105 protein-coding genes, 3 pseudogenes and 1 riboswitch (2 of these 109 running past the window's edge) are annotated in these 115,343 nt (G+C 42.0%); of the genes and pseudogenes, 32 read left to right on the forward strand and 76 right to left on the reverse strand.

All coding sequences use genetic code 11. The annotated features are described in order from the left end of the window. The 3 genes from ompV to FIV01_RS07835 form a co-directional block, all read right to left on the reverse strand. On the reverse strand, positions 1–40 hold the 5' end (the start) of the coding sequence (gene ompV / locus FIV01_RS07825) for an outer membrane protein OmpV (protein ID WP_152431689.1). It extends 734 nt beyond the left edge of the window; 40 of the gene's 774 nt are visible here — the first part of the coding sequence; the start codon lies at positions 38–40; its stop codon lies off the left edge, out of view. 82 nt (positions 41–122) lie between these two features. Continuing rightward, the gene (locus FIV01_RS07830; RefSeq protein ID WP_152430497.1) at positions 123–1,430 is read right to left on the reverse strand and encodes an ATP-binding protein; all 1,308 of its coding nucleotides are present in this window, start codon (positions 1,428–1,430) and stop codon (positions 123–125) included. A gap of 17 nt (positions 1,431–1,447) precedes the next feature. Further along, the gene (locus tag FIV01_RS07835; RefSeq protein ID WP_152430498.1) at positions 1,448–2,164 is read right to left on the reverse strand and encodes a response regulator; all 717 of its coding nucleotides are present in this window, start codon (positions 2,162–2,164) and stop codon (positions 1,448–1,450) included. 251 nt (positions 2,165–2,415) lie between these two features. On the opposite strand from FIV01_RS07835, the gene FIV01_RS07840 reads away from it, so the two are divergent. After that, the gene (locus tag FIV01_RS07840; RefSeq protein WP_152430499.1) at positions 2,416–2,598 is read left to right on the forward strand and encodes a DUF2986 domain-containing protein; all 183 of its coding nucleotides are present in this window, start codon (positions 2,416–2,418) and stop codon (positions 2,596–2,598) included. On the opposite strand, the gene FIV01_RS07845 is transcribed toward FIV01_RS07840, so the two are convergent. Continuing rightward, entirely contained in the window at positions 2,590–3,063 is a 474-nt protein-coding gene (locus FIV01_RS07845) for a LabA-like NYN domain-containing protein (protein ID WP_152430500.1), read from the reverse strand. The two genes, FIV01_RS07840 and FIV01_RS07845, sit on opposite strands and share 9 nt — an antisense overlap. Before the next feature lie 345 nt (positions 3,064–3,408). Here FIV01_RS07845 and FIV01_RS07850 point away from each other — a divergent pair, with 345 nt between their 5' ends. Next, positions 3,409–4,455 (forward strand): GGDEF domain-containing protein, encoded by a 1,047-nt coding sequence (locus FIV01_RS07850; RefSeq protein WP_152430501.1) that lies wholly within the window; start codon positions 3,409–3,411, stop codon positions 4,453–4,455. Here the strand turns inward: FIV01_RS07850 and FIV01_RS07855 are convergent. From FIV01_RS07855 to FIV01_RS07905, 12 genes are all read right to left on the reverse strand, one after another. After that, positions 4,452–5,117 (reverse strand): DUF2726 domain-containing protein, encoded by a 666-nt coding sequence (locus FIV01_RS07855; RefSeq protein ID WP_152430502.1) that lies wholly within the window; start codon positions 5,115–5,117, stop codon positions 4,452–4,454. The two genes, FIV01_RS07850 and FIV01_RS07855, sit on opposite strands and share 4 nt — an antisense overlap. 169 nt (positions 5,118–5,286) lie before the next feature. After that, complete coding sequence (locus FIV01_RS20730) at positions 5,287–5,724, reverse strand: hypothetical protein (protein WP_246210376.1); 438 nt, start codon at positions 5,722–5,724, stop codon at positions 5,287–5,289. Positions 5,725–5,888: 164 nt separating this feature from the next. Continuing rightward, positions 5,889–6,020, reverse strand: coding sequence for a hypothetical protein (locus FIV01_RS20865; RefSeq protein WP_281361257.1), 132 nt, complete (start codon positions 6,018–6,020; stop codon positions 5,889–5,891). Between the two features lie 35 nt (positions 6,021–6,055). Next, positions 6,056–6,817: a substrate-binding periplasmic protein gene (locus tag FIV01_RS07865; protein ID WP_152430503.1), complete on the reverse strand. Its 762-nt coding sequence runs from the start codon at positions 6,815–6,817 to the stop codon at positions 6,056–6,058. 154 nt (positions 6,818–6,971) lie between these two features. Further along, positions 6,972–19,082 carry an Ig-like domain-containing protein gene (locus tag FIV01_RS07870; RefSeq protein ID WP_152430504.1) on the reverse strand — a complete coding sequence of 4,037 codons (12,111 nt, stop codon included), beginning with the start codon at positions 19,080–19,082 and terminating at the stop codon, positions 6,972–6,974. 499 nt (positions 19,083–19,581) lie between these two features. Next, positions 19,582–20,757 carry a tetratricopeptide repeat protein gene (locus FIV01_RS07875; protein ID WP_152430505.1) on the reverse strand — a complete coding sequence of 392 codons (1,176 nt, stop codon included), beginning with the start codon at positions 20,755–20,757 and terminating at the stop codon, positions 19,582–19,584. Then, a complete protein-coding gene (locus tag FIV01_RS07880) occupies positions 20,754–21,371 on the reverse strand; it encodes an energy transducer TonB (RefSeq protein WP_152430506.1) in 618 nt (205 codons plus the stop codon). The genes FIV01_RS07875 and FIV01_RS07880 overlap by 4 nt, the downstream gene beginning before the upstream one ends. Next, complete coding sequence (locus tag FIV01_RS07885; RefSeq protein ID WP_152430507.1) at positions 21,371–21,775, reverse strand: ExbD/TolR family protein; 405 nt, start codon at positions 21,773–21,775, stop codon at positions 21,371–21,373. Before FIV01_RS07885 ends, FIV01_RS07880 begins: the two co-directional genes overlap by 1 nt. Continuing rightward, a complete protein-coding gene (locus FIV01_RS07890; protein WP_152430508.1) occupies positions 21,772–22,329 on the reverse strand; it encodes a MotA/TolQ/ExbB proton channel family protein in 558 nt (185 codons plus the stop codon). The genes FIV01_RS07885 and FIV01_RS07890 overlap by 4 nt, the downstream gene beginning before the upstream one ends. Next, complete coding sequence (locus FIV01_RS07895) at positions 22,329–23,678, reverse strand: MotA/TolQ/ExbB proton channel family protein (RefSeq protein ID WP_152430509.1); 1,350 nt, start codon at positions 23,676–23,678, stop codon at positions 22,329–22,331. Before FIV01_RS07895 ends, FIV01_RS07890 begins: the two co-directional genes overlap by 1 nt. After that, positions 23,679–24,440, reverse strand: a complete 762-nt coding sequence (locus FIV01_RS07900) for a DUF3450 domain-containing protein (protein WP_152430510.1) — start codon at positions 24,438–24,440, stop codon at positions 23,679–23,681. A 206-nt stretch (positions 24,441–24,646) separates the two neighbouring features. Continuing rightward, positions 24,647–25,420 (reverse strand): MBL fold metallo-hydrolase, encoded by a 774-nt coding sequence (locus tag FIV01_RS07905; RefSeq protein WP_152430511.1) that lies wholly within the window; start codon positions 25,418–25,420, stop codon positions 24,647–24,649. 364 nt (positions 25,421–25,784) lie between these two features. Here FIV01_RS07905 and FIV01_RS07910 point away from each other — a divergent pair, with 364 nt between their 5' ends. The 6 genes from FIV01_RS07910 (at position 25,785) to FIV01_RS07935 (ending at position 31,387) form a co-directional block, all read left to right on the forward strand. Further along, entirely contained in the window at positions 25,785–26,513 is a 729-nt protein-coding gene (locus FIV01_RS07910; protein ID WP_152430512.1) for a glycerophosphodiester phosphodiesterase family protein, read from the forward strand. 221 nt (positions 26,514–26,734) lie between these two features. Next, positions 26,735–27,109 (forward strand): hypothetical protein, encoded by a 375-nt coding sequence (locus FIV01_RS07915; protein WP_152430513.1) that lies wholly within the window; start codon positions 26,735–26,737, stop codon positions 27,107–27,109. Positions 27,110–27,292: 183 nt separating this feature from the next. Continuing rightward, the gene (locus tag FIV01_RS07920; RefSeq protein ID WP_152430514.1) at positions 27,293–28,396 is read left to right on the forward strand and encodes a phosphoribosylaminoimidazolesuccinocarboxamide synthase; all 1,104 of its coding nucleotides are present in this window, start codon (positions 27,293–27,295) and stop codon (positions 28,394–28,396) included. A gap of 173 nt (positions 28,397–28,569) precedes the next feature. Continuing rightward, on the forward strand, positions 28,570–29,235 hold the full coding sequence (locus FIV01_RS07925; protein ID WP_172971823.1) for a helix-turn-helix transcriptional regulator: 666 nt from the start codon (positions 28,570–28,572) through the stop codon (positions 29,233–29,235). A 308-nt stretch (positions 29,236–29,543) separates the two neighbouring features. Further along, positions 29,544–30,269 (forward strand): AraC family transcriptional regulator, encoded by a 726-nt coding sequence (locus FIV01_RS07930; RefSeq protein WP_152430516.1) that lies wholly within the window; start codon positions 29,544–29,546, stop codon positions 30,267–30,269. 218 nt (positions 30,270–30,487) lie between these two features. Then, on the forward strand, positions 30,488–31,387 hold the full coding sequence (locus tag FIV01_RS07935; protein ID WP_152430517.1) for a hypothetical protein: 900 nt from the start codon (positions 30,488–30,490) through the stop codon (positions 31,385–31,387). 108 nt (positions 31,388–31,495) lie between these two features. Here FIV01_RS07935 and FIV01_RS07940 read toward each other — a convergent pair whose 3' ends face one another. Both FIV01_RS07940 and FIV01_RS07945 read right to left on the reverse strand, forming a co-directional pair. Next, positions 31,496–32,152 carry a COG3904 family protein gene (locus FIV01_RS07940; RefSeq protein ID WP_246210378.1) on the reverse strand — a complete coding sequence of 219 codons (657 nt, stop codon included), beginning with the start codon at positions 32,150–32,152 and terminating at the stop codon, positions 31,496–31,498. A 588-nt stretch (positions 32,153–32,740) separates the two neighbouring features. After that, entirely contained in the window at positions 32,741–33,514 is a 774-nt protein-coding gene (locus FIV01_RS07945) for a hypothetical protein (RefSeq protein WP_152430519.1), read from the reverse strand. Between the two features lie 144 nt (positions 33,515–33,658). On the opposite strand from FIV01_RS07945, the gene FIV01_RS07950 reads away from it, so the two are divergent. Beyond that, positions 33,659–34,138 (forward strand): hypothetical protein, encoded by a 480-nt coding sequence (locus FIV01_RS07950; protein WP_152430520.1) that lies wholly within the window; start codon positions 33,659–33,661, stop codon positions 34,136–34,138. A 386-nt stretch (positions 34,139–34,524) separates the two neighbouring features. Here the strand turns inward: FIV01_RS07950 and FIV01_RS07955 are convergent, their stop codons facing one another. Continuing rightward, on the reverse strand, positions 34,525–36,009 hold the full coding sequence (locus FIV01_RS07955; RefSeq protein ID WP_152430521.1) for a transcriptional regulator: 1,485 nt from the start codon (positions 36,007–36,009) through the stop codon (positions 34,525–34,527). Between the two features lie 390 nt (positions 36,010–36,399). Here FIV01_RS07955 and FIV01_RS07960 point away from each other — a divergent pair, with 390 nt between their 5' ends. Then, positions 36,400–37,314 (forward strand): hypothetical protein, encoded by a 915-nt coding sequence (locus FIV01_RS07960; protein ID WP_152430522.1) that lies wholly within the window; start codon positions 36,400–36,402, stop codon positions 37,312–37,314. Positions 37,315–37,974: 660 nt separating this feature from the next. Here the strand turns inward: FIV01_RS07960 and FIV01_RS07965 are convergent. Next, the gene (locus FIV01_RS07965; protein ID WP_152430523.1) at positions 37,975–38,409 is read right to left on the reverse strand and encodes a hypothetical protein; all 435 of its coding nucleotides are present in this window, start codon (positions 38,407–38,409) and stop codon (positions 37,975–37,977) included. Positions 38,410–38,663: 254 nt separating this feature from the next. On the opposite strand from FIV01_RS07965, the gene FIV01_RS07970 reads away from it, so the two are divergent. Both FIV01_RS07970 and FIV01_RS07975 read left to right on the forward strand, forming a co-directional pair. Next, a complete protein-coding gene (locus tag FIV01_RS07970; RefSeq protein ID WP_152430524.1) occupies positions 38,664–39,875 on the forward strand; it encodes an IQ calmodulin-binding motif-containing protein in 1,212 nt (403 codons plus the stop codon). A 202-nt stretch (positions 39,876–40,077) separates the two neighbouring features. Beyond that, positions 40,078–40,989 carry a LysR family transcriptional regulator gene (locus FIV01_RS07975; protein ID WP_152430525.1) on the forward strand — a complete coding sequence of 304 codons (912 nt, stop codon included), beginning with the start codon at positions 40,078–40,080 and terminating at the stop codon, positions 40,987–40,989. On the opposite strand, the gene FIV01_RS07980 is transcribed toward FIV01_RS07975, so the two are convergent. The 4 genes from FIV01_RS07980 to gyrA form a co-directional block, all read right to left on the reverse strand. After that, the gene (locus FIV01_RS07980) at positions 40,986–41,855 is read right to left on the reverse strand and encodes a YjjW family glycine radical enzyme activase (RefSeq protein ID WP_152430526.1); all 870 of its coding nucleotides are present in this window, start codon (positions 41,853–41,855) and stop codon (positions 40,986–40,988) included. The two genes, FIV01_RS07975 and FIV01_RS07980, sit on opposite strands and share 4 nt — an antisense overlap. A gap of 8 nt (positions 41,856–41,863) precedes the next feature. Beyond that, on the reverse strand, positions 41,864–43,405 hold the full coding sequence (locus tag FIV01_RS07985; RefSeq protein ID WP_152430527.1) for a YjjI family glycine radical enzyme: 1,542 nt from the start codon (positions 43,403–43,405) through the stop codon (positions 41,864–41,866). A gap of 132 nt (positions 43,406–43,537) precedes the next feature. Beyond that, entirely contained in the window at positions 43,538–45,421 is a 1,884-nt protein-coding gene (locus FIV01_RS07990; protein ID WP_152430528.1) for a methyl-accepting chemotaxis protein, read from the reverse strand. A 291-nt stretch (positions 45,422–45,712) separates the two neighbouring features. Beyond that, positions 45,713–48,325 carry a DNA gyrase subunit A gene (gene gyrA, locus FIV01_RS07995; protein ID WP_152430529.1) on the reverse strand — a complete coding sequence of 871 codons (2,613 nt, stop codon included), beginning with the start codon at positions 48,323–48,325 and terminating at the stop codon, positions 45,713–45,715. 284 nt (positions 48,326–48,609) lie between these two features. Between gyrA and ubiG the strand changes: the two genes are divergently transcribed. The 4 genes from ubiG (at position 48,610) to yfaE (ending at position 53,559) form a co-directional block, all read left to right on the forward strand. Next, positions 48,610–49,317, forward strand: coding sequence for a bifunctional 2-polyprenyl-6-hydroxyphenol methylase/3-demethylubiquinol 3-O-methyltransferase UbiG (ubiG, locus tag FIV01_RS08000; RefSeq protein ID WP_152430530.1), 708 nt, complete (start codon positions 48,610–48,612; stop codon positions 49,315–49,317). 469 nt (positions 49,318–49,786) lie between these two features. Next, positions 49,787–52,066: a class 1a ribonucleoside-diphosphate reductase subunit alpha gene (nrdA, locus tag FIV01_RS08010; RefSeq protein WP_152430532.1), complete on the forward strand. Its 2,280-nt coding sequence runs from the start codon at positions 49,787–49,789 to the stop codon at positions 52,064–52,066. Between the two features lie 81 nt (positions 52,067–52,147). Then, a complete protein-coding gene (nrdB, locus tag FIV01_RS08015) occupies positions 52,148–53,281 on the forward strand; it encodes a class Ia ribonucleoside-diphosphate reductase subunit beta (RefSeq protein WP_152430533.1) in 1,134 nt (377 codons plus the stop codon). Continuing rightward, the gene (yfaE, locus tag FIV01_RS08020) at positions 53,281–53,559 is read left to right on the forward strand and encodes a class I ribonucleotide reductase maintenance protein YfaE (protein ID WP_114784757.1); all 279 of its coding nucleotides are present in this window, start codon (positions 53,281–53,283) and stop codon (positions 53,557–53,559) included. The genes nrdB and yfaE overlap by 1 nt, the downstream gene beginning before the upstream one ends. Before the next feature lie 52 nt (positions 53,560–53,611). Here the strand turns inward: yfaE and FIV01_RS08025 are convergent, their stop codons facing one another. Both FIV01_RS08025 and FIV01_RS08030 read right to left on the reverse strand, forming a co-directional pair. Continuing rightward, on the reverse strand, positions 53,612–53,863 hold the full coding sequence (locus FIV01_RS08025) for a 30S ribosomal protein S6 modification protein (RefSeq protein WP_152430534.1): 252 nt from the start codon (positions 53,861–53,863) through the stop codon (positions 53,612–53,614). Positions 53,864–54,101: 238 nt separating this feature from the next. Then, complete coding sequence (locus tag FIV01_RS08030; RefSeq protein WP_152430535.1) at positions 54,102–55,343, reverse strand: CinA family nicotinamide mononucleotide deamidase-related protein; 1,242 nt, start codon at positions 55,341–55,343, stop codon at positions 54,102–54,104. A gap of 264 nt (positions 55,344–55,607) precedes the next feature. Here FIV01_RS08030 and FIV01_RS08035 point away from each other — a divergent pair, with 264 nt between their 5' ends. Then, the gene (locus FIV01_RS08035; RefSeq protein ID WP_152430536.1) at positions 55,608–56,504 is read left to right on the forward strand and encodes a DUF3943 domain-containing protein; all 897 of its coding nucleotides are present in this window, start codon (positions 55,608–55,610) and stop codon (positions 56,502–56,504) included. A 56-nt stretch (positions 56,505–56,560) separates the two neighbouring features. Here FIV01_RS08035 and FIV01_RS08040 read toward each other — a convergent pair whose 3' ends face one another. Genes FIV01_RS08040 through FIV01_RS08050 form a run of 3 tightly spaced genes read right to left on the reverse strand, consistent with a single transcriptional unit; the run spans position 56,561 to position 58,259 of the window. After that, the gene (locus FIV01_RS08040; protein WP_152430537.1) at positions 56,561–57,259 is read right to left on the reverse strand and encodes an MOSC domain-containing protein; all 699 of its coding nucleotides are present in this window, start codon (positions 57,257–57,259) and stop codon (positions 56,561–56,563) included. A 27-nt stretch (positions 57,260–57,286) separates the two neighbouring features. After that, positions 57,287–57,529, reverse strand: coding sequence for a hypothetical protein (locus tag FIV01_RS08045; protein ID WP_152430538.1), 243 nt, complete (start codon positions 57,527–57,529; stop codon positions 57,287–57,289). Position 57,530: 1 nt separating this feature from the next. After that, positions 57,531–58,259 (reverse strand): glutamine amidotransferase-related protein, encoded by a 729-nt coding sequence (locus FIV01_RS08050; protein ID WP_152430539.1) that lies wholly within the window; start codon positions 58,257–58,259, stop codon positions 57,531–57,533. A 79-nt stretch (positions 58,260–58,338) separates the two neighbouring features. On the opposite strand from FIV01_RS08050, the gene FIV01_RS08055 reads away from it, so the two are divergent. Further along, a complete protein-coding gene (locus FIV01_RS08055) occupies positions 58,339–59,172 on the forward strand; it encodes an AraC family transcriptional regulator (RefSeq protein WP_152430540.1) in 834 nt (277 codons plus the stop codon). Between the two features lie 37 nt (positions 59,173–59,209). Here FIV01_RS08055 and FIV01_RS08060 read toward each other — a convergent pair whose 3' ends face one another. Continuing rightward, positions 59,210–60,397, reverse strand: coding sequence for an SGNH/GDSL hydrolase family protein (locus tag FIV01_RS08060; protein WP_152430541.1), 1,188 nt, complete (start codon positions 60,395–60,397; stop codon positions 59,210–59,212). Positions 60,398–60,660: 263 nt separating this feature from the next. On the opposite strand from FIV01_RS08060, the gene FIV01_RS08065 reads away from it, so the two are divergent. Further along, complete coding sequence (locus FIV01_RS08065) at positions 60,661–61,173, forward strand: glycine cleavage system transcriptional repressor (RefSeq protein ID WP_152430542.1); 513 nt, start codon at positions 60,661–60,663, stop codon at positions 61,171–61,173. Between the two features lie 42 nt (positions 61,174–61,215). Here the strand turns inward: FIV01_RS08065 and nspC are convergent, their stop codons facing one another. The 9 genes and pseudogenes from nspC to FIV01_RS08110 all read right to left on the reverse strand — a co-directional run bounded on the left by nspC (position 61,216) and on the right by FIV01_RS08110 (position 70,707). Next, complete coding sequence (gene nspC / locus FIV01_RS08070; RefSeq protein WP_152430543.1) at positions 61,216–62,349, reverse strand: carboxynorspermidine decarboxylase; 1,134 nt, start codon at positions 62,347–62,349, stop codon at positions 61,216–61,218. 74 nt (positions 62,350–62,423) lie between these two features. Continuing rightward, on the reverse strand, positions 62,424–63,668 hold the full coding sequence (locus FIV01_RS08075; RefSeq protein WP_152430544.1) for a carboxynorspermidine synthase: 1,245 nt from the start codon (positions 63,666–63,668) through the stop codon (positions 62,424–62,426). A 16-nt stretch (positions 63,669–63,684) separates the two neighbouring features. Continuing rightward, a complete protein-coding gene (locus FIV01_RS08080) occupies positions 63,685–66,582 on the reverse strand; it encodes a pyridoxal phosphate-dependent class III aminotransferase (RefSeq protein ID WP_152430545.1) in 2,898 nt (965 codons plus the stop codon). 585 nt (positions 66,583–67,167) lie between these two features. Next, positions 67,168–67,377, reverse strand: coding sequence for a hypothetical protein (locus FIV01_RS08085; RefSeq protein ID WP_152430546.1), 210 nt, complete (start codon positions 67,375–67,377; stop codon positions 67,168–67,170). Between the two features lie 54 nt (positions 67,378–67,431). After that, positions 67,432–68,193, reverse strand: a pseudogene (locus FIV01_RS08090) (IS5 family transposase). Positions 68,194–68,525: 332 nt separating this feature from the next. Then, on the reverse strand, positions 68,526–68,990 hold the full coding sequence (locus FIV01_RS08095) for a GNAT family N-acetyltransferase (RefSeq protein WP_152431690.1): 465 nt from the start codon (positions 68,988–68,990) through the stop codon (positions 68,526–68,528). 107 nt (positions 68,991–69,097) lie between these two features. Then, positions 69,098–69,613 carry a flavodoxin family protein gene (locus tag FIV01_RS08100; RefSeq protein ID WP_152430547.1) on the reverse strand — a complete coding sequence of 172 codons (516 nt, stop codon included), beginning with the start codon at positions 69,611–69,613 and terminating at the stop codon, positions 69,098–69,100. Between the two features lie 63 nt (positions 69,614–69,676). Next, positions 69,677–70,036 carry a putative signal transducing protein gene (locus FIV01_RS08105; protein WP_152430548.1) on the reverse strand — a complete coding sequence of 120 codons (360 nt, stop codon included), beginning with the start codon at positions 70,034–70,036 and terminating at the stop codon, positions 69,677–69,679. A 140-nt stretch (positions 70,037–70,176) separates the two neighbouring features. Continuing rightward, positions 70,177–70,707 (reverse strand): GNAT family N-acetyltransferase, encoded by a 531-nt coding sequence (locus FIV01_RS08110; protein ID WP_152430549.1) that lies wholly within the window; start codon positions 70,705–70,707, stop codon positions 70,177–70,179. Between the two features lie 205 nt (positions 70,708–70,912). Between FIV01_RS08110 and FIV01_RS08115 the strand changes: the two genes are divergently transcribed. Continuing rightward, complete coding sequence (locus FIV01_RS08115) at positions 70,913–71,434, forward strand: DUF2058 domain-containing protein (protein WP_152430550.1); 522 nt, start codon at positions 70,913–70,915, stop codon at positions 71,432–71,434. Positions 71,435–71,465: 31 nt separating this feature from the next. Here FIV01_RS08115 and FIV01_RS08120 read toward each other — a convergent pair whose 3' ends face one another. From FIV01_RS08120 to FIV01_RS08160, 9 genes are all read right to left on the reverse strand, one after another. Further along, the gene (locus FIV01_RS08120) at positions 71,466–71,822 is read right to left on the reverse strand and encodes a VOC family protein (RefSeq protein WP_152430551.1); all 357 of its coding nucleotides are present in this window, start codon (positions 71,820–71,822) and stop codon (positions 71,466–71,468) included. A gap of 6 nt (positions 71,823–71,828) precedes the next feature. Beyond that, positions 71,829–72,260 carry a GNAT family N-acetyltransferase gene (locus tag FIV01_RS08125; protein WP_152430552.1) on the reverse strand — a complete coding sequence of 144 codons (432 nt, stop codon included), beginning with the start codon at positions 72,258–72,260 and terminating at the stop codon, positions 71,829–71,831. Between the two features lie 27 nt (positions 72,261–72,287). After that, entirely contained in the window at positions 72,288–72,617 is a 330-nt protein-coding gene (locus tag FIV01_RS08130) for a zinc ribbon domain-containing protein YjdM (protein WP_152430553.1), read from the reverse strand. A gap of 104 nt (positions 72,618–72,721) precedes the next feature. Continuing rightward, on the reverse strand, positions 72,722–73,138 hold the full coding sequence (locus FIV01_RS08135; protein WP_152430554.1) for an MmcQ/YjbR family DNA-binding protein: 417 nt from the start codon (positions 73,136–73,138) through the stop codon (positions 72,722–72,724). An 86-nt stretch (positions 73,139–73,224) separates the two neighbouring features. Further along, the gene (locus tag FIV01_RS08140; protein WP_152430555.1) at positions 73,225–73,761 is read right to left on the reverse strand and encodes an AAA family ATPase; all 537 of its coding nucleotides are present in this window, start codon (positions 73,759–73,761) and stop codon (positions 73,225–73,227) included. 27 nt (positions 73,762–73,788) lie between these two features. After that, positions 73,789–74,208: a GNAT family N-acetyltransferase gene (locus FIV01_RS08145; protein WP_152430556.1), complete on the reverse strand. Its 420-nt coding sequence runs from the start codon at positions 74,206–74,208 to the stop codon at positions 73,789–73,791. A gap of 99 nt (positions 74,209–74,307) precedes the next feature. Next, positions 74,308–74,688: a nuclear transport factor 2 family protein gene (locus tag FIV01_RS08150; RefSeq protein ID WP_152430557.1), complete on the reverse strand. Its 381-nt coding sequence runs from the start codon at positions 74,686–74,688 to the stop codon at positions 74,308–74,310. A gap of 135 nt (positions 74,689–74,823) precedes the next feature. Then, a complete protein-coding gene (locus tag FIV01_RS08155) occupies positions 74,824–75,171 on the reverse strand; it encodes a PilZ domain-containing protein (protein WP_152430558.1) in 348 nt (115 codons plus the stop codon). 155 nt (positions 75,172–75,326) lie between these two features. Further along, the gene (locus FIV01_RS08160; protein WP_152430559.1) at positions 75,327–76,202 is read right to left on the reverse strand and encodes an NAD(P)-dependent oxidoreductase; all 876 of its coding nucleotides are present in this window, start codon (positions 76,200–76,202) and stop codon (positions 75,327–75,329) included. Between the two features lie 303 nt (positions 76,203–76,505). On the opposite strand from FIV01_RS08160, the gene FIV01_RS08165 reads away from it, so the two are divergent. Then, positions 76,506–77,174, forward strand: a complete 669-nt coding sequence (locus tag FIV01_RS08165; protein ID WP_152430560.1) for a hypothetical protein — start codon at positions 76,506–76,508, stop codon at positions 77,172–77,174. A 34-nt stretch (positions 77,175–77,208) separates the two neighbouring features. Here the strand turns inward: FIV01_RS08165 and FIV01_RS08170 are convergent, their stop codons facing one another. The 4 genes from FIV01_RS08170 to FIV01_RS08185 form a co-directional block, all read right to left on the reverse strand. Continuing rightward, positions 77,209–77,433, reverse strand: coding sequence for a hypothetical protein (locus FIV01_RS08170; protein WP_152430561.1), 225 nt, complete (start codon positions 77,431–77,433; stop codon positions 77,209–77,211). A 92-nt stretch (positions 77,434–77,525) separates the two neighbouring features. Beyond that, positions 77,526–78,002: a Dps family protein gene (locus FIV01_RS08175; RefSeq protein ID WP_152430562.1), complete on the reverse strand. Its 477-nt coding sequence runs from the start codon at positions 78,000–78,002 to the stop codon at positions 77,526–77,528. A gap of 157 nt (positions 78,003–78,159) precedes the next feature. Further along, positions 78,160–78,507 carry a DOPA 4,5-dioxygenase family protein gene (locus tag FIV01_RS08180; protein WP_152430563.1) on the reverse strand — a complete coding sequence of 116 codons (348 nt, stop codon included), beginning with the start codon at positions 78,505–78,507 and terminating at the stop codon, positions 78,160–78,162. A gap of 173 nt (positions 78,508–78,680) precedes the next feature. After that, positions 78,681–79,052: a MarR family transcriptional regulator gene (locus FIV01_RS08185; RefSeq protein WP_152430564.1), complete on the reverse strand. Its 372-nt coding sequence runs from the start codon at positions 79,050–79,052 to the stop codon at positions 78,681–78,683. A 219-nt stretch (positions 79,053–79,271) separates the two neighbouring features. Here FIV01_RS08185 and FIV01_RS08190 point away from each other — a divergent pair, with 219 nt between their 5' ends. Next, positions 79,272–79,946, forward strand: coding sequence for a DUF2982 domain-containing protein (locus FIV01_RS08190; RefSeq protein WP_152430565.1), 675 nt, complete (start codon positions 79,272–79,274; stop codon positions 79,944–79,946). Between the two features lie 27 nt (positions 79,947–79,973). On the opposite strand, the gene FIV01_RS08195 is transcribed toward FIV01_RS08190, so the two are convergent. The 9 genes from FIV01_RS08195 to FIV01_RS20600 all read right to left on the reverse strand — a co-directional run bounded on the left by FIV01_RS08195 (position 79,974) and on the right by FIV01_RS20600 (position 89,093). Further along, on the reverse strand, positions 79,974–80,621 hold the full coding sequence (locus FIV01_RS08195) for an MBL fold metallo-hydrolase (RefSeq protein WP_152430566.1): 648 nt from the start codon (positions 80,619–80,621) through the stop codon (positions 79,974–79,976). Between the two features lie 84 nt (positions 80,622–80,705). Beyond that, positions 80,706–81,245, reverse strand: coding sequence for a peptidoglycan L,D-endopeptidase MepK (mepK, locus tag FIV01_RS08200; RefSeq protein ID WP_114785487.1), 540 nt, complete (start codon positions 81,243–81,245; stop codon positions 80,706–80,708). A gap of 178 nt (positions 81,246–81,423) precedes the next feature. Then, a complete protein-coding gene (locus tag FIV01_RS08205) occupies positions 81,424–82,977 on the reverse strand; it encodes a L,D-transpeptidase family protein (protein WP_152430567.1) in 1,554 nt (517 codons plus the stop codon). Positions 82,978–83,085: 108 nt separating this feature from the next. After that, entirely contained in the window at positions 83,086–84,177 is a 1,092-nt protein-coding gene (locus tag FIV01_RS08210; RefSeq protein WP_152430568.1) for a DUF1513 domain-containing protein, read from the reverse strand. After that, on the reverse strand, positions 84,158–85,168 hold the full coding sequence (locus FIV01_RS08215; protein WP_152430569.1) for an imelysin family protein: 1,011 nt from the start codon (positions 85,166–85,168) through the stop codon (positions 84,158–84,160). Before FIV01_RS08215 ends, FIV01_RS08210 begins: the two co-directional genes overlap by 20 nt. A gap of 9 nt (positions 85,169–85,177) precedes the next feature. Next, positions 85,178–86,566 (reverse strand): di-heme oxidoreductase family protein, encoded by a 1,389-nt coding sequence (locus FIV01_RS08220; RefSeq protein WP_152430570.1) that lies wholly within the window; start codon positions 86,564–86,566, stop codon positions 85,178–85,180. A gap of 115 nt (positions 86,567–86,681) precedes the next feature. Beyond that, positions 86,682–87,944 (reverse strand): imelysin family protein, encoded by a 1,263-nt coding sequence (locus FIV01_RS08225; RefSeq protein WP_152430571.1) that lies wholly within the window; start codon positions 87,942–87,944, stop codon positions 86,682–86,684. A 164-nt stretch (positions 87,945–88,108) separates the two neighbouring features. After that, positions 88,109–88,705 (reverse strand): GTP cyclohydrolase II, encoded by a 597-nt coding sequence (locus tag FIV01_RS08230; RefSeq protein WP_152430572.1) that lies wholly within the window; start codon positions 88,703–88,705, stop codon positions 88,109–88,111. 211 nt (positions 88,706–88,916) lie between these two features. Next, positions 88,917–89,093 (reverse strand): hypothetical protein, encoded by a 177-nt coding sequence (locus FIV01_RS20600; protein ID WP_202408531.1) that lies wholly within the window; start codon positions 89,091–89,093, stop codon positions 88,917–88,919. 292 nt (positions 89,094–89,385) lie between these two features. On the opposite strand from FIV01_RS20600, the gene FIV01_RS08235 reads away from it, so the two are divergent. Continuing rightward, positions 89,386–89,805, forward strand: coding sequence for a BLUF domain-containing protein (locus FIV01_RS08235; protein WP_152430573.1), 420 nt, complete (start codon positions 89,386–89,388; stop codon positions 89,803–89,805). Here FIV01_RS08235 and FIV01_RS08240 read toward each other — a convergent pair. Then, positions 89,802–90,713 (reverse strand): LysR family transcriptional regulator, encoded by a 912-nt coding sequence (locus FIV01_RS08240; RefSeq protein ID WP_152430574.1) that lies wholly within the window; start codon positions 90,711–90,713, stop codon positions 89,802–89,804. The genes FIV01_RS08235 and FIV01_RS08240 overlap by 4 nt on opposite strands. 123 nt (positions 90,714–90,836) lie before the next feature. Here FIV01_RS08240 and FIV01_RS08245 point away from each other — a divergent pair, with 123 nt between their 5' ends. Further along, a complete protein-coding gene (locus FIV01_RS08245) occupies positions 90,837–91,892 on the forward strand; it encodes an HlyD family secretion protein (protein WP_152430575.1) in 1,056 nt (351 codons plus the stop codon). A 2-nt stretch (positions 91,893–91,894) separates the two neighbouring features. Continuing rightward, entirely contained in the window at positions 91,895–93,445 is a 1,551-nt protein-coding gene (locus FIV01_RS08250) for a DHA2 family efflux MFS transporter permease subunit (protein ID WP_152430576.1), read from the forward strand. A gap of 14 nt (positions 93,446–93,459) precedes the next feature. On the opposite strand, the gene def is transcribed toward FIV01_RS08250, so the two are convergent. The 5 genes and pseudogenes from def to FIV01_RS20605 form a co-directional block, all read right to left on the reverse strand. Then, positions 93,460–93,960: a peptide deformylase gene (gene def, locus FIV01_RS08255; RefSeq protein WP_152430577.1), complete on the reverse strand. Its 501-nt coding sequence runs from the start codon at positions 93,958–93,960 to the stop codon at positions 93,460–93,462. A gap of 18 nt (positions 93,961–93,978) precedes the next feature. Then, positions 93,979–94,446, reverse strand: a pseudogene (locus FIV01_RS08260) (DUF3291 domain-containing protein). Positions 94,447–94,643: 197 nt separating this feature from the next. After that, complete coding sequence (locus FIV01_RS08265; protein WP_415846731.1) at positions 94,644–96,416, reverse strand: putative bifunctional diguanylate cyclase/phosphodiesterase; 1,773 nt, start codon at positions 96,414–96,416, stop codon at positions 94,644–94,646. A gap of 132 nt (positions 96,417–96,548) precedes the next feature. Next, positions 96,549–97,280 (reverse strand): chromosome partitioning protein ParA, encoded by a 732-nt coding sequence (locus FIV01_RS08270; protein ID WP_152430578.1) that lies wholly within the window; start codon positions 97,278–97,280, stop codon positions 96,549–96,551. A gap of 19 nt (positions 97,281–97,299) precedes the next feature. Then, positions 97,300–97,458 (reverse strand): hypothetical protein, encoded by a 159-nt coding sequence (locus tag FIV01_RS20605; RefSeq protein WP_172971825.1) that lies wholly within the window; start codon positions 97,456–97,458, stop codon positions 97,300–97,302. A gap of 247 nt (positions 97,459–97,705) precedes the next feature. Between FIV01_RS20605 and FIV01_RS08275 the strand changes: the two genes are divergently transcribed. Beyond that, positions 97,706–98,044, forward strand: a complete 339-nt coding sequence (locus tag FIV01_RS08275) for a 50S ribosome-binding protein YggL (protein ID WP_152430579.1) — start codon at positions 97,706–97,708, stop codon at positions 98,042–98,044. Positions 98,045–98,086: 42 nt separating this feature from the next. Here the strand turns inward: FIV01_RS08275 and FIV01_RS08280 are convergent, their stop codons facing one another. Then, positions 98,087–98,329, reverse strand: coding sequence for a hypothetical protein (locus FIV01_RS08280; RefSeq protein WP_152430580.1), 243 nt, complete (start codon positions 98,327–98,329; stop codon positions 98,087–98,089). A 397-nt stretch (positions 98,330–98,726) separates the two neighbouring features. Continuing rightward, positions 98,727–98,827: riboswitch (glycine riboswitch) on the forward strand. Between the two features lie 106 nt (positions 98,828–98,933). On the opposite strand from FIV01_RS08280, the gene FIV01_RS08285 reads away from it, so the two are divergent. Then, positions 98,934–100,304, forward strand: a complete 1,371-nt coding sequence (locus FIV01_RS08285) for an alanine/glycine:cation symporter family protein (protein WP_152430581.1) — start codon at positions 98,934–98,936, stop codon at positions 100,302–100,304. Positions 100,305–100,360: 56 nt separating this feature from the next. On the opposite strand, the gene FIV01_RS08290 is transcribed toward FIV01_RS08285, so the two are convergent. Both FIV01_RS08290 and FIV01_RS08295 read right to left on the reverse strand, forming a co-directional pair. Further along, positions 100,361–101,014, reverse strand: a complete 654-nt coding sequence (locus FIV01_RS08290; RefSeq protein WP_152430582.1) for an isochorismatase family protein — start codon at positions 101,012–101,014, stop codon at positions 100,361–100,363. An 18-nt stretch (positions 101,015–101,032) separates the two neighbouring features. Then, positions 101,033–101,746 carry an NUDIX hydrolase gene (locus FIV01_RS08295; RefSeq protein WP_152430583.1) on the reverse strand — a complete coding sequence of 238 codons (714 nt, stop codon included), beginning with the start codon at positions 101,744–101,746 and terminating at the stop codon, positions 101,033–101,035. Between the two features lie 248 nt (positions 101,747–101,994). Here FIV01_RS08295 and pncB point away from each other — a divergent pair, with 248 nt between their 5' ends. After that, positions 101,995–103,236 carry a nicotinate phosphoribosyltransferase gene (gene pncB / locus FIV01_RS08300; protein WP_152430584.1) on the forward strand — a complete coding sequence of 414 codons (1,242 nt, stop codon included), beginning with the start codon at positions 101,995–101,997 and terminating at the stop codon, positions 103,234–103,236. A gap of 52 nt (positions 103,237–103,288) precedes the next feature. Here pncB and FIV01_RS08305 read toward each other — a convergent pair whose 3' ends face one another. Next, positions 103,289–103,915 carry a LysE family translocator gene (locus tag FIV01_RS08305; RefSeq protein WP_152430585.1) on the reverse strand — a complete coding sequence of 209 codons (627 nt, stop codon included), beginning with the start codon at positions 103,913–103,915 and terminating at the stop codon, positions 103,289–103,291. Between the two features lie 226 nt (positions 103,916–104,141). Between FIV01_RS08305 and FIV01_RS08310 the strand changes: the two genes are divergently transcribed. The 4 genes and pseudogenes from FIV01_RS08310 to FIV01_RS08325 all read left to right on the forward strand — a co-directional run bounded on the left by FIV01_RS08310 (position 104,142) and on the right by FIV01_RS08325 (position 108,901). Further along, positions 104,142–105,623, forward strand: coding sequence for a carboxypeptidase M32 (locus tag FIV01_RS08310; protein WP_152430586.1), 1,482 nt, complete (start codon positions 104,142–104,144; stop codon positions 105,621–105,623). 124 nt (positions 105,624–105,747) lie between these two features. Next, a pseudogene (locus tag FIV01_RS08315) lies at positions 105,748–106,001 on the forward strand (transposase); the annotation flags it as partial. 402 nt (positions 106,002–106,403) lie between these two features. Then, the gene (locus FIV01_RS08320; RefSeq protein WP_152430587.1) at positions 106,404–106,928 is read left to right on the forward strand and encodes a winged helix-turn-helix domain-containing protein; all 525 of its coding nucleotides are present in this window, start codon (positions 106,404–106,406) and stop codon (positions 106,926–106,928) included. 737 nt (positions 106,929–107,665) lie between these two features. Next, positions 107,666–108,901: a hypothetical protein gene (locus FIV01_RS08325; RefSeq protein WP_152430588.1), complete on the forward strand. Its 1,236-nt coding sequence runs from the start codon at positions 107,666–107,668 to the stop codon at positions 108,899–108,901. 46 nt (positions 108,902–108,947) lie between these two features. Here FIV01_RS08325 and FIV01_RS08330 read toward each other — a convergent pair whose 3' ends face one another. The 5 genes from FIV01_RS08330 to FIV01_RS08350 all read right to left on the reverse strand — a co-directional run. After that, the gene (locus FIV01_RS08330; protein WP_152430589.1) at positions 108,948–109,694 is read right to left on the reverse strand and encodes a DUF3726 domain-containing protein; all 747 of its coding nucleotides are present in this window, start codon (positions 109,692–109,694) and stop codon (positions 108,948–108,950) included. After that, positions 109,691–111,400, reverse strand: a complete 1,710-nt coding sequence (locus tag FIV01_RS08335; RefSeq protein ID WP_152430590.1) for a hypothetical protein — start codon at positions 111,398–111,400, stop codon at positions 109,691–109,693. The genes FIV01_RS08330 and FIV01_RS08335 overlap by 4 nt, the downstream gene beginning before the upstream one ends. Before the next feature lie 59 nt (positions 111,401–111,459). Further along, positions 111,460–113,037, reverse strand: coding sequence for a BCCT family transporter (locus tag FIV01_RS08340; RefSeq protein ID WP_152430591.1), 1,578 nt, complete (start codon positions 113,035–113,037; stop codon positions 111,460–111,462). A 93-nt stretch (positions 113,038–113,130) separates the two neighbouring features. Then, positions 113,131–114,120 (reverse strand): membrane dipeptidase, encoded by a 990-nt coding sequence (locus tag FIV01_RS08345; RefSeq protein WP_152430592.1) that lies wholly within the window; start codon positions 114,118–114,120, stop codon positions 113,131–113,133. A gap of 69 nt (positions 114,121–114,189) precedes the next feature. Further along, a protein-coding gene (locus FIV01_RS08350; RefSeq protein ID WP_152430593.1) for an aldehyde dehydrogenase family protein crosses the window boundary here: on the reverse strand, positions 114,190–115,343 show its 3' portion. Its footprint extends 307 nt past the window's final position; 1,154 of the gene's 1,461 nt are visible here — the last part of the coding sequence; its start codon lies off the right edge, out of view — the gene reads right to left on this strand; its stop codon occupies positions 114,190–114,192.

The raw sequence follows: 115,343 nt of genomic DNA on the forward strand, positions 1-115,343 counted from the left end.
CCATTGTCATCGCTGCGATTATTAGAGTGAGCTTTTTCATCATTTTGTCCTCGTGTTAACTCATAATGAACACTGTACAAAACTATTAGAATAGTAAATATGATGAATTTGTCAGGCAATTGTCACAGATTGTCAGTCGAGTGCGACAAACGAGGAATGCGTATAGTAAATTTAGCCCCCCCCAATGAGCTAGCACCTACTTGAATGTTCCCGCCATGCCGGTCGATAATCAATTTAACAATCGCAAGACCAAGACCAAAGCCAGTATTTGATTTGTTTCTTGAAGGATCTGCACTATGGAAGGGTTCAAAAATAGCACTCCAATGCTCTATTGGAATGCCTGGTCCATCGTCTTCCATGATAATGAATACCGCATCCTCGTCCTGATTAGCAGATAAGCGAACCTCCTGATCCACATAGCGCAACGCATTTGACAGAAGATTGTTGATAAGCCGCTTAACAAGTGCACTATCAGCATAAATTATCATAGTTTCTGGAACGTCCAATACAAGCATATTACTATGATTATTAGGAAGTTTATTAATAAGCCCCACTATGTATGCTCGTAACGCTATCGGTTCAATATTAAGAATCGTGTCTGGCCTCTCCACTTTAGCGAAGTACAGTAACTCATCCACCATCTGCTCCATTTCTTCAGTATCTTCTATGATACTGGCAATTTTTTCATGCTGAACTCGAGTCAAGCTTTCATCCTGTAGCATCTCAGCTTGCCATTGAATTCGAAAAATTGGCGTTCTTAAATCATGAGCAATAGAGTTCGTCAAAGACCGATTACTGGTAATAAGGTCCGAAATCTTATCTGCCATATAATTAAAGCTGTCATTCAAGGAACCGACCCGATAACGGCTTCCCGTGGGGGCTCGAGAATTGAAATTGCCTTGTGCAAACTTGACCGTTGCCTCTTCAAGCACTCTTACTCTTCGACTAAGGAACCAAATGAATACGGACGTAAATATGAAAAAACCGGCTAAAATAAACCCCCAAAGCAAGTCATCGTCGAATGCGATAGCTTTACGAAGACTAGACTCAACATCTGGTTTTACGCGATAGATAATTTCTGGGGATGAAAGCATAAACCAAAATTCACGTTCATCATCATAAAACGTAAATAAGTGAGTTCTATCGCCACCAAAGTAATTTTTGACCTCAGTAGGCGCTTTGGATACTGGATAAACAGTCAGGGTTTTAGCGGTTTGATTGATAAAATCTCGCAGCACATTCAATGCTTCCTTTTCTCCCTGGCTCTCAGAGATAGACATCAGCACTTCTCTAAATGCTGCCCCCTCCAGATCCTCCAAAACATAGTCATAATCAGTATTAATCTGATAAACGATAAACTCATATGCCATTAGACTCATTGTAAAAAGCAATAACAATCCAGCGAATGCTTCTATATAAATTCTTCGCATACATACTCACTTTTTACTTACCAGCTATCGGGAACAAACAAGTAGCCTTTCCCTCTAACTGTAATGATTCGCTTCGGCGTAGCTGAACTATCGCCTAGTTTTTTTCTCAATGTAACAACTTTATTATCAATAGTACGATCTAAACCATCATATTCAATACCTCTGAGCGCTTTGGTTAGCACGTCTCTCGATAAGACTTGGTCGGGAAAGCTTGCCAAGATCCAAAGCAAGTCAAAGTCACTGTCTGACAGAGTGACTTGCTGATTATTCAACAGACAAATTTTGCGGGGTCTGTTTAAGGTGAGTTGTCCATAACACAGGAGATTTGCACTATTTGAGCCGCTGTCAGAAGAAACATTTACAGCTTCTCCGCGCCTCATCAACATTCTTACTCTGGCCAACAATACCCGTGGTTTAACTGGTTTACTTACAAAGTCGTCAGCACCTATTTCTAATGCCGCAACATGGTCAAAATCATCATCACTTGCGGTCAATATCAGTACTTTACCCATGTACTTTGATCTTATTTGCCGGCAAATGGTCAACCCGTCGGTGCCGGGCAACATAAGATCAAGTAATAAGATAGCGGGTTGATGTTCAACAATCGCGTCGATTGCACTGGTACCATCCTCAAATATTTTCACATCAAAATCATGTTTGATGAAATATTCTGCAAGCATTAAGCGCAGTTTTGCGTCATCTTCAACAATAAATAAAGATTGTAAAGGGCTCATCTACTACTCAACCAGAGTTCTTATTATGAAATGACCTAATAGTAGCGTAAACCTCAATAAAATACTGTATAAATAATGTACCACGACTCTACATTTTGAACAGCATTCGATTAGAGAGAGGGATCTTGATGATAAGACAGACAAATGCCTTTGTGCGTCACTAAACGATTTTGGTTATACCACTTTCGGTTTTTAATAAAGTGAACAGCATTACGATTTTTGTTACTATACAGTTGACCAAGGGGGGAGTTATGAATCGAAAGAAAAAAATTAATCAAATATTAAAAGCGAAGCATAAAAAGAAAAATGCAAAATTGCATAAAACTAATAAGCCTCGCTATGTGTCAAAAGCGGAACGAGCTTCACTAGATACACAAGCAACAGAACCTTGTGAAAACAACACTCCCGATCAACCTTTAGATTCCCTAGAGTAACAGGTCATTGTCGATTGCAATGTAACTATCACATGCATCGATAAGAGATTGCGCACAAAGTCCTGGAACTGCAAACACATCCACCTTAGTACCAAATCTTTGTTGTACTCTTTGCACTAAAATTTCAAAGTCACCATCACCGGATAGTAATATTATTCTATCGACGTTGCTTGCTATTTCATAGACATCTAGTGCAATGCCGACATCCCAATCTCCTTTAGAACTGCCGTCTCGCCTTTGAATATAAGGCTTAAGTTTAACGTTGAAACCTATTCCACGTAGAATATGGTGAAATTGCCTTTGCTTTGGATCTTGGGACGATATGGCATAAGCATTCGCCTCTATCACATGTCGACCTTGCGTCGCTATGTACCAAAACTGATTATAATCAAAATTCGACTGGTACTTATCTCTTGTTGTGTAATAAATATTCTGAACATCGACAAAAATCGCCACTTTTTCCACTGAGGGCTCCGTGTTTACTTTCCATAACATTGCCGGAATTTTACCACTGATTTTCATCGATAGGCGAAATTAAAAATAACGCTTCAGAATTAATTATTTACGTGAACCAAATTCCAATATAAGACAATTTTATAACGAGCATCTGAAATACTAGTTTTTCTGAAATATTCAATAAAACCATATACTTCAATATCTTATTTTCATAAGGTTTTCAGTTAGTTCCTAATAGACCCTAAGTAGTTACTATTGTGTGATCCTAGTTCAAGATAGTGCTTGATCCCACATGTGAAAAGCATACTATTATTCGATATTCATATAAACACATATTCATACAAGGCTGATCTAATGGAGCTAGATATCTTCAACCCCTCGAGGCACTTGCGTCGCGCAGTCTTGTTCGGGCTCAGTGCTTTACTGGGCTCCCTCTGTCTGATAGGTGTAATAGTCAATGGTTTTTTTGATGATTACCCTCAAGTCGCATCTGCACAGGCATTTTTTTGCAGTTTCTCATGCTATGTCGCCTTTCATAGCTATAGAGGCAATACCTCACTCTTGCTATCTAATGGCTATATCTATTCTTTTATGAGCTTAATTTCCTTTAATACTTATACTTATTCAATAGATAATGGTGTCTTGGTCTGGAGCTTCCTTTACCCTGTGCTCTCATATCTCATATTAGGTAAGAGATACGGTATGATAGCGACTATGGTTGGTTTTGTTGCTCAATTCTGTCTAATAATCGACAAATGCATCCTTAGTAAGGACAACATAATTTGGGAGCTTCCACTTAATTTCGTTACTGCTTACTTAAGTGTTTGGTTGGCCAGCCACGTGCTAGAGGTTAAACGAAAAACCTCCGAAACCTCGCTAGGTCAATTGGCTTCTCGTGATGCCTTAACAAGTGTATATAACAGACATGCTCTCATTCATAATTTTGAGCGCTATAGACAGGAGAGCGAAAAGCTGCCGTTATCACTGTTAGTATTAGATCTCGATTACTTTAAGCAAATCAATGATAAATATGGCCATGATGTGGGAGATAAAGTATTGGTGCAAACGGCCGCCCTGATTGCCGGTTTAAGTGATGAGCACCTTGTATACCGAATAGGTGGCGAGGAGTTTTGTATTGCACTTCATAACACTACGATTAAGAATGCCGTAAGTAAAGCAGAGGAGATTCGAATCGCCATAGAAAACCATACATTTAATACACCCGAGCAACCGATATTTCAAACAGCAAGTATTGGTATTTATCAATGCGATCTTTTCAACGACCTAGATAGTGTGCTGAGAAACGCCGACAAAGAATTATATAAGGCTAAGAAAAATGGGCGTAATCAGGTAATGGTATGTCACGAGCATAAGGAGACCATCATGGGTGCGTTGAGCTAAGCGATATCATCTTCTTCGTCAAAAATAACATTGTAATTTTCTGTATACGTACATTGAGGCTGTCTACTGCATGTGAAAAAGCGGCGGCCCTTAAAATCACCTTGTGTTGCTGTCTTGATGACCATGGGACTACCACAACGCTTACAGAAGCGCACTTCTTTCTCAGATTCAATCAAATCAATGTGTGTCGCGAGTAAACGTCTCAAACGACTCACCTGATAGCTATGTTTGACTGAAGTACCAATGAGAGGAATACCAGAAGATTTACACACATGCATAAGAAGCTTTTGACGTTCGACTTTTCCCTTATCAAGCTCTCGGCCATCATCTAACTCTATCACTACACGAACCTGTAAGGTTCTTGGGTCGCATACAACATAATCGAAATAACTTTTGGAGATACGATTGTTGGCAATGAACCACTTCTTTTTATTGGTTTCTAATGGGACTATCACACTGGTCATGTTGACCTTAGACATAATAATACCATGTTGACCCACAGCGCTTAATAAAGCATTGTAAAACGCCGTTTCTTTCATATTTAACAAAGCGCCTTTCTTCTTATAGTGACTGTCTTTTAGCTCATCTTGTTTCGCATAACGCTTTTGAACGAAAAAAAAGAATAGCACCAGTAAACCAACAACGATAAAAACACTTTCCATAATCTGTTATACACTCTCCAACTGGTCGGAAACAGTATGATGCACTTTTGAGTTTATACGCTAACTTGGTGTATAAGTCAGTTTTTTAAGACAATTCAAAGCTATTTGTGAGAGCTAGCTTTGGGTAAACTGAGATTTATAACAACCCTTTGGTCTGGGGTTACTCGTTCTAAGGTGTGTTGCCAATGTTTTCAATAAGCGTTCCCATAAAACCGCTTGCTTTGGCCCGCTGCAACGTCTTTTCTATAGCCATTTGATAGCCATCGGCGGATTCAGAAAGGTAAAAATTGAAGTCATTATCATAGACAAGCATCAAGCGTTGTTCGATAGCAAGATGATCATTTTGCTCTGCTTCATTAACAATTTCAGTCATTCCCCTAGGAAAATAATTGACCTCACCATCAGAACTTATTTTCGAGTATAGTGTTCTCCACTCTCCATCTTCGACATGAACAGGCAATTGATTCATTTTCCACACATCTATGTCGTACCAGTTCATACCAAGCCCTGCCACCATTATAGATTGCTGTAGGTCTTCTAGGTTGTTAATCGTGTCGAACTTGTTTTGACGTTCAGGCGGGATGAGTAGAATTCGTTTACCTATCATTCCATTCGTTAAGGGGACTCTGACTAGTATGTATTTTTGATTGCGCAGCTCCGTACCGATTGACTAAGTCAAAGAAAGCTGTCCGGCTTCAACCATCTTCACTGCGCGCTTTTGTGGTATATGTTCCATGGGCGTATTAATTGTGACATTGTAACCGTCGTCAGTTAAGACAGTATATAAAAGTCATGATAGAACTTGTGGCCGCCGTCTTGCAGAGAAGGTAATGTGAGTGTCATCTTTTCTTGTGCAGCTACAGATTGGCAGAGCATGAATAGTACGATTGCTAACTGACGCATATACCCTTCCTTATAGAAAAAATTATCTGATGCAGCTATTTGTACTTAGCGACGATCTCCTGATATTGAGACTGTTCTGACTCATTTTTCTTATCTTTGACTGCATCTATACCAAGCTGCAGTTTTTCAACTAGTTTATCATCTACTCCTTTGTTGAACGCGTAGTATAATTCACCATCACTTAACACAAATACAGGCTCATAATCATCAGTATTATAACCTTTTTTCCTTAACCACCATTTAGCTACATTTTCTTCATATGCCCATATGTCAATACGGTCTTTGGCGAGTTGATCGGCAATGTTTTCTGGTAGAGAACCTTCATACATCCCATCTCGAGGAACCCCGAGCTCTAACATCAACTGTTCCCCTACATCATCACGTATTACGCCAATTCTGTATTGGACGAAATCTAATGCAGCTTGAATTTTAATACCGCGCGATTTCTTGGCCATCGCAACAATCCGTGTAGTGCTTAGTGGTCCTACCCATTTAAATAAATGTTCACGGAGCCGTGTACGGGTAGTTGCAAATAAAACTGCATCAGGTTTTATTAACGTTGTGCGATAAGCTCTTGCCCATGGCTGAACTTCAATATCATCCAATGTCAGATCGACGCCCTGCGATTTTGCAGCAGCAATGAGCAAATCAATCGAAATACCCTTTTTTTGTCCATCTTGAGTGTAATTGTAAGGAGGGTATTCTTCCGTAAGAAAACGAAGTTCATTCAATTCAACAGCACTTACAGAGAACGGTAGTAACAGCAAGGCAATTGATAATCTCAGTAGTGATTTCATAGTGACCATCAACTAATAAAGGTTTGTCTATTAGTAAACTGTAGAGCTGTATCTATCATTCGTCCAGATTAAGCAACCTCATAGCTTCGCTGCCTGTATATTATGATAAAAGCGGGACGAGCTATGAGTAATAAAAAAGGCCTTTCGGCCCTTTTTATTCATGTATCATCATGAGTTCATTCAGTAAATTGGATAAGTCACTGCCTGTCACACTTCCCGTACTTAAATCAAGTCCACTGAATTGATCTACCACATTTTCCAATTTGATTGACTGATGTTGGCCACTATCTCGTTGAATGACTAGCTCAATATCATTATTGTCAATGTTGGCTGATATATCAGAAAGAAGCTCATCTATAGTTTCACTTCCTACCAACAAATCTGAAACGTTAATTTTGTCTTCGGACACGTGGAAATCAGTTATGATATCTTTACCTCCATCAAGATCGCTTCCCTTCCAAACAAACTGGTCTTGGCCAGATCCCCCCGTTAAAATGTCATCACCCTGCCCACCGATTAATATATCATCACCTTGGCCGCCGAGGAGGATGTCATCTCCAGCGCCACCATCTAGAGTGTCATTACCACCTTGACCATACAAGATGTCATCGCCCAAGCCACCCTGCAAAATATCGTTTTGGTCATTTTGGTGTGAAACATCAAAGTTACTGTAGTTTTGACGCACAAAACTATTGATGCTTTCGCTAGAAACATCGGCTAACGGATCACCCGTTTCTGCAGCAACATACTTTTGGAGAGCAGAAATACCTTGTCCATCAATACTGTCAAAATTGATGAGGTCACCGAACAAGATATCATTGCCATCGCCACCAATAATCTCGTCCTGTCCCTGGTTTAAAGCAACTTCCTGACCCAGAATCGTCTCAGCTAATCTATCTACGTTGATATTGGATACAACCGTCCCATCCGAATCATACTCAGACAAAGTTGCGGCATTAATACCATCTCCAATACCAATAGCTTCAATGGAAGACATGAGTAGCAAAACTTGATACATGTGGCGAGTCTGTATCGTGATTGAATTACTATCACTATATCTAAGGCCATTTGAGTGAGTTAGATTACCCAAGGTCGACCCCGTCAATGGTGATTTAACTGCACCAAAGCTAGAGACGAGCTCTTGTCCTTTATATAACACCGAAGTGCCAATCTGGTAGTCGGATGGTAAAATATCATCCAAGGTGACGACCTCCTTATTAGAGGTATCGAAATCTAGAACCACTTCGTCAAATCGATTTTCATCCAGTTTATGTTTATGGATATAGTTGGGGTTACCATCGGTAATGAAATAGGTGATGTTCTCAGCTTGCTCATTTGTGTTTGCATCAAACCATTCGATTGTAGCATCAAAACTGGCTTCATAATTGGTGTAGCCGCTACCTGAATCCTCAATATCGCCCAATTGAGAAATGAAATCAGCTCGCGCGCTCGGTGAATTCAAGTCAACTGAAATGGTCACCCCCGTACTAGTAGCGAACTCAGTTAAAAGCATATTCACTTTGCCAGTGTTAGGCCCAGAGTTAACAGTGCTATATAATTGATCAAATACCTCAATAATTTCCGACTTCGCTGTTGCTACGCTATTGTGCATACTACCTGAGGTATCTAGGACAAAAGCAATATTATAATCCTGACCTGCTATAATCTGAACTCCCTGTACATCCCCGACAATCAAATCATGAGTGTCGCTTCCTTCAATAACATCATCTCCATGAGAACCAGATCTCATTGCATAATCGACGGGGTCAGGCAGTACATGCAGGTTAATGAACTGGCTTACCGATTCTGAAGTTGCAGGTGCATTATCTTGCGCTGTTGCAATTAACTCAAGTGGATAGTCACCTTCATCTAATACATAAACCTCAAGCCCAGTTAAATCATCAGTCCACGCTGATAAATCAACACTGTTTTTTCCATCCTCTGTTGCAAGAACACTAATGGAGTTACCATTACCATCACGAATGACGGAACCCTCAGGTAAGCCATTTAGCAAAAGTGAAAGCGTTTCTGAGCCATCAGTATCGTTTAAGCTTACCGCAATCTCACTTAATGAGATGTAGCTGTCCTCGAACCCTATATTATTGGCTTTCTCAAGTTTAATATCGTCTAGCAATGCACCGTAGCTATTTGAAGAAGTCTCAGACTCAAAGACGATTTTATAACTGCCGCTCGAAGGCGTCTGGAAGTTTATGTCCTCTGTTTGCCAAGTTAGACTCTGTTTGTCTGTGTAGTCAAATAATACTTCTCGAATCCCATTTTCATCTTCAAGAAATACCGTCATTGGGGAGTCGTTCATTCTGCGAGCGACAACATCAAAAGACAATGTGTAGAATTGACCTGCGTCTGCACTAAATTCCGTAAATAGCTGATCATCACCACGACGTCCTTCTAGTTCGTACAATTGGTTATCACCATCTGAACCACGTCGATAGACACTTTCCTTACCAACCTCGTTGTACTGTCCAGGATTATCAGTACCCCAAGTACCTAACACTCCATCTGCCTGCGTCAATTCGCTGGAAGTCACATCGCCACGCCACGAACGATTAGACAAATCGATGGTGTCAAAGGTGTTCAAAGAGATGACTTCTGGCTCAGATACAGTAATCGTAGGAGCGTCTGTTTGGGCATCGACTTGAACATTGATATCATGATCTTCGATCAACTCATTATCAGCGGTATACCCTTGTACCCTAAGTACAAAGTTTTCATCACTGTTGTTGGGCGGTGTTATGGTAAGTTGCTGTAACTGCTGTACGGTTAACTGCGCCTCTCCATTGGATATAGAAATCGGAGCATTGCCCGATGCTAACACTGCACCTGGCGGTATGTCACTGACTACTAGTTTATCAACTGAACTGTCTTGAGGAAGGCTAATATTGAGAGCAATATTACTGTCTTCAATACCCGCGGAACGTTGTTGTACAGACAAATCAGGAACTTCGCTCACGGCAATAATAGTGGTCGCGATATCTGAATTTTGGCCATAAGAATCGGTCACGTAAAACTTTATTTCACGATCCGTTTCATCAGGGTTTTCGCTGGTATTCTGATATTTAATCCCTTGCAAGAATACTTCAAACTCGGCAGCAGAAGCGCCATCGAGGACATCACTCGTAATAAGGAGGCTCAGACCAGAGGCAGTACTGCTTTGGCTAACTGTAAACCCGGCCATAGGCAACCAAGTAAGCTGGTCTCCGTCATGACGCTGAGTTAATGAAACATGCATAGAGTGGAGGGTATCTTTATCATCAAAGATGTTAGCGTCTGTATCCGCAACAGCAATCGGACCATCACCTTCTGTAAAGTCAGTGATAAAGTCTATATTGGTGTCTTGCTTGGCGACTTTAATAATAAGATCATTATAATCATTATCATCATTAGCATGATCTACTTGATCATCGAAGTAAATGATAGTATCACCGTTATCGTCAAGGGTAGTCCTCATTAGTGACGCTTCATCATGACTTAACAGTACTTCGGCATTACCCTGAATGCTGCCATTGATCATCAATCGACCATCTGAGTTAACCTCAAAAGTTGCATCCGATGGTACACTATCAACTAGATTCGCCCCGTCAGCAATAAGGAAGTATTCAACGTTGTCTAAGCTGTCAAGAGAAGCAAGCACAGGTTCAAAACCACTTTGACGAGAGTCATGAGAATCTGACATCAGAATTTGCAGCTGCTGGGTATCAGACGCTGGATCATAAACATAATAACCAAAGACATTACGGTAACCTGCATCTTCACTAACAAATTCAATCTGGTATTGGCTACCGTCTAAATCTATTAATGGCTTTTCATTGTCTTCAATCGTCGCTTTCGCATTTATCGGGGTTGACTGATGTTCAGTGCTTGCAGCGAGCAAAAATGTCTCATTATTTTCTGAAACTTCATCATCAACGGTTTTAACCGCAACAGAAAACTCGCTTTCACCCGCTGGCAAGTTAAATTCGAACAAACCATTTTGAACAGAGACGATCTGCGTTTGTTCGGGAGAGCCATACGTTATTGTAACTTCACTGCCATCATAATCTTCTGGTGACGATGCTTTTCTCTCTTTTAGCTCTAGTGTGATAGAAGTGTCTGAGCTACTTTGGCTCGAAAGCACTACATTAAAGATGGCATCGCTTCCTTCAGCCACAGTATCTTCACTGACACTTGTTACGATTGGGCGGTCATCATCTAACCCTGTACTACCATCATCGATGATGGTTGATACTTTGGAATCCGAGCCCTGAGCACCTTCCACACCGTTCACGACCAACGCAAAACTCTCAGCTCCCTCATAAATAGGTTGAGCATTATCATCAGTGGTGTGCACTGTCACACGAACCTCGGTCACTCCAGCAGGTACAACAAGGTCGCCATTATCAGCAATTGAGATAGACTGCCAGCCTTGCCCATCGTGATAGGCCGCATCCATATTACTGATATCAGACGCATCCGTTTCTGAATGAGAAACCAATAGGTTCACTGTCACCGCTTGCGCTGTAGTTTTGCTTAGCGACAACGTAAACTCTGCGCCAGAGCCCTCACTCACATCACCTCCTCCCGAGACCGACACGAGAGGGATATCGACGTTATTAATCACACCAGACGCGTTTTCTCCTCCAACAACCAAGGTGTAATCTTCAGCATGCTCGTACACACCATCCAGCACGGTTGGGATCACAACAGAGAACGCATTTATACCGACAGGTACTACTAATTGTTGATGAACCGCATCATAGGTAACACCATGCGTAAACACCGCTTGACTCAAATCAACATCTGCACTGTCAGCAGTATCGGTGTTAGGTTGACCAAACGTCACACTGTATCGCGTTTCTTGAAGGACGCCTTCCTCCAAACTCACCTGATAAACAAGGTTGTCCCCTTCGGTCACCGTCTCATCAAGCATCGACACCGAGCTCACCGCCACATCCTGAGGAAGCGGGTTCACCACTATCGATACTGTGGCCTCAGAGTAACCACCTTTGTCATCTGTGATCACATAATCAAAGCTGGTTTCACCGACAAAACTGTCTTCCAAGTCGATATAAACAACACCATTTTCAATGCGTGCTTGCGCATTATTCACATCAGACACATGAGTAATGCGAATGTTGTCGCCATTAGGGTCAACATCATTACCCAGCAACTCAGTGACTGGGATCTCTAAAACCTCACCTTGATTGGCCGCATAAGCACCCTCTCCTGATGCTTTAAAACCCGTTAAGAAATAATCTGAGGAGTCGCTACCACGCGCTGGAGTATTGGTGAAGTCAAGCGCTTCAAACACAACGCTATCAAAAGCAACCCCACCTAAATCCTCTTCATCAAAATGGTAAGTGCCTTGGTTATTGCCTTCATTCGCCACAAAGGTGCCACTGGCAACAGGGTTATCGCCAAGATAAGCCACCCATTTCCCTTGCTCGTGATTCCCACTTCCTCCCTCATCTTTAAACAAGTTCGAGATTTCAAAACTGAATTCTGTTGCAGGCTTGTCCAGTGAAACGGTTAACTGCTCTGACTCCCCATCTTCTCGGTTATATTGGATCTGAGCCCCTGGTCCACCGTTTTCATCACCAGATACGCCGCGTTTTACACCGCTTTCGGTGGTGATGGTTTTCTCTTGACCTTGATAACTCGCGCTCACACTCACCCCATCGTGTGACCAAGAACTGGAGTTAAATGTGCCTAATGCCACATCAAAACCAACGGGGTCATCCGCTGCGATAGGCGCCGCGTTTCCTTCAACTAAGGTCACCGTGTGCTCATCACTGTAGTTGCCATCACTGTCTACAGCACGATAATCAAATGTATCGCTGGAAGAGGCTTCTAAATAACGAAGCTCCCAGTTACCTGGCCCCTCTGTGGTGACAATAACAGACTCAATTTCTCGTCCCTCTGGCGCGTCAATGGTGGCCACATGGAACAAATCTGTATTGCCTGAGGTCTCTTTGGTCACCGGAACGTCAATCACTGAGCCATCGTCTAATACCGCCTGCACAATCGCGGTCGTTTCATGGCTATGGCCATCTTCAAACCATCCGCCCAATCCATCTAGACCAAGTTCAATTGAAGTTGAAGGGCGGTCACTCAAGTCAATCGTGATGGTTTCGCCTTGCTGTATACCACCATCGTCACCAACACCGAGTCCATACCCAATATGGCTGGCCCCTGCAAAGTACTGAGTAAGTGGCTGACTCGCAGAGGTAATGGTAATTGCATCGCCATTATCAAACTGCATCACTCGCTGAGCTGGGTTGCCTTCAACAGCTTCACCCCAGTTTAGGAACGTGCTTTGACTTGCATTGCCATCCATCCCTTCTGGCGCTTGCTTAACACCAAGCACAAACCCTGTGGATTCACTGTCATTCTCGTAACGAATAAGGTTTGGATCACTGAAGACGGTACCTTGCTGAAGGGCCTCACCATTGGCTGAAAATGTCGTGACATCACTGGCCTCAATCAACTGATTATCGTAGTAGAGCTGCCCTGATTGAGGGAGCTCTGTGATCACCACACCCACCGACGTGTTGCTTGCATCATCTTCATCATCTGAAATATGGTCTTGCGCGACGTCGTTGCTATCGAAGACAATACCCGCGTGACCATTGGCATCCAATGCTACACTAAAGTCTTCTGCTTGAGGCGGGTTATCGGCAAAGTCCAGAATCGTTGCACTGGCGCTCGCTGACGTTCCTAGTACTGTATTTTGCCCTGCTGCTACAGAGAGAGTGAAGCTCTCATCACCTTCGTAAGCCGTATCCTGCGCCGTTACTACCCTTACATTGACCGAATCAGAGCCGGCAGGCACTCCAATTTCCCCAGAAGCTGGCACATCCTGCCATACTCCATTCGTATCTTGATATTGATAAGCAGCGATATCTTGAGCTGAGGTATCACCTTGTTCCAAAGTCAGTACGAAGGAAACCGCAGAGGTTGCCGTATTTGAGAGTAGAACAGTGAAGTGCGCCGTATCACCTTCTGCAATCTCTCCCCCTCCTGTAATGGAAACAGCTGGGCGGTCTGAATCATCGGTAATCGTACCTGCGCCTGACTCAGTGACAGTAAAACTCTCACCGCCCACCGTTGCTGTCGCCCGAGCGTCTAGGTTAAAGGTTTCTGACCCTTCAAAAATCGTATCATCTGAAGTTTGTACCGACACCTGAATGTCACTGGCATTACCCGGTATGGTGTACGAACCATCATTATTCGCCGCCGCGGTATAACTTGTTCCCTCGACCTTGTAGGTCACACTCAGTGGGTTCGAAGCAAAGTCCGCTAACTCAGCGCTTTGTCCATCGACATCGATCGTGAATTCATAACGAACATCACCATCCACTTCATTCGACAGAGCCACATCAAACAGCGCTGCCTGTCCTTCTACTACCGTCTCTGTGCTGACCGACAAGGTTGGTGTGTCGGCATTGTTCATGCCGTCGCGGTCATCGGTAATCGTACCTGCGCCTGAATCAGTGACAGTAAAACTCTCACCGCCCACTGTCGCTGACACCCGAGCGTCTAGATTAAAGGTTTCTGAGCCTTCAAAAATCGTATCATCTGAAGTTTGTACCGACACCTGAATGTCACTGGCATTACCCGGTATGGTGTACGAACCATCATTATTCGCCGCCGCGGTATAACTTGTTCCCTCGACCTTGTAGGTCACACTCAGTGGGTTCGAAGCAAAGTCCGCTAACTCAGCGCTTTGTCCATCGACATCGATCGTGAATTCATAACGAACATCACCATCCACTTCATTCGACAGAGCCACATCAAACAGCGCTGCCTGTCCTTCTACTACCGTCTCTGTGCTGACCGACAAGGTTGGTGTGTCGGCATTGTTCATGCCGTCGCGGTCATCGGTAATCGTACCTGCGCCTGAATCAGTGACAGTAAAACTCTCACCGCCCACTGTCGCTGACACCCGAGCGTCTAGATTAAAGGTTTCTGACCCTTCAAAAATCGTATCATCTGAGGTTTGTACCGACACCTGAATATCACTGGCATTACCCGGTATGGTGTACGAACCATCACCATTAGCTGCAGCGTTAAAGCTGGTCTCTCCTACCTTATAAGTCACACTCATCGGGTTAGACGCAAAGTCCGCTAACTCAGCGCTTTGCCCATCGACATCGATCGTGAATTCATAACGAACATCACCATCCACTTCATTCGACAGAGCCACATCAAACAGCGCTGCCTGTCCTTCTACTACCGTCTCTGTGCTGACCGACAAGGTTGGTGTGTCGGCATTGTTCATGCCGTCGCGGTCATCGGTAATCGTACCTGCGCCTGAATCAGTGACAGTAAAACTCTCACCGCCCACTGTCGCTGACACCCGAGCGTCTAGATTAAAGGTTTCTGAGCCTTCAAAAATCGTGTCATCTGAGGTTTGTACCGACACCTGAATGTCACTGGCATTACCCGGTATGGTGTACGAACCATCATTATTCGCCGCCGCGGTATAACTTGTTCCCTCGACCTTGTAGGTCACACTCAGTGGGTTCGAAGCAAAGTCCGCTAACTCAGCGCTTTGCCCATCGACATCGATCGTGAATTCATAACGAACATCACCATCCACTTCATTCGACAGAGCCACATCAAACAGCGCTGCCTGTCCTTCTACTACCGTCTCTGTGCTGACCGACAAGGTTGGTGTGTCGGCATTGTTCATGCCGTCGCGGTCATCGGTAATCGTACCTGCGCCTGAATCAGTGACAGTAAAACTCTCACCGCCCACTGTCGCTGACACCCGAGCGTCTAGATTAAAGGTTTCTGAGCCTTCAAAAATCGTGTCATCTGAGGTTTGTACCGACACCTGAATGTCACTGGCATTACCCGGTATGGTGTACGAACCATCATTATTCGCCGCCGCGGTATAACTTGTTCCCTCGACCTTGTAGGTCACACTCAGTGGGTTCGAAGCAAAGTCCGCTAACTCAGCGCTTTGCCCATCGACATCGATCGTGAATTCATACCGGACGTCGCCATCGACGTCATTCGACAGAGCCACATCAAACAGCGCTGCCTGTCCTTCTACTACCGTCTCTGTGCTGACCGACAAGGTTGGTGTGTCGGCATTGTTCATGCCGTCGCGGTCATCGGTAATCGTACCTGCGCCTGAATCAGTGACAGTAAAACTCTCACCGCCCACTGTCGCTGACACCCGAGCGTCTAGATTAAAGGTTTCTGAGCCTTCAAAAATCGTGTCATCTGAGGTTTGTACCGACACCTGAATGTCACTGGCATTACCCGGTATGGTGTACGAACCATCATTATTCGCCGCCGCGGTATAACTTGTTCCCTCGACCTTGTAGGTCACACTCAGTGGGTTCGAAGCAAAGTCCGCTAACTCAGCGCTTTGTCCATCGACATCGATCGTGAATTCATAACGAACATCACCATCCACTTCATTCGACAGAGCCACATCAAACAGCGCTGCCTGTCCTTCTACTACCGTCTCTGTGCTGACCGACAAGGTTGGTGTGTCGGCATTGTTCATGCCGTCGCGGTCATCGGTAATCGTACCTGCGCCTGAATCAGTGACAGTAAAACTCTCACCGCCCACTGTCGCTGACGCCCGAGCGTCTAGATTAAAGGTTTCTGAGCCTTCAAAAATCGTGTCATCTGAGGTTTGTACTGACACCTGAATATCACTGGCATTACCCGGTATGGTGTACGAACCATCACCATTAGCTGCCGCGTTAAAGCTGGTCTCTCCTACCTTATAAGTCACACTCAATGGGTTCGAAGCAAAGTCCGCCCACTCGGCGCTTTGTCCATCGACATCGATCGTGAATTCATAACGAACATCACCATCCACTTCATTCGACAGAGCCACATCAAACAGCGCTGCCTGTCCTTCTACTACCGTCTCTGTGCTGACCGACAAGGTTGGTGTGTCGGCATTGTTCATGCCGTCGCGGTCATCGGTAATCGTACCTGCGCCTGAATCAGTGACAGTAAAACTCTCACCGCCCACCGTTGCTGTAGCACGAGCGTCTAGGTTAAAGGTTTCTGAGCCTTCAAAAATCGTATCATCTGAAGTTTGTACCGACACCTGAATGTCACTGGCATTACCCGGTATGGTGTACGAACCATCATTATTCGCCGCCGCGGTATAACTTGTTCCCTCGACCTTGTAGGTCACACTCAGTGGGTTCGAAGCAAAGTCCGCTAACTCAGCGCTTTGCCCATCGACATCGATCGTGAATTCATAACGAACGTCACCATCCACTTCATTCGACAGAGCCACATCAAACAGTGCTGCCTGTCCTTCTACCACCGTCTCTGTGCTGACCGACAAGGTTGGCGTGTCGGCATTGTTCGCCCCATCGCGATTGTCCGTAATCGTGCCGGTGCCTGAATCAGTGACAGTAAAACTCTCACCGCCCACTGTCGCTGACGCCCGAGCGTCTAGATTAAAGGTTTCTGAGCCTTCAAAAATCGTGTCATCTGAGGTTTGTACCGACACCTGAATGTCACTGGCATTACCCGGTATGGTGTACGAACCATCACCATTAGCTGCCGCGTTAAAGCTGGTCTCTCCTAGCTTATAAGTCACACTCAATGGGTTCGAAGCAAAGTCCGCCCACTCGGCGCTTTGTCCATCGACATCGATCGTAAACTCATACCGGACGTCGCCATCGACCTCATTCGACAGAGCCACATCAAACAGCGCCGCTTGACCTTCCACCACAGTGTCGCCGCTGACCGATAAGGTTGGCGTGTCGGCATTGTTCGCCCCATCGCGATTGTCCGTAATCGTGCCGGTACCTGAATCAGTGACAGTAAAACTCTCACCGCCCACTGTCGCTGACGCCCGAGCGTCTAGATTAAAGGTTTCTGAGCCTTCAAAAATCGTGTCATCTGAAGTTTGTACCGACACCTGAATGTCACTGGCATTACCCGGTGTGGTGTACGAACCATCATTATTCGCCGCCGCGGTATAACTTGTTCCCTCGACCTTGTAGGTCACACTCAGTGGGTTCGAAGCAAAGTCCGCTAACTCAGCGCTTTGTCCATCGACATCGATCGTGAATTCATAACGAACGTCACCATCCACTTCATTCGACAGAGCCACATCAAACAGTGCTGCCTGTCCTTCTACCACCGTCTCTGTGCTGACCGACAAGGTTGGCGTGTCGTTATCAAGAATGACAGTGTTTTGCTCACCGTCGCCCAGAGTGCCAAACCCTGAAGTCACACTGACTTGAAACGTTTCATTACCTTCAAATACCGTATCATTTAAGGTTCCAACAGACACATCCAAAGACGTTATACCAATCGGAACCTCGATCGTGCCATCGGGCCCAACACTAATAATTGTACCGTCGGCAGTCGTAACAGTGACGGCGGTCAAATCTTCAAGTTCAGCAGTGCTCGTAGAAATCGAAAGTGTGATGTTGGTAACTTGGGTTGAGGGCTTATCAAACTCAATAACGTAATTAGCGTTTTCACCTTCGTTTAACGATGAAGGACCTATTAGCGAAACTTCAGGAATAGGAACAACCTCAATATCAACTGATAAAGTGTCGGTCCCTCCATTACCATCATCGACAGTAATGATAAAAGTATCGTTTCCATCAAAATTGGTATTGGGTACGTATGTCCAAGTTCCAGACACTGAGTTTAGCTCTACGCTTCCGTTCAATGGCTGACTAGTTACTGAAAAAGCAAGTATGTCGTCAGGGTTTGGGTCTGTAGCAAACACTTGGCCGCTCACCGATGTATCCTCATTAGTTACGAACGAAAGGTCGTCACCAATGGGGTTGCTGTTAGTATCTGTGAAGGGCGGTGCTTGTTGAAACGCTTGAAACTGATTGAGGAGGGTGAGGCTTTGTGTTGTGGTTAGCCCAAATTGACTGAAGATCCCAGATGTTTCATAATCTGTTCCTGGCGTTGTTATTTCGGCAGTTCTCAGTATGGACTCAATTCCTGACGGACCTGATCCAACTTGACCGCCAGCAGCCGTTGCGAATTCATCCCCCAACTCTGTTGGATCCTGCCCTTCCTCAAGAGCTGCCAAAATCTCATCAATTTCACTGGTGATATCTTGTATATCGTTACCGTCATCTGCTAAGCCGATGTTTAGATTTGGCTCGCTAGGGTTAGGGTTTGAAAGGACCAGTTCGCCAGACTCAACAGTACCACTACCGTCCAATAATCGAACACTACCGTCTCTCTCGATAACTATTGTCTCACCCGCAGCTAGATTGCCAGCAACTATCAACTTTTCAACACTCATTATACTTCCTCTACTAACGCTCCCTGCGGACATAAAAAACCGAACGAAGTCGTTAAAAGCGTTGGTTCTACAGAACCGACTTTGGTTTAAATACCAGCTATTCAAACCTAGTCAGATTGAATAAGCTAGTAATTAATAGCAAACAAGTTTCATATTCGAGATGTCAAACACAGGTTCTAGACATAACGATCAACTGATAACATACATATGTTTTGTAAGTTATTTTTAATATATATAAAAAAAAACAAATACAATTGCTCACTATCAGCTTAGTAGTGACTCCCTAAAAGTGCTATTTTCATTTTTATTTGAATCTAATGATTCTCATTAGTGAGACGCGCGGGTTTGTTTGGAGTAAAATGCGAAGATGTGTGAAAACAGACTCTAATGTTGCCTTTGACAAAGTAGTCTTCAACACTAGGTGTAACATTTGAAATAACTCACCAGACCAAGTTTTTAAAAACATATAGAAGGAGAGCACGCTACACTCTCCGTTTATTTATGCTTCTGTTTGTGGAAGGTTTGAGGCTGCGCCTTGCTGAGACAAAAACTTTATCCAACTTTTGGCTTGACTTGAAGGTTCAAGCTGTTCGGCCCGTTTAGCTTGAGACAAAGCTTTGTCTAACTGTTTGAGTTTATAGAACACACGAGTTTTCGCTAATGCGACAGCCACCTGCCTTCCCTCAACTTTATCAAGCACCGAAACAGATTCTTTATAATATCCTTGCTGGATAAGAAGCTGCGCCAAGTTCCAATTGTATTTCGGAGCCGTTTGCACTGCTTTCTTCCAGATCGAAATTGCCGTGTCCCACTGTTTCGCCAGTTGCCAATATGTGGCCTGCTCGACAAGCAATTGAATGTCTGCCTGCGCATCCTTTAGTTGACTAATTTCGATCGCAGCCCTTTCTGGAATACCTTGTTTGGCATATAACTGAGCAAGGATTCGGCGATCATTTTGGCTCAATGCTAGGCCGTTAAGTTTAGCAAGCGATAAAGTCCCAAGGGCCTGTTTTTCTTTACCAACTTGCACTTGCAAAGTGGATAATTGTCTCCACCACTGCAGCTTTTTAGGCTCTATTTCAATTAACTGGCCTAGTGTAATTATCGCATCATGTGGAAGTTTTAATGCTAACTGAGCACCTAACATCAGAGATAGCGGCTGCAAACGGTCTTGCACATCTTCGTTTAAATAGCGCTTGGCCGACTCGACCACATCATGCCATTGCTCCAACTGGTAATGAGATTGAGCGATACGCAGCCAAATATCATTTTTTTGATGGTCTTTAGGCACCATTTCAACCAGTTGGTAGTAATGCTTAAGTGCTTGCTTAAATTGGCGTTCTGTTAAGTAAAGATCGGCAAGCATGCGTTCACTTACCCAAGCTTGTTCATCTTTTAACAAGCCGCTAGTAACGGCATACTCCATTTGTTCAATAGCATGTTTTGTTTGACCATCTTGCCAGTAAAAAACCGCCATAACTCTTGCTACAAACGCTTTATCATAATCAAATGAAGTATTGGTCTCGCGTAAAACTGTAATCGCTTGCTTGAATTTTTCGTCCTGCGCTAGTTGGTTGGCCTGTTGAAGACGTCCAGCAGTGTAACGACTGAGCTCAGCAGAAGCAGAGAGAGATGAAATAAGGCACACTACAATCAAGGCACATCGTTTAATCATTTTGATAATGTAAACTCCAGTTTTACCGTCTGGCCCTGCTGAGCCACAGCCTTACCATCGACAATCATTGGCTGATATTTCCACTTCTTAATCGCATAAATAGCCTCTCGGTCAAACATATACTTAGGCTCTGATTTTTGAACGTGAATATCAACCGGCTTTCCGGTTGCGTCTATCGTGAACATGACCTGTACATAGCCTTCCACTTTACGCTTTAAAGCCTTTGAAGGATAACGAGGTTCAACTCGATAGAGAGGCATGACTTGCTGCTGAACACCAAAATCACCAAACTCCGGCGCGCTTATAGCTAAACCCTGAATACTGGTATCAAGGCCAAGTAATGGCTTCAGCATATCAGAGATATTCGCTATTGGATTATCAACACGTGATACAGGCTGCTGCTCTGGCATTTGAGGCGTTTTGGGTTGCTCTGGAACACTCCGCTGTCGACGTTGGATATTAGAGTCATTCTCAACAACAAGCATATTAAACCTCAAAGGTGCCTCATCAGTTGGAGCCTGCCTATTATTAATATTGACCATCCAAGCCATTAATGTGAATACTGTTAAAGTGCATAATCCAGCGATTGGAACAGCGACAATCCAGCGCACCATTACTTTTTCTCCGCTGCGAGAGCGATATTCTCGACCCCAGCTTCTTTAGCTGCGTCCATCACCTTAACTACGGTTCCACTATAGGCATGTTCATCAGCCTGAATAACCAAAGCTGCATCGGGCTTGTCCAACAGTAAATGCTCCAACGCCGCTTGAACGCGCTCTACATCAACCACCCTCTTATCTATGTATATATCGTTCGAAGAAGTAACAGCGATAAAGATACCTGCATCTTTCTGGCTAACGGCACTACTTGCTTGCGGACGATTAACTTCAACCCCAGACTCCCTGACAAAAGAGCTGGTCACAATGAAAAAAATCAGCATGATAAACACGATATCAAGCATGGAAGTCAGATCAACCTGAGCTTCTTCTTGTTTATGATGACGTCGGCCCAGTCTCATCGCTGACTCCTTAACGATTTTTCTAATTTAACTTCTCTTACTTGGCAGGCTTTGAGCAAACGAGCATGGAAAAACATGCCAAATAAAGCTGCCACCATACCCGCCATTGTCGGCAAAGTCGCCAACGAGATCCCAGAGGCCATTAACTTAGGGTTACTACTGCCTTGGTTAGCCATCATATCAAAAACCGAGATCATTCCAGTAACTGTTCCCAAAAGCCCAAGCATAGGACAAATGGCCACTAATACTTTAATGATGTTTACATTTTGGTAGAGATTTGTGTGGGCTTGTGCCAACCAACCATCACGAATTGAACGGGCATACCATGAGTCTTGTTCACTCCTTGCATGCCAGCTTTTAATCCAAGATGCTCTGTGTTTGGGGAACTCGACAAATAAGTATATCAAGCGCTCTATCATGAGAACCCAACATAAAGCCACCACCCCAAATAACCACCATAATAGTTGGCCACCTTGCTGCATAAAGCTTTGCAAAGATATCAACCAGTGGCTTCCAGTGACTAACTCGGGCAGCACTGCAATGAATATATCCATTAAGCGACTCTCTCCAGAGATGCCTCATCGCCGACAGAGTCTTTCTCTGCTTGTTGAGCAACTAAAGAAATCCCTTGTTTTTCTAGAGTATTACGAATCAGTTCAGCCTGTGAACTCAGGATATTATGGGCTAGTAAAAGTGGCATAGCCGCAACCAGACCAAGAACTGTCGTCACCAAGGCCATGGATATTCCACCAGCCATCACTTTAGGGTCACCATTACCAAACTGGGTAATCACTTGGAATGTCTCTATCATTCCGATAACCGTACCTAATAGCCCTAACATAGGCGCCAAAGCAGCTAGCAACTTAAGCATGGACAGTCCCTTTTCAAGTTGCGATTGTTCATCAACAACAACTTCAAGTAAGCGCAGCTCAAGTGCCTCAACGCTCAGGCATTTATCTTTTTTGTATACAGCTAATACACGGCCAAGAGGGTTATCTCCCGGTACCTGAGGCGACTTAAGTTGAGTTCGAATCTTTTGACGTGCTTTGGATAAGGTGATTCCCCTAAAAAAGGCGATAATCATGCCAATCAAAAGTAAACCAAGAATCACTTGCCCTACCACGCCGCCAGCTTTCACCCTATCCATCAAGCTTGGACTATGAGCTAGCTGTTCAAGCAACATACCGCGAGTCGGATCCAGTACAATATCCTGCATCGGACCAGAACTAAGCTTAGAAAGAATCGGAGTATTTTCTGGCTGTTTAGGATAAAGCTGCGCCTCATCTTTGATAGCATTCCATTTAAGGTATCCAGCCTCTGAAACTAGGCCCAATGAGCCGACTCTAATAGCCGTTTCTTTCTGTATTTCTCCAGCACCATTGACAAAACTGATCTGGGTGGACATTAGTTGGCTACTCGCTTGTATTTGCTCTTCAAGTGCTTTCCATAACCCAGTAAGCTGCTGCATTGAAGGTAATTCTGTCGCAGCGGCAACCTTTTGTACAATGTCTCTATAGTTTTGTGCATCAGCAGAAGTAACTGAGCTATTTAACTCAGATTCTAATTGCTTCGCATTTTGTCGCACAACTCCAAACACTTCGCCAAGACTTCCCGTCTCAAGTCGAAGTTTTTCTTCTAATTTCGCAAGCTTTTTTTCGTTGTCTGCAAACTCAGCAACCAATTCATTATTGTGTTTTTGGATACTATTACGCTGCTTAAGAAGCGAAGCTTTGAGAGATTTAAGCTCTTTCTCTGTTTGTTGAAACGTGTACTCACGCTTTTGGTTATGCTGGCCTTGGCTAACACTTTCAACTTTTGCTTTACTGACGATGTCATCATTTGAATAAGCAGAAAATGGTAAAACCGATAGAGTCAAAAGACAAATCATTAGTTTAGATTTCATTTATTTTGACTCCAAAGTCTGTGATAGGGGTAATGTGAGTAGACTTGGCGCCGCTTGCTTAGTAGCAACATTAAAGGCTTTGTCTAGATTCGGTTTAATGGAGCTATCAAGCTGTAGCCATTGGTTTTGTAATTGATCCCATACCCATGACTTAGTGCCATCCAAACTGCGTGCAACTAAAGAAACTCTCCCAAGGTGAAGAACTTGTACTTGACGAAGGTTTCCATCCACTGAGATTTTACCTTGATAAGTTCCCAGTTTTATGCCGTAATCAAGTTCTATCTGATATGCTTCAAGAATTCGGCGATACTTTTCCGCATCACTCACATCAGCACGTACCATCATTCTTTCAAGCTTAGAAATACGCTCTAGTCGTGTGGCGTGTTTTATTGGAAGGTCGGATTCTACAAAATCTTTTAATCCAGATATCATTTGATACATAAGAGGCACCACACCTTGACGTGTGTTGTTGATCTCTTCAATTTGACTTTGTAGGTTTAACGCTTCTTGCGACTGGCTCTCGATCAGAGCGGTAAGGTGATTTTGATATACCTGTAAGTTTTTTATCTCTTCCTTGAGCTGATCGATATCTCCTTGAAGGATGAGAGAGTTCTCTGCGACAGTATCTATTCGTTTTTGGCTAGATGCCGAAGCCGTATTGGTACTTAGTTGGATGGACTGCGCGTTTTCAAAGCTTGTTGCGACAGTACTGGTGCTAAATGATGCAAGGATCACCACAAGGCTGGGAGTTATTAGTTTCATAGTGTGTCTATTTCTGGCGCAGCTCAATCACTTATTGAGACGCAATCTCATTTCCATTTATGCGTATGTTAACGTGATTGGGCAAAATTTCAATCAGCTATATGGCTATTACTCAATATAATCTCTCAAATAGCCTGAGCTGAGCAATTTTAACCCAACTTTTAATCAAGACACAGAATAACAACATTTATGAAAATAGAGGTTTATTATTTTTCCGCAAAGCCAAACGACCATACAGAGCTAAGAAGGCTGCGAAGTTTAACTTTTGTTGCCCTCCAATGCGTTGCTGGCGTGCAGGGAGCCACACTAATAAGGTGCTGGTAGGCATTTTCATCCAGTGTTACTTCACCGCCATGAGCAAGTAACAAGGTTTTAGGCTTCATGTTGTAAACCCGCTCAAGTGATTGACGGTATTTATTGGGATGGAAGATTGGAAAAGGAGCAATCAAACGCTTTTTGACTTTCACTATTAAGTCAGCAACATACAAAATATCTTGCTGCTGATGATAAACAGATAGATCTCGATCTGTGTGGCCGGGAGTTTCTAATACCACCCAGTCTTCGAAATGAGGCACAGTCTGACTATCATTTAGCGTGACATCAGGCCGTAAGTACCTAGGGTACCAAAGTGTTCTCTTAGGTTTCTTTAGTCTTCCCGCCACCCATCGAGCAAGTATTAAGTCAGTGAAATGCATAAGCATACCGTCAAGCCCTTCATACCATTGCTTGCTCTTATTCGCCGACACCAAGACACACCCCGTTAGATCTCTGAGTTTATGCGCGGCCCCAGCATGATCTGGATGCATATGTGTGACGATAACCACTTTGAGGTTTGAAAAAGGCTGGCCGATTTCATCGGTAATATAACGTTCAATATGGGGAATATCCGCTCTACTCGCGCCATCTAAAAGCATGAGTTTATCGTCATATTCCACAAGATAAATTTTTTGGATGTAACCATTAATAGCATGTAGCTTCATGTTGTAACACAGTATTAACAAACTCTGACCAGTTTAATTTAGCAACCCATGTTTAATTGAGAAGCTTATAAGCTCCAGAACGTGAAGTCAGACCAGTTATCCATGATGCTATTTGGATGTAAATAAGCTCGAAAGCCGCCCGCCAGTTCGATAAAAAACCAGCGAAAATAAAATAAGACCGCACCCGTTGTAGTCCCAACTAAAACCTAAGTTGCTTTACTCTCTGCGTTCAATTTCGCTACTCTTAAATGACTTATCTGCCAAATTATGATGTCTGATAGTGTCAGATCTGGGTTTAATATGCGATGAAAAGCCAACTTAGAACATGGTCTACCACGGTTGAGCATTAGATATAGGAAAAATAATGAAGATCATTGGTCATCGCGGGGTTGCAGGACACCACCCTGAAAACACCAAAATTAGTATTCAAGCCGCCGCTGAATTAGGGCTTGAGTGGGTCGAAGTCGACGTACAACCAACGAAAGACAATATTTTGGTTATTTGTCACGACCATACCATTGACCGATGCAGTAACGGAAGTGGACGCATTGACGAACAGACGCTCGCAGAACTTCGTCGTTTTGATTTTGGTGCCAAATTTGGCGATAAGCCTGACCAGCAGTTCATAATGACTCTAACAGAATTACTTTTGCTGGCTGATGAATTAAACCTAAAACTCAACTTAGAATTAAAAGTAGATCGACACGATAAAGCGCATGTTGCTCAACTTTTGAAACATGATTTAGAGTCTTCACCCGTTTCCACTGATTCAATTCTACTTTCTAGTTTTGATCATGCGACACTAATCAAGCTGCACACCATTTTACCTGATTATCGAATTGCAGTACTCACAGAAAAACTGCTTCCCCGAGATATCAAATTGTTGGAAACAATATCGGCATTCGGTTGTAACCTCAATTATCGGTTTGCAACTGAAAAAGATGTTCACAAACTCCAACAACAAGGCTATCAAGTCTGGTGCTATACCGTAAATAGGCCCTCAGATATCCAATCCCTTAGCAATTTAGATGGTATTTTCAGCGATTACCCAGAGCGCTTTTTAGACCAGAAACCTGTAAACACAAGAGATTAACCATTCATCAAACCGGTTGAGATCACATATTTGTCTATTAAACATTCAATAAAAACATCCTAATAAATCTTTATTTATTAATAAAATTCATTAGGTTAAACCTATTTTCACCCCACATTCATATAAATACAAAACCATCATTTACAAAGATTTCCTCTTGATCCTTGTAAAAAAAACAAATACTGTTAATTTATACAGCACTGAACATAGGTACAGTATTTATGTTTCATTTACATACAACTAATCGCTTGGCAGTAACACACCATCATTGGGCACATCAAAGTGAATCCATCAAACGCCTAGCTGGACTGTCCGATCAAAAGCAATGGATACTATTTACTGCAGAATGCCCTAGACCAAGCTTGGATATATTCAGCTCCTATAACGTGAACTGCGGGAATATGATTCATTTGAAACCCTCAAAGACTTTGTGTGAACGTGCCATCGTCGAGAAGGCAATAAAATCACGTAATGCCAGTGCAATTGTCGCTTCTAATAAAATCAGTACATTTGATCAAAAGGTGCTGAGTGATTTGGCCGCTGAGTATGGTTGTCAGGTTATTTTTATTGAGAAAGGACACATGCATTACCACTAACTTCGAACACCGATGGATATCACCAGATAATTAGCCCTCTTGTTTATCCGTCTTATCCATCCGTACATAATGCAAACGTTTGCTTTTTTGTGGCAGCCTGCGTTATTTCTGGTATGATTCAATCCAAATCGATTATAAGCGTGGTTACAATCGTAAATTTCTGACACAGATAGGATTATCCAGATGACTCTTGCTGATCAAGTTCTTGCTACAAATGATGACCTTCCCATTCGTACTCACAAACCAGTTCACAGTGGTAAAGTTCGTTCTGTTTACTGGCTAACCGAGCAAGATAGCCGCCGCCTGATTGAAGAGAAAGGCTATAACGTCGCAGCCGATGCTCCTCTTGCTATCATGGTGATCAGTGACCGTATCTCAGCTTTTGATTGTATTTGGCACGGCCAAGGCGGATTAAAAGGGGTTCCGGGCAAAGGTGCAGCACTTAACGCTATTTCCAATCATTGGTTTAACTTGTTCAAACAAAATGGTCTTGCCGATAGTCATATACTCGATGTCCCTCATCCCTTGGTCTGGATAGTTCAAAAAGCAAAGCCAATTATGATTGAAGCCATTTGTCGCCAGTACATCACAGGCTCAATGTGGCGTGCTTATGAAAAAGGTGAACGAAATTTCTGCGGTATTGAGCTGCCAGAGGGACTTAAAAAAGATACTCAGCTCCCTGAATTATTGATGACCCCTTCCACAAAGGGGATCTTAAAAAACATTCCTGGTGTACCAGAAGCAGACGATGTAAACATTACTCGTAAAAACATAGAAGAAAACTTTGCTGCGTTTAACTTCTCTAGCCCCGATGATATTCAACTCTACGAAAAACTACTCAGCGAAGGGTTTAACCTAATTAGCCAAGCTTTATCTGAAGTCAATCAAATCTTCGTCGATACAAAATTTGAATTCGGCTATGTTGAAGACGCATCCGGTAATGAAAAACTTATCTATATGGATGAAGTCGGAACACCAGACTCCTCTCGCATTTGGGATGAACATGAGTACCAAAATGGTCGAATCGTTGAAAACTCAAAGGAAGGTTTCAGGCAGTTCTTATTAAACCACTTCCCGGACCCAGACATTCTACTTAACAAAGAACGAATGACGGAGCGAGAAGCTCTGGCTAGAGATAATGAACTGCCCTCTGAGGCATTGATGGATATTTCTAGAACCTATATCAACATCGCTGAAAAGATAACGGGAAAATCCATTCAGTTATCGAATAATCCTAAGCAAGAGATTATTAATATTCTTAGCGATGAATATGGGTTAATCGATTAATTGAGTATTAGATGAAATAAAGCGTTTTAAGTAATAAGCGTTGTCATTATTGTTAAAGGCAACTCTTATGTACTAAAACGCTTTTATCGTTTCTCGCTTACCATAGATAAAAGCCAACCCTTAATTGTTAAATTAGTTGCATAATGTTAGCATCCCTCGTAAAGGAGGGATCTATGACTTTATCGTCCGATTTAATCGCATTTTGGGAAAGCTTTGACTGGCCTTGTGGGCTAAAAGACCCAAACTACCGCTTCGTTTATATTAACCCCGCATATCGAAGAATGCAGAACTTATCTAAATCCTTTGATATTGAGGGCCGCTTGGACGGTGAACTTCCAACTGAAACTCATGAATTCCAAGATGCCTTTCAAGCCCATGACCAATTAGTGATAGACACCAATGAGACAAAAAGCTCTATCGAAATCCACCCTTTTGGCAAGAACAAACTCCTTGAAGGTTGGATATTTCATAAGAAGCCTTTTTATATAAAAGATAGATTTATTGGTGTTTTCTTTTGGGCTGAGCCGGCTAGGAAATTTGACACTGACATATTCACCACTTTTGGTTCCAAACCCATTTCCATTACCTTAAATCCACCAACCTCAATATTGACTGATCGAGAGTGGGAGGTACTCTACTTTCTCTTAAAAGGTGATAGCACTAAAACCATTGCCATCCAATTAGCATTACAGGTTAATACAGTAAGAAAGTATTTAGACAGTATACGCTCAAAATTAGGTGTATTTTCTCAAAAACAAGCTATTGATTACTGCAAATCTAATGGCTGGGATAGATATGTCCCTTCAAAATACATAATACGGCATAAAATTTTAAATTAACCTAATTTTTATAACCTGAACATTATATTTAAGTCATCAATATTTTTTATTAAAAAAGTGGCATGCAATAAAGCATGCCACAAAAAATCACAATTATGTTTGGCAAGGAAGTTAAAATCATATTAGAGAGCTTCCTGTTAGACTAAGTATGGTTCAAAACGCGTATAAGACTACACGCAAATTGACCATTGCGCCTTTGTGCAAGCTAAGAGATAATGCATCCTTGCTAATCCGATGTTATTAGCATATATGATAATACACCAGCCTAATTTTGTTAACTGGCTTCAATCATAACGGTAAAGTCCATCATGAGTAGCGTGAAATCAAGATCTATACAGCATCACTCAAATTCACAAACTCATTGGCATCAACATGACATGGCTCAGTTATACTGGCTCACTCAAGGCACTGCTACTATAGAAACACTTGACCAACAGTGGACAATGACACCAGCATCTGTTGGTTGGATTCCAGCCCATCTAGAGCACAAGTCCAGTGTAGTTTCTGATATAGAAGCCTTTATTATTTACCTCCCTATCACCCATGTATCATCACTAAACAGCCAGGCAAAGGTTATCGCTTCTAATAGCTTGATTTCTGCCTTAATTGAGCGGATAAAAAGCTTCAACTTTAAAGACCTGACTGAGCCTCAACAACGATTAGTCGATGCGCTCGTGGATGAAATTGCTTCAAGCCAGTCAAATGACCTTTTTCTGCCATTACCGAAAAAAGACAACATACGTCGTCTTGCTCATTGGCTCATGTCTCACCCTGACGATACAAGATCCCAAAACGAATTAGCAGCAGAATTTGCAACCAGCCCGAGAACACTAAGTCGCGTATTTAAAAGCGAGACAGGTATAAACTTCAGTGCATGGCGACAACAAGCTCGATTAATCGCTTCTCTCACTTTGCTTAGCCAAGGTATGAGTGTCACCTCCACCGCGCTATCTTGTGGCTACGCCAACACCAGCAGCTATATCACTGCTTTCAAAGCTCGATTTGGAATAACGCCTAGCCAATATTTTGATTGATAGCCAATAAATTAACTTTCAATTTCACTTCATTTTATCGCGTTGTTATATAAATCTCTTTAAATAATAAAAAAGATAATTATAGTCAACATATTTGGGAATAAAATCTATATTTAAAAATATAGAAATTAATTTGTATTAATTTACGACAGCCGCAGTAGTCACAAATTTCATATTGGATAAAATCGGCATCATTCATAAATGGTTGGAAGTAAATTATGCCATTGCCGGTAAGCAACACAACAAGCAGTTGTAATACAAAAACTCATAATATTTTTGATAGTGCCAAGGACTTCGAAAGTCTCTCTCGTAATATTAAGCGAATAACGAATGTTCCTTCAGGGGTTATTTATAGCCCATTTAATAATCACGATATGGTCGCTCAAGCGCTAGGCATTAACACTGCAAGAGTGTTAAAAGGAAAAGAGCCTTTCCCTCTGATATGCTGTCCTCTAAAGCGTGATGCATTGAAAATCTCACTCAAGGAATTTAAGCAGCAGGAGCTACAAGGGCGCTTAAAAGAAGGTCCAGATTATGAAAAGAGATTTACCTCTTCAATCAAACAAAGCGGTGTTAAAGCGGTGCACAGCACTTTCCCAGTAGAAACCAAAATACTGGGCGAATATCAATCTATTAATCGGCTTTCAGTCATCGACCCCAAAAACTTACCCAATCACACGATAGAAAGCATCTATGTTATCGGTCACGGTGCCGCTGGGTTGCCTAGGCTATACCAAACAACCCAATCCGAGACTGGCTCTAGACCAATCGCTGACGTGATTAAAGAAGTTAGTCACCTCGTCAAAAATAAAGTTAAACCCGGTGTCAAAATTAAACTTACCGCCTGTGAAAGTGCTGATAGAGAAACGCTGTCGTCATTTGAAAATACGGGTGATATATCAGAAACAAAACAAGGTGCTGAACCACTTGCCAAAACAGCAAAAACCGAGGCAAATAAGCACCTTCCCCAATCTAGGGTGTTTGGCTATCACGGTTTAGGAGTCACTCGTGGAAGTGGCTATATATCACAAGCTAGGTGTCTAGACTCAGATTTTGATAAAACAACAAAAAAAAGCCACAACTGGAGAAAAGCAAGCACGGTAAGAGAAGAATTCTAAGCGCCTTGCTTTGGTGTACTAGGATAAAGGGCTTACGTTAAAAACTGCCCTTTATTCTAGTATTCAAAGAGCCATCTTTAGGAAAGCCATAGCCTAGAAAACAAAAGTTTAGAAAGCAAAAGTCGGCGTATTAAAACCAAAGTATTTCAGCTCATCTTGAGATAAGTAATGCATATCATCAGACGAGGCTGAGTACAGAGTAAACCAGTAAAATTCTTCAGGCTTGATCAACTCAACCTTGTGGTAATAGTCGATGTATTCTTGATGCTGTGGATCCTCAGCTGGAAGATCAGCGCCCTCGACAAGATTGCCATTGTCGTCATCGCTTGCCCATGAATGAACACCAACTTTTGCGCCCTGTTCCACTTTGCGCTCAACACCAGACAAAAATAAGTCTGTGCCGCCAGATTCAACTCGACTATCACTTTCAAGCAGAGTACTTATGCCCATATCATGGATCTTAGTCGCCAGGCGCAAATTGGTTTCGTCATCCAGTGAACCTGGCACATTTTGCAAGCGGAGAAGTTTGATATCAGGGTAAAACTGCGTCATTGACTCAAAAGCTTGATACGATCCCGAGCATATCTCACCGTTGACATTGGCTTGAGACAAATTTCTATCAACAACAAAGGTCAATGGCATCACATTGCCCTCTCTCGCTTCTTGGCAATCAGATTGAAATACGTAAGGTTTTTGATAGTCAGGGTTAGACTGACAACCCGCCAAGGCCACCACTGACATAAAGACTGGGAATAAAAACTTCAAGGTAACTCCAAAACACATAGATTCTAGGAGCATCTTATTGTAGAGCGATAATTTTTATATATAGCCTTTGTCAGCAATTGTCAGTTTTCTGTTATTGGCTCCTAGCGTGATGTCTTCTTGTTAAAGGGCTAATCGCTTCTATCTAAACGGGCTCACCACCAAATGTACTTGAATAAGGGAAGTAAGGATATAACGGATTTTTGCCCCAAAACTTGTTAGATCAAATACTCTACACATTTCTTGTAGCGTGCGTTTTCCCTAACAAATCTAATCTGATGAACGAGGGTAAGATCTGCTCATTTTGGGGTGAAAGATTCCACTAGAACAAATGTTCAGGGTTTGCTAATGCCTTTCATAAAGAAAAAAAGAGCTTGCTACGATAACTATCTGAACGATAGTAAATATATTAACTCGGATATAGAGTGTAGCTTTTATACTTTGATACTTGAAAATGAGCATATCGCATTCCTTATTTGGAGTAGGTACGCTCATTTTATCTTTTGTTCATACTTGATAAATGCCGTCTACGAGTACACTGTACGACTAGCAAGCAAAATGTACCTTCTGCATGCTCGATGTATAGACAAATCAAGATCTAGTGTTTTGCCGTATCCATTTATCAATGGTTCTATCCGTTACAGGCACTACCCGAGACAATTTTCTCGCCGCATCTGCTACTGATTTATACTCAGCCTTGTTTTCATCGTAAATTTTCAAAACTTCATCTTTCATCGAGTCTGTTTCTGCGTGACGACTCCTTGCCGCTTTCCTAGCATTCTCTTTTCTAACTGCTTCAGCGAATATTACGTTGCTCATTTTTTCACGATGTAGCCAACAGTCATTGAGAATTTCCAACATTGCGGGTGACTCATGATATTGAAAGTATTCATCGAAAGAACGGTTCACTTCCCAGAAAAACATAACTGCGTGAACACCTGATTTATGCCAAGGAATAAAGCGAAATCCCATTTCGTTGGCTAGAACATCTTCAAGGCACAGCCACATATGTATAATATCGTCAACCGAAGATGTACAGACATGCTCTCTCAAGTCCGAGCCACCAATTTCTCTACCATCAGGAAAAGACAGAATAACGTTGCCATAATCCGATAACTGTAAAATTAGTCTCTTATATGCCTCTGCAATGAAACTTCCTTTCTCTTCGATAAACTCATTAATGCCTGAACATTGGTCGGCTTCTTCTTTTTGTAAGTCACAGATATGTTCGTATACACACTTTCCAATAGAGTATATAGCTTTTGTTTCTTGAAATATTTTTCCCTCTCGATCAATAACTAAACCATCTTTGTTATCGATTCCATACATCGACTCAACATCAATGTTTAATGTGAATTTTCCCATAATGAACCTCCACCTAGTATCTTACATTGATTCTAATGGCATAAGAATGATGGTTTTCCACAAGAGTGAGGCAATGCATTGTTTGACTAAGCATTTCTGATCAGTGTAATGTCAAACGTCGATTAACTTAAGACTTTAATTAGTATGATTTTTGATGAAGAACGCAGTAAAGAGGAAGAGCAACTACTACACGTAATTCGAACAACAAACATCGTTGAGACGAAAATGAAACGTGTAATAAAGGCTTTCATCAGCCCAGCCCCGAACCGTTCCGAGTTTGTACTTTCTTGTGTTCTCAACAATGCCACAATGCCCTTTGGAGCAAAGGTAAAAGTGATCCTAGCAATTGCAAAACACCTTTCCATTAAAGTAGATCGCAACTCATTTCATATATTGCTAAGTCGTCGCAATGCATTCGCACACCAAGATCACCTTGAGTCCATTCGTGTCATTGATGATTCAGAAAACTACCCTGATGTAGCTTTCGTTGTTGAGTCGATAAAAGGGTCTGGTGAGCTAGAGACGGTAACCTATACAACGGCGTATCACGAATTTATGGCAGCATACATCAAGGTAGACAAATCTCTGGACGACCTAATAAAGGAAATCATCGAGAACCAATAAAGATGAGCAGTCGCTTATGTTTAGGTGTAGTGGCTGATTGATTTTGGCCTACCGATTATAGGTTTTTCTATACCTCTGGCAATCCGTTAATTACTAATTTAGTAAAATCTGTAAAACGGTTTTGTCCATCAACGAGTCAGTAGAGCTGTGCTGACTCTGTGATGAGTTGTAACACACCTTTGCCCCAAAACGTCATGTCAGCACCGCTTCTTACTTGGGTTTGAATTCGAGAGTTTTGTAATATTTGTACTAATGACAGGCAAAAAGCAAGACCTGAACCTGATTTAGGGCGACCAGCTCACCACTCCACTAGATAAGTTTATAGAACAACTTATCTAGTAGAGAGCAGCAAAAAGTCACTCGGGTGAGTAGCTTTCTTTAACTAATTAATCGCCTAATCTTTCTGATTTTACTTGAGATAAAACGCTAATTACTTCAGTTTGAAACTGTTCGATTGAGCATTCGAAATGATGGAACTCATCATAGCACCGGTTGAATGCCCGGCCCTGAAAGCTTTTATACCAACTGATATCGGTTAACCTATATTCTTCGATATTAGGTTGTATTACATCTCTACAGTTCATTTGGAGTAGCATCAAAGATAGTTTTTCTAGAATCATAGAACCAAAGAAATGTTTGGATATATAAGCTTTAAGTTCTTCCTCATCCATTTTATTTACGTAAGTGATATGTTCTTCAACTAATCGGTCATAAATCTCCATATATTTTGATTCTGAGTAACACTCAAGTAGTGCTGTAGACTCAGCGATTTGTTCTCTAGTTAAATACCCAAAGAGTTTCTCTCTTAATTCAGCTCGTTTTTGTATCTCATGTTTCATTTTATCGAAGTCGGGTTTATATACTCTGATTTCAGTTTTGGTTTCAGCTCGTTTATAGTCCGTTCGATATTCATCTACAGGTTTATAGTCAAAATATACTTCAAATATAACGCCGATAGCTTCCGCACTTAGATGCTTTGGTTCATTAATCATATTGAGACTATGGTTTAAGTAGTGATTGTATTTGATAGTGGAAATCGTTTTGCTATATATGCCGCCTGATAATCCATATTTATCTCTAACTACTTCTTTTGCTTGTGCTGCTATTGGTTCACCTTCTTTATCTTCATACTCAGCCAACACCAACGATATTGATTGTAGATCGTGGTATGAAAGTTGATTTGGTGTGTCAACCCAAGAGTACTCATATTTCATTTCCTGAGTTATTTGATCCTGAAAATCAAAAAGCTTAAACAACATAGTAAATCTGAGTTCAAGTATTCTGATGTTAATAAGCGGTGTTTCAGCTAAGTGAACTTGGCTATCGTTGCTGGCTGGGTATCTGAAAGTTTGGCCTGTAGGATCAATATCGGCAATATCTTGGATGTAAGGGTCTAACAATGGAATGAGCTTGCTGAAACGCGAGTCTATTACTGATGCATATTCGGTTACCAGATTCCACAGTTTAGATAGATCGTGTGTGGATGCCTCATCTATTGTAGGAAAGGGGGCTAGCTTTCCCCTTAATGAACGATCTTTTGCAACTTTGGCGTCTCTATGCTGTTTTAGCTTAACCTCTCTTTTTGAGGCTAACATTCCTAAGTCTTTCCACCATTTTTTCAGCCGTAATTCCACAGCATGTCTCATGTTGAAACAAATAGGATAAACCAAAAAGTCGAGGTGAGTTCTAAACTCAGAAGATTCTTTCGCTGATCTAATCAGTTCGAGTGCGGCGCTTGAAAAACCAAGAGCATAATCTGTATTTGAACGGGCTTCTCCTTCCGGAGCAAAGCTGCCATTATTACCAACAGTTGCATTCAGGTGAGTCGTTTCACCTCCCGAGAAAGTATCGTTTTCAATTCTTTGGTTCATTATTATATCCTGCAATATGGCCAACATACTATTCGATGAATAGCATATTACTACGATTGGTAATTGGATGATATTTAAATGAAATATGCGTTGGCTTGTGAACCAATGGGGGCAGGTCTTGCTTTTTGTTAGTTAATTTTTGCCATACGCTAACTAATCCGACTTTTACTAAATAAGCAAAACTACTAACTTACTTTTGTCCATTCCTAATAAAACCCGATTCTATTCATATTTGCTCTCAAAAACTGAGGACTAAAAACGTCACTTTGAGCGTTTAAGTAGTCAAAATAACTATTTAACTGGTTAATGCATCAAAATGTCTTACCAGAGATTATAACTAGCTGAAACTATTGGTATCATCCCTCTTATTTTTTATAAGAGTGAACTTAAATGCGGTATGAATCTTTCCCATATGCCCCAGAAGAAAGGCAAGAAACCACAAGAGAAAGAGCGGAACGTCAACGCCAAGAGCGCAGAGCCGAACTAACCTACACCGCTAAAGATTATCAACGTTGGGCTGAAAATAGAGAACGTGTTCTTGCAGAGCGTGCCGCTGCACAACAAGCCTACGATCTTACTGAAAAAGAGTGGAATAAGGACTTACAAGAGCAAGCGAAGGAATATCAGTGGGATACGTCTCAACAGACCAATGTTAGCATTGCTGTTATGACAGTTGAAGAAGCAAACGAGTATTTAGATTTGCTCGTGAAAGACACTCATGGAGAACTTTCTACAGGCAAAGACTACACAGGTGTCAGCATGGGCTTAAAAGGGGCCTATGAAGTTGCTAAAGAGCTTGGCGGGTGGGGAGCAATAGCTAAAGCGGTCGATATTAATGGAGTGACGAATATTGTGGTTGAAAACTACAAACCTCGATATTTAGATCTCGGTATTCGCTGGCAGGAAGCGACACCTCAAATGCTTAAAATCGGCTACGCATTGAATACTGTCAAGGGTAATATTAATTTCTTGAAAGGTAACATCTATGTAGAACTTGTTTTCAGTGGTGCAGTCAATGCCGTTGATTACATCATGCATGATGAAAAAACCTTGGGTGAGGTTGTCGGCCAATATTCTGCTGATGTAGCTAAGGGAGTTGTTGCTGGCGTAATAGCTCAAGGTTTAACAATAGGGCTTAGGGTTGGCTTGGCAGTAGCCTTTGCATCACCTCCCACCGCCATTGTTCTCGGATTTTTTGCGATAGCTGCCTTTGGTATAGGTAAGGTTGTTTCTGCTATCGATGATCAGTATCAGTACACCGAACCAATGAAAAAAGAAATTGAAGGATTAATTGATGAAAATTAATCGGTTACGCTCAGGATTGTTTTTAGCATCATGTGTTGTACTCTCCGTTTTAGTTTTTTTGCTTGCGCCACAGAACTTGTTTGTACCGAAGGAACTCCCAAACGTTGTAAAGGTTTACAGCGCACTTAATGACGCCTCCTTGCTCGCTATTAGCTACACATTAATAGTGGCGTCGCTATTAGCACTTATCGTTTTTGTTACTGGAAGGTGTTTAAGATGGATGCCTAAATTTGTCATTATAATTCTGGGCGGCCTTTTTTTTGTTACGTTTGCCTATGGTTGGCAGATTAATCTATCAATAGAGGATGAGCTCAATAAGCAAGGTTACATAGAGTGCAGTTCTGAACGCGAGCTTTCCCTCAAATATTCAAGTCGTACTTACGTTCTCCCACCAGAAACATGTAATTGAGTCGGTGCTCCCGTCGTTTTATACGCCACAAATGCTCAGGGTCAGGCCTTCCATTTTGCCCTAGCTAAATTTATCCGAATATCCGGCATTCATAAGAAATCTGAACACAGAAATGTCCATAAAAGAGTCGAATTTAGTATGCTGCTTTATTCTTCTCCTGCAAGTAGCCACCCCCTGATGAGTTGCTGCTGTAGGCAGTTTCCTTACTGAGATTCACATAGAACATACTGGCCGAGAAAATAAATCATACGCTATTCAAATAGTCCTAGCTCATCACCGATCTTTAAAGAATCGAAAGGTGCAGAGTAGGTGGATTGAATCTTGTCGATTTCGTTAATGTCCAGTAACTTAATGAACTCATTTTGATTGCCGTTTTTAACTAGAAGCTTTATGTGTTTAAGCTGTTCTGGTGTAGCACTGTGTGCGGTATCTAAGAGGTTTTGTCTTTCTTTTTGAGAACAAGACTCCCGATTATCCATAGAGATAAACAAGACTACATTTTTCTTGTCTTGAGTTGACAGGGAGTTGAACCAATCGTTAACAGGGAAAGGCTTATTGTTCGTCTTGGCTATACTGTTGCATTCAGTCAGTTTATCCCCATAACTCACCAAAGCTTGCTCAAAAGTGGTTGCACAGGCGGTAAACGAAAGTATGGATAGTGCAAAAGCTAGGTTACAAAGACGCACGGACTACACACCTCCAAAATTTACCTTCCTTGCCATTGGTTTGCCATTGGTTTGCCATTGGTTTGCCATGTTAAAGGTTCGGCTATCTAGGTTAATCCAAAAGCCCGGTATAGAGCAAGACATACCGCAAAAATCATTCCCACCATTAAACAAAAGGCAAGAATTCATTTATCTTCATATTATTTCACTTTCATAAGCACTTGATTGCACAACAAAATAGAATTCTTGATGCATATAAAAATGAATGTAAATTAATGATCCTAACGAGTAGACAAATACATCAACATATAACAACCAAGCACAATGCATTACAAACAACGGATAATAGCAATGAGTTCACTCTCACTCTTCCTGTTAAAAAAGTATACCGAGTATTAGTAGATGCTGATGGCAAAGCTACATCTGTCATAAGAGAAAATCCTAAACAATTGTTTGGTGCCAAATGTAAGACGTCCATTGCAAACTTTCTTAGTAAAAGTAATAATGCAAAGGCGCTAAAAGTACTACAAAAAATGGACATCGATTGTGGTCAGATTATTAATGAATGCAATAAAGAAAATGCCGTCACGACGATTCAAGCAGCCTTTCGAGGGTTTGTCGCTCGTCGATCGTTAACACCAGAAAACGATTTCGGCTTTAAAAAGATGACCAACGAAAATCATGGTCGCACTTACTACTTTGACTCAACAAAAGAAAACCCTCACTTGAGAACGCCTGATCACCCCATCAAATACGGTAGTGCTGGCGCTTTTAAAACCGTAACTCATGCTGACTCTTCATTTGTTCAGCTATCGAATCCAAGCATTTCTCTCGAAGCAGCTAAAAATGAAAATAAGCTTGCAGACGAGTTGTCTCAATTTTCTTCGGTCTGTCATTCAAGGTATGTGGAAGATAAAACGGTACTGGCAAGAAACGGTGGCAGTGAAATTGCTGATCAGCGAAGAAAGTACAATAGAAAGTTTCCAGTAGAGTCATTTCGCTTAGCTTGCCAAGATCTTGCTGCTATGCACAACTTAGATATCTATATGCGAGATATTAAGCCTGAAAATATGGTGATAAAAGATGGGGTGGCAAGGCATATAGACCTCGATTTTGTCACCACACCTAATGGTGGCACTTACCCGTTTGAACAAGTGTGTGGCACACCATATATGGTAACTAGGGGGCTAATTAAAGAGAGAGAGTCTGGCGACAAAGAACGCATTAAAAAAGCGCTAAAATCGGGTGATCAATTTGCTATGCTACAAACAATGATGTATGCCACTGGAGGAAGCAAACTAAGCTACCAAGTCCGCAGGCACGATGGTATTGGTAAAGTGGGAGTAGCTATCACTGGTGCTCATAGAGATTGGGCCAGAGACAACATACTGCCGCAACATAAAAACCATGTACTCAAGTTTCTCGCCAACCCTACAGCAAGCCCTTTACCCGCTCCGCTGCACTTGCTAATAAAGTGGGATAACTAGAACCTTCATCTGGTATCAAAATGGACACATCACAAATCCCCATTGTGGTGTGCCCCAGCCACAAACTGACGGGTCTAGTGATTCATTAGGGGCTCGCAGTTTGGGTAAACATCCAATATTCAGCCCAATTTTTATATCAATTCATACCCATTCAACAGCATTGAAGGTATAACTAGACCATTGTTCTTTATTGGGGTTTTCAATGGATTATATTGCTCTCTCCCGAATCAGTTTGAAGCACCTAACCGTGCTCCACGTCCTACTGAGCACCCACAGTGTCAATGGCGCATCAGAAGTCCTTTGTGTAACCGCTTCCAGTATCAGCAAAACACTTGGACAATTAAGGGAGCAACTCAATGATGAGTTGTTTTATCGCGATGGTACTTCATTAGTCCCCACCCCTTTTGCTTTAGCGGTGGCGAACGATATACACAAGATTCTGTGTTCTATGAATCAAATTCTTCATCAAGGGGAATTTGAGCCAGAAAGCTACACTGGCACATTGGCTCTTTCAATGCGTGAAAGCACCTTTGACCTGTTCTGCGATCGCATCAGTGCCATCAGTTCTAAACTAAGCTCGGCAAAAATTCAGATTTTTGCTAAAGAGCAACTTAGCTTTGAAGCTTTGCTGCGTGGACAAGTTGACTTTATGATCCTGCCACATGATATCAGTCAACCACCAACTCGCAGCCGCGACCTGATATGGGAGCAAATTGAACAAGACGAAATGATATGCCTAATGAATTCAAAACACCCACTGGCCAACAACCCCTTAAGCATTGAAGATTATCTTTCCTGTCAGCATGTAGGCATTTTAGATAAAGATCTCTCTGAGCCGTATTTTGAGCAGCTACTCACCCAGCAATACCATCCTAGACAAGTGCGTATTTCAGTCGCAGACTTTGGTTCAGCGGCGACAATTTGTCATCAATCTGAACTGCTGTTTACTTGTTCTAAAATGTGGGCGGAAAAAGCACTCCAGGCCAAAGGCCTCACCCAAAAGCCACTGCCATTCTCATATGGCAAAGTGGCTTATAGTTTAGTTTGGAATCAAGCCAGTCTAAACAATCCAGCACTCAAGTGGCTTCATTCTCAACTGGTTAAGCCTAGTTAGACATACACACTAGGCAATTGAATCCGATGAGGAATTAATAGCCTAAGTGACTGATAGAAATTTAGCATTTGTGGTTCACTGCATTTATCCCATTGCAGTGACTCCCCCTCTACGCCATGATGTTGAAAGGCATTTAATCTCACTATCACCGTCTCTGGCAATTGATTAATCAAGCACGCTATATTGTCGACCTCTTGGTCTAAATCGCTTTTTTGCGGAATATGGAGCAAACGAATCTCGTGCAGTTTTTTGTTTTTCGCCAAGTAACGTATCGATTGAATAACTTTGTGATTGCTTCTCCCTACTAACCATAGATGCGTTTCTTGTTGCCAGGATTTAAGGTCTATCATAGCGCCGTCCAAATAAGGGAGTACCCTATTCCAACCTGACTCGCTCAAATAGCCATTGCTATCGACAAAACAGGTTAAATGCCCAAGCTCATTATCATCTTTAATTCGCTCAAAAAGCTCTATGATAAAGGGCAACTGCATCGTCGCTTCACCCCCTGAAATTGTGATCCCACTAATAAACCATTTTTGGCCGTGGATAATCGACAGCACTTCAGAGACTGTCAAGTGATGTACTTTCGGGCTAGAACGATAGCTACAAACATCAATACATTGATCGCAATGGGTGCACAGGCCCTCATCCCATATCACTTTGCCCTTATTATCCAATGACAATGCATTTTCAGGGCATCCAGCCACACAGTCACCGCAATCATTACAGTAATTAATTGTGTGGGGGTTGTGGCAATTGATACAGTTGAAATTGCATCCTTGCAGAAAAAGGACCAGACGATTGCCTGGCCCATCGACACAAGAAAAGTTAAGAATACGACTTACAATGGCTTGCCTTTCTGTCATTGTTTGTCCTATTTATACGAAGGTTGTATTTCCATACTCACAACCCGTGGCGAGCGTTGTAATATCCCTGTATTATTCGCAGCTTCTGCCCCCAACCAAGTGGTATTTTTACGCGAGCCATGCTCAGAAAACTTCTCAATATCAGACAGCTTAATCATGTAGCCTGTGACTCTCACTAAATCATTCGATGCGACATTAGCAGTAAACTCACGATAGCCTGAATTAAGCGCACCTTTGCACAAATTAAACATGGCCTCTGGGTTAGATTTTACCGTCTCGTCTATAGTCAAAATATCGCTAATCCCTGAGGTATAGTACTTGTGGTGTTTCGCTGTCGCTTGTACATAGGTAACGGGATCCGGTTCTGTTCCATAGGGTACTCTCACCCCAGGGGTAACGTCTTTATCTATGGCAATACCACCTTGCGCATGCAGCAATGCTTTACCATCAATGCCATATTTGACCGTTGAACGTTCCACTATCTCGGCCAATTTATCGGAAATCTGATAGCCTAACTCGTTAGCCTCAGCATTATGACCATAAAGCCCCTGAGCACCTGCTTTTTCCATCAGAATATTCACCGCTTCTGCCATTCCATAAATGCCGAACATGGGCGCAAAACGTGATTCTTCTATCAAACCTTCTTGAGCCAAGAACCCATTAAAGAAATACGATTTTTCATGAAGGAAGGCGCTGCGAGCGTCCATTAACTCAACCATCAGCTCACTATAGTCGGGTAACAAATGATTGAGAAAATCGTCAAGGTCTAATGCACGTTCTGCTACCAGTTTTAAGTTCATTCTAACCAGTGTGTTGGAGCCACCAGCTAAAGGCAGTGAATTGTAACAGCTCACTATGCCAAAACGCTTATCACCATAGCTTTGTGCATGCATAGGATAGTTAGCAATATGAGGTTTACTACACGCACATATGTTGCTTGTGGCTTGGCGCAGTAAATCATCCGGCGTCACCTTGGGGTCATACATAAAAGTCAGATTTGGAGCAACCTGCTTTAGCTCAACATCAATTCGTAATATTGCACGGCAAACAATATTATCCGTTGGGCCAATGTTTACGTGCATAAATGCATCGGGTAATGTCCTATCAAGCATTACCCAAAACCGCTTGAGTTTTTGATATACCGACTCTTCATCAAGATCGCCTATATAAGGCATCAGTACTTCATCTAGATGACCAAGATAAACAGGAATACTGGTGACCGATGGAACATGGTGGTAGAGAATAGTCAGCAAATTGATCGCATCATCAAAATCTTTGGCAGGCTCTAACTCAAGATATTCAGAGCCTTGAGCAAGGTATTTAGCATAATCTGGCAGCACGTAGCGCGGTTTAAACGGGGCGTGCCCTTCAAATAGATCACACAAAATCCCCGAGTCCATGGCTGCTTGCGCAGGCTCGGATAATGAAAGGTAAGGAAGGTTACCCTCGGCTTCTAATGCGAGGTATTGGCTTTTTTGTTTCGGGTTAAGGTTTGCGTCCGTGATGATGTCTTGCACGCGAGTTTGAAAAGAGTTCAAGCTGTTAGACATAAAGTATCTCCATTTTTCGAAACTTTACGCTAACGATGTTTTATTCTGCTAATGAATTCTCTTTCATAATATGTTTCCATTTTGGAAATTGTCGAAAAAAGCCCAGCAAATACACGCTGGGCTGTTTAGTAGTTAGAGTTTGAAACAGCCTATCTCTTGCTCTAATTGGTAGGATAAATCAGAAAGCTGAGCAGCCTGCGCCGCTGCATCATGCGCCTCTCCTGCCAATTCATCAGACACATCGCGAATACCAACCGTATTACGCGTGATTTCTGATGTGACAGACGCTTGCTCTTCTGCGGCGGAGGCAATTTGTGTCGCCATGTCACTGATTTGCTCAACCGCGGTCTGAATTTGATTAAGACTAATCGCAGCAGAGTCTGCATCCGTTACGCTCGTTTCAGCCAACTGACGGCTATCACCCATGATGTTGACCGCTTTACCCGTCGTGCCTTGAAGCGTTTCTATCATCTGCTGAATTTCTTTGGTTGAGGCGTGGGTGCGCTGGCTAAGAACACGAACCTCATCAGCGACCACTGCAAAGCCTCGTCCTTGCTCTCCAGCACGTGCAGCCTCAATAGCCGCATTAAGTGCAAGCAGGTTTGTTTGCTCTGCAATATCTTGAATGGTAGAAAGAATAGTACTGATACTATTGCCGTGTACTTCAAGATCTTGAATAACGTCAGTGGCCACTTCCACTTCTTGCGCCAAGTTCTGAATTGAGCTTTGAGTCTGTATCACTTGCTCTCCACCATGAACACAGGCCGTTACTGCTTCTGAAGAGTTCTGAGCAGTATTATCTGCATTACCCGCAATTTCTTGGGTGGCCGCAGCCATTTCATTAATGGCCGTCGCCACCATATTGATTTCGTCTTGCTGCAAACGAATGCGAGCACTGCGCTCTTCTGCTTGTGCCGCTGTCTGTTTCGATTGCTCAGACAAAGATGCCGACACCTTGCTTAGCTTGGAGACCATTGCGTGCATGTTGCCAACAAAAGTATTGAAATTCTCCGCCAACTGACCCACTTCATCATCGCTACGCGGCTCAAGGCGCTGTGTTAAATCACCCTCACCCGATGCAATTTCTTCAAGAGCCACAGACACTCGTCCGAGATCTCGAAACAAGAAGCTGACCAGCCAAGAAACAACCCCAATCACTAGCAAAGTAACAATGAGAGCAGTGAGGATTAGGTCTTGTAATAGGTCCGAGTGCGCCGCCTCTTCTGTTTGGCGATCCATTTCAAGCGCTAAAATCCACTCGGTCCCGGGTACTTTTTTGAAAAAGTAAAACTTCTCTTCTCCATTACGCTCAGTAATTTTCATTGAGCCGTCATTGGCGGAGCGTTCAACCGCTGCCATAGAAAGTTCTTCAGAAAGACTTGAAACAGGTTTAAGTAACAACTCTTTATTTGGATGCGCGAGAAACGTTCCGTCTTGAGTATCAATCAGCATTGCGTAAGCATTGTCACCTGCATCAAGATTAATCACATCATTAATTAACTGATCAATAAGTACATCAGCACCTACCACTCCGACAAAGGTACCATTTTGGCGAACTGGCTCTGCAATAGTGACCAGTAAAGCATTGGTAATCGCATCTTTATACGCAGTGGTAATTATTTGCTGGCCTGCATTATTGGCATCTTGATACCAAGGACGGACACGAGGGTCGTAATCTGCACGATTGCGCTCTGGATGCGAGCGGAGCATTTCTCCTTCTGGCGTACCAAGGAAAATATCGTCAAACCCTCCTGCTATACGCGCTTGCTGCAGAAAAGGTACGACATCGGTTTGTTGTGTATAACTATTAAATGACTTAGCAATATCTTTACGTATCGTTATCCAGTCAGAAATACCTTCTGAGGCGGTTTTGGTCAGGCTATCTGCCCGAGCAATTACGCCATTACGAGTTTGTTTAAAAAGCTGATCAGCCGAAAGCCAAGTAAGTGCACCTGCCATTAACAATACTGCTAATAAACTAGCACCAATGAGTTTTTGTTTTAGAGACAATTTCATAATTTTTATATGAGTTGAAGAACAGACAGAAGTTGCTAATTTTATAGACAAACTTTTCCCGTTGCACGTAATATTATTAAAATATCACTTACATGTAACCTTTTGTAATATTGATAAACTTTTGACGTCATTATTATGTCTAAAATACCTAGTCATCAATATATTGGCGACAGGTTTGAGGGATAGATTAAAAATATTAATCGATATTGTTCGTTTAAAACTGTATATAAGTTACCTAAAAAAAAACCGAGCATAATGCTCGGCTTATTCAATATTAAAAATGATTTACTGCTATTCTTCGCTATTATCAGAGCTGGTCTCTGCGATCTCAGCGCTTACATTCGCTTCGTCATCCTCACCTTGTGGTAATTCCGACTCTTCGATCTCATCGATGCGCTGCAAACCAACAACATTTTCATCATCAGCGGTTCGAATCAAAGTAACGCCTTGAGTATTTCGTCCAACTTGGCTTACTTCTGCAACACGTGTTCGAACCAATGTTCCAGCGTCGGTGATCATCATCATCTCATCACCTTCTTCGACTTGAACAGCACCAACAACGCTACCATTTCGCTCAGACACTTTGATAGAAACAACACCTTGAGTTGCTCGACCCTTAGTAGGGTACTCGGTCAATTCAGTTCGCTTACCAAAGCCATTTTGCGTGACCGTTAGGATGTCACCTTGGTTAGAAGGTACAATCAGAGACACAACTTGATCATCATCAGCTAGCTTAATGCCACGGACGCCCGCAGCCGTTCGTCCCATTGCTCTAACTTTATCCTCAATAAAGCGAACTACTTTACCTGATTTAGAAAACAGCATGATATCGCTGTTGCCATCTGTGATATCGACACCGATTAACGAGTCGTCATCACGTAAGTTAACCGCAATAAGACCGTTTGAGCGAACGTTAGCAAACTGATCAAGTGATGTCTTCTTAACCGTACCATCACCTGTCGCCATAAAGATGAACTTATCAGCTGAAAATTCGTCGACTGGCAGAATAGCGGTAATACGCTCATTTTCTTCCAGCGGTAATACATTAACAATTGGCTTACCACGTGCAGTGCGCGTTGCCTGAGGCAATTGATACACTTTCAGGCGGTATGTTTTACCTCGTGTAGAGAAGCACAAGATGTTGTCATGGGTATTAGCAACAAGAAGACGTTCAATATAGTCTTCGTCTTTCATCTTAGTTGCACTCTTACCTTTACCACCACGGCGCTGAGCTTCATAGTCGTTGAGTAACTGGTACTTCACATAACCTTCATGAGACAGTGTAACCACCACGTCTTCACGAGCAATAAGCTCTTCCATATCGATATCATGGATAGCGGCCGTAATTTCAGTACGGCGTGCATCACCAAAGCCGTCACGAACGGCTTCTAATTCTTCACGAATCACTTCCATCAAGCGCTCAGTGCTTGCCAGAATATGCATCAGCTCAGCAATTTCTTCTAGAAGCTGCTTATATTCATCAAGAATTTTTTCATGCTCTAGACCTGTCAACTTCTGCAAGCGAAGATCTAGAATGGCCTGTGCTTGCTGCTCAGTCAAAAAGTACTGATTATCACGAATACCAAACTGAGGCTCCAGCCAATCAGGGCGTGCTGCATCGGTACCGGCACGCTCAAGCATTGCCGAAACATTACCTAAGTCCCAGCCGCGAGCCGTTAATCCAGCTTTCGCTTCTGCTGGTGTTGGTGCACGGCGAATAAGCTCAATAATTTCGTCGATATTAGCAAGAGCAAGTGCAAGACCTTCAAGGATATGAGCACGATCACGAGCTTTACGTAATTCAAAGATAGTGCGTCGAGTCACCACTTCACGGCGGTGGTCAACAAAGCACTTCAGCATTTCTTTAAGATTAAACAGTTGAGGCTGACCATTGTTCAGCGCAACCATGTTAATACCAAAAGTCGTCTGAAGCTGAGTGTTAGTGTAAAGGTTGTTTAATACAACTTCACCGACTGCATCGCGCTTACATTCAACAACAATACGCATACCGTCTTTATCAGATTCATCGCGAAGTGCGCTAATGCCCTCCACTTTTTTATCTTTTACAAGCTCTGCTATCTTTTCAACCAGTCGCGCTTTGTTAACTTGATAAGGTATTTCAGTAACAATTATGGTTTCTTTGCCGTTTTTATCGGTTTCAATATCGGCCTTAGATCGCATATAAATTTTGCCGCGACCTGTTTTGTACGCGTCAACAATACCTTTACGACCGCTAATAAGCGCTGCCGTTGGAAAATCAGGGCCTGGAATATATTCCATTAGCTCATCAATAGTAATGGCTTCGTTTTCAATGTACGCAAGACAGCCGTCAATCACTTCACTAAGGTTATGTGGAGGGATGTTAGTTGCCATACCGACTGCAATACCTGAAGCACCATTGACCAAAAGATTAGGCACTTTGGTTGGTAGGACCGCAGGGATCTGCTCGGTACCGTCATAGTTGGGTACGTAATCTACCGTTTCCTTGTCAAGATCAGCCAAAAGTTCATGGGCAATTTTCGCCATTCGAACTTCGGTATAACGCATTGCTGCTGCCGAATCACCATCAATGGAACCAAAGTTACCTTGACCATCAACAAGCATATAACGCAATGAGAACGGTTGAGCCATACGTACAATCGTGTCGTATACTGCGCTATCACCATGTGGGTGATACTTACCGATCACATCGCCCACAACACGGGCAGATTTCTTATATGGTTTATTCCAATCATTGCCCAGCACATTCATCGCGAACAATACGCGGCGATGCACGGGCTTTAGGCCATCACGCACATCAGGAAGAGCACGACCCACGATAACGGACATCGCGTAGTCAAGGTATGAACCTCTTAGCTCATCTTCAATGTTAACGGGCGTGATCTCTTTAGCTAGATCGCTCATAGAGCCAATATCCCTCTATTTATAGATCGTATGTACAATACGTTTAAGTCGCAAAAATATAACACACAAATGCCCACTTCGGCATTACTTTCCCTCTCCTTTTATCAGGTTGTGAGCTTGGTTGTGGATCAAATGCTGAGAAATTAAACACTGTTGTTTTATCTTTATAAATAAAGGCTGTTTTTTAGCCATCACATAAAAAATGCAGCCTAGTATGGAGTGTGATGAGTTACAGCGTATAATGTCACCCTATCCACGGATACTTATCGAGAAAAATACCGTTTATGACGCTTTCAAAAAATGTTGACCCGAACGAAATCAAAAAATTTGAAGAGATGGCTTCACGTTGGTGGGACAAAGAAGGGGAATTCAAACCTCTCCACCAAATCAATCCATTGAGACTCAATTACGTTTTGGATCGTGCCAATGGTTTATTTGGCAAAAAAGTACTCGATGTCGGCTGCGGTGGCGGAATCCTTGCAGAGAGCATGGCAAAAGAAGGGGCAATAGTAACTGGACTTGATATGGGCAAAGAGCCGCTTGAAGTCGCTCGACTTCACGCCCTTGAGACAGGCACTGAGCTCACCTATATCCAAAGTACAATAGAAGATCACGCTGTGGATAACCAGGGTCAATATGATGTGGTCACTTGTATGGAAATGCTAGAGCATGTTCCTGACCCACAATCGGTTATCTTCGCTTGTTCAAAACTTGTCAAACCCGGTGGACATGTTTTTTTCTCGACACTTAACCGTAACATCAAATCCTATTTATTCGCTATTGTGGGCGCTGAAAAGCTGCTTCGTATCGTTCCAGAAGGCACTCATGATCATGATAAGTTCATTCGACCTGCTGAGCTTCTTAAAATGATTGACCACACCGAACTCACAGAAATGTCAATCACTGGTCTTGGTTACAACCCAATCACTGACACCTATAAGTTAGGAAAAAATGTGGACGTTAACTACATCATTCACACCAGTAAGTTTTAGCCATCAATTGATACAAACACTTGCTCAATTCGTATAAATCGGTAGCTAGCATAGGCTACCGTTTTTGTTTTAATTTCAAGCTTTATTTTGATGTTTTGGTTCCAAAATGAGCACTAGAAATTCATGCTCAGAATTATTGAAAGATCAAGGGATTTTTTTTTAAATATGGTTACTAATAAACCGATCTAAAAATGGCAGTTTTATACAATCAAGTACCTCCTAACTCCATCGGTTAGTACCCACTTACTGAAATTTTTAATTTTATTAGTTATCCACAAGTCATCCAAGTTGTTCAACTTGAAAAGCTTCGCGCATAGCACTATCTTGTAAGTCGTAAAGCAATTAACCCCTATATGTTGTGTTTGGACTACAATATGTAGATAGACTTTGATCACAAAGCTGGAACGGTTTTGAAGCAATTTGCATAAAAACACGGCTTTTATCAGTTTTGTTAGGGAAATTAAGCAGAATGAACCAACAACTCACCGTTACTAAACGTGATGGACGCAAAGAAAGTATTGATCTAGATAAGATCCACCGAGTCATTACTTGGGCTTCAGAAGGCCTAGATAACGTTTCAGTATCTCAAGTAGAACTTCGCGCCCACATTCAGTTCTATGATGGTATTACCACATCAGATATTCATGAGACTATCATCAAATCAGCAGCTGACTTGATTTCAGAGGAAACGCCAGATTATCAATATCTAGCAGCTCGACTCGCGGTATTCCACTTGCGTAAAAAAGCTTACGGTCAATACGAGCCTCCCAAGCTCTATGACCACGTTGCTCGTCTAGTGGATTTAGGCAAATACGATCAGAACATTTTGCAAGATTATACCAAAGCAGAATTGGACGAACTTGATAGTTATATAGACCACAAGCGCGACCTAGACTTTTCTTATGCTGCGGTTAAGCAGCTCGAAGGTAAATACTTTGTACAAAACCGTGTTTCGGGTGAGATATACGAAAGTGCTCAGTTTTTATATATTCTTGCAGCGGCGTGTTTGTTTGCAAACTACCCACAAGAAACAAGGCTTAGCTATATCAAGCGCTTTTATGACGCAACGTCAACATTCAAAATATCTTTACCAACACCGATTATGGCAGGCGTACGCACACCAACACGCCAGTTCAGTTCATGTGTACTCATCGAGTGTGGTGACAGCTTAGATTCCATTAACGCTACCGCTAGCTCTATCGTGCGCTATGTTTCGCAAAGAGCAGGGATTGGTATTAACGCTGGACGCATTCGTGCACTGGGTTCAGAGATCCGCCGTGGTGAGGCTTTCCATACTGGTTGTATTCCTTTTTACAAGTATTTCCAAACCGCAGTTAAATGCTGTTCTCAGGGTGGTGTGCGTGGCGGTGCTGCAACTGTTTTCTACCCGCTATGGCACGGTGAGTCGCAAGCTCTGATGGTTCTCAAAAACAACCGAGGTGTAGAAGAGAACCGTGTTCGCCACATGGACTATGGTGTTCAATTAAACAGGCTGATGTATCAACGTCTGGTTGAAGGTGGAAACATTACTTTATTCTCACCTTCAGATGTTCCTGGTCTTTACGACGCATTTTTTGAGAATCAAGATGAGTTCGAACGCCTTTACGTTCAGTACGAAAATGACCCTTCAGTTAAAAAAGAGTCAGTCAAAGCCGTTGAGCTGTTCTCTATCTTAATGCAAGAAAGAGCGTCTACTGGTCGTATCTACATTCAGAACGTAGACCACTGCAATACACACAGCCCATTCGATTCAGAAGTTGCTCCAGTACGTCAGTCAAACTTGTGCTTAGAGATTGCGCTACCAACTAAACCTCTCACTAATGTTGAAGATGAATCTGGTGAAATTGCTCTCTGTACGCTTTCTGCATTTAACCTTGGTGCTATTGAATCTCTTGATGACTTTGAAGAACTGTCAGACTTGGTAGTAAGAGCGCTCGATGCTCTGCTCGATTATCAAAACTACCCGCTTCCTGCAGCGAAAAGGTCAACGATGAATCGACGCACTCTAGGTGTAGGTGTCATCAATTACGCTTATTATCTTGCGAAAAATGGGGTGAAATATTCTGATGGCAGCGCCAATGGATTAACCCACCGCACTTTTGAAGCAATGCAGTATTACTTGCTAAAAGCATCGGTTGCCTTGGCTAAAGAGCAAGGAAGATGCCCGGCCTTTAACGAAACTAACTATGCAAAAGGCTTGTTGCCAATCGATACCTACAAAAGTGATGTCGATTTAATCTGTGATGAGCCTCTGCATTATGATTGGGACACGCTGCGCACCGAAATCATGACACATGGCCTTCGTAACTCGACACTGACAGCCTTAATGCCTTCTGAAACATCGTCTCAGATTTCGAACGCGACAAATGGTATCGAACCTCCTCGCGGTTACGTATCAATCAAGGCATCAAAAGACGGCATCCTGAAGCAGGTGGTCCCCGAATACAGTGAGTACAAAGAGAACTACGAACTACTGTGGGATATAGGCTCCAATGATGGATACTTGCATTTAGTCGGTATCATGCAGAAGTTTGTTGACCAAGCGATATCAGCGAATACCAACTACGACCCTACCCGCTTCGATAAGGGTAAGGTCCCGATGAAGAAGCTATTACAGGATCTACTCACAGCCTATAAATATGGTGTAAAAACGCTTTATTATCACAACACTCGCGACGGTGCGAGTGATGACCAAAAAGACGCAGTGCAAGAAGATGATGATTGCGATGGTGGCGGTTGTAAGATCTAACCCCTAATCACCAATGTGATTAGAAACAAATTAACAGATTGTTTGCCCCTCAGTAGAGGGGCTTAAAAGGAAAGAGGCAGCATGGCTTACAGTACTTTTAACCGAAATAAAAATGACCAATTAAAAGAACCTATGTTCCTTGGTCAATCCGTAAACGTTGCTCGCTATGATCAACAAAAATTCGAAATATTTGAAAAGCTTATCGAGAAGCAACTTTCATTTTTCTGGCGACCAGAAGAAGTTGATGTTTCAAGCGATCGCATCGACTACAACAAGCTTCCTGAGCATGAAAAACATATTTTCATTTCTAACTTGAAGTATCAAACTCTACTTGATTCAATTCAGGGACGCAGTCCAAACGTCGCTTTACTTCCGTTAGTATCACTACCGGAAGTTGAAACTTGGATTGAAACTTGGTCGTTTTCTGAGACGATTCACTCACGTTCTTACACTCACATCATACGTAACATCATCAATGATCCTGCTATTGTGTTTGATGATATCGTAGAAAATGAGCACATTTTAAAGCGTGCAGAAGATATTTCTCAGTACTACGATGACTTAATTCAGTTAACCAATGACTACCATCGTTACGGTGAAGGCACACATACCGTTAACGGTGAGCAAATTACTATTAAATTGCACGACCTCAAGAAAAAGCTCTACGTCTGCTTGATGTCTGTGAACGCTTTAGAGGCTATTCGATTTTATGTAAGTTTTGCCTGCTCCTTCGCTTTTGCAGAACGTGAATTGATGGAAGGTAATGCGAAAATCATCAAGCTAATCGCACGTGATGAGGCTCTCCACCTAACTGGTACACAGCACATGATCAATCTGCTACGTAACGGTCAGGATGATTTTTCATTCATGCAAATTGCAGAAGAGTGCAAGCAAGAATGTTTCGACTTGTTTAAAGCCGCCGCCGAACAAGAAAAAGAATGGGCCGAATACCTGTTTAAAGATGGTTCCATGATAGGTCTCAACAAAGATATTCTTTGCCAGTACGTTGAATACATTACAAATATTCGTATGCAGGCCGTCGGACTCGATGCAGCATATCCAGAGGCAACGTCTAACCCGATTCCATGGATTAATGCTTGGTTATCATCAGATAATGTTCAAGTCGCTCCGCAAGAAGCTGAAATATCATCTTATCTTGTGGGACAAATAGATAGTGATGTTCAAGCAGATGACTTTAAGGACTTTGAGCTCTAATGCCCAACATAAAGATCAACGGAACTACATCAATTCAGTCTAATCCCTCTAACACAGTTTTAGAGACAATGGAGAACGCTGGAATAATACCTGAATACAACTGCCGAGATGGGCACTGCGGTGCCTGTCGCTGCAAGCTAGCCAAAGGTGAAGTAGAATACGTTGGTTTTGCAATGGCCTACACTGAAAGTGATGAAATTTTACCCTGTATATGCAAGGCAAAATCTGACATAGAAATTGAAAATGTCACTTATAGCCTTAATGACAAGAGTGCATAATTATTCATTTAAAAAACCCGACTTAATCAGTCGGGTTTTTTATACATATGGTTTACACACGGACTTTAATTAGGGCTAAAAATTCATCAGCAGTCTGTGTAGATACAGCTTTGCTTGCAATTTCTCTTCCTCCATCGTCAAACAGAGACAAGCGATAGCCTAATGAATTTGTATGATTTTCTTCTTCCGGCAAACGAAGCCAAATCGAGCTAACATCATGACCAAACTCACTAAGTGATTCTCCTAGCACGACTTTTTGGCCTGCAACTTGATACCAAACTACAATTCTCGAATGTTGGCACATGCGAACCTCCCTAGGTAAAACCTCTGATGAACTTTCATTTTAAGCACAAATGAAACAAATGCACGTACCAATTATGGAGCTCATCAGCCATCTATTAAAAATCATAACTTTAAGCGTTAGATGATTTTCTTCTAAAAACCATTAGCCAAGTCATAGCTGTAATAAGGAGCATATTCATTCACTTAATGATATGAGGTTGGATAGCATTGACAATGCTAACAAAGTATCATTCAAGCCTTTAATTGTTAATGGATTCCCTCGGAATATAGATTTCTTTAACGCGAGTAAGAGCGCTATAGTTAGGAAACATACTTTTACTCAAAAAGTAACGTCTGAGCATATCGGCTGCCACAGTGGTAATGACAGCCACCTTGTCATCACGAGATAATGAGCGCTTAAAACTTAGAGTCTGTCCCCATTCACCATTAGGAGTAGCGACAGCGACTGAAAACGTTTGATCTTTGAGCTTTCCGGTAGCAAGCGCAATATCAGTGGCACACTTTTCTCTTGTAGCTCCAGCAAGGGCAAGTATGGCAGCTAGAGCATCATTATTGCTTTCTCCCACCTCAACTCTCTCTCCCAACACCCATCCGTGCTCACAATAGTGTTTAGTTTGGTCATTAGAATTTAGCCACCGAATAAGCTGGCCATATGTTGATTGCTCTGCTGTAGAAATTGACTGACCTTTCTCTGCTATCAGATAGGCAACGCAATCTTCAAATGGCTCATCAACACTCACCACATTTTCTTCAATCAGATTATGGATAATTTTCAGAAGTTTGACTCTATTGTCGATATCATTTTTTGGTCCAAATAGCTTCACTTCTATATAGGGTAAATAAGAACGATAACCTAATGTGTATTCATCTGGTAAATCGACCTTATTCATAAGATCAGACAGGTATGACTCGGACAGGCCAAAGGTATATAGCTTACTACAGTCAAAACCAACCACGTTATCATGACGTTCGTTTAATGCAGGCAACACGATTGACTCAACCATCAAGTGGAATTCACTCGGCACACCTGGCGTAAAATAGAAATCGCAGTCATTAAAAGTCAGTGAAAAACCGCATGCGGTGCCAATTGGGTTATCTAAAATTATTGACCCTTGGGGTAACATGGCTTGCTTTCTGTTACTCTCCGGCATAGGCATACCACGAGATGAAAAGTACTTTTCTAGTTTATCCATCCATTGTGAATACAGTTCTAATTCACAACCAGAAGCCTCTGCTGCTGCCTCGGCACTGACATCATCGGTTGTTGGTCCTAGCCCCCCATTTACTATTACCACGTCGTAGTTGAAACTTAACATCATTAACTCTTCAACTAACGCTGATTTGCTGTCTCCAACTGTTGAACGTTTAGACAAAGAGAAACCACGCTGGAAAAACTTTTCAGACAGCCAAGCAGCGTTTGTATCGACAATATCCCCATGAAGCACTTCTTCACCAGTGCTTAACATCGCTATTTTCAACATATTCACTTTCCTTTTAGGAAATCTTTAATCACCATAATAACTCTTCCGCTTTAAGATAGAAGCTAGTCAGAGAAGTATGAGTATCGAACCGATAAGCATCTTAGCTCATTTACGAAGAGTATAATAACGGACCGCCTTCATAGTTTGAGCGAAGCTAAGAGTATTAGTTTCTTAATTAGCACAAGTTGCGGTTTTCATTCTAGTTACTTTGGTGGATAATCGTGAACTAGTGACAGTTCAAGCACAAGATTATGGAGTTTATCCGTGTACAAAAAACACATCACGACTTTGATGTTATCGTTTTCTGCTTGCGCAAACGCCGACATCTATGAAACTCCTACGCATATTGAGTTTTCATATCAAGCAGAAGACAGCCAAAGCTACTACCTTTTCGACACCCCGTATTCATACAACTCACAAACTCCATACAATTTAGGTCTAACTGAAAGTGAATTTAAACTTGAAGAGCCTGAGTTACCAAAATACCTAACGGTACAAAGCGAAAAAGATTGGGACTATCTTAAGGGACAAACATACACTATCTTGGGTCTCAGTGTTGCGACAGTCGGGTTAATGACTTTGCTCCCTGAATCTATTACTAAGTGGGATGAAGAAGACCGAGATTTAAGCGGTTTGGGTTCAAAATGGAAAGACAACGTCACTTCAGGCCCTGTTTGGGACAGAGATGATCACTTTCTCAACTATGTTATGCATCCATACTTTGGTGGAGTTTACTATACCGCTGCTCGTCATGCTGGCTTCAATGAATTTGAATCTTTCTTATACTCCGCAACATTATCGACTTTTTTCTGGGAATATGGGGTTGAGGCATTTGCCGAAGTGCCATCTTGGCAAGACCTGTTCATCACACCATTCTTCGGCGCCGTTGTCGGTGAAATGATGTTTGAGGCAGAACAAGATATCGTGGTTAATGGTGGTGAGGTATGGGGTTCTGAGACCATGGGAAATGTCAGTTTGTTCTTTCTCAATCCGGTTGGCCACATCCATGGCTGGGTCAGCGATGCTTGGGGCGGCTCAGCCGAATTCCAATTCAACACTAAACCTTGGTTTGGTAATCAAGATGTTGCTAAATTTGCTCTAGACTCAGGCGCTAGCTATGACGATATTTTTTATGGCGTCGAGATGAAGATTACTTTCTAGACATAACCTCTATTTGTAAGCCTGAATGCGACTCAAGCAGGCTTACATCACCAACTTTATTTATCTTTACGACAAGGACCCTCTATTCTAGGTAACCAATCCTCAACCACACCGTCTCTTATTCTTCGGTCAACTAATTTTTTCCATGACTCGACCAAAGGTAATTGTGCCAATTTTTGTAACTCTAACGTTTCAAGGCAGCCTTCAAAGATGAGACTCATAATCCTAGCAAGCGTCCACTCAGGATAAGATCTATCGCACAATAAGATCTCGTCACCTTGCCCAATATCCCCCTCTTGTAGCACCCTGAAGTACCACCCTGTTCGTAATGAGTCTTGTAAACGCTTTGCCATATCATTTTGCTCAAAACGTACGTTCAGCTTCCAACAAGGCATTCTGCCCTGAGAAACCTCTAAATACGTTGAGCCTATACGTATTTTATCGCCTATACAGATATCCTTTTCGGTGACACCACTAGAGCTTATGTTTTCACCAAACGCGCCGATATGCTGAAAAATATCTCGATCACCAAGCTCTTTCACCCATTTGCTGTAGTGCTCAGCGGGGTATACGTGGAGAGCCTTTTCTACTCCACCGTGGAAACGTAACTCTCCTTGTTCATCACCCATAAGTCCCAAAAAAGAGACGGATTGACGTCCATCCACAACTTTCTTATCAATTGCGCTTTTTGCACCATGAGCAAACGACACGGCCCTACCTGTCAGCACAGCGTTTACTTTCCCTAAACTTTTCATAGTCTCCTCGACAGAAGTTGCCTTATTTCAGCCATATGGAACCGATCGGTAGACAGGCAATGCAGCAAGCAGTTCAACACTGTCTCCGGTACTTTTAAGATAACGAATTTCATGGTCTGAATAGAAAGTTTTTAACTGATACCCTTCTTCAGAGGGAAACTTCACTAGTAGTAACTCTAAGTATTCCTCTCTTTTATTTTTATCTATATGTTCAACGTCCACACTAAAAAGTAGTTTTTCTTGCTGATATATATCTACCCTATATCTCATATCAATGACAATCCTTCTGCAAATATTTCTGCACTAACCCGTCAAGAAAAGAGTGAAGCAGATGATTCATCCGCGCGGTCTCCATAGCTAAAATTTCATCTTCAGATTGAACAAACTCGTGTTCATGTCCAATTTCAAGTTGCTCTGTGCTATGTTCTATCAAAGCCGGAAGTTCAAAAGGCGTGAATTCAAGATGACACTGGAAGCCATAAACCAATCCAGAGTAACGAACAATTTGCCGAGGACAACCACGACTATAAGCAAGTATCTCAGCATTTTGGGTTAAACCCGGCATGTCATTGTGCCAATGACCGACTAATTCCTTGCCCTCAAATTTGCCAAGCAGAGGGTCGTTTCTTCCATAGCATGTAAGTGTAATAGGGAAAGCGCCAATTTCAGGTTCAGGACTTTTTGTAAAACTAGCACCTAAAGCCTCTCCGATAAGTTGGGCGCCTAAACAAACACCCACGACCGCTTTGTTACTCGATATTGCTTCGCCAATGAGCTTTTTCTCTTTATTGGCATCAAAGTGAGGGCTTTCCTTTTGAGATGTCGAAGGGCTTTGAGGGCCACCCAATACGATTAATACATCGAATTCTTTGGCATTGTCAGGCAGGGTGTCTCCTAAATATAGACGCGTATAGCTTAGTTTAAATCCGTTCTTAAATGCCCAATACTCGAAATAACCTGGTCCCTCAAATATCTCATGGATAATAAAATGAATCCGCATAGTCTCTCCTGTGATAGTTAATGACACTATGCTACCCTGACTCATTAATGACGAGATAGAGGCAATAAGACATCTTATAATGCCAAGCCGCCAAGATGAAAAACAGCAATATCAACTATCGGCCAACGAGGTTATCGCTATTCAACCAGACGCGCCAGTGCTGGTAAAAACAATACAAATGGCCAAAGGCTATGTAGACAAAATGCATAGCCACAATTGGCATCAAATCATTTTCCCAATAAAAGGACTATTACAAACTCAGTCAGGGAACTATCAGTATCTTCTTCCCCATACTTCAGCGTTGTTCGTTCCTGCTACTCTAAGTCATGAGTCAATTGCTTTATCTCATACCACTTTTATTGGCATCTATATTAATCCGGCTTTGAGTCGAAATCATACCGACAGATTAAGAACGCTTCACCTTACACCCTTTCTACAGCAATTATTGCAAGAAATTCGTAGGAGCTACTCATGTGGTCATTCTAAAGATCAAATGGTCCGGTTACTTGACGTGTTACACGATCAAATATACACCAACGAAATAGTCACATTTCAGCTCCTGTTACCTCAGGATAGGCGATTAAGGTTTATCTTTAATCAACTGTCGGAGAAGCCTTCATTAGACTGGTCACTAAAAGTTTGGGGAGATAAAGTCGGCGCCTCAGACAGAACGTTATCACGGCTGTTTTTTAAGGAATTCAATACTTCCTTCCCCCGATGGCGCCAACATTTAAGACTTATTTGTTCTTTGCCTTTATTAGATCAAGAACTACCCATCCAAGTTATTGCAGACAAAATAGGATATAAAAATGACTCTTCCTATATTAAGGCATTCAAGTCCTATTTTGACCTCACACCACAACAATTTCGACTCAATGAGAGCCAAGCCAATTATGATGTATACAGTGAATAGCTCGTTCACTTGGCAACTTTAAGCCGAAGATAGTGCGCTAACCATTACTACCAAACTCGTTGACGATAAAATCACACATGCGCGACGCAAGGATTTGGTGGACTTCTTGGCTAGGGTGAACCTGATCGTGAAATATGTGCTTATGTGCGGGATCAAACGGCTGGCTCCATCCTCCAAGCCCAAAGTAGCGACGTAGGTCAACATACCCTGCCTGCTCTTCGGTCACTGTGTCATAACCCACTTTATTGGCCGCTGTCACAAGTTTGCTTAACTCCCCACCAAAATCAAAAAACTTTATTGCCACTCCCTTATCTCTATATTTTTCATTCATCTGCTTTAACAATACTTGCATTGCAGCATTATGATCGTGAGATAATTTGGCCATTTTCTGTTGATAATCTTGCCCTTTTCTCTGCGCTAAAGCCGTGGTAGACAAGTCAGGAACACCAGTAACAAGAATATGTTTAACCCCTTTTGATTCCACCAACTTTGTGATTTGATTTCGGTAGCAATTCATCACCTTGTTAATATCCCGCTTAGAAAAAGTCATATAATCATTGGCGCTTAGTGCTAGCACCACCATGTCTCCGGGCTTAAATCCTTCCTTTTTTTCATGCTTTCGGATTTGTCTGCTCATATGAGAAATGAGAATAAAGGTGGGGTCCAATTTCGAGTAACGTGCAGTGACTGCTCCACCCTCTGCATAATTGAATAATTTGAAGTTATCACGCACATCTTTGTCTTTAATGTGCTTTTTTAAGTAAGCATCTGAGGATATAAAATCCGGCCATACAAACCCATTGGTAAAACGTCCTTCATGGTACTGCCTAGAAGACAGCATGAGACCCAAAGTTTTTGACTTCATACGTCCATGTGAATCCGACAGGCTATCACCAATAACTACCAAGCGCTTTATACCTTCCAACGATTTACTTTCAGTATGTTTTTTAATCGCTTCTGTTTCTTGATGATCACGTATTGCAAGACCATAGAGTCCACTCTTGGAGTCTAAAGCATCGACCGAAGTAGTGTTCAATCGCTCTGGTTGTATCGGTTTATGCTGAGTCTCAGGCAAAGCCTCGAATTTAAAGGGCGGTAAAGAAGCAGAACGGCTTTTACCATACTCAGATGGTTGAGATACAGAGATAATCTCAAGCTTTCTCTCAGCTAAATCCCTATTATAGACTGGTGAAATAAACACCCTACCTAATGCTGATACTTTCATATCATCACCTTCAATTGGAATTAAACGGAAAATTCACACTGCCAATTTCAATGCAAATATCACCAGAAAAGTTATGAAAATTCTTGCCAAAATTAGCTCTATCAGTTGTTAGTCAAGTTACTGTGATATGGCGCTTTACTGGACGACGTTATTGTCAAATGGCAGAAATTCCACTTTAAATGTTGACCCAAATCAACCTCCACTCTTGAAGGACTTCTACAATCAAACTAGATATGCGAGATAGATTTTGCTCAGGTGGTTATATGAATCGAATTTTTATCGTTAGTTTTACAGGAAATGCAACACCACAAACCATTAAGCAACTGGCCAGTATTACTCATGACCACGGCGGAAAGTGGTTGGTTAGCAAGGTGAATTTTTTAGAGGAACTCGTTGCTGGTGTTATTAAAGTTGAAATACCTCAAGAAAATGAAGACTTAGTTAAAGATGCTTTTTGCGATCATGAAGGCCTTCTCGTTAAATTTAGCAAAGCAAAAAAACACATTCAAAACGCAGAAAGTATCTACAAACTGAGATTAGATTCCGCGGATCGAGCAGGTATCATCAATGAAATAAGTCACGCACTGGATAGACAAAATATCTATATCCTCGATATGGACTGTCAGCGTGTTTTTGTTGCTGGTGGCGGCGGTGTAAGCTCAAGTTTATTCACAGCGAATATGACTGTGAAGGTGCCTGAAGATGTAATTATTGATGATGTAGTAAAGGACTTGGAGACTCTCAGTAACGGTATTCGTGTGATTGTCGAATCCTAGCCGATGGGTAGCTGAGCGCTACCCAGTGGCAACTATGCAGTTCTATTCAACACTCCATTGTGAGAGAGAACGTTTAAAGTCTGAATAGTTAAACTCATTAAGTTTGTGGAGTTCACCATTTGAACGTTCACAATACACAGACGGCATACGCAGGCCATTGAACCAATTAAGTTTCACCATTGTATAACCAGCACTATCCAAAATATGCAGTTGCTGCCCAATTTCAAGTGGCTGCTCAAAATTTGCCACACAAAACTGGTCTCCAGCTAAACATGAACATGATCCTATGACATATTCATAATGACCCTGTTTTGATGATTCACGAATTGATGCAGGCTCGTTATAGATAAGGGTATCTAGCCGATGTGCTTCTGTAGCAGAATCAACAATAGCGGTTCTCATACCATTCTCAACAATATCGACCACAGTCACGACCAAATCAGTCGTGTTAGTGATGATCGCTTCACCCGGCTCTAAGTAAACTTGTACACCATGTTTATGTGCGAACGCTTTAAGTGCTAGGCCCAACTTTTCAATATCATAACCCGGCCACGTGAAAAACACGCCTCCACCCAAACTGATCCAAGAAAGCTTATCGAGATATTGACCAAATGTTTCTGAAACTGAGTCTAACAACCGAATAAACGCATCCACATCCTTATTTTCACAATTCATGTGGAACATAACACCATCAATACTTTCAAATACTGCGGGATCTATATGATCGAACTGTACACCCAAACGAGAAAACTGTCTTGCAGGGTTGGCTAAATCTTGCCCTGCATAGCTAACGCCAGGATTCAGCCTAAGACCGATCGATGTCTTGTCTTCGACAATATGACGATGAGCGGACAACTGACTGTGTGAATTGAAAATTAATTTATCACAAATATCGGCGACTTCACGAACATCATCCTCACTATACCCCACACTGTAAGCATGCGTTTCTCCGCCAAATGTCTCATATCCAAGTTTGACTTCATATGGACCTGAACTGGTAGTACCATCTAAATAAGGTTTAATGATGTTAAAAACGCCCCAAGTTGAGAAACACTTAAGAGCCAATACCAATTTTGCACCTGATATCTCTTTTAGCTTCTTCGCTTGTTCCAAGTTCTCAATCAACTTAGCTTCATTGATCATAAAATAGGGTGTTTTTAATTCACTTTTTTGCATTTCTAAATACCGTAAAATCGAATAAAGCCGATAACTAAGTACCGGCTTTGGGGTAGATAATTGGAGGCTTGGAATTATTTCAAAATCTGAATATCTGGCTGTCCAACTTCTAATTCCTGAACATGCCAATCAAGGCCAATCTCAGGCATAGTTTCCAAGAATGGATCTGGGTCGAGTTGTTCCATATTGAACACACCCTTATCAGCCCATTTACCGCTGAAAAATTGCAATGCCGCTGTAATGGCTGGTACACCAGTAGTGTATGAGATTGCTTGATGCTCCACATCTTCATAGGCTACTTGATGGTCTGCGTTGTTATAAATAAAGACACTACGCTCTTTACCGTCTTTCTTGCCTTGAACCCAAGTTCCGATACAAGTTTTACCTACATACCCAGGGGCAAGAGATGTTGGATCAGGAAGCAGCGCCTTTAAAACATGAAGGGGTTGAACCGTGGTACCATCATGCAAAGTCAAGGGATCCGGACTTAATAAACCGATATCCCGCATACAGTTAAAGTAGTTAAGATATTTATCACCAAACCCCATCCAAAATTCTATTCGTTTTGCCGGAATAAACTCTTGCATTGATCTGACTTCATCATGAGCCATCGAATAAACTTTATGTTTACCGACTAATGGAAAATCAAACTCTAGCATTCTCGAGTGACATGGTACTTGCTTCCACTGTTCATTCTCCCAGTAAAAAGAGTCGCCTTGAATTTCAAGCATGTTCGTCTCTGGATCAAAGTTAGTGGCAAACTTTTTACCGTGATCACCTGCGTTCACATCCATAACGTCGATTGTATCGATCTCATCGAACAAATGTTTCACTGCATAAGCTGCAAATACAGACACAACACCCGGATCAAAACCAGCCCCCAAAATCCCAGTAATACCCGCTTGTGCAAACTTCTCGCGGTAACCCCATTGCCAGTCATAGGCTTGTGGTACTTGCTGCCCTTCCGAGCAAAGATCAACGGCAACCGACGTATCCAAATAAGATACTTTAGCTTGATAACACGCTTCCATGATCGTCATATTTACCCATGGGGGACCAGCATTAATCACCAAGTCAGGTTTGACTTCATTAATTAGAGCAACGAGAGCATCTACATCATCGGCATTAACAGCTTTTGCTTCTAGCTTTTTTGTCGGATCTTGTAGGTTGTTTTTCTTATCAATCGAAGCAATGATTTTTTCACATTTGCTTATTGTTCTCGAAGCAATAGTAATATCACCCAAGATCTTATTATTTTGCGCTGCTTTGTGTGCCACTACCCAGCCAACACCACCTGCGCCAATCTGAAGAATTGCCATAGTTTTATTACCTAAGTTACGCTAACTCAATTGCTAGCTCGTTTATTTTTGCGATTAATGATTCAAAGTCAGACATGGCTAAGCATGGATTTAGAATCGTAAATTTAAGTGCCGTTTTACCATCAACGATGGTTTCGCCCAATACAGCAACACCACGCGTTAAAGCTTTAAGTCGAACTCTTTTATTCAATTCATTTAGATCTACTGAATGTTTGCTTGTGACTCTAAACAAAACCGTCGACAGTAATGGGGTTGATAAAAGCTCGAAGTCTTTTTCTTGGTTGATTAACTCGGCAACCTTCTGGGTTTGTTCTAACAGATGATCATACATGGCCCCTAATGTTTTAGGCCCTACGTTTTGCATCGTCATAAACACCTTTAAGGCATCGAACCGTTTAGTGGTTGCGATAGACTTATCGACAAGATTAGGTAACTCGTCGTGTTCTCTATTAAGATAATCTGCATGATGAAGCAAATACTTAAAGTGAGCTTTATCTTTAACCAGTAAAGATCCACAGCTTATGGTTTGATAAAATAACTTGTGAAAGTCGACACTTATAGAATGGGCACGTTCGATTCCTGCCAAGCGGTCTTTGTGACTACTTAATACCAGCGCTCCGCCGTATGCCCCATCGACATGCATCCACATTTGGTGAGCTTCTGCTATATCAGCAAGCGCATTTAAATCGTCAATTGCACCATGGTCTGTCGTACCAGCGGTACCTACAATTGCAAATGGGATGAGGCCATTAGATTTAGCGTCTGCAACCACTCTTTCCAATTGCACTGTGTCCATAGTGCCATCAACGTTGGTTGCAACAGTCAAAACAGACTGTTTACCAAGCCCCATCCAAGATGCGGCCTTGTGAATGGTAAAATGCGATTTATCTGAGCAAATAATCCGTAGTTTATCTGCATAATCTGGAAGCCCATGTTGACGAACTGAAAGACCAGATAACCTATCTGCAATCCAATCTCGCGCCAACATCAATCCCATTTGGTTACTCTGGGTTCCACCGCTAGTAAAAATACCATCAGACATTTTGCCTAGTTCATATTTTTCACACAGCCAACTCACTACTTTTTGTTCGACATAGGTTGCAGATGAAGCTTGGTCCCAGGAATCCATAGACTGATTCAGAGACGCAATGATAGTCTCAGCCACTACCGAAGATAGCAGCGGAGGTGTATGCAAATGTGCTATGCAGTCTGGATGCTGTGTGAAGATGGCATTTTTACCAACAAGATCTGCGGTATGGTCAATAACATCGAGCAGATTGGACTGTTGATTGTTTAGGTCAACCGCATTGATTAACTCCTCAAGTTGTTTAGGTTCAATGCCTGAATAAGGACCACTAACTTGCTCAAACACTTTTTCCATTGCCGCAGTCGCATGGTGCATGGCTGTACTAAAATCAGCCTTCTCCATTCCACCTGTTTGAATGAAGTGTTTTTTCCATACCTGATTTGACTCCTGTTGTTTCTTATAAGAGCCGCCAGAAGCCAGAATGGCTTCTTCGAGAACACGAAGAGCAAAATCGATCTGTTCAAAGGAAATAATAAGTGGTGGTAGGAAACGGATGACCGAACCATCTCGCCCACCTTTTTCAACCATTAAGCCTCTTTCGAGAGCCGCGCGCTGAATAGATAAGGTTAATTCACCATCTGATGCAGGTTCACCGAACTTATTTCGCTTCTGATTTGGCTGACAAACTTCCACACCCAACATCAACCCTTTACCACGTACATCAGCAATACAGTTGACTCGCTTTTGAATGCCTTCCAGCCCCAAACGTAAATACTGGCCAGCAACATTTGCGTGTTCGACAAGATTGTCACGCTCGATGATCTCGAGGGCCTTTGCACCAGATACCATCGCAAGTTGGTTGCCACGAAACGTACCAGTATGCTCTCCAGGTAACCAAGTATCATGCTCTTTATTGATCACCAACAGAGACATTGGCAAGCCTCCACCAATTGCTTTGGATAAACATAATATGTCCGGAACGATACCCGCTTCCTCGAACGCAAAATGGTATCCAGACTTACCAACACCGCATTGGATTTCGTCAAAGATCAGTAGTATTTCATGTTCATCACAAATACGACGAAGCTCTTGTAGCCAGAATGCTGGAGCAGGTATGACACCACCCTCACCTTGAATAGGTTCGACGATAATAGCTGCAGGCTTCATGATTCCGGCCTCGTCATCATTGAGCAAACGCTCAATGTAACGGATACCAGCACGTGCTCCCTTTTCTCCGCCCAAACCAAAAGGACAACGTAAGTCGTACGGGAATGGCATAAAATGCACATCCGACATCAAGCCAGTACGGCGAGCTTTGGTTCCTAAATTACCCATCATGCCCATAGTGCCATTGGTCATCCCATGGTAAGCACCTCGGAAAGCAAACATGGTATTTCTACCAGTGGTTTGTTTAGCAAGTTTTATCGCAGCCTCTACAGCATCAGCTCCTGAAGGTCCACAGAACTGGATAACGCAATTTTCTCCAAGCTCTTGCGGAAGAAAATTTTTCACCGACTGGATAAAGTGCGTCTTGGCTTTCGTCGCAATATCAAGCGTTTGGTATGGAAGGCCTGAATCAAGCTGATTTTTGAGTGCTTGATTGATTTCTGGATGGTTATAACCAAGAGCAAGCGTGCCAGCACCCGCTAAGCAATCCAAAAAAATCTGACCTCGTGTATCTTCAACCAGCACTCCATAAGCTTGTCTTATAGCTATAGGAAGTCGACGAGGATATGAACGGACCTCAGATTCATGCTCGGATTGTTCTTGTAAAACGGAATCAGGGGTGAGGTCGTAAACTCCATCTACAACGGGAATTTGTGACGAAAATGGACTTGCGATATTGTTTTCATTCAACGAATTATCGACTTCAAAGGCAGTGCTCATGACTAGCTCCTTCGATATTCTGTGTAACTTATTTAACTATTATATGGGATAGCAGGTACGGCTGCCCGTTCGTATCAAAACCACAAAAACTGGCAATACGAATACACTCCATGCGAATAAATGGATTAAAACTTATAATTGGGGAATCAAGGTTCAGTAATGCAACTGTTTTGTAATACAGGGCATTGAGGTAGAACAAAGCTGATCAGTGTGTGTTTTTTATGTGAGTTCAATGTTGGGTTTCCCATCAACATGTCGCATTAGCGACATTAGTATCCCATCTATCGACAAAAGAGCTTGTCGATACCTACCCTACGCAATAAATACTCAGCCTGAATAGTTATCACGCGTATCCCCCAGTTTATCAATATTAAGACAAATCCGAGATTGCTCGAGAAACTACAGTAAAAGAAAACGTTTAACAAGAACTTCGTGCGATTTACGAGAATTTATGTGACTCGACCTAAAAAGAACATATAACACTCAAGGTGGATAATTAACTGTCCACTATCAAAATTCGAACCAGAGTATTTAGGTCATCAATGATACCATTGTTAACTATTAAGCCTGCATTTTCGAATGAGGTCACCGCCCCTTTATAATGACCGTTTGGTCCGTACCTTCATCACTTATCTTTAAGACAACATTATCGTTTTCTATAGACAGTGCGATTTTGTTAATCAGGTCGGCGACTTCAACATCGTTATCATCCAGAATGTCTCTAAAATCGAGTAAATCATTCCCTAGTTCAAAATGTTTAACGACTTGAGTACCGCTGTCTAGAGTATTACCCAACCATTTAAAAACATTATCACTAAGGCGTGTTGATCTTTGCTGTGCATTTCGTGTTCAACAATACATCGGTAGCCACATTGATATGAATGCCAGCGATAACATGCTGGCATAATTCCTTTCTAACTTGTCGTACCTACTTGAAATAGTCCGATAATGCTTAATTTTCGCAAAGGCATTTTCGACTAAGTGACGATACTGGTATAGACACCATTACATGCTGTCTTTGTCTATATCTTGTCCGTAATTGCGTTTAGCTATTACCGTTTAGCCGTCACGTTCTTTAACAAAAGTACGGAAAGGCTCGCTGTCATATCCTTTATCACAAACGATGGTATTAACTTCATCGAGTTGCTCAACTAAGCTTTCGGCATATACTATATCGTGGCGTTGTCCTTCTGATAAATCAAAGCAAATCGGCAGGCCACCACTATCCACGGCTAAGTGAATGTTGGTTGAGTTGCCCCCGCGACTTTTACCTATTTGCTCTGAACTTTCAGTCGCTGCACCTGTACTATGCTGATGCGCTCGAACTATAGAGCCATCAAGAAAGACCCATTCAAAATCAGCCATGCTAGATAAGCTTCTGAAAAGCTAGTTTAAAATCCCTTTCTATGACCAAAGATTAAATCGTCTGTAAACGCTACTCCACTCTCCGAACTCAGAGGGGAGATCTCGCCAAGGAATTCCTGTTCTCATTCGATAAAGTATTCCTTCAACTGTCATTCGATGTTCAGTTTTATCGTAAATACGACCTGTACTTTTCATAACTTGGAGTAGCAGTGCCCAGCGAACATCAGTTAACATAGTTCTTGGCATAGTATTGGTTATGGTTTTACTTTTGGCGAAGCAAATTATAACTCTTTACTATGCCGTTCAAAAAACACTTACGAAAGATCAACACGCCCTAGTGAAATGTCTAAATCAGACACATACTTTTTCGCATTTCCTCGCAACGCTGCCATATAGATATACGCTATGCAGTTGGTTCTCAAATGTAGATTCAAGAGTTTGAATGGTATTTTCAAGATAAGACTTGAACTCTGGCTGAAGATAATCTAAAGGACAAGGGTTCACTATAAAGCCCTTACTATCCAGACCATTATTCAACTCATCGGACATACTACTCCCCCGCTTTATTTACAACCTAACTATAAATATTGCTCCATAACAAAGTTGGTCAGCAATTGACCTCGCATTTCGACTTGTTGCTCACGCACAAGCGTAAATCCCATACGCTCATAGAAAGGGCGAGCGGTAATACTAACCTCGGAATAAAGTCTTGAGATACCACGTTGCTTGGCCTGTTCTATAACATATTCCATCATTGCACGACCGACGCCTTTCCCTTGAAACTCATAGTGACAAAAAAAGTGATCAATCAACCCAGAATCTTGCAAATCTGTATAGCCTACGAGCTGACCATTAATTTCCGCAATGTAGGGACAGATTTGCAGCATTTTTTCCTGCCAAACTTCTTGATTCCAGTTATCTGGTGCCCATGCTTCAACTTGCAGCTGAGAGTAATGCTGAATATTAATATTTCGAACAGTGAAGAAAAACACTTCCCATAGTGCCTCTACATCTTCAGGCTTGTATTGACGAATTGTAATCATTGACAGCTCTTTAAGTCTTAACACAAAACTCACATCTTGTGCTATAAGTGACATAAAATCAATACTTTACTGCGATCCGCATATAGATACCGAAAGACAGAAGAAGGTTAATCAACCGATTCGTGGCATATGCTCTCACTAAACCATTGTGCAATAGCATGCACCCGAGCTAGGTCCTCATCTTCATCGACGGGAAGGTAACCAAAACCACGAAATACCAAGTTCATATAATCGGCGGTCAGCTTAAAGGGTTCAATAAAGCATTCCGGTAACTCTTGCCCATAACCAGTCGCCAATACTGAAATCTCTTTTCCTTCTAGCTTTCGGCCAAGTGACTTTTCTATTGTCAGTAAATCTGACAAGCGATCGAAAAAAACTTTAAGCTGAGCAGACATAGCGTACCAGTATACAGGAGAAGCAAATACGATATGATCGTAACGATTTAACATACGGATCAATGGGATAAAGTCATCGTTACGATTTTCATGGAAGCTGTCATAATAGGAAAGCTTATAATCCAGTAAGTCAAATACCTTGGCTTGAGTTTGATCAACAAACTGACTGATCAAATCTCTCGTACTGCCATCCGTTTTCGACGTACCTAAAACTACTGCTATCTTCATTGGAAACCCCTCCAATAATGTCAGCTAGCCCAAACGTTTACAAAAATGCCCACAATCGCAACATCAAATCCCGTGTTTATAAAAACGCTGCAAAACCAATAAGTATAAATACCAAAAAGCTGACTCTTTACTTTTGGTAAAAAGTTCAATATTTAGACTACTACATTTTGGGCAATGATCCTGTGAACTGACGCTTTTTTCAGCATATAATACATCTGAAAAGTCAGCGCTCAGAATATTCTCGGCTTGCTCTAGATCTTGCTCAGCAACCATCAAGCGCACACCCCCGATTGCATTTGAGTACAACCACTGCGTATTGATCGTATACTCATCAGCAATACAGCTCTCAATACCAGCCGCCTCAAGACTCGCTTTCGCAATATGCGCTTCATGCGGAAACGAAAAGCGCGCGACAATAATCATACTTCACCCTCAGGTCCTAGGCTTTTAGAACAAAAGATAGCATTAATCACTATTAAAGCGATTCGTACCGACCATAGCAATAGTAAAGCCGTCTGGGGTGAGATTTTTACACACCTCAAACGTAAAGGCTCAACCGAAAGCTAGTTTTGTATATCAAACGCCGTTTTTGGATCGATAGAGAATGTAATGAGTTCATCGCAATCCTGATAGAGATTTAAGTCCGGCTCTGGCGTCATCCCCAGTTTTCTAAGAACTGCAATAGATGGTAAGTTTTCAATCATTGATACACCATATATCCGTTTGTGTTTGTTCAAGCCAAATGTTTCTCTAATAACGGCTAGTGACGCTTCTAGAACATAGCCTTTGCCTTGATACTCTTGCAACATACCATATCTGATATCACTAAAGTTTGGATCTTCACATAGCTCAACCCCAACATAACCAATTTTTTCTCTGGGTTGAGACTTTAAGTTTATGACATATGAGCCAAAGCCATGGACCCAGTGTGCAATTCTATTGCTATGTGTACGTTGGATTTCAGTTTCAGTATAAGCCGTACCTTTAGGTAAAAACTTAGTCAGTTGATTTGAACTAAGTATTTTTCGATAAATATCTATATCATCCTCTTTGACGGGACTCATCACTAATCTCTGTGTCTCTAATGTTTTCATATTCCCTCAACAGATGCCCATTTTTCTTGGCACTTATACCAATAACAAAGGTTACAGTAATGTTCGAACATAACATAAAAGAACCATATGAAACACGTCCTTATTAAATTTGAAGATGCCATAGAATTGAGTTAGTTAAAGCCTCTTTATTTGCTTGTCATGTCTCTATAAAATAATGGGGTTTATTTATCAAAATGGAAAAACCATGGCAAAGCTATCGCTGCAAGAACAAATGTTGAAAGCTGGTTTAGTGAATGAAAAGAAACTAAAGAAGGCGAAGAAAGGATCCAAAAAATCACGCACTCAGGCTCGTGAGGTTAAAGCCGCTGTAGAAGAGCAAAAACGCCAGCAGCAAGAACGCGACAAGGCACTCAGTACAGAACAAAATGAGCAGCGCCTCAACAAAGAAATTCAATCGCAAATTAAGCAACTCATTGAAATGAATAAGCTTGCTAACAATGACGGCGACATTAAGTATAATTTTACCGATGGCACATTAGTTAAATCCCTGTATGTCGATAGTCTAATGCGTGAGCAACTTATTAAAGGGATATTGGCGATTGCACGCTTTGGTGAAGGTTATGCGGTCATTCCTAGTGTGGTGGCAAACAAAATTTCGCAGCGCGATAGCGACATCATTATTGACCTCAAAGAGCCTGAATCTGATGTCCCTGTAGAAGACGATCCATACGCTGACTTTGTGGTACCAGATGATCTTATGTGGTAACCGACTATGCCACTCATACATGAGTGGCGAATTAATCCATCTTACCTCGCAAGCCGATAAGATTCCCAAAGGGATCTTCCATCTGACAGATAGACTGCCCCCCTTCAATCTCCATTGGACCTCGATATAAGGTTGCCCCTATAGATTGCAGAAAGTCGATTGATTCCCTGACACTATCTACTGACCAGTAAAGGACGGTTCCTGATTTCCCAGACGACACCTTACTATCGGCTTGGACAATCTCCAACGAAAACCCTTCAATATCGAGTACAGTGAAGTCAAACTCGGGCAGATAATGGGGAGAGGCAAGAGGAAACGCTTTCTGGTACCAATCAAGTCCTACAGAGACATCGGGCACATGAACAAGAAGTGCCACTGGGTTATGCAAAATATTCTATTCCTCATAGGTTAGGTAGTGGTATCCACCAAACTCGTCCATGTGTTGTGATTGACTAATAAAACCATGAGATTGATAGAAGTTTAACGCTGATTTATTTGGCTGCATACACTTTAAACTTAACCTAGTGTATCGGGGTTTAACAAACTCAAGTAACCGAGCACCGATGCCTTTTCTCGTATATTCAGGCGAGATGTAAAGGTGATGGATAAAGTTCTCAGGCTCCCAAATAGAAATAAACCCCACCGGATTACCTTTGCAAAGAGCTACCCATATTTGCTCACCTTCCACATCAATATCAAAATCAGCAAGACAAAACTGCTTGCTATCTAGCCATTTAAAAGTCGTTGTTCTCGAGGCCAGATAAATCTGCCTCAATGTTGGTAAGAATTTATTTTGATTTGAGGTAATAATGATTTCATCATGCACCGCTCTTCTCCCCGGCTCCAATAAAGATTATGACTTTTTAACAAAATGAGCCGTGATCATCATCTCTCCTGCTCCATCTACTTTGCAATCTAACTGATGGTCTTTACCTTCTACTATCCGTCTTATTAAAGCTTTAGTACCAATTTTTAATACCAAGGAGCTGCTTTTCACTTTGAGATCCTTTGCTAAGGTGACTTTGTCACCTTCTACCAACGCATTGCCATTCGCATCTTTGACGGTCACAATGTCTGGCTTTTCGTCTGGGTTCCACTCATAGGCACATTCTGGACACACAAGGTGGTTTTGATCAGGGTAAACGTAGCCAGATTGACAGTTTGGGCAAGAGGGATAAGACATAAAAAGTACTCCAGTTTTTATATCCTGCAATAGTACCTAGCTAGTATTCAAAGCGCTAGCTAGGTGCAAAATTTTGGGATAAACAACATTATACAGGTGAACACCTAATCTATGGGTTTGATTGCGGCGTTCCCCAAACCACTGTAATTGCCGATACTAAGGGCAACATCGCCAGAATCCGTTTGCTGTGTCTTAGTTTTGCTTTTTGAAACCATACGATAAGATTCAGTAATATAGTGCTTAAGCTCATCATCTCGATACCAAATCGTATCAAGTTGTTGGATCCACTTTCCATCACGACCTGAGGCATGAGGCGCAGGTGTATAGCCTTTATGGCTTTTTAAAAACTCATAATTTGAGTCCGACGTTTTAAAACTAAATGCAGGCTTTCCACTTCTGCCTCTCCCACCAAAGGCGAATACTTTTCCATTAATTTTCCAAACATGGCCATTACCACCTTGAGCCACTTGGGTGGTATCAGGTAGCGAGCGACAAAACGCATTAAACTGGTCATAATTCAAGTTAGAATCCTCTTAATTTTACGACTAACCCTGACAAAAGGCCGAGTAAAAATGAGGAAGAAAGTAAAGCGTCGTCACTCACACGCTCAGATAGATGGTAGGTTGTTAATAACGAAGTTTGCTCGCTCTGTTGTTGAAGTTTTAGGCACCTCAACCAATTGATAACCAAACCTTTCGTATGCATTTACCATCTGCTGATACGTCGCAACCGCTTGACCAAAATCTTGCTTACGTTCTTCATCATTCTTATAAATTTCCTCCCAAGGAGGAAAGATAAAAACCTTTGAGTTATACATAAGCTCATTACATCGATTTATCAGTTCGGTAGATAGGAAGATTTGCTCAAGTTGGCTATATCCGTAACAATCTATAATGCTACGGTCATAAAACATTACATTAGGATCGGTATACATTTTGTGATTACGCACTTCTTGAATAATCATTAGATCGCGAAACGCTGTTTTATTTGCCCATGGAAGGCCTGAACCGCCGGTCCTTATCTGATCTTGAATCACTTTGCGTCCGGACTCTGGTGCTGACGGATATCCCATGTCGCTGAGGTACTCTAGTAAGGATGTTTTTCCCGCACCAGGGCCACCAGTAAACACAATTCTGTTATTCATATTCCGAAATGTTAAAAAGTATATCAATCACAAATGACAAGCCATGTGGTAAAATTTGTCATCTTCCTGTTCAGTCAAAAAGTTTAAACGTTTATATAAATGATAAGCAGGACTCATTTTAAAGACTTTAAGCCTAAGTATATTTGCACCCGAGCCAATAGCTAAACGCTTTACTTCGTTGAGTGCTAAACCACCAATACCTTTGTTTTGATAGCTATCGATGACTTGCAAATCTCTCAAATAGCAACAGTCATCGATAGTCTCTAATCGAATAGCGCCAATAACCCTCTCATCAGACAAAATATCAAAATTCACCAGCGAAGCGATCTTTTGCTTTATCGTATCAGCTTGCCAATCTACTCCATAATATTGATAGTATAAGCGCATATTGGTGTAAGTCATTTCCGCTGACGTTGACAAATCTTCAGTGCTTTGAAATGTAACCACAGCACCTCCATTGTTGTTGATGAATAAAGTTCATCCTAATGTCTGTACTTAAAATAAATGAGTACATAGGAGAACCGAGTAAACAACCTAAACTTTGACTCAGCTTTCAGTAATAGTGACCCAATCAGATCTCCACGGTTGTGGTTCCATAGCATCAGGCCAAAACTCTGTTTGTCGAGTAATTAGTCCGTTTTTCACTGTATGGAAGGTGATTGCACGTTCTTTTTGCACTCCATCACTGACAGAAACATCTGTAACAACTCTTTCGCCCTCACAAATCAGTGAGTTGATAATGAAGCTCCATTGACCATTGCTTGGGTAGGCCGAGTTGATCGCAGAAAAGTTATCTCTGCCACAGGTCAATTCATTAGATTGAGGCCAGAAGCCCTCGAAATCGATACTAAGGTATGTACTAGCTTGGTGAAAATCATTACTATTCATCGCTTCCCAATAAGCAAGAACTACACTTTTCGCATCCATTACACACCGCCTATTTTTGCAATAAAACAGCAGGTTAGCAAACCAGAATGTAATAAGTAAATGTATTATCTGAAGTTTTGAGATAAGCATCCTTCACACAGCAATGGCACAGTCAGTCACTGTGCCATACTCTGCTCAATGGATAGATTTTGCAAAATGCGATGGGTACTCTTGGAGTATATGACGTTGTTCTTCTACCATATTTTTAAAGGTTGGCCCTTCATTCAGTTTAAGAATAACTTCGCCATTATCAAAGCGCAGAACCGCCCCTTTAAACTCTATTTTTTCTTGGCTGTGAAGCTCAAGCGTGCCCGACATCAACAGCCCTTTATACCAGTCGGTAAACATGTTCATCACAACACGTATACCTCCTTCTGAAACTTCTGTGACATAAAAAATCTGATCGTATATATGTACACAAGGCCGGGCTTTCTTAGGATACTTCAAGCGATAAAATTCTCGTTTTTGATTTTGTTCAATCATAAGCAGCCTCCTACCACAACAAATAGCCTGTTTTTGCGGCCCTATCTCCTGATATGAAAACAATTAACTCCTACATTCAGTATCGACCTCAGTGACAATAACTTTAGAATATTCCAATCCAAGCAGAAGATAGTCGAGTTTCCCCTTTTATAAAACTAGGCTAAATCATAAGCTTTAATCAGGACTGAGGTATCCATTCGGCCCAACCCGTGCTTCTGAAGAGCAGCATACATACCATCGACTTCCTCTGTCATAGGTAAAGGTATATTCTTACTTGATGCTTCATTTAAGCAGATACCCAAGTCTTTTCGCATCCAGTCAATAGCAAAGCCAAAGTCAAATTTTCCTTGCGACATTGTCACGGCACGATTCTCCATCTGCCATGAACCCGCAGCTCCATGCTGCAGAACGTTCACTACTTTTTCTATATCCAAATCCGCAGACTGTGCAAGCTGAAGTGCTTCACTCAACCCCTGCAAAATACCCGCTATGCATATCTGATTGACCATTTTACAGCGCTGCCCTTGACCATTTTCTCCAAGAAGAACGGCTTGCTTACCATATGTGTTAAATACCGGAGACAGAGCTTCAAATACTTGTGTTTCTCCTCCACACATAATGGTAAGTGCTCCGTTTTCAGCACCAGCTTGCCCTCCTGAGACTGGAGCATCGACAAAATGTACGTTTTTATCATTACAAGCTTTTGCTAATTCCTCAGCCAGCTCAGCTGAAGTTGTAGTGTGGTCTACTAAAATAGACCCTGGTTTCATGGCCGCTAAAGCGCCATTATCACCGAGCACGACACTTCGAACATCATCATCATTACCCACACATACAGCAACAAGATCACAACCTTGCGCAGTCAGATAAGGCGTGGCAAAGCATTGGCCTGAATGCTGCTCGGTCCACTGCTCTGCTTTTTCGATAGTACGGTTATATACACGAGTAACAAAGCCTGCATTCGACAAATGCCCCGCCATGGGGAAGCCCATTACACCTAAGCCGATAAATGCCACTGTCTCTATTTTCATGTACTACATCCTTATGTTAGGCGGTTCAACTAATTGAGTATGATATCACATATACTTTTATTTTTACTAAGTTAGTTGAATAGCGAAAAAACCATATAGCCTCACTGAGGCACGGGTCTATAAAGCGTAAAAATTGTCTTCTACGATTGGCTGTAAGAAATATTTTGAGTTAATCTTTTATAAAACCGAATGCATATTTTCACAAAACTCTTCTTCGCTGTTTACGTTTGATAATTACAAAGCGTAACACCGTTAGAACCTATTCATGAGTATTTTCTCTACAACAACTAAGGACGTAATACTATGCCAAATGGTGTGACACTCTATAACAAGTATCTTTTTGGAGACTGTATTCAATCTACAGTTATTCAAAGTTTAAATAACGCGCCAGGACTTCCAGGTGGTGGAGGAATAGATAGCGATACGGCTGGCCGTATCGGTTATAAAAATATAGATACGGGCGTAAAAGTCGCTGGCTCCAACAAAGGGAGAATCCAAGGAATATGTTGCGGTATTACTGCTGGGTGGATGGTAGCACTATTAGGCGGAAACGAAGAAGCCACAGCACATAACCAGTTCACCAGTTTTTTTAAAGGTCCATTAAGGTTTCAAGGGGGCTATGTCAAAGACTTTAAGGGCAATTCTTCATCAATAAAAAGCTTACTCGCGGGATTCGGGCTTAAAAACACCAATAAAGCAAACTCCTCAGAAACAATGACACCAGAAAAAATCGCCTCTGTGCTACCAGGCGAACAAGGTTATTGGGCTGGTTATCTATCAGCCTACGCTCATGCAATCGGAATCGGTTATAAAAATTATAGGTATTTTATTATGGAGCCAAATGGAGGCTTGTTCGAATACCGCAACAAGAAAAAATTTGCAACAGACCTAAAAGCTTTTCTTAAGGCAAGGCGTGACAGAAAAAGTCCAGGGACTGACGCAACCATGGAAGCTTATTTCTATACGTCTTAAAACATGAAAGCAGGGCGTTGCCCTGCTTTTTTATTTAATGAGGAGAGTCACATGGGTCGTACCCGAACTCTGATTGTTGGTAAATATCTGATAACGCCTTTTCTTTTTTCAACTTCGTTGATCTTTTCAGGGGTTTGATATTATCCAACCCCTGTGACTCTAACGCTTTTTCATGTGCTTTAGCTGAGCGAATAAACTCAGGGTTATTTAACGCCACTTGGCGCAGGCGGTTAACACGTTCAAGGGTATCCCATAACATAATTCACCTCCAAAATAACTGGTTACATATACAGTATACACATCTCCATCTACAACTCAAGAAAAAGAACTGGTTATTTGACCAAGTACACTTTAGTTCATATATGCATTAAACATCCACATTAATTTTTCTTGTTCGCGAATATAATCACCCATTAGAGCTGCAGTACCTTCATCGTCAGCATCTTCGGCTTGGGCTAATATTTGGCGCTGTTGAACAAGTAGAGCACTAAATCCATGTACTAAGCCCCGAACACACTCCTGTCCTGTGGTTGAGTTTTGATGTTCTTGAATACTACTTTTATTCAAATATTGGCTGAAGCTATGATCTGGTGTAGAACCAATAGTCAAAATACGCTCTGCCAGTTCATCAATCTTAGTTTGTAAATCAACATATATTTCCTCAAACTTCTCGTGAAGTTCAAAAAACTGCTGACCTTTTATATTCCAGTGGTAACCTCGTGTATTCATATATAATACTTGGTAGTGCGCTAACAAAGCATTTAACTCGCTTGCAAGGGCTTGAGATTTTTCGTCATTTAGGCCGATTAAGTTTACTTGGTTGGTCATAATCTATTCCTCATCAATTTATTAAGGTTTACCCTTTCTTTAAGTTCAATATACACATTAGTTTACAATTGGTGAAGGCATTCATATCTATATAATCGATAGTCAAAGACTATCAAAAAAACGTTCAATAGTGAGAAGAGAAAAGAGGTAGGCGCCGTTAGTTGTTATCAAGTGCTGAAAGGTTGAGCTCAACAGGTTTTCCTAACCAATAGGCATACTCTGTATGATCAGTAATGTCATCACCAGTAACGGCATGGACTAAAATAGACAAGCCTCCACGAGCATTATCTAGCCAGGGGATTAATCGTTCAAAATCTGCTTTCTCAAAACTGATAGAAAAGCTCCACATCGTATGCGGCCCAACTAATTTCTGATGAAAGCGCCCTACTGCTAAAGTGAAATCTTGAGTAATCTTTGACCGTAGCTGCGCGGCAAAATCACTCGTTTTATCATCAAAATAAACATGAGCATGGTAGGACTGATGAATATTGGTTGGAAAAGTCATGAAAAGCTCACTTTGTAGGTGTGTAACGCACCTAATATACCATATCAGAGTGGGAAGAGCTCATTTCTTAAACAGATCGCAGTTGGTATACCAACAAAAAGAGCCTCGATATTATCGAAGCTCCAACTGGTACTGCGTATCATTTCGCATCGATGTCTACTAGCTAGCGTTTTTTAAACGGGCTTATAAATAACTTTGTTTCCAGCTAGCTGTTCTTTCGCTACTAGATTCTCTTCTAGTAATTTTTTAAGTGCACCTGTTGCCCAAGAAGCGGCTTTTGATTCCTCTTGTCCAGCAGCAAGACCAATACCTTTAGGGTTGATACCGTCAGCATTGGCAACGACAATATCAAGTACTTGCTGCTGCTTGGGCGTTAAACTAGTGTCTACCACTTTCGCTACTGCGGCTTTCTTTTCGGTAGCGGCAACTGTGACTTTTTTCTCAGCCTGTGGCTTTTTGCTTGGTGTCGCTTTTTCTTTAGCAACCGCCGCCTTCAAGTGCTTTTTCAATTTCATCTGCACTTTGCGCTTATGAGCTAGTCTCATAGAGTATCTCTCCATTTCACTGCATTGCGAGCAGTGGAAAAAAATTAATGGCGTTTTATAGCAAAAATCTAACGACATTGACAGTATCTAACAAGCTTAATCCGGTAAAAATACGTGTTCTGCTAGGTGGCGGCTACAATTTAATCAACACCTAATGTGATCTATGCTGTGGCCACTGAATATATAAACAGAGGTTAAAAGATTTACTGGAAGCGAACTATGGAAACATTGCACATTACCCATCAACCTATTCAACTGTCTTCCCCAGGAGCAAAATTGCTCGCAGCAATTATTCTAGCAGGCCTCATTTCTCTTGTGGTCCTTGCACCTAACTTGCAGCTGGCAATTATTACCTTGATTGCTGTACTAATTTTTCTCGGTTTTGCTCAATGGTTAGTCCACAAAAGTACGGTTTCCTACACCTTGACCGCTTCTCACTTTCAACAACATCTACACAAGGGGGGCTGGGTAGTAAAATGGAATAATATCGGCAAGATTGGTATTTGCCATTATGACAACCAAGGATGGCAGCAACCCTTGCCATGGATTGGAATTAAGTTAAAGCAATACTCTCCTTATTTAGAAAGTATATGCCCGAGAATAGCTACCGATATTCTTTTAAGTCAACGTGCCCTACTGTATATGGGGATGAAACAAAGTATTCTGAATGCTCACTTCGAAGACATAGTACTTGACTCAAAGCCGTATAAAAGTGAGCAAGGTAGAGAATATCGGGGCTTACAAGCAATGCTGGCAAACCGAATGAACTACCAAAGGAGCTATTTTGACTATGACATCTTTATTTCAGCCAATGATATCGACCGAAGCGCTGAGGAGTTTGTCGGCCTAGCACGGCGCTACCTGGCAGCTGCAGAGTCAGAAGGTATGAATTGATCCTATGTTGACGAACATTCCTCGGCACTATAATTCATCTGCAACAAATGGGTTTGATGCTCGCTCATAGCCAAATGTCGACTCTGGCCCATGACCCGGTACAAACCTAACATCGTTACCCAAAGGCCAAAGTTTCGTTTTAATTGAGCGTATCAGTGTATCAAAATCACCTTTAGGAAAATCCGTACGCCCCACAGAACCGTTGAATAAAACATCGCCAACAAACGCCAATTTTGCTGGTTCACTAAAGAGCACAACATGGCCTGGGGTATGTCCTGGAGTATGATAAACATTCAAACACTCTTTACCAAAATGTATTGTGTCACCATCGTTGAGCCACTTGGTAGGTTCAAAAGCCTGAGTAGGCGGAAAACCAAACATTTGACTTTGCTCTGCAAGTCCTTGGAGCCAGAAGTTATCGTCTTTGTGAGGGCCTATGATATTGACGCCACCCAAAAGCACAGAAAGTGATTGAGTTCCACCAACATGATCTAAATGTCCATGAGTTAAAACAAGCTGAGTAATGTTAATCCCATTGGCTTTGATTACCGAGGATAATTGCTCAACATCTCCTCCCGGATCAACAACAATACCATCCATCGTTTCATCACACCAAACAATAGAACAGTTTTGAGAAAATGAGGTGACAGGAACAACTTGGTACTTTAGAGACATATCCGAGCCTTAATCAATAACTAAACTGGCAAGACTATGACACTTGGGAAGGTTTTTGACAACCTTATAGCATAAATCTATTGTCTACCAGTGGCGTACTGGCCCAGTATCTATATGGACGAAGTTACTTCTTGGATAATAGCCTACTCCTCCTGCTTTTAGATCCATAGCTACATCTCGCACCTGTTTTAGGTTAACACCGTCTAAGCGAAAATCGATTGCCTGCCCCAGCATGTGATAACTTTTTTTGGCAACCCCACTCGATACTGAACGCAATGCTTGATTGGTTTCAGGTGAGCGGTAACCAGAAATAATTTGAACCTGAGTATCCACACCTAATTCAGACTGGATCAGGGAGATCATATCAAACAAATTCTTATCCATCTGATGAACTTGGTTTAAACGAAAATCTCTGCAAATATTATCGATTCGAGCCAATTCTCTGTTTATATAATTTCGACCATCGAAGTAGCAAGATTCTAGCTCCTCACCTGTATGCAAATTATTAAATGCAAGGCTCCGAGGTGCTGTGGCACATGCTGATAAAGCAACAGATGGTGTGCAACTCGCAGCAATAACACTGCCACTGGCAAATTTGATAAAATCTCTGCGAGAGAAGTTCACAATAAGGCCCCATTCATCTCTTTGGCGAATATATTTTGAGCGGGGACCTTACCTAACAATAAATGAGAGTGCAAACGCCAAAACGCGTTTTTAAAGGGGTAGATAATTATAAGTTAGATTACTATCTGACGAGGTTAGAAAAAACCAAGATATGAATAAATGTTATTTTTTGGCAAATTTAGCTTTTACCATGGATTCGTCTATCAAAACGATATATATCGTCCCTGTATTGAATTTTTCCACCTTCCGACCACGCGGTTTGGTAAATGATGTGCACAGGAACTTTACGTGTAAGAGGAATTGACTGGTTAGCCGCTACTTCATTTTCATCGACTAGAGACATATCCGCACCTTGCCGTTTCAACAAAATTGAAGCAAACTGCTCAGCATTTTCAACTCGAACACACCCCGAGCTAAATGCTCTGCTTACTTCTTCAAAAAGTTCTTTACTTGGCGTGTCATGCAAGAAAATTGCTCGTCGATTTGGCGTATTAAACTTGTATAAACCCAAGGCGTTATTATCACCTGACAATTGAGTCATTTTGTAAGGAAATGAACTCGGACGAAGGTTCTGCCAATCAATTTCGTTAGGATCGATTAACTCTTTAGAACCCCACCTTGGTACAATAGTGATATTTTCTTTGACCAAATATGCAGGGTCTTTTTTAACCCTAGGTATAATGTCACGTACCATAATCCGCCAAGGCACGTTCCAAGTAGGATTGAGAATCAATGATTCAAGTTCAATAGTCATCAAGGGTGTCGGCCGGCCTCTGCGTCCGACCACTACCTTGGACTCGAACACTTCTTTACCAGAAGACCAGTATTTCATCTCAAAACCTGGCACATTCACAATGATCAGGTTATCGAAATTAATCGGCCACAAGCGACTTCTTTCAGCATTTAGAGCAAGGATAGCCAGCCTTTTGTGGGGTGATGTGTTTAACCACCGCATAGTGTTAGAACCTATAACACCGTCATCCTTTAAACCATGTAGTCTCTGAAACTCTTTGATTGGCGCTTCTAATGTTTCATCATACCAATCAACATCGCGTCTCACTCCCGATAAATCAACATCTACCATTTCCATTCGCACAAGAAGAATTTCTCGATTGTCCAGAGGCTCGCCAACCCCTCTAAGCCCTTCCTGCGTATATTCTGGAATGTCTAATTTAGTAAACTTAACCACATGAAGGTAGCTATCAAGCAATTTCTGATAGTCCGAGCTGTCAGGGGTATAAGTTTCAATGAGCTCGCTCAGTTGCTTGTTTACTATGGATGACACCACCATTTGTAGAACAGCACTGCTTAACCTTGGGAGCGGCTTATACAACATAGATTTGAAAAACCAATCATAGCCCAACACTTTGGCTTGTTCTGCATAACTGATGTAGAGAAGCAGAGTGTCTGTCGCTAGAACGTCATACTCATGCCAACGGTTGCTTTTCCGATAGTATTCCAAGTATTGAAGTTGGCGGGAAAAAAGAGGGCTAAACCCTGCGCTTGCAATAACCTCTAACTGGAACTCAAGACGAGTGCTTTGTTGAAGATCGAACCATATAAAGCGATTATCATGCTCATGATAAATACTCTCGACATCTTTTGAGAACTGCAAAACACGAAGAACATGGCTATCTTTCTCCAACCAACCAATTTGTTCAAAGTAACTATTAGCTAAAGATTGGAAAGGCATCAAAATTATTAGCAGCAATAAAAGATACAACCTAGCCATCTTACTCTCCGATTCCTTCGTGTAGATTGAAAGTATGGCAGAGAAATAAGAGGCCAGTAATAAATGTTGATAAGAAAGTTAATTTTTTAAGCTTTACAATAAGCTAGGTTAAAAAATTCTCGACCAGTGGTTATCCCATTGAATTCCCGATTGAATTTTATTCTTTTTGTGTGGGGAGTATTGGGTGATAACACCTCCAGCACCCGAGCTAATTTTGAAATATCCTGCATATGCAATGACTCCGGACGCATCAGGCAATGCATTTAACTCTTCCAACAGACCTGTTTGTTTGGACCAAATACCATAACAGTTTCCTCTTGGAGATGTAGCCAGAATCCACTCTTTAGTCGCCGCAATACTAGCAATATAGTGATTAAACCTAGCCCATTGTTCTAGCTGAGCTTGTAAAGAGCGCATTTCTCCACCCTGTGTATGCATAGCTAATAGAGATGGATACGCATCGGGTTCACCTCTGTATTGCTGACCACAAAGGACAGTATCAGACCCATCGTGAGCAAGATGGCGAATACTCAGGTGGTGATCAGGCAGAGAGACTTGTTCTACCAATTCACCAGTCGCGTCTAAATAACTCAAGCTTGGCTGCATAGATGAGAGATTCATCGGCTTGCGTCCATCGGTATGAACCCCGCCAACTCCGATAGCAAGTTTATCGTCAGGCATCACAATAACCTCATGAGGCCCGATACCAAAGCCTGTGAACTCGGCCACCTTTTTGTAGCCACCGAGCACATCATAAACTCCAATGATCCCTCTACTGGTTGTACGCTCTCCTTCTGTCGCATACAACCACATACCATCATTTGAGTAGACACCATGCCCGTAATAATGTCGATTAGGCTTTGTAGTCTTGAGAGTTATTGTTTCGCCCGTTATGTAGTCAAACACGATAAAGTACTGACCTGGTCGCCTTGCAAAGGCAACGGCATGGTTCAGTGTTTTATGAGTCGCAACACCATGGCCACGTGATGGAAGTGGCAGTTGTTTTAGAGGCAAACCTTGTTCGTCAGCAATAACAACAGAGTATTTATCTCTACCTTGTAAGGCACAACCGATAAGAGCTGGCTTTCTTGTTGACATAACTTTGTTTGCACAACCGAGCGGAAGTACAGGCACAGCTATTCCCACCAGTGCTGCTTTTAGTAGGTTACGTCTTGTATTATCAGTCACCATCTGTTGCATTAAACCCTATAACCACACCCAATTTAATCGCCACTTCCTCATGAATAAGATACTTAAGCTGTTCCAATTTGTTATATTGGGCATAAGCGACGCGATAACCTTCTTTAGATTGAAGTAATTCAAATAAGCTTTCATCAACGGGCCATGTTTCCAAAGTAGATGAGAACTGGCGCGTTATACTATCAGCAAGCTGTATATGCCCATTTTGACGTAAGGTATGATCTAACCCATTACCATCAGATAGATACAAAGTCTGCATTGCTGTAATATTTGCTTTTAAGTTTTTCATTGACGTGCGAGAGCGCCATGATTCGGCAAAATAAGGCCTCGGTTTACCAAACTTTGCAAGCGGACGAGTCATCTTCTTCATACTGTATTCCAGTTGATTGGACAGCAAAGAGATGTACTCAGAAGTCCACGCCTTTTCATCTAATCCCGACCAAGGGTTTTCTTCCCAAGCAGAAGCTATCAGAGCCGCATTATTGGCCAAATTACTCGCAATTGCTGTAGCGACATGACAGTGTCTAGTTGAAGTCTTAAGCGGTGAATCTTGGTCATATAGCAACCATTCAATGGAACCAAGCCCTTGAACAGTCACACTCTGCTGGGCAATATCATCTTGATTCCAATGTTTGTCACTATTGACCAAAGCTGCCATTTTGCGGCCCGTTGTGTTCTTTTTATCCGGCCAAAACTGTATATTCCAACTCTTTTCTAAAGCGCGCTCCGGGCCTCTTTCTTGGCCTTGTAGTGCCATCCAAGACAACATGGTTTGCTGCCACTGCTGTTGAACTTGTTGTAAATCCCCTTCTTCACAAAAGGTGAGCATTTCGTTTTCTAATTTATTGGCTTGCTGCATGAAGTGTTTAGCAGAAGCTAATTCTACCTGATACACACCTTGACTAGGGTGCTCCTCTTCATGAGACACCAAACTACAACCTGCTACACTGGTCAGTAGAAAAGTAATAGCGGCTATTGATAAAGGTTTCATTTCCTTTCCTTATAATGAGTTCAGAAATGCTATCAAAGCATCACGTTGCTTTTGATTAAATGTCAGCACCGTCTGTTTTGACGACTCGGCTTCACCACCATGCCAAAGTACCGCTTCCATTAAATTACGTGCTCGACCATCATGCAGGAAGTAGGTATGCCCATTAACCTCTTTGGTATAACCAATTCCCCAAAGTGGGGCTGTTCTCCACTCTTTTCCATTAGCTAAATATTCCGGGCGATTGTCTGCTAAGCCCTCCCCCATATCATGCAATAGTAAATCCGTGTATGGATGGATGGTCTGATTGGATAATGCTGGCAAATCTTCACGCACTGATGTGGTGACTTGACTCTTATGGCAACTGTCACAACCTGCTTTAACAAATAAGCTTTGTCCTAGCTTGACGTTTGGTTGTTCCAAATTGCGTCTTGTTGGCACGGCTAGATGTTGCGTGTAAAACTCAACGAAATCAAGTATATTATCACTTACTTCTGGTTCTCCACCATTGGGCAACTCGGCGCAGAGGGTTTGCTTTGAAGTGCAGTTTTGATTGGGAAATAGGCGACTAGTCAGACCGACATCACCATTAAATGCCGCAGCATTTTGCTGCATTAGAGTTGGTTGACCTGACTTCCAACCAAATCGGCCAATAGCAAATTGGTTTTTCTCAACATCCCACACCTTGTTCACTTTGCCAGAAATGCCATCATTATCATCATCACTTTCGTCTGCCCATGACATGAGTGTTTGTTCTGAGATACTTTCCAATAACCCTAAACCAATCATTGGTGGTGCGACACGAGCAGAAAACTGCGTATCAGGATGCATTTCACCGTAACCAAGCTGTTGTATTTTAAGTTCAGGTTTACGTAAGATGACTTCTGTACCGTCGGCAAAACGCACGGGGACTTGAGTATAAGTGATACTTATCTGCCCTTCTGGTATTTGATCTTGCAGAGCGAAGTCTTGAAGCTGACCACCATACGTCGGCTCTGGTACAATCCCTTCTTTTATGAATATTTTTTTCTGCTCGGCTGACATAGCAGGGATACTCAGACGAACTAACATCGATACCGCATGAATATCATCTTTCTCAGGCGGATGTCCTCGACCATCTTTAATATGACAGTTCTGACACCCATTAGTATTGAAAAGCGGACCTAACCCATCTCTTGCATCTGTCGTTGCAGGCGCTTGAATCCATGGATTACGGAAAAAACTGTTACCAACACTAAAATCAAGTCGTTTAGTCAAGGGGAGATTAGAGGCAGGAAGTGAGAAGGCGTTAGCTCCTTCCTTTGCAACACTTGTCGCTCCGCCAGAATCTACCTCATATGCCGATACACTGCTACTCAGGGTAAGTAAAGTGGCTAACAAGGATTTAAAGTACAACTTCATACTAGAGTTTCTCAGGCAAATGGCACCACATAATTGAGATGAGTTCTCATTAAAATATGGCTTTAAAAACAACAAAAGGGCTCTAAAAGAGCCCTTAGAAAAGAGTGTATCCTAATTAGAATTCATGATCCGCTGTATCAGGGTTCAGACTGCTAATACCGACAATTTTTGCGGCACGTTCAATAGAGGCAGTTTGATCGACAAGAGACATAATAGTTTTGTTAACCAACGCATTACCTTTTACATTATCGGAAGCAATCAGTTGATCAAAATACTGACTATTCTTTTCCGCTGATGTAACAAGTTCCCCTACTTGAGTGCGAGTCGTATCGAACTGTTGCTGGATTTCTTTCGCTGCTTTTGCATCTTTTTGAGCCACTAATTGAGCAATGCTTGCACCAGAAACTACTGTTCCATCAATTCGCTTGTATGAGCCAGTGTAGACATTGTAAATACCCTGCTCGTTGTAGTAATGTGAGTTGTGGGTGTTATCTGAAAAACAATCGTGCTCGTCTTCGGTAGAGTTAGCTTCCAACGCCACTTTCATCCGTTCACCCGCAAGTTCTCCCAGAGAAAGAGAACCCATACCAAATAGCATTTTACGTAAACCATTATCCGCAGATTCATTGAGAAGCTGCTCTCTGTAGTTGCCCTTAACACCCTCTTGCCACTGTTTCTCCATCCATTTGAGATCTTGGACTAAAAGATCGGCAGTTGCTTTTAAGTACTCTCCACGACGATCACAGTTACCATTGGTACAACCTTTACCAACTACAAAATCCGTATAAGCACGCTCGCCAGCTCCCGCCTGAGTGCCATTTAAGTCCTGTCCCCATAGAAGGAATTCAATGGCATGATAACCGCTAGCAACGTTCGCTTCAGAGCCACCGATTTCATTAAGGTCTGCGATGCTTTTTGGTGTTAGTTTATTAACATCTAATTCAGTTGCACCGATCTTAAGCTTTTTGTTAGCAACAATATTTGCACTCGCACCTTCGTTGCCTAATTCGTATTGGTAGCCAGTTGCAACATAGTCAATAAGACCTTCATCAAGAGGCCACGCGTTAAGTTGACCTTCCCAATCATCAACTATTGAATTGCCAAATCGAAAGACTTCTGACTGCTGGTATGGTACCCGCGACTTAATCCAAGCTTGCTTTACTTGATCTAATGATTTTTGTGAAGGCGCGGCTAAAAAGGACTCGATAGACTTGTCTAGCGCCTTCGCAGTTGTCAGTGCATCGGAAAATACTGCATGAGCAACATTAGCGTACTGCTCTACGACCTGTTCTTTTGTCACATCTGCAGCAAAAGCTGAGCCACTGGCTATCAAAAGTGAAGCAGCCACAGAACGGGCCAAAAGTGATTTTACATTCATTTTAAAGCGTCCTTGGTGAGCTTAATAATCATTCTAAATTATAAGTGCTAATTATTCTCATTTACACTCATTGACGCAAATAATACAAACTTGGATTTTTTTTGCAAGTCATATACGAGAAAGCCCCATAAAAATGAGGCTTTTGTCAGGAGAGGTTCAAGGCATTACAATTTCAGATCATGGTTCCCATGAGCAATTTTTGCTTTGAGATAGTTCTTATTACCGTCTTTAACATGAGCAGACGTGTTAATAGATTGCTCCACTGCAATACCATGCTCACTCAACTCTCGAATCTTTTTGGGATTATTGGTAATCAATTGAATTTTCGACACACCAAGCGCTTCAAGCATCTGCGCTGCTTCAGAGAAATCACGAAGATCATCACCAAAACCTAAATGATTGTTCGCCTCATAAGTATTCATCCCTTCACTCTGTAGCTTGTAGGCATCGATCTTGTTATACAGCCCAATTCCTCTTCCCTCCTGTCTCAAGTAAAGGATTACACCACCTTGCTCTCCAAGCCTACGGATGGTTTCATCTAATTGTTCACCACAATCACATCGAGAAGAATGAAACACATCGCCAGTCAAACACTCAGAGTGTATACGAACGACAGGAACAGATTGTGTTTTGTCAGCTTGTTTAAATACTATCGCTACGTGTTCTTTATCCGTCTTGAGCCCTTCAAAAGATAAGAGTTCAGCCTCTATGTCGCTATTCACACCGACTTTAAAATCTACTCTGGCTCTAACTTCCGCCATAACCCTACTCACTTGATTCATTATTATTGTCTGTTTCTTTGATTATAGAAACCTTACGGGTGACTAACTAAGAGGATTCATTTGGTATAAATCAATGGTCAGATCACTTAATGTTATAATATAACATCTTTGGTTTTAGGCAATAAAAAACCTCAGCGGATTCTATCACTGAGGTCTTTTAATGTGTACAAAAGAAGGATACTTATTGTGTTTAGTGATTATGACTGTTCTTCCATACAGAAAGCTCAACCCACATATCTGCAAGAAACTGCAGTTCTTCTTCAGTGAGTAAAGAGAGTGTCGGCTTAGTATGCGGCAAAGAGTAGGCCTGCAAAGCGCTAATTTGGGCATAAAACTCTTTACGCAACTGAGATATGTTTGTTTCCACCACGGTTCTCTGCCTGTCTTTGCAAAAATAAATAACGAAAGCTACGCACGATTAAAATGATAACAAACTTGATAATTGCAGCAATTCAGCAAACTGCGTTTTGCAACATAGTTCACATTTGGTTTTAATGTCATACCTTTACAATTCAATGAATTATCTCACAATATTCCTCATCTACGCTGAATTACTTAAATACAGTTTGTATGACAGTTAATATTACATTACCCAAACTAGCTTAGTTGCATATACTGTATACATGTCGTTCAAATAACCCCACGTAATGGAGCGCTATATGTTTCTAGTCAGATTGGTGTATACGAGTGAGATTACTGAAGGTGTGACGGAGTCAGATATTCAAAACATCTTAGATAAAGCACGTAAAAAGAATACAGCATTACATGTCACTGGCGTGTTACTGTTTAGCAGAAAGTATTTCCTTCAGTGCTTGGAGGGCTCAAGAGAACAAGTGAATAAGGTTTACCATCACATCCTAAACGACAACAGACATAAAGATGTGGTGTTACTAGATTACTCAGAAGTTAATGAAAGAGAATTCGCCGACTGGTCTATGGGTTACATTCCTGAGATGGAGATAACGCGACCGATTACTCTAAAATACTCAGAAAGTGCAAGTTTTGAGCCTTATAGCATGTCTGGCTCAAGCGCGCATAATCTGCTAACAAGCTTAACCAAGGCCATCAATGTGGTTTAGTGATTTGCCCGAGTATTAGACTCAAATGCCTCGAGTAGATAGCGAATAAATACTTTCTTTCGTTTAGGCATCAACTGTCGGTCAGCATAGACTAGGCTCACCGAGACTTCAGGCATTGTATATTCAGGTAGCAGTTGAACAAGCTTACCACTGGTAAAGTGCTCTCGGCATATAAACTCAGGTAATACTGCAATCCCCAGACCGTCTAGGCATGCTTTGAGACAGGCAGTAATTGTGTTCACCCGCAAACGATAAGGTAGATCTATCTGTATCGAGTCTTTATCTTTGGGTGCAATCAAGTGCCATTTAGGTAACTTAACTGCGCGACTATACACGTCAACCATTTGGTGAGGACTCTGGAGATCTTGATGTGAGCTGATTTTACCAAACTCGTCCAGATACTCTGGACTAGCCGCCAAGACACGTTGAGATTTGGTTAGGTGTCTTGAAATTAAAGCGGAATCTTGTATCTCCCCCACTTGTGCGTAGAGATCGATCCCTTCGGAAATAATATCCACTTCTCGATTCGATAATTCAAGATTGACGGTGACATTAGGGTATTGTTTTAGAAACGTGTTGATGTATGTACCTAACACTTGATGGCCCAACTCAACTGGCAAAACAACTTTTAGTGGGCCACGGATCAAATCTTGGTTAGCTGATACTTCGAGTTCTGCTTGATTCAACAGTTCTAAAATTTGCAAGCTAGATTGATAGAAGCGCTCTCCTTCTGGTGTCAAAACCAGGCTTCTAGTGGATCGTGTTACTAACCTAACACCCAAATGCTTTTCTAATTCCACCAATTTTCGACTAACTGTCGACTTAGTCATATCTAATGCATCAGCCGCATGGGTAAAGCTTCCACAATCAACAACTTGAGCAAAAACAGTAATAGCGTTTAAATCCACCCTTCCCTCCTTGATTTGATTGGTAAGATATTTGCAACAGTGTTTTCCTTTTTTCCTATCTTATCAGTTAATCATTTTCATTTACAATTTGTGATCATTAACAGTAACGATTAGAGACACAGCATGACGGATTCAACCCATATCAGACCGCAGAAACAAAGCAATAAAGTCCTGTTTATCGCAACCAGTGCGATAATGATTATCGCCATACTCTGCATTGGATATTGGCTTGGGTACGCTCGATACTTTGAATCCACCGATAACGCCTACCTGCAAGGAGACATAACAACTATACGACCAAAAGTCTCCGGTTATATTGCCAAGTCTTTCGTTAGCGATAACCAGAAAGTAAAGAAAGGAGATTTACTGGTAGAGCTTGATCCACGAGATTATGTAACTGAACTTGAACAAGCAAAAGCTCACCTCGCGGTATCAGAATCAAGTATCGATAATCTATCGGCACAAAGAACCTTGCAAGAAAGTCAAATAAAACAGGCTGAAAGCCGCGTAGATTCAGCCAAAGCTGAATATCAACGCTCCGCTCAACAGTTGGAGCGTTCACGTAGTCTTCGCAAGAAAAATTATGCTTCCCAAGACGAAGTCGATGATATGCTCGCACAGCAGAAAGTCGCTCTTGCAGAACTTAATGAAGCCAATGCTAACCTAGTCGCGGCTCATGACCAACTGTCCGTAATTGACAGTGACATTCGCCAAGCTGAAGCCGCTATTACCGAATCTAAAGTGGATGTTGACCAAGCTGAACTTAACTTGAGTTATACAAAAATTTATGCTCCCGCAGACGGTATCATTGGAAAAAGAAGTGTGCGCCAAGGGCTCCTTGTTCAATCCGGAACCCCGCTAATGAGCCTTGTACCTACGAGTAATATTTGGGTGGAAGCCAATTTTAAAGAAACGCAAATTGGTGATATTCATAAGGGACAAAAAGTGAACATTGAATTTGATGCTTTCCCTGATCAGCCTCTAACAGGCATAGTGGACAGTTTTTCTCCAGCGACAGGAGCAAAATTTGCACTACTTCCACCAGAGAATGCAACGGGTAATTTTACAAAAGTCGTTCAGCGGGTGCCAGTTAAAATCACCATACCCAATCAACAAAGTCTTAAAGGTCGACTACTACCCGGACTGTCTGTTGTCACCACAATCGACACTCGGGGTTAACCATGTCTGTAAACCCTGCGTACACTCATGCCTCCGCCGAGGATGACGTACCGATAAAAAATTGGATTGCTTTAATTGGTGGTTTAATTGGTGCTTTTATGGCTATTTTAGATATCCAAATCACCAATTCATCGCTCAAAGATATTCAAGGCGCGCTGTCCGCCACACTCGATGAAAGCTCCTGGATATCAACATCCTATTTAGTCGCAGAAATGATAGCTATCCCACTCAGTGGTTGGCTATCTCAGGTATTAGGCAAGCGCAGATACCTCACATGGACAACAAGCATCTTTACCTTATCCTCGCTGTTGTGTTCATTGTCTTGGAATATGACATCAATGATTGTGTTTCGAGCTATGCAAGGCTTCAGTGGCGGCGCATTGATCCCACTCGCTTTCTCCTTAGTTGTTCAACTACTTCCTCTAAACAAACGTGCTGTGGGTATGGCTTTATTCGGTGTCACCGCCACCTTTGCACCGGCAATTGGGCCGACATTTGGCGGCTGGCTAACCGAGAACCTTTCTTGGCATTACATTTTCTACATCAACGTTCCTCCAGCAATTCTTCTTATCGTTATGGTTCGTTATGGCTTAGACGATGAGGTAGCTAGCTTTTCAAAATTTAAAAAAGCAGATTGGTTTGGCATCGCAACAATGGGAATAGGACTTGGCTGTCTCGAGGTGGTGCTCGAGGATGGCAATCGCGAAGAGTGGTTTAGCTCTCAATTTATTATTGCTCTGAGCGCTATCTCTGCTGTTAGTTTAATCTATTTTGTGATCAACGAGCTGCAACACAAAAAGCCACTGGTCAATCTCCGATTACTCAGGGACCGTCAATTTGCTCTCTCATGTATCGCTTACCTGATCTTAGGGATGGCATTACTGGGTTCCATTTATGTTCTACCCCTATACTTAACGCAAATTCAACAGTTTAACGCTATGGAAATAGGCCAAGTACTCATGTGGATGGGGTTCCCACAGTTACTGTTTTTCCCATTAGTACCAAGGCTCACCCAAATCATAAAGCCCAAGTACTTGGTTACATTTGGCTTTGTTATGTTTGGTTTAAGTTGTTTCGTCAATACACATATGACTATAGACTTTGGCGGGCAGCAACTTATTCTATCAATGCTTCTTAGGGCGGTAGGAAGCCCATTTATTATGGTTCCCCTATCTTTGGTCGCAATGAAGAACATCGATAATCATAATACTGCTGATGCATCCACATTAACCAATGTGATGCGCAATCTTGGAGGCGCTTTTAGCATTGCTATCATAGCAACTTTGTTAGATAACAAAACTCGTGAGCACTTATCTCATATTAAAGAGTCACTACCCTACGTTAGTACCAAGGCCTGGGATGTATTGCGTGAGCAGCAGTCATATTTCATGCAAGCTGGAAGTGACGCGGTAACGTCAATTCAGCAAGCAGAAGCTGTGTTACTTGACACCATGCAGCGTGATGCTGCAATTATGGCGTATAACGATGTGTTTTTAATTATGAGCATATTCTTAGCGATAGCGGCTGTACTGATACTAAGTATGAAAGATTAAGTCAGATCTTTAAGTTAAGATGCCTTTAAGTGCTTCTTAACTTTTTTCAGCGCCATCCGTTGCTTAAGTGGAGATAAATAGTCGATAAACAATTTACCTGATAAATGATCAATTTCATGCTGCATCACAATTGCAAGAAAATCATCACTTTCAACACGAATTGGTTGCCCATACCTATCTATAGCTTGTACTGTAACAGATGAGTAACGCTCAATATCAGCGTAATATTCAGGTACAGATAAGCACCCTTCTTGGTTATGGATCGGGTTATTGCCTTCTACGATTTCGGGGTTTATCAGTATCAAGGGGTTATCACGGTTTTCAGACAAATCAATGATCACAATAGATTCTCTGTGTCCAACTTGTGTTGCCGCTAAACCGATACCATTACTGGTTGCATACAGTGTCTCTAACATATCATCAATCAATCTCTGTATTGATTGAACATCTTCTACCTTTTCGGCTTTGGTCCTTAACCGTGGATCAGGTGCTGTCAGTATATTCAAAACTGTCATAATGACATTATCCTTAACTTAGCTGACTCCATGCCTATCTGCATATAGGTCAGCAGCAGTAAAATTTGTTTTAAAAGTAAAAGCTAAAGGGGTATCACCTTTTGTTCTAAGGTGGTCAAGTCTCTCAATAGCTTATTGCGGCGTGGGAATATGGCCGTCTTCTATCCACCAAAGCACGTAAGTGTCTTCTGCGACTTGATGAAACCATTCTTTTTTTCGGCGCATAAAATCTCTATGAATAGTGCGAAACATAAAGTCTTTCAGCGAGTCTGCCGTTTCCCACACTGATATATTGACTATGATATTTGGGTCATCAAAAAGCTGAATACTTGTTGCATCTCCTGAATCATCTTTAAGTCGCCAAATGAATCCTTCACTTTGCTCGGCAATAGCATTGACTTTCTCCAAGTTGTCAATAAAGTCCTTTATATTGGGGTGATCTGATGGATATTTAGCATGCGCGATATTGAGAAGTGCTAGTTTCATTTTAACTTCCTAGACACCATGATGCAATATATAAATAGAAAACTCAATATCATGTTGAGCTCAGCAGTTTCATATATACATATTCATTTCAGTTAGTTTCAATAAAGAAGCATCACGATGCACGATAAATGAAAGACATTACCGTGCTATATTATGGTTTCTTACAGCCCTGAGTCGAGGCAAGAAAACAAAACCGATTACTCTTTCATACTTTGGTTATGATGTTCAACTAAGGATATAAACTCGCTCGGTGTCAGAGGTTGAGAATACAAGTAACCCTGATAGGCGTCGCATTTTTCTTGGCGTAACACTTCGAGCTGCTGCTCATTTTCTACTCCTTCCGCAACTACGCTAATATCTAGGCTATGCCCCATTTGGACTATTGTTTTGAGTAGGATCCGATCCGCTTCATGTATTGCGCACTCATTGACGAAATACTTATCTATTTTTAGAACATCAACTGGCAAATGCTTTAAGTATTTCAAGCACGAGTATTCCACACCAAAATCATCCACTGCGATTGATACACCCAACGCTCTTAATTGGTTACATATCTCAGTCACACCTTCAGGATCCTTCATTAATGTCGACTCAGTAATTTCAATCTGCAAAAGGTGTGAAGGAAGTTGAACCTCTCTAAGAATTTCACAGATAGCCTTAAAGAGGTCAGCATCATCAAATTGAACGGTGGAGACATTTACTGAGACACAAATATCAATACCTTCAACATGCCAAGCTTGCACTTGCTCACAAGCTTTGCGCAAGATCCACTGACCCAAAGGTACAATTTGTGCAGTCTTCTCTGCAATTGGAATAAACTCTGCGGGCGAAATAGAGCCTAATTGAGGGTGCTTCCAACGGATAAGCGCTTCGGCCCCAATTATCTTTCCATCTTCTATTGCAACTTTGGGCTGATAATACAAAACAAACTGATCACTGAGAAGTGCCGCTTTTATTTCAGTTTCAATCTGATGCTGGCGAATGGTCTCATTCAACAACTGGTCATCAAACCAACACACAAAGCCTGCTCCTTGTGAAAGTGCTTTATAGAGAGCAAAATCCGCATTTTTAACCCAGACCTCATTATTGTCAGGCGCATCCTTAGCTAAAGCGATACCAATGCTGAAACCCAGCCTATGAGTGGTATTTTCCATATGAAACAATGTCTTTTCATGCCGGCGCAGCACGTCGACAGCTTCAACCAGTGTAGGTCTAAGTTCAGAACTCTCGACAACCAAAGCAAATTCATCACCACCAAGGCGATAAAACTTTCCATAACCTCCGATCAGATCATTAATATGTTTTGCAAAGGCAATCAACAACATATCACCATATCGGTACCCAAGTCTGTCGTTTATATGTTTAAATCCATCTAAACCTATGTGTAGTAGTCCAAATTTTTCAGCATTATGTCTATCAACAACTTTGATATCCTCGTAAAATGCATGCAGGTTAGGCAACTTTGTTAAGTAGTCTGTAATACTTTGAAGCTGATAAATGCGCGCTTGTTTACGAGTCTCAACATAAAAGTAAGCCATCATTGTCGCAAAGATTGTAATAGCACTAGCTTCAGCCGTAATTTCAATAAACAGGCCAACATCCAGTGAAGTTAATTGGTACAAATACCCATTGATGAGACCAGCAGCTACAGCAATAGACCACATTGAGCCGGGAAAAAGGACAACATAGCATAGGGGTAAGAGAATTAGCCCGCTTCTGATCACTCCAACTTCCAGAGGCTCAATTAACCCTCCTACTAAGAACAAAGCAAGGGCCGAAAAGGCAAATAAGTGTTTAAGGCGAACATCTGACACCCATAAAGCAACAACCATTACAAATGGCACCAGCAGAAAAACGTTACTCCAAATATGGGGTTGGGTGACTAAACCATATGAGATAACTGCTACAGAACATAAATAAGCAAGGTCTGCAATAATCGTCATCCATTTTTCACTTACATTTTTACTCACCTTACTACCCTACAATTATTCAACCAATATCTTCATACTCCTTAAACCTAGTCTTTAATTAATCCCTTGACGAATTTGGTAGAAAAAAACCTCCGTGTTAGGAGGTTTTTGTCTCAAATCAAGTGAAGTGATTCACAAACCTAACTCACTAGCTAACGCCTTAATCTGTTTTAAGTCCATTTGATGCACACGAATCATTTGATTAACATGGCTTAAGCGAGAATTAGCTTCATCCTGTTTGTCACATGCATCAGATTTAGCTTCCCACGACGTTCCCGCCAAGTACAAATCACAGTCAGCTTTTAATTGTTTTAACTTTGGCTGAAGATCATCACGCTCTTTTTCTAAAGCTTCCAATTCCTGCTTCACTTTAAGCTCCTGCTGAAATAATTCGCGTGAACGTTCAAACATGGTCGCTTGCATATCCGCTTGTCTATTCAACTTACGATTTTCTTGTGTCGCCTGGGCAATATTTTGTTTCTGCTCGTTGAGTTGCTCTTCTAGAGAAAGGTTCACTTTTTCCAATTCAGCAACCTGATCATTTAAGCTTTTTATGGTTTCATCAAAAGTGTGTTTCTTTTCATCTATCGCCTTAGTTAACTTAGCTTGGATCTCAGCATCGACCTGAGCCACTTTGTCTTCGACTTCGTCAGTTAACTGCTTTTTCTCTTCCACTAGTTCCTGATATTTGGTTTCTAACCCGTAGTATGCCTCTTGCCATTTGGAAGAAGTCAAAGATGAGCCTATCAGTCCACCTAGAGCAGCTCCTAGTAAACCAGCAATGATTATGTACAGGTAGCTCCGCTTATCTCTTTCTTCGATAACTACAACATCATCATTTTCAACATCAGACTCGTTATTCACTGTTTTTGCTCCTACTGAATTAACGCATTAGCTCGGTCACGACTAAAGCCGAGGTGTAGATTAAAAAACCTGAAATCATGGTAATAACGACATACCTTTGCAGTTTTTCATTGGTCCGATATCGAATCAGTACAAAGGCCAATGCAGCCAAAAATACGATAGCGATCAATCTCGTCATACACTCTCCTTAGCCAACCGAACAAGTTTTCCTCTTACTTGCTTTAAGTTATACCATTTTTTGAGGTTCTAAGGTCAGCGCCAAGTCTGTTTTACGCGCTTTTGGCTCAAACAATCATTTAAAGATATCAACCTTATCTCAAACTACTACGCATCAATCAGTTATTTCACATAACACAGCTCACAAATTTGGGTAGACAGTAAAAATGAGGTATAAATAATGATCTTATGTCCAAGGTGTAATGATAATGAAACCATTCAAGTTAGATAACAAAAAGCGTCGCATCAAAAAGAAACTATTTCTTGGTGAGTTTGCGATGCTCGGATTTGAAGTAAGCTGTGATACAAAGATACAAGACTTTGATAGCTACGATACCTTTGTTGATGAGTTTATTGACTATATCGACACTTTAGACTTAAGTTTCGGCGGAGGTGGCCTAGAGCTTTTTGAAGGCTTTATCTGCCATGCTGAGAGATATAAAAGTGTTAGTAGTGAGCAACAAGCAAAAGTTGTTTCTTGGCTTGAGGCTCGCAAAGATGTGAAAGCGGTTCGTGTGGGGGAATTAGTAGACGCAAACTACTTTTAGCACCAAGCACAGGTAACGCCACACAGGCGTTACCTATCTTCTTCACCTTACTTCAAGGCCTAAGTTGTATTGGGCTAGGCATCGAGTGACATAACTCACCTTCAAAAATGCCGCTATGATAATAGTACTGATATGCGCGGCTACCTGCGCCTCTAAACTGAAGGCATCAGCATATGGATACGCAATGATCACACTCACAACCAGTGCTAAAAAAGTGATTACTAGGCCAATATTTGAAACAGCCAATAGTGTTTTAAATGTATTGCGAGTTGGTTGATTAAACATAATGACTCCAGTGCTTACGTTCATTTCCTTTACACTTAGCATTTCCCTTGCCAACTTTAATAACTCATAAATATCAACAATTTAAGTCAACCCACACCAAAAAAAAGAGTCATAATGACACATTAAATTATTAGGTCAAAATGACACATAAAAAATCAAAAGACTCTTTTGGGTGATATCTTTAATCAAAAAATACATTGAATTGCACAATAAACATGATAAATTTCACACTTCGATTGTGACCACACTTTCGACTTACTTTTGTTTAGTAATTAAACAATCGTTCCAATGAAGATGGCAGGAGAGTGGTTTTTCGCCAATTTGCATGCAAATGGCCGAATAACCTACCGAAGAAGTAAATCTTTCAGGTGCTGTGCATTCAGCGTGGACTGTCATTGGAGGAACCTCTGGAGAGAACCGTTTGATCGGTCGCCGAAGGAGCAAGCTCACGACAAATTAGTGAGTGAAACTTTCAGGCAAAAGGACAGAGGAGTGCAAAGAATAACGCAGATAACGTAAACTTTTTGTCCAAAATCTTGGCTTGAGCCATGGTCTGTGCGCTTTCACTCTTCTCCTTAGTAACATTTATCACTATGGGGAATTCATGAACAATCTTCAATCTTTACTTACCACAATAGACAACTTTGTCTGGGGCCCTCCACTATTGATACTGCTGGTCGGTACTGGTGTCTATTTCACGTTTCGTTTAGGACTACTTCAGTTTAGATACCTGCCAAAAGCATTAACCATGCTGTTTAGTAAACACGACTCTAGCAAGCAAGGAGATGTATCTAGTTTCGCCGCTTTATGTACCGCTCTTTCTGCCACTATTGGTACAGGTAATATCGTTGGTGTCGCCACCGCCATTAAGCTAGGTGGTCCTGGTGCTTTATTTTGGATGTGGCTAGCGGCTCTTTTTGGTATGGCCACCAAATACGCAGAGTGTCTCCTTGCGGTTAAATATAGAAAAGTGGACGCTAATGGCCAAATGATCGGCGGGCCTATGTATTACCTTCAAGATGGCGTGGGCTCTAAACTTCTTGCAACCTTGTTTGCTATTTTTGCCCTACTCGTTGCCTGCTTTGGTATCGGAACGTTTCCTCAGGTCAACGCGATTCTCGATGCAAGCGAAATATCTTTCGGTGTGCCACGTTCATTCGCCACGATTACGCTGACTCTTTTGGTCGCTTTCGTCACCTTAGGTGGCATTAAATCAATCGCTAAAGTGGCAGGTAAAGTCGTCCCTGCAATGGCAATATTTTACGTATTAGCATGTGTTGGCGTCATCATAGTTAATGCCGATCAGTTGATCCCTGCCATCCAACTGGTGCTTGTTTCCGCCTTTAGCTCTAGCGCTGCAACAGGAGGTTTTTTAGGGGCAAGCATCATGCTTGCGATTCAATCAGGCATTGCAAGAGGCGTTTTCTCCAATGAATCTGGTCTTGGTAGCGCTCCTATGGCTGCCGCAGCAGCTAAAACAGATTCTTGCGTGAAACAAGGTCTAATTTCAATGACAGGGACCTTCTTTGACACCATCATAATATGCACCATGACTGGGCTGGCTCTAATTCTGACTGGAGCGTGGCAAAGTGACTTCTCAGGCGCAGCAATGACGACTCATGCATTTGCTGTTGGACTTGATGCAGCAACACTCGGTCCTGTGCTTGTTTCCACTGGCCTTATATTTTTTGCCTTCACAACGATTCTAGGTTGGAACTATTACGGTGAGCGCTGCGTGGTATTTTTATTAGGAACGAAAGCTGTTTTACCTTACAAAATAGTATTTGTTGCTCTAGTCGCATCCGGTGCATTTTTACACCTCGACATGATTTGGATACTTGCCGACATTGTTAACGGACTGATGGCCATCCCCAATCTCATTGGATTACTTGCCCTGCGCAATGTCGTTACCGAAGAGACCAAACTTTACTTTAGCCAGTTCAACCAAGCCACAACAAGCAAAGCAATCACTTAATTCATAATGCGTATACAATGCGAAGCTTAATAACTTCGCATTGTTTATTTCACTCTTTATTCGCTGTCTATGCCAGCCGCTCCTTCGACCAAACATACTCCCTTCTCAAAAAATTCTTGAATTAATTGGTCTACATTTTCAGGGAATACTGCCCGTGTCGAGGCTAAGTTTAAAATCACCTTAAAGCCTGCGTCTAACAATTGTTCTATCGATTTTTTTACACAAAAGTCTAACGCTAAACCGCCCACGATAACGGTTTCAACTTTGTTAGCTCGCAAATACTCAATTCCACCAGTCGACAAAACGTCCGCTTGATCATGATAAAAAGCCCCATAGGGATGGGCGTCAGGGTCCATGCCCTTATTTATCTGGAAATCATAATCTCGAATCTGTGGCAAACCGGGAAGTAGTTCTGCTCCTAGCGTCCCCACGATGCAATGCGGATTCCATTTAATATCAACCTCCGGAAGGCCGACTGGCTCAAGCATGTTTTCTGGTTTTTCCGCTTCCCAAGCAACACCTGATGGGTGCATATCTCTCGACACTAAACAAAAATCAGCCTTGCTGTGGTTTTCGATTAACTCGCCCACTATCTCAAGAGCACCAGCAACAGGAAGCTCATTTGGACATAGCTCACTAAAACCTTTTTGAGGATCAACATCAATTGACGCGGTTTTACTTTTTTCTACTTTCACCGTTTGTAAAAACATGACTTACTCCTAGCACCTCTAACGCAGGCAAGTTTGAAAATACGTTACCGTATTTTCAGCCAAACTATATACCTGAGCAGGTTTTCCACCTTTTCCTCGATTGGTCGAGGCCATTTTATTTGCACTGACAATAACACCGGTATCGATAAGGCGTCGTTTGACTGTCATTCTGTTTACTTCAACACCAAACTTTGCGTAAGCCGCTATGATGTCTGAAACTAAGAATTCTTTATCCAAAGTAAACAAAGCAACCGAGGTATACTCCACTGCTGCTCTAAGCTTTTTCCACGCTAATTGAATTAACTCCGCATGATCAAAAGCCAGTTCCATTTGATTATCTAAGATGGTATTTAAAGAAAACCACTTGAGGTGTTCTTGCCCCAAACCACAATTATCTATTTGTTCAATATTGGCTCGATTAACAAGCGCGTAATGGGCAATGGTGACACTCCAACCATCTGGATCACGCTTAGGATTACCGTCAACCATAGGTTCGCTAATGTAATTTGGATATGTGTGAATCTTTTGGCGACAAATGCGTTTGCGCGCTGCCTCGAAATCTTGATCAGCGTTTTGCCCGCCATTTTGAGACATATCTTGCTCAAAAACAAACCCACCGGGAATAGCCCAAAGGCCTGGCTGTGGACGCTCTGGATTGGCTCTTTTAATCAACAAGGTTTCCAGTCCATGCTCACCAAGTCTGAGGCATATCATGTCGATTGTGACAATCATTATCGATTCTCAAAGTTCTTAAACTGTCACGTACCTTACCACTGAAATGTTGCGGGTCAATAAGAAAGTAACAAATAGTGACTAACCTCATTAAATAGCATTGCTATATATATGAGTTAAATTAGAATGATTACTATGAATTAGATCAAATCTACACAATACAAGTTAATAACATAATTTGACAAACTATGTATGCTTTGATTAAAGTCCCCTAAATCAACATAACAGACACAGTTAGGATAGGCTTAATGAGCGCTTCACTGTTTAACGATACGATTATCCAAAGTGCATTAGATCTTGACGTATATAAAATCAATATGATGTTTGCGGCTCGTAAGTACTACCCTAATACTCAAGTTCGTTATGAGTTCATCGTTCGTTCCAAAGAAGATCTGTCTGACCTAAAAACTCAAGTAAATCGAGAAATCAATCAACTAGCCAACTACCAATTTGGTGAGCAAGAAATTGGTTACCTTAAGAATCAAGCTACTTATCTCGATGAGGACTTTTTTCACTATCTAGGCGAATTTAGATTCAAGCCCATGCAGCAAACGGCAGTAAGTGTCGTTAATGGGCAGCTGCGTGTCTCAATAAGTGGTATTTGGCACGAAACGATTCTCTACGAAACCCTTGTTATGAGTATTATTTCAGAGGTGCGCAACAAGGCGCGTTGGGGCTGCATTCCAGAGCAACAATTTACACAAACTCTAGAAAAGAAAATTGCTGTCCTAAGAGCTGAATTAGACAAAAGGCAAATCACCAATTTTCAGTTTTCCGAGATGGGAAGCCGTCGTCGGTTCAGCTCTAAAGTGCAATATGAGCTTATCCGTTACCTAAGCCAACATGCTCCAGACTTGATGTCTGGTACCAGTAATTATCACCTCGCCAAACAATTTGGCATAAAACCAATAGGGACAGTCGCTCACGAGTGGTTTATGGCCCATCAACAGTTTGGTAATCCCGCGCTTTCGCAACAAGTTGCCTTAGACACATGGCACCAAGCGTTTAATGGCACTCTTGGAATCGCCTTAACCGATACCATAGGCATTGATGCGTTCTTAAAAGACTTCACCTATGAGAGAGCAGCAGCCTATGCGGGAGTTCGCCATGATTCTGGCAGCCCATTTGATTGGGGCGATAAAATTCTAGCTCACTACCAATCGCTCGGTATCGACCCAAAATCCAAGACTTTGATATTTACTGACGGGTTGAACTTCGAAAAAGCGTTGGAAATCTGCCAATACTTTGGTGACAAAGCGAAAATCAGCTTCGGAATCGGTACATTTCTCGCCAATGATATGGGCGATTGGTCTAATGATAGCAATAGCTATCAACCTCTGTCTATGGTAATAAAAATGACAGAGTGCAATGGTTCTTCAGTTGCAAAAATTAGCGATGAGCCAGAAAAAGCCATGTGTGAAGACCCGATTTTCCTCACTGACTTAAAACAGCGTTTTGGACTACCAAACACACTCGATAAAGCAAGTTAAGTCAACAAAACACCTTTTAGTGCCTTAGGTTAGGCGCTAAATCATACTTGGTTCAGTCTTCGCTCATTAACTTGATACCTAACCCTACCAAAACAACGCCCGTCGTTGCCTCCATCCTACGCATGAAGTTCATGTTACCGATCATGTTTTTGGCGCAACTTAACGACACAGCTAAACCGCTTTGCCAAATCATGGCGATAACAAAGTGAATGCTTGCCATGGTCATTGTTTGGGCGATTGCCGAACCCTCAGGGTTTATAAACTGAGGTAAAAAAGCCAAGTAGAACACAGCCGTTTTGGGATTAAGCACATTCGATAAAAAGCCTTCTCTAACCGAGCGTTTTATACTGCTTTGGTTTTGAATTCCTAACCAACTGATGGCATCAGATTTTCCTTTGTAGATATCCTTAAGTGTACTTAGCCCCAGCCAAATAAGGTAAACAGCGCCTATCATTTTGACCATACTAAACAACTGCGCTGACTGAGCTAAAATTGCCGAGATGCCCACAGCGGATAAGGTCGCATGCACAAACAGACCAATGCAGATGCCAAGACTGGCAGCTATCCCATCTTTCGCTCCTCCACGGGAGGCGTTTCTTATCACTAATGCGGTGTCTAAGCCTGGGGTTAAGGTCAAAATAGTAATGGAAATTAAAAAGGCTTCGATATTAGCGATCATCCTGACTCCTAAACAACGATATCTGAAGTGCTTTTATATTTAACTGCTCTTTTTAACACCAAATTGCCTTGTTGGAAAACACTAATAATTATTTGGGGTTAATGAATATGATTCCATAACGTGAGATATAACAGATAATTAATCGCATTATTAACTGGGAACACTTGGTATCAGCGTTTGAGATTGATACACTTTTAGCCTTATAAATAGTCAAGGAAGAACGCTAATGAGCGCATTTGAAAAACTAAAGCAGCATTCAAAAAAGATTTCTCATTTCAATCACCTTGCGGCTATCTGCGGCTGGGACCAAGCGGCGGTTATGCCAAGCGGCGGCAACCAAGCTCGCTCCGAAGCCATGGCTGAATTATCTGTCCATATCCATAGTCTGCACACACTACCTCAATTAGAAGAATGGTTTAACCAAGCAGAAAATGAACCTCTTGAGTCAGCAGATAAAGCAACATTACGAGAGCTAAAACGCGAATGGCAACAAGCCAACGTATTACCAGAGTCCTTAGTCCAAGCCAAGTCACTAGCCGGCTCTAAGTGTGAGCATGCATGGCGAACTCAGCGCAAAGACAATGACTGGGCTGGGTTTGAAAAAAACTGGGCAGAAGTGGTGCAACTTTCTCAAGAAGAAGCGCAGATCCGAGCAGAAGCAAATGGCACAACACCTTATGACGCTATGTTGGATATCTATGAACCAGGCACCAACTCTGCCTCTCTTGATACGCTTTTCTCCGATGTAAAAAGTTGGTTACCTGATCTTATCAACCAAGCGATCGAAAAACAGTCCAGTGACCAATACCTAGTGCCTGAGGGCGAATTTTCATCAACGAAACAAAAAGCGTTAGGTTTGGAAGTCATGAAGATGCTGCAATTTGACTTCAACCACGGACGTTTGGACGAGAGCATGCACCCTTTTTGTGGTGGCATACCAACCGATGTTCGTATTACCACTCGCTATGATGAGAATGAGTTCGCTCAGTCATTAATGGGGATTATTCATGAAACTGGCCATGCTCGCTACGAGCAAGGATTACCCAAATCACTATCAGGTCTTCCTTCTGGTGAAGCCCGTTCTATGGGTATTCATGAATCTCAATCATTATTTTTTGAAATGCAAATAGGTCGAAGTAACCGCTTTATCGCCCATTTAGCAAACTATGCCGCAAAACATTTTGATGGGCATAATCCTGAGCTTTTCTCACAAGAGAACTTTTACAAGCTCTATACTCGCGTGAAAAAGGATTTTATTCGCGTAGACGCCGATGAACTCACCTACCCTGCTCATGTGATACTGCGTTATGAGATTGAGCGTGACCTAATTAATGGAAAAATTAAGCACACAGACGTTCCTGAGTTGTGGAATGATAAAATGCAAACCTATCTCGGCCTTTCGACCGAAGGTAACTATCGCAATGGCTGTATGCAAGATATCCATTGGACAGACGGAGCATTTGGTTACTTTCCAAGCTACACATTAGGCGCTATGTATGCGGCTCAATTTATGGCGTCAATGCAAAAGAGTGTCGATGTGGATGCAGCCATTCAATCGGGTGATCTCACGTCTATCTTTAGCTGGCTGTCTGATAACATTTGGAGCAAGGGAAGCTTGTTGACAACAGACGAGTTAGTCAAACAAGCAACAGGCGAAACCCTGAATGCGGCGCATTTCCAAAACCATTTAAAAAGTCGTTATCTCTGATTATTTTGATTTGGTGGGTACGAGCACCCACCTTTGGACAATTTCGTGTTTTGTTTTTTCCGAGTTGGTGAATAGTCGGATTAATTTGGCTAGGGCAAAATGAAAGACCTGCCCCGAGCACTTTATGGATTTATATTCACGACGCATTGTGGGATGGCACCTTGATAAACGTATGACCACGGATTTGGTGAGCAAAGCGATGATGAAAGCCTATAACCTACGCCAACCACGTAAAGGCTTGGTGTTTCACTCAGACAGAGGATCGCAATATACCAGTAAACGATATCGCAATTTACTGGCTAACTATGGAATAAGAGCCAATATGGATGATGTTGGAGCGTCAATACGGTAGTTGAACGGTTCTTTGGTAACCTGAAAAAGTTGCGCAGAACATAGCTAAACGTAATTACGGACGAAGTTTTGCACTCCTAGCGGATGTTGTGAAAGATGTTCGCGTATAGATGGAGTGAAAGAAATGGAGGCTCATCAACAGGTTATAGCATGATCCTCCATACACCACATTTGACAATAGCTCTGGCGTCAGAAGTGATTTGTGTTTTGTCTTTACGATTAGCCATGTATAGCCTTATTTATTGTTCTGTAATTCGTTTTCCTAGCACAAAGCTTCCCAATAGAGAGTTTGCCCTGAATGTATCAGATCAACCGGCCAATCTAATAGTCGCTGAACTGGTCAGGCTAATTGTCGCTCAATAAACTATACTATTACCCGTAGCTATTTTTGAAAAATGTTGCAAATTTGGTCTTTTGAGAGGTTAGAATTTGAAGAATTTACATTTAGGTAATGGCATTTATTTTAATAGTTTAAGTGGGAAACTCACTAAAGAAGGGGTGGTAATTAAGGCTCTAGGACTGAAGGAAACTAATCTGTTGACATTGCTCTGCGGTAAACAAAACGAAATCATAAGCCATGAGGAGATCTATCAGAAAATTTGGCCCAATGTGATTGTATCGGAAACATCCCTGACAAAACTTATCTCTCTTCTTAGAAAATCTATTTCTCCTTTGGGGCTTCCAATTGAGGTTAAAACTTACCCTAAGGAGGGCTATGGAATAGTTTGTGATAACGGGTTCGAAATTCAAGAAGTTAATGTTGAAGACTCAGAGGGAAACGAAGAACTCGGTCAGAAAATACTACATGGTAGCTTACAAATGACAAGTGGTAACAAAAGATCAGGTATAAGCACTCAACTTAGCGCTTTCAAAAAGTGGCTTGTTATATATAGTGCAGCATTTGCATCGATGCTATTGCTCCTTGAGATCTTTGTACTGGAATTGTTACTGTAAACTGATGATGTGTATGCTTCATCGGTGGAGCACACTGTGTTGGCAAGAGCTGTCTCCGTTATTCCCCACGCCCAGATTTTCCATAGATTACTTAATACCAAAAGGGATGGGTGCGCAGAAGCTTATATTGTTGCATATACTCACTCGTAATTTTATATCGGATGATGATACTCTATTGAAAATATATGGTTATGCTGAACCCTAATCCTAGTGTTCGGCAGTTGCGTGAAAAATCCCAAAGTGGCATGTTTAATTACTCTACTTTGGAAGCTAATAAATTGTTATGTCGCGAGCGCAGGCTAGAAAAAACAACATAATGGGGTCAAGTCTTGCTTCTTGTTACCCATGAGTTTTTCTATATCAAATCTACCCCATGATTTTTGTTCGGACTTCGACCTGCAACCCACTTTGGGCAAAAGTCAGCCAGCACAGTTCTACATTCGTAAGTTAAAACTATAAAAGACTTCATTTTATCGAGGTATTGCGCGACTATTCGGAATGCCTATGGTGATTGACTAAGTCCTCCCCTCATCATTAGCGATCAAAACCTCTGTCTATTCGACCTTTCACGGAACAAAGCCAGTATTAAGTGTGAGTTTTACCTCGATACCAATAGGTGTCAGTTAGACCAAATCCGCACCAAACTGTTAAATTGATCAATAGAAACCTAAACTATTGATAAACACACAAACTGAATTTGCATACTCATGCTGCTGTGCTTGGTGCTGGAGGCTGATATGAAAATGAATCTACTCAAGCGGTTCATTAAAGATAAAATATTTGGAACAACATCTCAATCGGCAAGAGGTGTTCAGATTGCTGAAATGGCCGATGCTCGTATGGGCGCCATGTACATGCTTGCGAGTACCGAAATTGCCAAAATAGCTACCATATCCAACGCACACTTTTTCGGTGCATTTGTCGTAGGCACTGAACCCTTGTCAGATTTTAAGCAAGCAGCGGATAGTTTACTAAGTAATACCGAAGCAATGGCAAAGTTGAAAAAGTCCAAAGCCGCGAAAAAACTATCTAAAGCTGTCAAAAAAGCATCTGAAGTCACTTCCTCGGTGAAAAATAGCATTAAGGATCTGTTTGCAGACTTTTTTCGTACATTGCTTGATAAGATAAAGCACATTTATGGCGACTTGCTTCATGGGATAGAATGGTTGTCTGAAGTGGGAACTTGGCTTATTAGTAAATTCGCTGGTAATTTAGCGAGTGTGGTTCCCGGATGGGGACACGTGCGAGGTGCATCCGCTCTCTATTCTGATGTAAAAAAATCGGTATTGAAATCACGAGACCTTATCACCCAGATATATCAAGGGAGAGGCGTTGAATTGTTGGGTGGTCATCCCAGTATCATATCTAAAAGTCTCGCCCGCCATTCAGCAGCTGGAGCACTTGGTGGCATAAAAGACTTTACGCTAACTGTAGCTGGAATTGCAGGTGCCACGGCTGTGGGTGTCGGTTCCTTGGTCAGTCTTATCATCAGCGTACTAGAACGCATTATTAAGTTGGTCGACTTTTTTGTTCAGCGGTCATTGTTACAAAACACATTAGAGCGTGCGAAAAAAGAGTGGCTTAACCGAACCTCTAATGCCAGCATGCTCAAGGACCATAAATTGTTTTCAGAGTGGTTTCAAAGTGCGGTAGTAACGACTCCAATCGTAGCGGCTCTTGTGATGGGAAGCGGATTTGTCGGCCACCCCTATCGGTTTGCTCAACTTTTGACACCAAAACTTGAAGCCGTATCACAAGGCGAATTTGATAAAGCAGTGGTTTACATCAACAAACTCAAGTCACTGTCAACAAAATACGTACAAGAATATATTGGCAGTTACAAAATCGATTTTTCCAGTACAGATGGCGTAATAAACGCACGATTAAATGAACTTAAAAAAGGCAAAGGTTTACTCGACGGACGAGAGTTTGCCGTGCAAAGCACGCCAAAATATCAAACAACCACTGTCTAATAAAAAGCCAAGACGAATGCCTTGGCTATATATCTTAAACCTTCACCTAGCTGAAGCACTCGGGTTTAGACAGAGTTTCACCTGCCCCCTTTTCTGAACGCTCATTGGTGGCGACAAGGTTACGCTTTGACTGAACAACAAGGTAATCCCATTCTTCATCCTCTACATAAATGCCATCTCGCCACGATAGTTCTTTGGTTACAAGTAACTGATGAGAGTGTATATGGCGAGAGCCTTCCATCTCATCTTTAGGTAACTCAAAATCGCTGCTGGAAATTTCAATGTCAACAATATCACCCATAGATCGATAATGTTCGGTGACATCTTGATAAGTAATCTCCGGCACTGTCTGTCCCATGTTTAACACATAGAAGATTTGCCTAGCGCTATCCTTATCGTACCAACTTGCTCTGGACGCTTTTCCTTTTACTGCCAATTGTAATAACTCACCATGAATGAACCAAGGATGGTTACATCGTGCAATACGGATAAAAACAGACTCAGCTTGAGTTAGGTGATCCATCGCGACATCAATCACAACCGGAAAATGACAAGCAAGACTGCCGTAGCCCAAGTCAAAACTAAGCCTATTGTCATTGACATCACGGTATTGCATGGCATTATCTGGCCCCCAGCACCGACTCGCTTGGTTGAATTGGCGCACACCATCAAGACCAAGCATCTGCAGATCCACTACCATAGCGGCTATGATATCCGCTTCACCACATAAGCGCTGCTCCCCTCGAAAGGCTTTCTCAACCGCTGAAAACAACTCATTGTAGGATACCATCATACCACCGCCTCCTCTTGTGACTCACAGTTTGGTAGTAGCGGAAATAGCCAGTCATCATTTAACTGTTTTGCCTTAATATCAATAAATAGCGGCGCTCCTTGGAAAAATGTGACTCGAACCCAACGATCAGAGCGTGGATCAAACTTAGTCGCTCCTAGCATAGCTAATTTGCAACGTAGCAAATCAATAGGTAAAGCATCTTTTCTTAATATGTTGACTTGAATATCTCCCATGGCTCGATGAGCCATTGTCCATACTCTGCGAGCCATGGTTCGAAATTGAGGAAAATGCAACAAAAATTGAGCAATGCTAGATTGAGAATCATAGCCGCACACTTGGTAATAAAGGCGATTCACTTGGCGGCCAATATCAAGAGTTAACTCTTTATCTTCGCCCTCTTCAAGACCACGAACTCCCAATCTAGGTTCCTCTTTATCTTGCGAGCGATACCAAAACCAATAGGTGTTTTCAGCTTGATTGTAATCGTCGTCAATCGCCCAACGGTACTTTTCCTCAATAAGTTTCTTTAACTCGCCTACCGAATAAGTAGCATCTATGGTTAGCACTTCTTTAGCATTCATCTGCTCTTCAAACTCATCAACGGCTTCAGGATAAAGTTCCATCAAGCAAGAAAGTGCCACTTCCTGGGTTTGTGCTGAATAGTCAGCAAAATACTCAAATGCATACGACCAAGTTTTATTATGGCGACTGCTATCACCCGAGTGTTCAATCATGGCTTTCAGTTCTACTATCGTTTGGTAATTCGCTGATTCTTGAGTCTTGTTGATAGTGCGTATTTGCTTAAAGTGGCGGCTAGCTCTCTCTATTAATTGATAAAACCGACCTCGTACATTCTTATCTGGTAACCTAGATAAAGTTCTAGATAGCGCCTTTTCCCTTGCGGTCATCCACTGATCGACAACACATGGGTGATTGATAAGATATGGCGCCATACCTAAACCCGTCGCATTACCAATACCGAGATAACGCGCTAGTTCTTTATTCAGCGTGACAGCCTCACTACCTCCGGCCTGCTTAGCCAAAAAGTTAATCCAGTCTAAACTAAACTCTCGAAGAAGATAGACGGCGCACATTTGTGCACTAAATGAATATCGAAAGTCTGAGTTGTTCTCAAGTGTTTTAAAATCAGCGATCCCGAACTTTCCGTTACCATATACTGCCGTTGTCCGCAGTACATAACCCGTTTCTGTAAGCAGCTCTAAAGCAGGTTGAGCGCCATGTGCAAGACTAGAAACTAGGCTGTCGAAAATACGAACACTTTTGTTTGCACGCCCTAAAACTAGGACGCAATTTTTATAACGCCCAGCTTCTTGCACGGGCACATTATCACGCAAAGATGCCAAAAGTTGGTCGTCAATCTCTCCGATAACAAGAGCAAAAGTGACGTCCCATTTTTCTGCAATAACACGATCATTTCGTTCTTGGTCGGCGATTTCATCGCAAAACACAACCAAGTGATAGGTATTTTCTTTTGTTGTTAAGCGGTAAATCACGTGCCCATAGCCAAGTTCGTTCAAGCACCACCATTGACAGGCCAACTTCCATTTTTCTCGAGACATTCTCCGGATTAGACTGCGGGCAAAACTGATTCTATTTTGATGCATGACACCTAGCCTTTTAGCATCCATTACAATATTTCTATCACGCAGTGACATTGATGTATCAGTAGTTTTTTGCGCATCCATTTTACTCACTACCTTTTGCTGTTATTGGTTTAATATAGGGATTGGAAATTTTGGTCAGCTTATAAGCCCTGCTCTTTAGCCATTTTTAGTGCAATCTGCGGAGCGTTCCATAGAGACGGAAGCAAGATGAAAGATACAGGTACCGCGGTAATAACAATAAAAGATTGTAAAGCCGAAATGCCTCCAGATCCCATAGAGATAAGTATCAGGGCCGTCACTCCCATCATTGCGCCCCAGAACACTCTTACCAAGGCATTAGGCTCAGTATCACCACTTATCACGACACTAATGGTGTAGGTCATTGAATCTCCAGTGGTAACAATAAAAATAGTGGTAAGAATTAGGAATAATACTGCGGTCAACATTGGGTAAGGAAGTTGCTGAGTGATGGCTAGTAACGCACCCGGTAAGTTAAAGCCCTCAAAGGCATGACTAATACTGCCTTGCTCGGCAAGCTCAAACGCCAGACCAGAGCCACCAACTATGGTAAACCAAAAACAGGTCGCTAATGGCGCAATAACACTGATAGTCGTGATCACTTTACGGATGCTACGGCCTCTGGAAATTCTGGCGATAAAAATGGCCATCATTGGCCCATAACCAAGAAACCAGCCCCAAAAAAATACTGTCCACCAGCTTAACCATCCCTCATCACCACGATAAGTCGCCATAGGAATAAAGTTATCCAGCATGGTCCCTACACCTTGAATGTAGCCATTAAAAATAAAACTCGTTGGGCCAAATATCAGAATGTAGAGCATGAGTGCAATTGCCAAGATGACATTGTAGCGGCTCAGCATTTGCATTCCACGGTGCAATCCACTTAAAGCAGATAGGGTGTATAAAGTAATCGCAAATAAGACGATAATCAGTTGGGTAGTAAAACCATCTGGTACATCAAACAAGGCATTTAACGCATAGCTAACCTGTAACCCGAGAAATCCTATTGGGCCTATAGTTCCGGCTGCGACAGCAAGAATACAGCAAGCATCAATTAGCGCTCCCATATGACCATCAAGTACCCGTTTACCCAAAATAGGATATAGGAGTATACGCGGCTTAAGAGGGAGACCTTTATCGTAATGAAGGTGCATCACCACAATAGACGTTAGACTTCCAACAATTGACCATGCAAGAAACCCCCAGTGCATAAAAGATTGCGACAGAGCATTAATCGCGGTCTGTTGAGGACCAGTACCTGCGCTGTAAATAGGTGGTGGATTAACGAAATGTGCGATTGGTTCTGCTGCGGCCCAAAAAACACCGCCTCCAGCAAGCAAAGTACAGAAGATGATTGCAGTCCAACGAAATGCATCCATATCTGGCTGATTGGTTCCCCCTAAAATGACTCGGCCAGTTCTTCCGCTGGCAAGCCCAATAGCGATCAAAAAAGTTAACAGTAATAGTATTTGCCAATACGGCCCAAACACTTTTACCGACCAAGAAAAACCCGTACTTACAATTGAAGTAAGCAATTGATCATCATAAAGTGCTAAACCAACAAATAAGGCAATTAATCCACCGCTATACCAAAATGCTGGATTGGTTAAACCAAGCCTATCGGCAGAGTGAGCATTATCCTCGATACGGTAGGTATCCGACGACGTTGCACTGATACCATGAGTAAAATTAGCCATACACTGACTCCAAATTATATTTGTTATGCAGCAATAGAGAACCTGCCACCGAAACAGTGGTGGCCAGGTAATCCATGCTTATAAGGATTGTGTTTATGAATGAGCTTTAAGGCCATTTGTCAGGAAAGTCAGCCAGTTGGTACCCAATATTTTTCCCGCTTCATGGTCACTAAAGCCGAACTTAAGTAATCCGGTGTAGATGTTTTCAAAGCCTTGTCGGCCATCAAACCAAGGTAGAGCTTCAGGCCAGCCAGAATTTGTGGCACTTCCCTCTCCATAGTCCATTGATTTGGACCAACGGCCATTACGCATCCATTCCAAAACATGCTGAGGCTGGTTTAGGCATAAATCACTCCCTATACCCAAATGATCAACGCCATATCGCTCCGCTGTTTCGGCAACCATTTGGCAAAAATCTTCCAATCGGCATTGACTACCATTGGGTAGATGGAAAGGGTATAAACTAAAGCCGATCAAGCCTCCTCGTTTGGTCAGAGCTTCAATGACAGCATGAGATTTGTTACGCAGCGCATTATGTGCAAAGCTGGGGTTTGCATGGCTAATGCAAATCGGCCGAGAGGAAAGTTCTATCGTTTCTAGAGTCGAGCGTTCAGCGCTGTGTGACATATCGATAATCATTCCGACTCGGTTCATTTCTTCTATGACTTGTCGGCCAAATCGAGTCACTCCTGAATCTTGTTGTTCGTAGCACCCTGTCGCAAGCAAACTTTGGTTGTTATAAGTCAGCTGCATGATTAAAAGGCCTTGCCGGCGCATGACTTCAACTAAGCCAATCTCATCGTCAATCGGTGAACAATTTTGCGCACCGAAAAAGATACCTACTTTTCCTTGTAACTTTGCCTGCTCAACATCAGCCATAGAGTGTATCGGCATGATGAGATCCGAGTTTTGCTCAAAATGCCTGTTCCACTCAGCAAAACGAGTCAGTGTTTGACGTGCATCTTCGTGGTAAACGATCGTCGCATGTACAGCCGTGATTCCACTTGCTAATAAAGTTTGGAAGTATTCTCTATCCCAATGGCAATACTGCAGCCCATCTATGATGATTTTATCTTGGAACATAACCACTCCTATATTGTTCCTATCATTTCTCTACTCATTGGCAGCTTTTTCGCTGCCGATAAGAAGACCCTAATAAGGACGCTGATAAGCGGTTTTAACAACTGTGTAGAACTCCTTAGCATATTGACCTTGCTCACGAGGCCCAAAGCTGGACTCTTTACGTCCTCCAAATGGCACGTGGTAGTCTGTTCCGGCAGTGGGTAGGTTAACCATCACACATCCAGTTTGAGATTGCTGTTTGAAAATAGTGCTGGTTTTAAGGCTTTGAGTAATAATGCCTCCGGTTAAACCAAAGCGAGTATCGTTGGTCACTTGAATAGCTTCGTCGAGGTCCTTGACTCGCATAACACTTGCCAAAGGAGCGAAGATTTCTTCTTGGTTGATATCCGAATGACTTTGGGTGTTTATGAAAAGGGTTGGTGCCATATAGTAGCCTTGATGTTTTAGTGCGAGTTGTTCCCCACCAAATGCAAGCTCAGCCCCTATTTGACGAGCTTTCTCAACCCAACCTAAGTTAGCTTCTAGCTGGACACCATCCACGACAGGGCCCATAAAAATACCCTCTTCCAACGCATGCCCGACTTTTATCTCACTCATCCTCTGTATCAAGGCTTCAACGTAGGCATCATGAATACTATCCATCACAACCAGTCTTGAAGATGCGGTACATTTCTGCCCTGTTCCTGAAAAAGCACCTGCAATCGTCGCTTCAATCGCAATTTGAAGATCCGCATCATCGGCGATAACTAGCGCATTTTTACTGCCCATTTCAAGCTGACACCGAACAAAATTAGGCGCAGTTGCAGCTGCCACTTTACGCCCAGTTTCGACCGATCCTGTAAAACTAATACCAGCGACATCAGGCGAATGAATCAAAGTGTTACCGACAATGGAACCAGAACCGAGAACTAAATTAAATGTACCTGCTGGTAGGCCCTGACGGTGAATGATCTCGGTTAATGCGACCGCACTTGCCGGAGTGAGATTAGCTGGTTTCCAAACCACACTATTACCAAAAGCTAAAGCTGGCGCAATTTTCCATGCAGCGGTAGCAGTTGGAAAATTCCAAGGAGAGATAATGCCAACCACACCGATAGCTTCACGTGTCACTTCCACGGAAACGCCCGGACGAACCGAACCTGCGGTATCACCTATTTGGCGTAACACTTCAGCAGCAAAGTATTGAAAGAATTGTCCTGCCCGATATATCTCACCGCGCCCTT

This window comes from Vibrio aquimaris, from assembly GCF_009363415.1.
Taxonomy (GTDB): Bacteria; Pseudomonadota; Gammaproteobacteria; order Enterobacterales; family Vibrionaceae; genus Vibrio; species Vibrio aquimaris.

Bases quoted from the DNA above. Each gene is read 5' to 3' on its own strand.
- FIV01_RS08275 (WP_152430579.1), top strand. From the start codon at position 97,706: ATGAAACCATTCAAGTTAGATAACAAAAAGCGTCGCATCAAAAAGAAA.
- FIV01_RS08025 (WP_152430534.1), bottom strand. From the start codon at position 53,863: ATGTGCCAACATTCGAGAATTGTAGTTTGGTATCAAGTTGCAGGCCAA.
- FIV01_RS08335 (WP_152430590.1), bottom strand. From the start codon at position 111,400: ATGGATGCGCAAAAAACTACTGATACATCAATGTCACTGCGTGATAGA.
- FIV01_RS08195 (WP_152430566.1), bottom strand. From the start codon at position 80,621: ATGTCTCTAAAGTACCAAGTTGTTCCTGTCACCTCATTTTCTCAAAAC.
- nrdB (WP_152430533.1), top strand. From the start codon at position 52,148: ATGGCTTACAGTACTTTTAACCGAAATAAAAATGACCAATTAAAAGAA.
- FIV01_RS08210 (WP_152430568.1), bottom strand. From the start codon at position 84,177: ATGCAACAGATGGTGACTGATAATACAAGACGTAACCTACTAAAAGCA.
- FIV01_RS08130 (WP_152430553.1), bottom strand. From the start codon at position 72,617: ATGTCTTATCCCTCTTGCCCAAACTGTCAATCTGGCTACGTTTACCCT.
- FIV01_RS07840 (WP_152430499.1), top strand. From the start codon at position 2,416: ATGAATCGAAAGAAAAAAATTAATCAAATATTAAAAGCGAAGCATAAA.
- FIV01_RS08140 (WP_152430555.1), bottom strand. From the start codon at position 73,761: ATGAATAACAGAATTGTGTTTACTGGTGGCCCTGGTGCGGGAAAAACA.
- FIV01_RS07855 (WP_152430502.1), bottom strand. From the start codon at position 5,117: ATGGAAAGTGTTTTTATCGTTGTTGGTTTACTGGTGCTATTCTTTTTT.
- FIV01_RS08220 (WP_152430570.1), bottom strand. From the start codon at position 86,566: ATGAAGTTGTACTTTAAATCCTTGTTAGCCACTTTACTTACCCTGAGT.
- FIV01_RS08230 (WP_152430572.1), bottom strand. From the start codon at position 88,705: ATGGCGGAAGTTAGAGCCAGAGTAGATTTTAAAGTCGGTGTGAATAGC.
- def (WP_152430577.1), bottom strand. From the start codon at position 93,960: ATGACAGTTTTGAATATACTGACAGCACCTGATCCACGGTTAAGGACC.
- FIV01_RS07990 (WP_152430528.1), bottom strand. From the start codon at position 45,421: ATGAAATTGTCTCTAAAACAAAAACTCATTGGTGCTAGTTTATTAGCA.
- FIV01_RS08055 (WP_152430540.1), top strand. From the start codon at position 58,339: ATGCCAAGCCGCCAAGATGAAAAACAGCAATATCAACTATCGGCCAAC.
- FIV01_RS08160 (WP_152430559.1), bottom strand. From the start codon at position 76,202: ATGAAAATAGAGACAGTGGCATTTATCGGCTTAGGTGTAATGGGCTTC.
- FIV01_RS07850 (WP_152430501.1), top strand. From the start codon at position 3,409: ATGGAGCTAGATATCTTCAACCCCTCGAGGCACTTGCGTCGCGCAGTC.
- FIV01_RS08225 (WP_152430571.1), bottom strand. From the start codon at position 87,944: ATGAATGTAAAATCACTTTTGGCCCGTTCTGTGGCTGCTTCACTTTTG.
- nspC (WP_152430543.1), bottom strand. From the start codon at position 62,349: ATGCAAAAAAGTGAATTAAAAACACCCTATTTTATGATCAATGAAGCT.
- FIV01_RS08235 (WP_152430573.1), top strand. From the start codon at position 89,386: ATGTTTCTAGTCAGATTGGTGTATACGAGTGAGATTACTGAAGGTGTG.
- FIV01_RS08080 (WP_152430545.1), bottom strand. From the start codon at position 66,582: ATGAGCACTGCCTTTGAAGTCGATAATTCGTTGAATGAAAACAATATC.
- FIV01_RS20865 (WP_281361257.1), bottom strand. From the start codon at position 6,020: ATGCGTCAGTTAGCAATCGTACTATTCATGCTCTGCCAATCTGTAGCT.
- FIV01_RS07970 (WP_152430524.1), top strand. From the start codon at position 38,664: ATGATCCTAACGAGTAGACAAATACATCAACATATAACAACCAAGCAC.
- FIV01_RS08305 (WP_152430585.1), bottom strand. From the start codon at position 103,915: ATGATCGCTAATATCGAAGCCTTTTTAATTTCCATTACTATTTTGACC.
- FIV01_RS08065 (WP_152430542.1), top strand. From the start codon at position 60,661: ATGAATCGAATTTTTATCGTTAGTTTTACAGGAAATGCAACACCACAA.
- FIV01_RS08345 (WP_152430592.1), bottom strand. From the start codon at position 114,120: ATGTTCCAAGATAAAATCATCATAGATGGGCTGCAGTATTGCCATTGG.
- FIV01_RS07905 (WP_152430511.1), bottom strand. From the start codon at position 25,420: ATGAAGCTACATGCTATTAATGGTTACATCCAAAAAATTTATCTTGTG.
- FIV01_RS08045 (WP_152430538.1), bottom strand. From the start codon at position 57,529: ATGAGATATAGGGTAGATATATATCAGCAAGAAAAACTACTTTTTAGT.
- FIV01_RS07930 (WP_152430516.1), top strand. From the start codon at position 29,544: ATGAGTAGCGTGAAATCAAGATCTATACAGCATCACTCAAATTCACAA.
- FIV01_RS08180 (WP_152430563.1), bottom strand. From the start codon at position 78,507: ATGACTTTTCCAACCAATATTCATCAGTCCTACCATGCTCATGTTTAT.
- FIV01_RS08215 (WP_152430569.1), bottom strand. From the start codon at position 85,168: ATGAAACCTTTATCAATAGCCGCTATTACTTTTCTACTGACCAGTGTA.
- FIV01_RS07865 (WP_152430503.1), bottom strand. From the start codon at position 6,817: ATGAAATCACTACTGAGATTATCAATTGCCTTGCTGTTACTACCGTTC.
- ubiG (WP_152430530.1), top strand. From the start codon at position 48,610: ATGACGCTTTCAAAAAATGTTGACCCGAACGAAATCAAAAAATTTGAA.
- FIV01_RS07945 (WP_152430519.1), bottom strand. From the start codon at position 33,514: ATGGGAAAATTCACATTAAACATTGATGTTGAGTCGATGTATGGAATC.
- FIV01_RS08155 (WP_152430558.1), bottom strand. From the start codon at position 75,171: ATGATTGAACAAAATCAAAAACGAGAATTTTATCGCTTGAAGTATCCT.
- FIV01_RS07895 (WP_152430509.1), bottom strand. From the start codon at position 23,678: ATGAAATCTAAACTAATGATTTGTCTTTTGACTCTATCGGTTTTACCA.
- FIV01_RS08040 (WP_152430537.1), bottom strand. From the start codon at position 57,259: ATGAAAAGTTTAGGGAAAGTAAACGCTGTGCTGACAGGTAGGGCCGTG.
- FIV01_RS07870 (WP_152430504.1), bottom strand. From the start codon at position 19,082: ATGAGTGTTGAAAAGTTGATAGTTGCTGGCAATCTAGCTGCGGGTGAG.
- FIV01_RS08170 (WP_152430561.1), bottom strand. From the start codon at position 77,433: ATGTTATGGGATACCCTTGAACGTGTTAACCGCCTGCGCCAAGTGGCG.
- FIV01_RS08105 (WP_152430548.1), bottom strand. From the start codon at position 70,036: ATGATTATTGTCGCGCGCTTTTCGTTTCCGCATGAAGCGCATATTGCG.
- FIV01_RS08110 (WP_152430549.1), bottom strand. From the start codon at position 70,707: ATGAAAACATTAGAGACACAGAGATTAGTGATGAGTCCCGTCAAAGAG.
- FIV01_RS20730 (WP_246210376.1), bottom strand. From the start codon at position 5,724: ATGATAGGTAAACGAATTCTACTCATCCCGCCTGAACGTCAAAACAAG.
- FIV01_RS07935 (WP_152430517.1), top strand. From the start codon at position 30,488: ATGCCATTGCCGGTAAGCAACACAACAAGCAGTTGTAATACAAAAACT.
- FIV01_RS08205 (WP_152430567.1), bottom strand. From the start codon at position 82,977: ATGGCTAGGTTGTATCTTTTATTGCTGCTAATAATTTTGATGCCTTTC.
- FIV01_RS07915 (WP_152430513.1), top strand. From the start codon at position 26,735: ATGTTTCATTTACATACAACTAATCGCTTGGCAGTAACACACCATCAT.
- FIV01_RS08325 (WP_152430588.1), top strand. From the start codon at position 107,666: ATGAAAATGAATCTACTCAAGCGGTTCATTAAAGATAAAATATTTGGA.
- FIV01_RS07950 (WP_152430520.1), top strand. From the start codon at position 33,659: ATGATTTTTGATGAAGAACGCAGTAAAGAGGAAGAGCAACTACTACAC.
- FIV01_RS08330 (WP_152430589.1), bottom strand. From the start codon at position 109,694: ATGATGGTATCCTACAATGAGTTGTTTTCAGCGGTTGAGAAAGCCTTT.
- FIV01_RS08285 (WP_152430581.1), top strand. From the start codon at position 98,934: ATGAACAATCTTCAATCTTTACTTACCACAATAGACAACTTTGTCTGG.
- FIV01_RS08295 (WP_152430583.1), bottom strand. From the start codon at position 101,746: ATGATTGTCACAATCGACATGATATGCCTCAGACTTGGTGAGCATGGA.
- yfaE (WP_114784757.1), top strand. From the start codon at position 53,281: ATGCCCAACATAAAGATCAACGGAACTACATCAATTCAGTCTAATCCC.
- FIV01_RS08100 (WP_152430547.1), bottom strand. From the start codon at position 69,613: ATGAAGATAGCAGTAGTTTTAGGTACGTCGAAAACGGATGGCAGTACG.
- FIV01_RS08165 (WP_152430560.1), top strand. From the start codon at position 76,506: ATGCCAAATGGTGTGACACTCTATAACAAGTATCTTTTTGGAGACTGT.
- FIV01_RS07975 (WP_152430525.1), top strand. From the start codon at position 40,078: ATGGATTATATTGCTCTCTCCCGAATCAGTTTGAAGCACCTAACCGTG.
- FIV01_RS07920 (WP_152430514.1), top strand. From the start codon at position 27,293: ATGACTCTTGCTGATCAAGTTCTTGCTACAAATGATGACCTTCCCATT.
- FIV01_RS08060 (WP_152430541.1), bottom strand. From the start codon at position 60,397: ATGAAAGTATCAGCATTAGGTAGGGTGTTTATTTCACCAGTCTATAAT.
- FIV01_RS20605 (WP_172971825.1), bottom strand. From the start codon at position 97,458: ATGACGAGATTGATCGCTATCGTATTTTTGGCTGCATTGGCCTTTGTA.
- gyrA (WP_152430529.1), bottom strand. From the start codon at position 48,325: ATGAGCGATCTAGCTAAAGAGATCACGCCCGTTAACATTGAAGATGAG.
- pncB (WP_152430584.1), top strand. From the start codon at position 101,995: ATGAGCGCTTCACTGTTTAACGATACGATTATCCAAAGTGCATTAGAT.
- FIV01_RS07900 (WP_152430510.1), bottom strand. From the start codon at position 24,440: ATGAAACTAATAACTCCCAGCCTTGTGGTGATCCTTGCATCATTTAGC.
- FIV01_RS08030 (WP_152430535.1), bottom strand. From the start codon at position 55,343: ATGTTGAAAATAGCGATGTTAAGCACTGGTGAAGAAGTGCTTCATGGG.
- FIV01_RS07830 (WP_152430497.1), bottom strand. From the start codon at position 1,430: ATGCGAAGAATTTATATAGAAGCATTCGCTGGATTGTTATTGCTTTTT.
- FIV01_RS08290 (WP_152430582.1), bottom strand. From the start codon at position 101,014: ATGTTTTTACAAACGGTGAAAGTAGAAAAAAGTAAAACCGCGTCAATT.
- FIV01_RS07875 (WP_152430505.1), bottom strand. From the start codon at position 20,757: ATGATTAAACGATGTGCCTTGATTGTAGTGTGCCTTATTTCATCTCTC.
- FIV01_RS08280 (WP_152430580.1), bottom strand. From the start codon at position 98,329: ATGTTTAATCAACCAACTCGCAATACATTTAAAACACTATTGGCTGTT.
- FIV01_RS07960 (WP_152430522.1), top strand. From the start codon at position 36,400: ATGCGGTATGAATCTTTCCCATATGCCCCAGAAGAAAGGCAAGAAACC.
- FIV01_RS07980 (WP_152430526.1), bottom strand. From the start codon at position 41,855: ATGACAGAAAGGCAAGCCATTGTAAGTCGTATTCTTAACTTTTCTTGT.
- FIV01_RS08075 (WP_152430544.1), bottom strand. From the start codon at position 63,668: ATGGCAATTCTTCAGATTGGCGCAGGTGGTGTTGGCTGGGTAGTGGCA.
- FIV01_RS08250 (WP_152430576.1), top strand. From the start codon at position 91,895: ATGTCTGTAAACCCTGCGTACACTCATGCCTCCGCCGAGGATGACGTA.
- FIV01_RS07955 (WP_152430521.1), bottom strand. From the start codon at position 36,009: ATGAACCAAAGAATTGAAAACGATACTTTCTCGGGAGGTGAAACGACT.
- nrdA (WP_152430532.1), top strand. From the start codon at position 49,787: ATGAACCAACAACTCACCGTTACTAAACGTGATGGACGCAAAGAAAGT.
- FIV01_RS08095 (WP_152431690.1), bottom strand. From the start codon at position 68,990: ATGATTACAATTCGTCAATACAAGCCTGAAGATGTAGAGGCACTATGG.
- FIV01_RS08310 (WP_152430586.1), top strand. From the start codon at position 104,142: ATGAGCGCATTTGAAAAACTAAAGCAGCATTCAAAAAAGATTTCTCAT.
- FIV01_RS08150 (WP_152430557.1), bottom strand. From the start codon at position 74,688: ATGGATGCGAAAAGTGTAGTTCTTGCTTATTGGGAAGCGATGAATAGT.
- FIV01_RS08190 (WP_152430565.1), top strand. From the start codon at position 79,272: ATGGAAACATTGCACATTACCCATCAACCTATTCAACTGTCTTCCCCA.
- FIV01_RS08185 (WP_152430564.1), bottom strand. From the start codon at position 79,052: ATGAGACTAGCTCATAAGCGCAAAGTGCAGATGAAATTGAAAAAGCAC.
- FIV01_RS07885 (WP_152430507.1), bottom strand. From the start codon at position 21,775: ATGAGACTGGGCCGACGTCATCATAAACAAGAAGAAGCTCAGGTTGAT.
- FIV01_RS08175 (WP_152430562.1), bottom strand. From the start codon at position 78,002: ATGACCAACCAAGTAAACTTAATCGGCCTAAATGACGAAAAATCTCAA.
- FIV01_RS08245 (WP_152430575.1), top strand. From the start codon at position 90,837: ATGACGGATTCAACCCATATCAGACCGCAGAAACAAAGCAATAAAGTC.
- FIV01_RS07925 (WP_172971823.1), top strand. From the start codon at position 28,570: ATGACTTTATCGTCCGATTTAATCGCATTTTGGGAAAGCTTTGACTGG.
- FIV01_RS07835 (WP_152430498.1), bottom strand. From the start codon at position 2,164: ATGAGCCCTTTACAATCTTTATTTATTGTTGAAGATGACGCAAAACTG.
- FIV01_RS08050 (WP_152430539.1), bottom strand. From the start codon at position 58,259: ATGCGGATTCATTTTATTATCCATGAGATATTTGAGGGACCAGGTTAT.
- FIV01_RS07880 (WP_152430506.1), bottom strand. From the start codon at position 21,371: ATGGTGCGCTGGATTGTCGCTGTTCCAATCGCTGGATTATGCACTTTA.
- FIV01_RS07890 (WP_152430508.1), bottom strand. From the start codon at position 22,329: ATGGATATATTCATTGCAGTGCTGCCCGAGTTAGTCACTGGAAGCCAC.
- FIV01_RS08340 (WP_152430591.1), bottom strand. From the start codon at position 113,037: ATGGCTAATTTTACTCATGGTATCAGTGCAACGTCGTCGGATACCTAC.
- FIV01_RS07910 (WP_152430512.1), top strand. From the start codon at position 25,785: ATGAAGATCATTGGTCATCGCGGGGTTGCAGGACACCACCCTGAAAAC.
- FIV01_RS07985 (WP_152430527.1), bottom strand. From the start codon at position 43,405: ATGTCTAACAGCTTGAACTCTTTTCAAACTCGCGTGCAAGACATCATC.
- FIV01_RS08115 (WP_152430550.1), top strand. From the start codon at position 70,913: ATGGCAAAGCTATCGCTGCAAGAACAAATGTTGAAAGCTGGTTTAGTG.